A 114,607-nucleotide genomic window follows, 5' to 3' on the forward strand; every position below is an offset into this window, starting at 1 on the left:
GTCCATCCGGGTCGCAAAGGCGAGGATGCCCTGCGCGGTCTCGAACCCCGCCGGCTTCAGCGTCGCGCGCACCGAGGCATTGCCGGCGCCGAGGAACACCTGCGGCCGCCACTCGAGCGCGGCCATCTTGCGCAGCGCCTGGCTCGCCATCTTCGGGATGGTGATGAGGAACACCACGTCGGCGCCGGATAGTTTCATCTGGACGATCTGGGAATCGACGGTGGGATCGCCGACCGAATAGTTCAGCTCGGAGACGATCTGCGCGGTCTTAGCGCCCAATCCCGCCTTCAGGCCCGACAGCGTCGCCTTGCCGGCATCGTCGTTCTGATACAGCACGCCGATCTTCGCATTGGGCGTTGAGTGGGCGATGTAGCGGCCGACGACGCCTCCTTCGATCTCGTAGGTCGATCCGCCGACCATGGTCCACGGATTGGTCGCCGGATCCGACAGCTTGCTGGCGGCTGCCGCCAGGAACAGCTGCGGGACCTTTCGCGCGTTCAGATATTTCTGCACGGCGATGTTGCCCGGCGTTCCCATCGCGCCGGCGATGAACAGCACCTCGTCGCCTTCGACCAGACGCCGCGCCGCCTCGACCGATTTCGGCGGGCTGTAGGCGTCGTCATAGTTGATGAACTTGATCTTGCGGCCGTTGATGCCGCCGGCGTCGTTCAGCATGCGGAAATAGGCATCCATCGCGTTGGCGAGCACGCCGAACGACGACACCGGGCCGCTGAGTGGTCCGAACTGCCCGATGCGGATTTCCTGGTCGCTGGCGCCGGGATCGTATGAGGCACCGGCAGACGCCTTGCCGCCAATCGACGCCGCGAGACCGGCCGCCATCGTCCCGAGCAGCGTTCTACGGCTGACCGTCATCATGGGTTTCCTCCGTTGGATTGGGCGCCTTAGGCGGCGCCTCCTTCGAATGCCAATTGATATTGCGCGGCGATCTCGTCGACGATGTCGGCCGCCGCCGTCACCGCATGGACGCCGGAGACTGAATGCCCGGCGCTCCAGACTTCGATCCAGCGCCGTGGTCCTCCGGCATCGCTCTTGCCGCCGAACTTTTCGCGCGCCCGCGCCTCCGACACGGACTCGTCTAGATTTGCGGGATCGAGGCCTGCGGCGACGATCGATGGCCGCAGCATGCTGGCGTCGAGCCCGGTGAAGGCCTTGGTCAACATGATATCGTCGAGCGTGCTGTCGACCAGCATTCTCCGATAGGCATCGCTCGCCATGCTCTCGCGGGCCGCGATGAAACGCGTTCCCATATAAGCGAGATCGCAACCGAGCAGCTGCGCCGCGGCGAGCGCGGTGCCGTCGGTCACGCCGCCCGCGAGCACGACCGGACCGTCGAACATGGCGCGCACCGCGCGCACGAAGGCGAACGGATTGGCCCAGCCGGTCTGCCCGCCGGCCCCCGCGGTCAGCAGGATCAGGCCATCGCGCCCGCCTCGATCGCCTTCTCGGCATGCCGCAGCGAGGCGATGTCAGCGAACACGAGGCAGCCGACATCGTGCAGCGGCTGCACCGCCGCGGCCGGCGAGCCGACGCTGGTGATGACCATCTCGACCTTATGCCTGACGAGGCAGGCGAGATCATCCTTGAAGCGCGGCTGACGGATGATGAGGTTCGGACAATGCGGTGCGGCCGGGCGGCCGCGCTCCGCGACATTGTGCTCGATCTGGGTGAGCCAGGCATCGAGCTCCTCGACCGAGCCGGCGTTCGCGGTCGGAAATGCGCCGATCGCGCCGGTGCGGCAGACCGCGGTCACGAGATCGACACCGGATACACGCAGCATCGGCGCTGCGATCAGCGGCAGGCGAAGCCGCTGCACGATCGCGGCCGGAAGCGCGCTCCGGCGGGCAGAGGCCTGCATGATCAGCGCCCCTTCCACACCGGCTTTCGCTTCTCGGCGAACGCCTTCAACCCTTCGACGCGGTCCTCGGAGTTCAAGGCGCGTTCCGCGATCGGGCCCTGCGCGGTCCATCCCGCCTCATCGGTCCAGTTCGCGGCCTGGAAGATGATCTCCTTCGACGCAGCGAGCGCGGTCGGGCCATTGACCAGGATCTCGTTGCCGAAGGCGATCGCCGCCTCGAGCGCGTGTCCGGGTTCGACGAGCCGGTTCACGAGGCCCAGGCGCTCGAAATACTCCGCGCCCTTGAACTGCCCGGTCAGCGCCAGCTCCATCGCGATATGATAGGGAATCCGCTTCGGCAGCCGGAACAGGCCGCCACCGATCGCAACGACGTTATGCCTGACCTCCGGCAGTCCCATCTTGGCGTCGCGCGCGGCGACGATGAGATCGCAGGACAGGCAAAGCTCGAGCCCGCCGCCGACCGCATAGCCCTCGACTGCCGCGATCAGCGGCTTGCGCGGCGGCCGGCGAAACAATCCGAAGCCACCGCGTTCGGTGACACCCCGCTCGCCGCGCGCCACCGCCTTGAGGTCGGCACCGGCCGAGAAGTTGCCGCCCGCACCGGTGATGACGCCCGCGAACAGCGCGTCCTCCGCGTCAAGCAAGTCCATCGCATCGGAGATGCCGCGCGCGAGCGCCGCGTTGCAGGCGTTGCGCGCCTCGGGACGGTTCAGGGTGACGACGAGGATGTGGCCGCGCCGCTCGGTCAGAACGACCTGTTCGTTCTCGGTGCTCATCGATGCGCCTCACAATGCGAAGGTAAAGCCGCCATTGACCGGATAGGTCTGGCCGGTGATCCATGCGCTCGCATCGGAGGCGAGAAACAGCACCATGTTGGCGACGTCGGACGGCAGGCCCGGGCGGCGGATGACGTACTTCTCCATCATCTTCTTCTGCATCTCGGGATTGGCCTTCAGCCGCGCCTCGATCGCCGGCGTCAGGGTCGCGGCAATCGCCACGCAATTCGCCGTGATGTTGTGGCGGCCGAGCGATCGCGCGACTGCGCGCGTGAAGCCCGCGGCGCCCGCCTTCGCACCTGAATAGACTTCGAGGCCCGCTTCGCCGGCGCGGCCGGCATCCGAAATGATCGTGACGATGCGGCCGCCCTTGCGCGCGATCATCTGCGGAATGCAGGCCGAGGCGCAGTTGATGACCCCGTAGAGATTGACGCCGATGAAGCTGTTCCAGACCTCCGGGCCGGTCTCCCAGAACGGCTTGCGCGCATCGGGATCGGGCGTCGCACCGGCGTTGCCGGCATTGTTGACGAGCACGTCGATCGTGCCGAAGGCCTGCTCGGCCTTTCCGATCATCGCCTTCACCGAGGCGAGATCGGTGACGTCGGCCTGCGCCGCGATCGCCTTGCCGCCGGTGGCGTTGATTTCGCGCGCGACCTGCTCGGCGCGTTCAAGGAAGTAATCGTTGACGACAATGCCCGCCGCGTTGTGCGCGGCGAAATGCAGCGCGATCTGGCGCCCGACGCCCTGGCCGGCGCCGGTGATCAGCGTCACCTTGCCGTTCAAATCAAGGATGTCACTCATACGTTTCTCTCCCGTCCCTTCCAGTAGGGCTCGCGCAATTCGCGCTTGAGCAGCTTGCCCATGGTGTTGCGTGGCAGTTCGTCGACGATCGACAGCGTCCTGGGCCGCTTGTACGAAGCAAGGTGGTCACGGCAGAATGCTAGGATCGCGGCCTCGTCGGTTTCGTGGCCCGGCTTCAGCTCGCAGAATGCCTTGACCTGCTCGCCGAACTCGTCGTCGGGGATGCCGATGACAGCGACGTCCTGGACGTCGGGATGCCTGAGGATCGCCGCCTCGATTTCGGCCGGGTAGATGTTGACGCCGCCGGCAATGATCATGTCCTTGGCGCGATCGGTGATGAACAGATAGCCGTCGTGGTCGAGCATCCCGACGTCGCCGACCCGGAAATATCCGGCGTCGTCCCGCGTATCAGGTCCAAGCGGCTTGCCGTTCAGATAGGAGCGGATCGTCACCGGCGTCCTGATCCAGATCTCGCCAGACTGGTTGCTCGGCAGCTCGCGCCCGTCGGCATCGCGAATCGAGATGTCGACATGCTTGTGCGGCCGACCGCTCGAGCCGGGCTTGCGCTCCTGCATCTCCGGCGGCAGGAAGCTGATCATGCCGACCTCGGTGGCGCCGTAGCCTTCGCCGAGGACGCCGCCGCCGAAGGTGCGGATGATCCAGCGCTTGAGCTCATAGGGCACCGGGGCCGCGCCGACCGACAGCGCACGGATCGACGACACGTCGTAGGTATCGAGCACGTCCTTCGGCAGCGCCGCGAGGCGCTTGTACATGGTGGGGACGCCGGTCCAGTTGGTGACGCGATGCTGCGCGATCAGGCGAAGCGCGGCCTCGGGATCGAAACGGCGCATCATGACAGTCGGATTGCCGAGCTGGATCGCGCCCCAGACTTGGGACGGGCCAGCGCCGTGATGCAGCGGCAGCGTCAGCAGCGACACGCCGCCGGGCTGGCCGCGCCGGGTCGATGCAACGTCAGAGAGATATTCGCTGGTGCGCGCATCCATCTGCACGCCCGGCTGCAACACCGAGACCACGCCCTTGGGCAGGCCGGTGGTGCCCGAGGTGTAGAGGATCAGCGGCGGCCGTCCGGTTGAATGCAGCGCCGGCTCTGCGGAGGCGTCGAGAAGATCGGAGAATGCGACGAACCCGGGCGACGCGGCACCGATCGAGACCGCGAGCTTGATCGGCAAACCTTCGAATGCGGCTTCAACGCCGAAGGATCCTCATCGTCGCAGACGACGACCTGGGCGCCGCTGTTGGACAGCACATACTGCGTCTCCGACGGCGTCAGCCGCCAGTTCAGGCCGAGCAGCGAGCAGCGCAGCTTGCCGATCGCCTCGCTCAGAACAGGCCACTCGATCCGGATCTGGGTCCGCAGCACCACGATGTCGCCGGCGACGACGCCCCGGGCCGCGAGGCCATGGGCAACGCGGTTCGCGGCGTCGTTGAGCTGCGACCAGGTCAGCTGGCGATCGCCCTCGATGAAGGCGACATCATCGGGACGGTTGGCGGCCCAATACTCGACGCTGTTCGGCAGAATGCTCATTTCGCCAGCCTTCCCTCGACCGTGGCAATGAAGCAGGCGCTGATGGCCTCAAGATCGACGCCCTGCGGATCGACCAGCCACTGCGCGACTGATCCGCGCAGACCGGCGAGGATCAACGCGCTCTCGGTTTCCAGATCGATGTCGGGGCGCAACCGGCCCGCGGCGATCCCTGCCCTGAGACCCGCGGCGATCTCGCCCCGCGTTTCGCGATTGAGCTTGGCGACGGTGGCGGTGATCGGCGGTACGGTGAGCGCGCCGGCCAGCACGGCGTGAAACGCGCGCGCCATGACAGGCGTTCGGGCCGGCATCACGAAGTAGTATTTGAACGACGCGATCAGGCCGTCATATCCGGTCAGCTCTGGCGAAGCGGCGCGGCGGTCGTTGATGAATGAATCGATGATGTACGCGCCGAGCGCCGACAGCAGGTCCGCTTTGGTCTTGAAATAGTGCGACGGCAATCCGCGGCTGTAGCCGGCGCGCGCACCTGCCTCCGCCAGCGTGATCGCCTCGAGTCCGTTCTCAGCGACGATCAGCGCGGCGGCTTCAAGGATCCGCCGCTCCGCTTCGTCGCGTCGCTCGACCTGCGTCCGCCGAGACACGGGCGCCTCGTCTCGCGATTCCTGCGCGCGTCGAACTGCTCGTGCCATTCAGCTTCGCTCCCTTTGCCGTGCGGCGACTTCTTGCTTGCATTCAAGCTAGAATAATGTTTGTTGGTCAGTCAACAAGTTTCTTTGGAGGAAACGCATGCAACCGAACAAGCTATTGAAACCAAGCCTGTATTCCGAAGGATCGAGCAATCGGGATGGCACGACTGTTCGCCTTAAGGGCGGCCGATGCCGCTGCGGCTACGTCTTCTTCCCGATGCAGACCTATGGCTGCGAGCGCTGCGGCAGCTACGGCGATGCGCTGACGCCCTACGAATTGTCGGCCGAGGGCACGCTGCTTGCGGAAGCGAGCGTTCATCTGCACGCCGACAAGAACCGCCTGGCCCCCTTCACCATCGTCAAGGTCGCGCTCGATGACGGCCCCGTCATCCGCACCCTGCTGGCCGACGACAGCCCACCGGTTACGCCGGGACAGCGCGTAACGGGCAGACTCGTTCCGACGACGCAGAGCGAGAGCGGCGAGACCGTGCTCGATCTTCGTTTCAGCATCGCATCCTGATCGATCCGGAGGTTCGCCATGGCACGATCACTCAACGAACTGCGGCCGGTCTACGTCGTCGGCATCGGCTGGCATCGCTATCAGAACCCGAGCGAGACACCATATGTGGAGCTCGGCCTCACCGCGATCCGCTCAGCGCTTGCAGATGCGCGGATCGAATGGCCCACGGTGGAATCGAGCTATGTCGCGACCGCGCTGCTCGGCATGGCGTCGGGGCGGCCGATGCTGCGCCATCTCGGCGCGACCGGTGCGCCATTGATGCATGTCGAGAACGCTTCGGCCTCCGGATCGACCGCGTTCCGCCACGCCTGCATCGAGGTCGCAAGCGGCATCTCCGACGTCGCGCTGGCGGTCGGCGTCGACAAGCGCAATCCGGTGCGGCGCTCGGACACCGGCATCGGAAACCTTGCCGAAGACGCGATCGTTCCCTTCACGCATTTTGCGCTGTTGACCAATGAATACGCGGTCCGGCACAACGCATCGACTGAGGACATCGCACAGGTCGCGGTGAAGAACCATCGCAACGGGGCGAAGAATCCCAATGCGCAGCGGCAGCAGGAGCGCACGCTCGACGAGGTGCTCGGCGGCAAGCGGGTGTCGGGATCGCTGACGGCACTGCAATGCACGCCGATCGGCGAAGGCGCTGCGGCCGTGATCGTCGCATCCGAGGACGGCATTCGCAGGCTGGGCATCGACGCCGGCCGCGCTATTCGCACCACGGCGTCCGTCGGCCGCAGCGAGCGGGTCTATCCGCCCGGCGCCGGCTTCGACGCGGCGCTCACCAAGGAGACCGCAGACCTCGCCTTGGCGCAGGCCAAGCTGACGCCTGGGGATCTCGACATCATCGAGCTGCACGACGCCTTCACGGTGGAGGAACTGCACTACATCGAGAGCATCGGCCTCTGTCCCGAAGGGCACGGCGTTCGCATGCTCAAGGAGGGCGCGCTCGATATCGGCGGGCAATGCGCGATCAACCCTTCCGGCGGCCTGATCGCGATGGGGCATCCGATCGGGCCGACCGGCATCGGCCAGATCGGCGAGATCGTCATGCAGCTGCGCGGTGAAGCGGGCCCGCGCCAGCATGGCGGCGCGCGAACCGGGCTGGCGCATATGGTTGGCGTGGGCGCGGTCTGTTACGTGCACATCCTGCAGAAGTGACGCTTCGCCGCGATGGCCCTACGCGCGCTGGCGCAGCGGCCGCGCGGCATCCTTCGCCGGCACCGGCATGGTGAAACCGTACAGGAACAGGTCCACCACCATGTCGGCGAACTCGCTGGGGTCGATCCCACCTTTGGGGTCGTACCAGGTGTGGCTGAAGTTCAGGATGCCGAACAGCATCATGCTGTAGATCTTCTTGGTCCGCTTGACGATCTTGCCCTCCTTGTCGAGCTTGACCAGGAGATCGGAGACCGTGTCGACGAGCTGGCGCTCCAGCGCCTTGATCGTGTCCTGCTCGGTCTCACCGAGGAACGAGAGGTCGTTGAGAATCACGCGCTGCTCGTCGCTCGAGCGCGCATTGAGCGCGACGATGGCCTGAATCGCGGCGCGGAACTGCTCCAGCGTCGTCGTTTTGCCGGCCATCGCGGCCTCGACGTCGGCGATCATCTCGCGGATATGCGCATCGAGGATCGCAAACAGGATCGCTTCCTTGGAGTCGAAATAGTGATACAGCGCGCCGCGCGACAGCTTGCAGGCGTCAGCAAGGTCGGCGATCGAGGCACGCATATAGCCCTGCCGCGCGAACAGGCCGCAGGCGGTGGTGAGAATGCCCTGCTGGATCTCGTCGTAATTCTCTGAGCGCGTCCGCGCCATTACAGTCTCTCTCGTCCACCGCTGACGCCGCCGGAATCGGGCGGCTTCCGTCTCTCTATACTATTGCCGCCGCGCGCTCCTCCCCTTTGCGGGCACCATCCACCACAACTCATCTATCTGGCGCGGCGGGATCATTGACCTGCGTCAAAAAATAATTTGAACGACCGGTCGGATTATATTAGGCTGCTCGTCATCAAGCAAGCGGATTGCGCACGCCGGAACCAACCCGGCGGCACGGAGGGAGGCTGCGCGTGGATGCTCAGAGGATCGATGCTGTCGTGATCGGAGCCGGCGCCGGCGGGCTGTGCGCCGCGGCGCGTCTCGCCCATGGCGGGCTGCATACGCTCGTCGTCGACGACAAGGACCGGCTCGGCGGCCGCGCCTCGACCGAGGAGATCGACGGCTTCAAGGTCAATATCGGCGCGATCGCGATCGAGTTGGGCGGGGTGTTCGAGGAGACCTTCCACACCGTCGGCGCGCCGCTCGATATCCGCGCGCCGGAGCCTGCGAGCTCGTTCTTCATCGACGGCAAGGTGATTGATGTCGGCCGCGGCGGCTGGTCGCTGCTGCTGGGGCAACTCACCAAGCAGGCCTCGCGCATCCTGGAGAAGTTCGCCGATGCCCGCTCCGGCAATCTGCCCGACGGACGGCAATCGACCGAGGACTGGCTGAAAGGCTACACCAGCAACGCCACGGTGCACGCGCTGTTCCGCAATCTCTGCGCAGCGATCTTCGCCTGCAACGCCGCCGAGCTGCCGGCCCGCGCCTTCCTCACCTATTTCACCAGCAAGGGCGCCTTCAAGAAATTCGGCTTCTGCCCGCAAGGCACGATCGGTGTCTGGAACAGCCTCGGCAGCGCGATCAGGCGCAATGGCGATATCTGGCTCGGCACGCCGGCGACGACGATCCATACCTCGAACGGCAAGGTCGAAGGCGTCACCGTGCTGCGCAACGGCGAGAAGGTGCGGATCGACACCGACCTCGTCATCAGCAATGCCGGCCCGAAAGCCACTGTCGCGCTCGCGGGCAGCGATGCGTTCCCGCCCGATTATATCGCCAAGGTGAAGAACGATCTGCGCCCGGCCGCCAATATCGTCATCAACGTCGCCAGCCGCGAGCCGCTGATCAACCATCCCGGCATCGTCACCTTCGGCAAGACGCGCCGGCTCTGCAACATGGCCAATCTGTCCGCGACCTGTCCGGAGCTGGCGCCGCCTGGCTGGCATCTCTACGTCGCCTATGCCGTGCCGGTACCCGCGCTCGGCGATTTCGATGGCGATGCCGAGGTCGCGCTCGCGCTGGAAGACCTGCGCGAGCAGTTCGCCAATTTCGACCAGGCAAAAATCCTGTCGATCCGGGTGATGCGGGACGACTGGCCGGCGCAACGTAGCTGCGCCGGTTACGATCTGCCGCGCGAAACCGGCATCGAGGGCCTGTGGTGCGTCGGCGACGCGGTGAAGCAGTATGGCAATGGCGGCACCCAGGCCTGCGCCGAGACCGCCAAGATCGTCACCGACGCGATCCTCGCCGCACGCCCGCGTCGTTCGGCCGGCCGGGTCTGAGCGCGATGCCGACGACTGTCCCGCATCCGACGCCGCAGGCAGCGCCACAGGCGACGCCGGCGCCGGATACTCTGCTCGAATTCCGCAACAACCGGATCGTCTACGACAACGCGATCGAGGCGATCCGCGATGTCTCGATCGCCGTGCCTGAAGGCAACATCGTCGCCTTGCTCGGTTCCAACGGCGCCGGCAAGTCGACGTTGCTGAAGGCGATGTCCGGCATCCTCTACACCGAGGAAGGCGTGATCGAGAACGGCAGCATCCGCTTCCGCAACGAAGAGGTGCATCGCCTCGCGCCGGACGAGCTGGTCCGCCGCGGCATCGTGCAGGTGCCGGAGGGACGCCGCGTGTTCGCGGCGCTGACCATCGACGAGAATTTGCAAATGGGCGGCTACACCAGCACCGGCGCCGAGGCGCGCGAGCGCCGTGACAAGGTGTTCACGCTGTTTCCACGCCTATATGAGAGGCGCGACCAGATCGCCGGCTACATGTCCGGCGGCGAGCAGCAGATGCTCGCCATCGGCCGCGCGCTGATGACCGATCCGGTGCTGCTGGCGCTCGACGAGCCGTCGCTCGGCCTCGCGCCGCTGATCATTGATCGCATCTACGAGGTGATCGTCCGCCTGCGCGACGAACTGAAGATGACCGTGCTGCTGGTCGAGCAGAACGCGCAGCGCGCGCTCGATATCGCCGACTACGGCTACATCCTGGAGACCGGCCGCGTCGTGCTCGACGGCACAGCCAAAAAGCTCACCGCCAACGAGGACGTCCAGGAATTCTATCTCGGCGTCTCCTCGTCCGGCCGCAAGAGCCTGCGCGACGTCAAGCATTACAAGCGGCGCAAGCGGTGGCTGTCGTGACCGCGTTGCTCGCGATCGAGAACCTGTCGAAGCGCTTCGGCGGCCTGCACGCGGTCGCCGATGTCAGCCTGCAGGTGAACTCTGGCGAGATCTGCAGCGTGATCGGGCCGAACGGCGCCGGCAAGACCACACTATTCAACATGATCTCGGGCGTGCTGCGGCCGAGCGGCGGCCGCATCAGCTTCGACGGCATCGACCTTGCGACCATTTCACCGTGGAAGTTCGCAGCAGTCGGCATCGGTCGGACCTTCCAGAATCTCGCACTGTTCAAGCACGGCACCGTGGTCGAGAACATCCTGACCGGCCGCCACACCCACCTGCGCTCGACCGTGCTCGATGCCGTGGTGTTCTTCGGCCGCACCCGCAAGGAAGAGATCGCGGCCCGGCAGCGCGTCGAGCACATCATCGAGTTCCTCGAGATCGAGCACATCAGGGATGCCGTGGTCGGCACCCTGTCCTACGGCCAGCAGAAACGCGTCGAACTCGCCCGGGGGCTCGCCTGCGAGCCGAAACTGCTGCTGCTCGACGAGATGGTCTCCGGCATGAACCAGGAGGAGACCGAGGACATCGCGCGCTTCGTGCTCGATATCCGTGACGAACTCGGCATCACCGTCGTGATGATCGAGCACGAGATGCGCATCGTGATGGACATCTCCGACCGCATCCATGTGCTGAATTTCGGCCGCAAGATCGCCGAGGGCACACCCGACGAGATCAGGCGCGATCCCGCGGTCGCGGAGGCCTATCTCGGCGGCCAGCGCGCCGGGGCGATGAAGGTGGGCGCGTGATGTCGACGCTGGATAGCTTCCGCACAGCCCATCCGCCGTTGCAGGCCAGCGCGGAGCGCAGCGCGCCGCTGGCAAGTATCGATGCGTTCCAGACAGCGCTCGAGGAAACCGCCATCACCATCCCGCAATTGCTGCGACAGCGCGCCGCCCTGCATGGCGAGGCGTTAGCGCTGCGCGAGAAAGACTACGGCATCTGGAACCCGTATTCTTGGCGGCACTATTACGAGACCGCACGTGCGGTCGCGTTGGGCCTGCTGTCGCTCGGCATCAAGCCGGGCGATCGCATCGCCATCGCCGGCGAGAACACGCCGGAATGGTTCTATGCCGATCTCGGCGCCCAGATGATCGGCGCGGTCGCGGTCGGCATCTATCCGACCAATCCCTGGGTCGAGCTGCAGTATATCGTCAAGCATTCCGGTGCCCGCATCGTCGTCACCGGCGACCAGGAGCAGACCGACAAGGTGCTCGACGCAATGGCCAACAATGGCGGCCTGCCGGATCTCGAGGCCATCGTCTGCATCGACATGAAGGGGCTGCGGCACTACCGCCAGTCGGAGCTGATGTCGTTCGAAGCCCTATGCGAGCGCGGTAACGCCCATGCGCAGCAGAACCCGGACGCCGATGCCACGCTCGACCGCCTGATCGGCCAGGGCGCGCCCGACGATGTCTGCATTCTCGTCTACACCTCGGGCACGACGGGTCCGCCCAAGGGCGCGATGCTGACCCATCGCAACCTCGTCTACGCCGCCTATGCCTATGCCAAGACCGTCGGGATCGCCGACAAGCCGTTCGAGGCCGTGAGCTATCTGCCGCTGTGCCACGTCGCCGAGCGCTGCTACGGCACGGTGACGCATCTGGTGCTCGGCGGCACCGTGTCCTTTGCCGAATCGATCGACACGGTCGCGGTCAACATTCGCGAGATCGCGCCGACCTTCTTCGTCGGCGTGCCTCGCATCTACGAGAAGCTGCAGCAGGGCTTTCTGTTCCGGCTCGGCGAGAGCGGCAGGCTGCGGCAAGGCTTTACAAGAGCCTGCCTCGCCTGGGGCCGCAGGCTGTCCGACCGACGGCAGGCCGGCAAGGCCAACCTGCTCGATCGCGCCGCATTCGGCCTGCTCTACCTGCTGATGTTCCGCAATCTGCAGCGCCATCTCGGTTTCGCCTACAGCCGGCACCGGCTGTGCGCCGGCGCTTCGATCTCGCCGGAGACGCTGCGCTTCTTCGACATCGTCGGTCGCCCGGTGTCGCAAGGCTATGGCCTCACCGAGAGCGGCGGCGTTGCCTTCATCCAGACCGAGAGCCATCATCGGATCGGTGGCTGCGGCATCCCGCTGCCGCAGACCGAATGGAAACTCGACAGCGACGGCGAGATCCTGCTGCGCAACCCCGGCGTCTTCAAGGGTTACTTCCTCGACGAGAAGGCCTCGACGGCATCGCTGGAACAAGGCGGCTGGCTGCGCACCGGCGACATCATCGACATCCTTGATAACGGCGAAATCGCCGTGGTCGACCGCAAGAAGGCGATCATCATCACCGCGGGCGGCAAGAACATCGCGCCATCGGAGATCGAGAACGCGCTGAAGGATTCCGAGTTCATCAAGGAAGCGATCGTGGTCGGCGAGGCCCGGAAGTACCTCGGCGCCATCATCCAGGTCGATTACGACAATGTCGGCCGCTGGGCACGCGACCGCGCGCTGGCCTACACCAACTACAAATCGCTGTCGCAGCTGCCTGACGTGCACGAGCTGGTCGAGCGCATCGTGGGCGAGACCAACAAGCGGTTCGCCCGGGTCGAGAACATCAGGCGCTTCGCCATCCTGGAGAAGGAGCTCGACCATGACGACGGCGAGCTGACCGCGACGCAGAAAGTGCGCCGCGCCATGATCGAGAAGAAGTTCGCGCGCGAGCTCGCCATCATCTACCAGGCGGAGGGCTGAATGCAGTATCTGATCCAGCTGCTGATCTCGGGGCTCGCGATCGGCGCGATCTACGGCCTGATCGCGATGGGATTTGCGGTGATCTACAAATCGACCGGGCTGGTCAATTTCGCGCAGGGCGAGATGACCATGATCACTGCCTATATCGCCTGGACGATCTCGACCACGGTGAGCGGCAATGTGTTCGTCGTCGCAATCGGCGCCATCCTGGCGGCGGTCGTGCTCGGCCTCGTCATCGAGCGGCTGGTGATGCGGCCGATGCTGGGCGAGCCGGTGTTCGCGACCGTGATGGTGACGATCGGGCTCGCAGTGATCCTGCGCTCGGCGATCAACTTCATCTGGGACGCCTACCCGCACGGTCTCGATATCGGCATGGGCCGCAGCGTCGTACATCTCGGCGGCATCGGCGTGCGCACCGGCCAGCTTGCCGTGATCGCGACGCTGCTTCTGCTGCTCGCGGCGATCTGGGCGTTCTTCCGCTACAGCAAGGTCGGTGTCGCGATGCGCGCGGTCGCGGCCGACGACCGCACCGCGCTCCTGATGGGCATCAGCGCGACGAAGGTCCATGCGCTGGCCTGGGCCGCGTCCTCCCTGATCGCCGGCATCGGCGGCGTGTTCTTCGCACTGTCCTACGATCTGTCGCCGGCCATGTTCCAGCTCGGGCTGAAGGCGTTTCCGGCCACGATCCTGGGAGGTCTCGATGCCGTGCTGGGGTCCGGCCTCGGCGGCCTGCTGATCGGCATCACGGAAAATCTGGCCGGCGGCTATCTCGGCTCAGGGATGAAGGAGGTCGCGGGCTTTGCCATGATCATCGTGGTGCTGATGGTCCGCCCGTTCGGCATCTTCGGCGAACGCGATATCGAGAGGGTGTGATGCGGACCGGCGATTACAAGCAGAGCTACGGCGAGCTGGTTGCACTGATCGATTCCCCGCCGGTCTGGCTATGGTCGGCGGTGCTGCTGTTGGGACTGATCGCCGCGCCCTATCTGCTGAACTCCTACGCGCTGTCGTTCCTGATGATCATCCTGATCACGGTGACCGGCGCGCTCGGGCTCAACATCCTGACCGGCTACACCGGCTTGATCTCGCTCGGCCATGTCGGCTTTCTCGTCACCGGCGCCTATGCCTATGCGGTGCTGGTGTCGAAATATCAGATGCCGCCGCTGGTCGGCTTCCTCGGCGCCGGCGTGGTGCCGGCGCTGGCGAGCCTGATCGTCGGTGCGCCGTCGCTGCGGCTGAAGGGGCTCTATCTCGCCATCACCACACTCGCCTTCTCCTTCATCATCAATACGGTGATCCTGGAGATGCGCTGGCTCACCAACGGCGCCCGCGGCATCCAGGTGCAGCGGCCCGAGATCTTCGGCATCAGTTTCGACGGCGATGCCGCCTTTACCTATCTCTGTCTTGCGATCGCGGCGCTGACGCTTCTCGCCACCCTCAACATCCGCCGCAGCCGGGTCGGCCGCGCCTTCGTCGCGATCAGGGACAACGACACCGCCGCCCGCGTCATGGGTATCAATCTGCACGCCTACAAGCTGTTCGCCTTCGTCACCTCGGCCTTCATCACCGGTATCGCCGGCGCGCTCTACGGCATCTATCTGTCGTTCGTCAGTGTCGAGGGCTTTCCGTTCCTGCTCTCGATCGAGGCGCTGGCGATCCTGATCGTCGGCGGGCTGGGCTCGGCGCTCGGCGCGGTGCTCGGCACCATCCTGATCGTGCTGCTGCCGGAGGCGACACGGCTCGTCTTCAGCCTGTTCAGCGCGCAGATGGACGCGACCTTCACGACCGGCGCGCAGGAGCTGAAGAGCATGCTCTACGGTCTCGTCATCATCCTGTTCCTGCGCTTCCAGCCTCGCGGGCTGGTCGGCGCCTGGCACGACATCAAGCGGGCCTGGGTGCACTGGCCGCTGCGCTACTAACCAAGAAAAACGACACAACACCATGAGGAGGAGACAATGATCAAACATCTGGCGGCAGCCTCGCTGCTGCTCACCACCGCCTGTCTTGTCGCCGGCCCGGCTCGCGCCGCCGATCCCGGGATCACGGACACCGAGATCCTGATCGGCGACGTCGAGCCGCTGACCGGCCCACCGGCGTTGCTCGGCGTCGCGGCCTCGCTCGGCCACAAGATCGCGATCGCGGAGGCCAACGCCGCCGGCGGCATCAACGGCCGCAAGATCAAATATGTGCTGGAAGACGACGGCTACGTCACCGCGCGCACCATCCAGGGTGTCAAGAAGGTGATCGACGTCGACAAGGTCTTCGCGATGATCGGCATCTCCGGTTCGGGCCAGTCGATCGCCGTTATGCCCGTGCTGGAGAAGTCGGGCATCCCGACCGTGATCGACGTCGCGCCGGTCAAGCACCTCTGGGAGCCGCCGCGCAAGAACGTGTTCGTGGTCGGACAATCCTATGAGGAGGGCATCGTCCACCTCGTCAACTTCCTGGCCGACAAGAACCCGGGCAAGAAGTGGGGCCTGATCACCCAGGACGACGATTACGGCATCACGGTGCGCGACGGCTTCGATAGCGTGGTCAAGGCCAAGAAGCTGAACGTCGTCTACAGCGGCAATTACAAGAAAGGCCAGCAGGACTTCTCGTCCGACATGCTGCAGCTGAAGGACTCCGGCGCCGAGGTGTTCCTGGCCGGCGGCATCATCGCCGAGAACATCGCGATGATGAAGGAGATCGAGAAGCTCGGCATCAAGCCGGTGACCGGCATCTTCTGGCCCGGCCGGATCGAGCCGGTGCTGAAGCTGATGGGCCCGGCCGGCGACGGCATCTACGCGGTCGACTATGTCGAGCCGTTCGCCGGTGCCGCCGGCAGGGCGTTCCTGGAAAAAGCGAAGCCACTCGTATCGGAGGCCGAGTTCAAGGGCATCAACCGCTACACCATGACGGGCTACGCCGCCGCGAAGGTGCTGATCGCGGCGATCGAGCGCTGCGGCAAGCAGCCGACCTGGGCCTGCACCATCTCGGAGCTGGAGAAGACCAAGAATGTCGAGACCGGCGTGATGGCGCCGATCAGCTTCGGCCCTGGCGTCCGCTTCTCCAACCAGAAGCTGCAGATCATGCAGGCCGATACGGCCACGCTCAGCTTCAAGCCGGTGAACTAGATCAATGAAGGTCCTGATCGTCTTTGCCCATCAGGAGGCGCAGTCATTCAACACCGCACTGCTGGCGCGGTCGGTGGCGGAGCTCACCGCGCTCGGGCATACGGTCAGGATCTCCGACCTCTACGCAATGGGCTTCAATCCGGTGGCGACCGCGGACGACTTCGGCGAGCGACGGTTTCCCGACCGCCTGCAATATGACCGCGAGCAGAAGTACAATCTGCAACAGGGAACACTCAGCGGCGACATCGCCGCCGAGATCGAGAAGCTATTGTGGTGCGACGTCCTGATCCTGCAATTTCCGCTGTGGTGGTTCTCCGTCCCCGCCATCATGAAGGGCTGGATCGACCGCGTCTTCGTCAATGGCGCGGTCTATGGCAGTGGCCGCCGCTACGACACCGGCGGCCTCGCCGGCCGCCGCGCCATGGTCGTGACCTCGACCGCCGCCTATCCCGGCATGTGCGCGCCCGACGGGCTGGTCGGCGCGCTCGACGTGGTGTTATGGCCGATCCAGAACGGCATGCTGGCCTATGCCGGCTGCAAGGTACTGCCGCCTTTCGTGTCCTATTCGGTGAACTTCGTCGACGAGACGACGCGGCATCGCTATCTCGACGACTACGCCGAGCGGCTGCGGCAGCTCGAGACCACCGAGCCGCTGTTCTTCCATCCGCTGGCGGATTTCGGCGAGGACTGGCGGCTGAAGCCCGGGATCGCCGCGCAGGCGGTCGGCCAGGGTAAGCATACCAGTTGATCGTTCCGTCGCGGTGCCACGTGCGACTTGAGTAACCGCCAAGCGCACCGCCCGGCGAACCCGCTTCACCCGTCCACAACTCAACGCTGCACGTATTGCATACATTTATCAACGCGCGACGGCGCGTTTGTTAACATTTGGACGGCATTCCTTTTCCCGCATCGGGTCGGGGAAATTGGAGAGTTCGATGAACGGCGATTGGATGTCGGTTTTGCTCTCGTGGTGGCCGTTCGTCATGCTTATCGGCGCGTGGATTCTGATCGTTCGCCTGAACCGCCAACGCACAGCGTCCGGGCTCTCCGTCGTGGAGCTTTATGAGCAACAAATCGCCGAGACCCGGCGTACGAATGCCATCCTGGAGAAGATCGCGGACGCACTCCACAAGGGCTCCGCGAACTGAATATCCGAGTGGTGGAGGCCGCGGTCGCAACGCCCGGTTCACATCCGCTTGGCTACTTCTTCCAGCATCACCTCGGTGGCGCCGCCGCCGATCGTCAGCACCCGGGCGTCGCGCACCATGCGCTCGATCGCTGTGCCGCGCATGAAGCCTGAGCCGCCATGCAGCTGCAGGCAGCCATGCACGACCTCGTGCAGTACCTCGGGCGACAACGCCTTGACCATCGACACCTCGCGGAGACATTCCTTCCCGGCCGCCGCGAGCTCGGCGGCCTGATAGGCCAGCGCCCGCGCGGCCGCCGCCTTCGCGGCGAGCTGGGCGAGCTTCATCCGCACGCCCTGCTGGTTCCAGAGCGGGCCGCCGAACGCCTGCCGCGTCTTCACATAATTCGTCGTCAGCTCGATCGCCTTGGCCGATTCGCCGGCGCAGATGCCGCCGATGCAGATCCGCTCGTTCTGGAAGGTCTCCATGATGCCATAGAAGCCCTTGTTCTCCTCGCCAAGCAGATTCTCCGCCGGCACGCGGACGTCCTGGAAGCCGAGCTCGGCAGTGTCCGAGCAGAGCCAGCCATGCTTGTCGAGCTTGGTCGCCGTGATGCCCGGCGTGTTGCGTTCAACGATGAACAGCGAAATTCCGCGACTGCCCTTGGCATGCGGATCGGTGCGCGCGGCGACGATCAGGATATCGCCATAGACCGCGTTGGTGATGAACATTTTCGCGCCGTTGATCACCCAATGATCGCCGTCACGGCGCGCGCGGGTCTTGAGGCCTGCGACGTCGGAGCCGGCATCGGGCTCGGTCACCGCGATCGAGCAGACCGTCTCGCCGCGAATGATCGCCGGGAGATACTTCCGCTTCTGCTCAGGCGTGCCGCGCAAGGAGATGTGCACCGCAGACATGTCGGTGTGTACGAGGATCGACGAGGTGAAGCCGCCGAAGCTCGAACGGCCGAGCTCCTCGGCGAACACCATCGAGGCCAGCGGCCCCATGTCGGTGCCGCCATATTCGGTCGCGTGGCGCATGCCGAGGAAGCCGAGCGCGCCCATGCGGCGATAGATTTCGCGCGGGATCTTGCCGTCGCGCTCCCACGCATCGGCATGCGGCACCACCTCCTTCTCGACGAAGCGGCGGACCTGCTCGCGCAGCATGCGCAGTTCTTCGGGCGGGTTGGGCGGCTCCGGGAAATGGAATTCGGTCTCAGCGAGCTGGCGCGAGTCCGACGTCATGACGTTCATTGTGGCGCCCTCTCTGGGGTAATGTGAAGATGGTTGCGCAAGAATTTTGCCAGCGATGCGATCGCCTCGCGCGCCTGCGCAATCTCCGGGAACATCTGGAAGACGTGGATCATGCCGTCCCAGACCTGGAGTTCGACGTCGACGCCGGCCGCCTTGGCGCGCGCAGCGAGTTCCACTGAATCGTCGCGGACGGTTTCGCGGTCGCCGACCTGCACCAACAGCGGCGGCAGGCCGGCGAGATCGGCATAGAGCGGCGAGGCCAATGGATCGCTGACATCGCCGTCCTTGCCGAGATAGTTCTTCGCCAGCGCCAGGATCATGGCACGCTGGTGGATCGGATCGGCCTCCGCCCTGCTCTCATAGCTGGCGCCGGTCGCGGCGAGATCGGTCCAGGGTGACATCAGCATGCCAGCGGCCGGGAGCGGCAGGCTGCGATCACGCGCGGCGAGCATCGCAGCGAGCACGAGATTGCCACCGGCGGAGTCACCGGCGAAGGCGATATCCGCCGCATGCAATCCCTGATCGCGCAGATATCGATAGGCCGTCAACGCATCATCCAGCGCTGCCGGAAAGCGGTGCTCCGGCGCAAGCCGATAATCGATCGCGAGCACGCGACAGCCGGATGCATCGGCGATCCGCGCGATCAGATCGCGATGCGAGGCGACCGAGCCGATGCGGAAGGCGCCGCCGTGAAAATAGAGGATCGCCTTGTCACGCGATGCGTTGGCGGGCACGATCCATTCGCCATCGACGCCGCCGGCAGAGACCGGCCGGCACGTCACCGGCACCGAGCAGCCGGCAAAGGCAGCATCCCAATCGCTCCGCATCTGCGCCACGGTCGTTTCGCGGGTCCAGTTCCGATAGATTGCGCGCAGGCGCTCGATCGCACGTTCGACCGGATCGATTGCGATATCGTCGCCCGCGCTCGCCATCTCAGCCGCCGATGCCCATGCCGCCGGACACGCCGAGCGTCTCGCCGGTGATATAGGCCGCCTGGTCGGAAGCCAGGAACAGCGCAGCGGCCGCGACCTCCTCCGGCTCGCCGAGGCGGCCGAGCAGCGTCGCGCCGGTCATCGCCTGCAGGATCTTGTCGCCGCCCTTGGCGACCGCCTGCTCGAGCATCGGCGTGCGGATCGGCCCCGGCGCGATCGCGTTGGCGGTGATGCGAAACCGCGCATTCTCCCGCGCGATGCTCCGGGTGAAGGAGATCACGCCGCCCTTGGCTGCGGAATAAACCGCGCCGCCCTTGGAGCCGAGCCGCGCCGCTTCCGATGTGACGTTGATGATGCGACCGAAACGCGCCGCCTGCATTGCCGGCAGGGCGGCATGCGTGCAAGCCAACACCGAGATGAGGTTGACCGCGATCAGCCGGGCCCAATCCTCCGCACTGGTGTCGGTGAAGAAGGCGTGCTGATCGATGCCGGCATTGTTGACGACGATGTCGAACGGGCCGTCCTGCGTCATCACGGCCTGTACCGCCCTGGCGTCGCTGACGTCGAGCCCCGCGACCCCGGCATCGATCTCGCGCGCAAGTTCAGAGGCCGCGGCGACATCGAGATCGGCGACCACGACCCTGGCGCCGGCGCCGACAAAGCTGCGCGCGATCGCAGCACCAATGCCGCGCGCGCCGCCGGAGACGAAGGCACGGCGTCCGTCGAGGCGTCCGAATGGCAAGGTCGCCACCTCAGCGCCCCGTGAACACTGGTTTGCGCCGCTCGATCACGGCGGCGAGCCCTTCGCGAGCATCGGCCATGCCCGAGAGCTCGGCAACGGTGCGGGCCTCTTCCGACAGGCACTGCTCGATGCTGGTGCCGGTGCCGGCCCAGACCAGCCGCTTGGTCGCCGCCAACGCTTTCGGCGCACCGTCAGCAAGCTCGCGCGCCAGCGCGAGCGATGCATCGGCGAGCTCGGCGTCGGGCACGACCTTGGTGACGATGCCCATCTGCAAGGCTTCGGCTGCCGGGATCACCGGATTGGTCAGCAGGATCGACATCGCCCGCCGCAACCCGACCAGCCGCGACAACGTGACCGAGACGCCGGCATCTGGCGCCATCGCCACCCGCGTCGCACCCGCAAGGAATTTGGCGGACTCTCCCGCAATCACTATGTCGGAGGCGCATACCAGGCCGAAGCCGCCGCCGCCCGCGGCAAAGCCCTGCACCGATGCGATCACCGGCGCTTGGAGCCGCAGCAATCCGGTCACCGCATTCTGCAGATAGGCGGTGGCTTGCCGGATATAGTCCGGCAGCTTCTCGCCCTTGGAGGCAAAGGCGCGGACATCGCCGCCGGCGCAGAAATTGGCGCCCTCGCCGGTCAGCAGCACCACGCGCAAATCCGGATGGCCGTGGCACAGCATGATGGCTTCGCACAGCGCGCTCAGGAGCTCGGCGCTCATGCCGTTGGCGGCATCGGGCCGGTTGAGCCGCAGCCGCGCGATGCCGTCGGTGATGTCGAGCAGGACGGGGCCCTTGTCGATCATGGCGAGACCTTCCCTAGACCAGAAACGAGAGCGTGTAGATCGCCTTGTCATTGTTGACGAGAATGACCTTCTTGTGGGCCATCCGCAATTCACCATCGACATGACGCAGCCGGTATTCGTTGCGCGCCGCCCACAACGTATCGTCGCGCAGGCTCGACTCGAAAATCAGGCTGTTGCTGGCGACCGCGATGTCGCCATTATCAGGCTGCTCGTCCATCAATTCGATGTTGGAGATCAGTCGGCGCAAATTCGACTGCGGCGTCTGGGTGAAATGCTTGCCGGTCATCAGCTGCCGGACGCGTAGCGCGATCCGCGAGCGGTTGTCGTAGATGATCGACATCTGCCGCTCCGGGTCGATGTCGGCGCCGTTGGCCGGCACCCAGTAGACGCCGTCGTCGGTCCAGAGCTTTTCCCAGGCCTCGTATTGATGCTCGTCCTGAAGCCGCGCCTCGCGATAGAGGAAGGCGGTGATGGCGCTCATCAACGTGGCGCTGCTTTCGCGCGACAGCATCAAACCGGCTCCATCAGCTTGCGATAATGGGTCCAGATGCCGCGCGACGGCACCTCGTCGGTGACGTGCCCGACGGTGAAGCCGAGTTCGTCCCGCCGCTCGCGCTTCTCGCCGCGACCGAGGAAGATCCATTCCGGATTGCGCGCCAGCACGCCGCGATGGCAGCGCTCATACATCTCGGAATCATCCGCGAGCAGGAAACCGGCCGGGCCGACCGAGCCCATGGTCTGCTGGCGCAGCCTCCGGTTCAGATCGGGCGCGCCCTTGAATTGCAGTGCGGTGACGTGCTGCACGCTGTCGTCGACGCCGAGCGGCTGGATCACGAACATCTGGATCTCGGCGATGAACAGGTTCGGGAAGATCATCACATGCGGCGTGCCGTCGATCATGATCTCGCGCGCCGCGGTGTCGCCATACGCCATCTTCATCCGTGCCGTATAGTCCGGCAGCCGTTCTTCGCTTGTCCCGAACCAGCTCATCGGCGCATCGCGCTTGCGGAACTCGGGCCGCAGGTCGATCTCGGTATGGCCGTTGCCGTAATCGCGGGTCAGCGCGGTCGAGGCGCCACCATAGAGCTTGCCGATCATGCTGTCGGCGACACCGAAGATCGAGGTGTGCACGAAGGCGGGATGATAACCGTCGCACTCGTTCTCCAGGATGAACTTCCAGTTCGCCTTGACGCGGTGCTTGAGGAAGCCCGCCGTGATCTCGACCTCGCCCTCCGGCGAGGTGCGCACCAGTCGATCGATGGTCTCCGCGGCACCGCCGAGATGCTCCTTCAGCGTCGGACCATCGGCCGCGAACGAGCCAAACACGAAGCCGCGGTAGGACTCGACGCGCGTCACCCGCCCGAGCGCGAGCTGCGCCTTGTCCTGCCCCTCGTAGCCGTCAGGGAAGGCATAGCCGACCAGCCGGCCATCATTGGCAAAGGTCCAGGAATGGAACGGGCAGGTGAACGAACGCGCATTGCCGCGCTCAAAGGAGCAGACCTGGTTGCCGCGGTGCGAGCAGCGGTTGAGCAGCAGATTGACCTTGCCCTGCTCGTCGCGCGTCATGATCACGGATTGCGGGCCGATCGACTTGACCACGTAGTCGTTGGCGTTCGGCACCTCGCTCTCGTGGCCGACATAGACCCAGGTGCGGTACCAGATGTGCTTGAGCTCGGCCTCGAAGATCTCGGGATCGGTGTAGAGCGATCCGTGCACCCGGTCGGGCCGGATCAGCCGCTCCCATGGCGAGACGCCGGTCATCATGTTCATCACTCCGTCTCCCTCGCCCGCCACCTGCCTGCGGATGTCCTGCCGGTCGCCAATAATAATCCGAACGACCGTTCGATCAATGAAATAACACGCGTGCGGCGGACCGGCAAGCTTCTTGTGATCTCCGCTGCTGTTCCGGAGCAACGCGCAAAGATGCAATTCCCGGTGGTCGCGGGCGCGCCTCAGCCCTGTGCCGCGCCACCGTCACCGCCCGCGATCTGCTGCAACATCGATTTCGGCGTCGTCGCAAGCTCGATCTTGAGCTGGTCGCAGATCGCACGCCGCAGCAGGCGTTCGATCTCGTTCGCGGCAACGCGGTCCGCCGCACGCGCGCCCTCACCGCTGGCCCAGAGCAGGAGTTGCCCGAGCCGCCGGTCGCCGTCGTCGCGCAACGCCTCGATCGCGGCGGCATCAGAGTTGTCGCCATGAATGCGGGGCGTCGCGGGAATCTCCGGATGCGCCATGCCATTGGCCAATCGCCTGATCGCGGCGAAGGTGTCGTCTTGCAGGCTCACTTGCTCCAGCAGCGGCCCGGCCTTCCAGTCGGCGGCGAGCTTCAGCCCGTTCAGCGCGTAGATCGCGGAGAACACCTGACCGCGGACGAAATCGTCGCCGCTGTTCGGCACGACATGGCTCTGCAAGGCATCGATGATGCCGTCGATCAACCGCTCGAAAGATGCACTCATGCCGCGGCCTCCAATGCGCGCTCGAAGGCCCGCACGATCGAGGGCATCTGGCTTGCCATCACCGCAAGCCGCATGTCATTGAAACGGTCTACCTCGAAGGCGCGCACCGCGCACATCTGGATCGCGGCGGCCTGATAGAGCGCATAGGCCTCGTAGAATGCGAGGCTGCGGTCGGAAACCGCGATGCCCGAGGCGCCCTGATAGAGATCGATCACCTCGGCGCGCTCGAGCACGCCGTAGAGCTTGCGGCTTCGGGCATTGAACGTCGGCATCAGCGCCCAGGCCAGGTCCTCATGGGGATCGCCGAGATGGGTCAGCTCCCAATCGAGGATCGCCGTGATCCGCCCCTCGTGCTCGATGAAGTTTCCGATCCGGTAGTCGCCGTGCACAATGGTACGGCGCGGCGGCTGTGGGCAATTGTCGTGAAGCCAGCGGCCGCCCCAATCGAGTAGCGGATAGTATCGCGCCGTCGGGCGCGCGAGCGAGGCGCGCCAGCCGCCGATCGCGCGCAGCTCGGCGCGCTCTTCGCCCTGCTGCAGCGACGCAAATGGCGTCGTGCCGGCGTCGATCCGGTGCAGCGACGCGAGGATCTCGACGAACAGCCGCGCGATCGCGCGCTTGTGCTGCGGATCGAGTCCGCTCGCCGCCCAGGGCGCCGGAACATCGCCCTCGACGTGCTGGCAGATGAAGAAGGGAAAGCCGATCTCGGCGCCATCCTGTTCGAACGATACCAGCGCCGGAACGGGAACGCCGGTGCCGGCCAGCGCTTGCAGCGCATAGACCTGCGGCAGCACGGTGTATGGCGCGAACAGCCCGTTCGGCGGACCGACGCGGAGGATCAACTTGCGGTCCCCATCGGCCGAGCGCGCCACGAAAGCGTAGGTAATCCAGGAGAAGCCCGACGATTTGCGGCCGAAGCTTATGATCTCCGTCCGGCCCCCGGATATCCGCGACATATGTCGTGCGAGCGCACTGCGCACCGCGTCGTCATTCACGACCGCCGGGCGCGCCGGCGCCTGCGCAGCATCGGCCAGATCGTCCGATCGTTTCGCAGCTTCCTGCATCAATTGACCGACCTCGTATAGCCTTGCCACTTCTCCTCGCGCAGCGCCGACTTCATGATCTTGCCGGAACCGGTCAGCGGCAGCGGCTCAAGCCGGATGTCGACCGAGCGTGGGCATTTGTAGCCCGCGATCAGCGTGCGGCAATGCGCGATCACAGTCTCGGAATCGAGCCGCGCGCCATCCTTCGGGACCACGATCGCGTGCACCGCCTCACCCCATTGCGGATCAGGCACCGCGATAACGGCGCATTCCTTGACCTGCTCATGCTGGAAGATCGCGTTCTCCACCTCACCGGAATAGACGTTCTCGCCGCCGGAGACGATCATGTCCTTCAGGCGATCGACGATATAGACAAAGCCGTCCTCGTCCATCCACGCGCCGTCACCGGTGTGCAGCCAGCCATTGCGCAGCACGCGGGCGCTTTCCTCCGGCTTGCGCCAATAGCCGAGCATCACGCCGGCGCCGCGGATTGCGATCTCGCCGACCGTGCCGCGAGGAAGCTCGTTGCCCGCGGGATCGACGATGCGGATCTCGACACCAGGAGCCGCCCGGCCCGCCGACTTGCGCTTGCCTGCCAGCGGGCCTTCCAGCGCGTGGTATTCCCAGGGCAGGATCGTCGCGAGCGCCGCGCTCTCGGTCATGCCGTAGCCCTGGTGGAAGCGCCAGCTCGGCAATACCCGCATCAGCTTGACCAGCAGCGCGTCCGGCATCGGCGAGGCGCCATACTCGCAATCCCTGACGCTGCTCAGATCATATGTGCCGAACGACGGATGATTGAGCATCATGTTGAGCATGGTCGGCACGAACAGACAGTAGTCCACCCTGTGCTCCGCGATCGTCTGCATCGCGAGTTCAGGGTCGAATTTAGGGATGGTGACATGCGTGCCGCCGACCAAAGTGAGCGCGATCATCGGCGAGGTGCCGGCGAGATGGAACATGCCGGCCGAATGCAGATATCTGGTGTCCTCGCGGAAGCGGAGCGCATAGATCCAGACCAGCGATTCATAGATGATGTTGGCGTGCGACAGCATCACACCCTTGGGGAAGCCCGTGGTGCCGCCGGTGTAGAAGATGCCGGCAAGATCGTTGTAGGCGCCGGAGGCATCCTCGATCGGCGCCTGCGCAACGAGCTCGTCATAGCTCTGCATGCCCACCGGGACCTCGCCCTCGTCCAGATAGATCGTCGCGGTGAGTGACTTCGCCCCCTTCAGCGCCGATGCAATTTCGGCAAAGGCCTTGTCGACCAGCAACAGCCTTGGCGTGGAATCATCGATCGCATAGGCATTCTCGGCAACCGCCCAGCGCGTGTTGAGCGGCACCGCGACCGCACCCGCCCAGGCGATGGCATAAAGCGCCTCGATATAGAGATCGCTGTTGTGCGCCAGGATGGCGACCCGATCCCCGGCCTCGATGCCGAGCCGCCGCAGGCCGCCCGCGGCACATGCGACGCGCCGGCCGATCTCCTTCCAGCTCCGCGATCGTCCGGCATGGATGGTGCCGGGTGCATCCTTGCGCAACTGCACCGCCGAGATGAGCGCCTGCGTCAGCTTCATGTTTCCTCCTCATCGCCAGGCAGCCGCGCACGCGCGGATGTTTCCGTCACGCGCGAGGCCGATATCGCCGCCCGGAGATTTCAGTTGATAATCCGGACAGACGGTCTATTATTGCATAGCCGACGCGACGGGTAAAGCCTTTGAAGGCCCCGCCGCAGGGATCAACGAGCCCCGCAAAGAGGGCCGTCATGGGAGGGGATGATGCGGAAGCCAATCGTCACGTTTGCCGTGTGGGCGTTCGCGCTTGCCGGCGCGCTCGGAGCAGCGAACGCAGAGAAGGCCTATGGTCCCGGGGTGAGCGACACCGAGATCCTGCTCGGCGCCAATGCGCCCTACAGCGGACCGGCATCGATCTATGCGAGCTTCCCGAAAACCATGCTCGCCTATTTCGCGATGCTGAACGAGAAAGGCGGCATCAACGGCCGCCACATCAACTTGCTGACCCGCGACGATGGTTATAGCCCGCCCAAGACTGTCGAAGTGACCCGCGCGCTGGTCGAGAACGACAAGGTGCTCGCGATCATGGCGCCGTTCGGCACGCCGACCAACGCTGCGATCCAGAAATATCTCAACAGCAACGGCGTCCCGCAACTGCTCGTGCAAAGCGGTGGCACCCGCTGGAACGATCCGAAGCAGTTTCCGTGGACGACGCCCTACTCACCGACCTATGTCAACGAATCCCGGATCATCGCGCGCTACGTCCTGCGCGAGAAGCCGGATGCAAAGATTGGCGTGCTGTTGCAGGGCGACGATATCGGCAAGGACTTTGTCCTTGGCCTGAAGGAGGGACTCGGCGCGAAGGCCGACACGATGATCGTCAAGGAGGCGATGTATCAATCGACCGAACCGACGATCGATTCCCAGATCGTGAACCTGAAGGCCTCGGGCGCGGATACCATCCTGATCGCCGCGCAAAACAAATTTGCCTCGATGGCCATCCGCAAGATCCACGAACTCGGATGGAAGCCGCTGATCTTCCTCGGCTCGACCGCGAATTCGATCGCCGGCGTGCTGGTGCCGGCGGGGCTCGAGGCATCGACCGGCATCCTGACCACGACCTCCTACAAGACGCCGAACGATCCGGCCTGGGCCAATGACAAGGGCATGACCGACTATCTCGCCTTCGTCGCGAAGTACATGCCGGGCATGGACCCGAACGACGTGATCGCGGTGACCGGCTACACCACCGCACAGCTCGGCGCGATCATCCTGCAACGCTGCGGCGACAATCTCACGCGGGAGAACGTGCTGAAGCAGGCCACCAACCTCAGCGGCATCGAGCTGCCGATGCTGCTGCCGGGTATCACGATCCAGACCACGCCGCAGGATTACGCGGCGATCACCGAACGCCGCTTCGCCCGTTTCGACGGCAAGACCTGGGTGTTGTTCGGCGACATCGTCGGCGCGGGACCGGCCAAGCAGGCGGCCAAGGACTGACCGCAGCTCGCATCGAACGACCGAGGCTCAAACACAAGGACAAGAACAATGCTGACAGCCCAGGATGATCTGATCGGCCACCAGACACCGCGGCCATTTGCCAAGGCAGGTGGCGGCGATATCAGGTTCACGGAGCGCTACTGGTACACCGCGCATCCGATCGACGGCAGCGAGCTTTTGATCGATATCGGGCTCGGTTACTATCCGAACCGCAACGTGATGGACGGCTTTGCCGGCATCACCATCGGCCGCCGGCAGCACAATTTCCGCGCCTCGCGCCGGCTCGGGAGCCGGCCGTTGGAGACGGAAGTCGGCGGGCTCAGAATCGAGATCGTCGAGGGCAACAGCCTGCACCGGGTCTCGCTCGCCGAGAACCCGTCCGGCATCAGTTTCGCGCTCGAATTCAAGGCGAGCTTTCCGGCCGCGCAGGAGAAGCAGAATTTCCGCGAGCGCAACGGCGTCGTCGAAGAAGACCTCGCCCGCGTCTCGCAGTTCGGCCGCTGGCGTGGCTGGATCGTCGCCGACGGCAAGCGCTACGAGATCGAGCCCGAACTGTGGTGGGGACAGCGCGACCGCTCCTGGGGATTGCGCTCCGAGATGCGCACCGACGAGGCGAGACTGCCGGTTGCGACCCATCGCAATTTCTTCTGGACCTGGTCGATGTTCCAGTTTCCGCAGTCGGCGCTGTCGATCTTCATCAAGGAGCGAACACCCGGCAAGCCGCATTACCTCTCCGGCACCGAGTTCCGCCGCGAAGCCGACGGATCGGTGTCGCATCGCGAGGTCACCGCGGTCGAGCACAGGATCGAGTGGGCCGACGATCCGCTTGGCCAGACCATCGCGACGGCCGATTTTACCTTCGCTTTCGATCGCGGCGAGCCGCGCCAGGTCAGGATGCTGGGATTGCCGATCCGGTTCTATCTCAAGGCCGGCATGTATGGCGGGTTGCAGGGCTGGACCCATGGCGACGACCGCGGCGAGCACGATGCCGCGCACGATGTCTGGAACCTCGACGATGCCGCGACGCGCGCCGTCGCACGCACGCTCTCGGACCATGTCGTGCGGCTCGAGAGCGGCAACGAGACCGGATTCGGCATCAGCGAATATGGCGTCGCTGCCGGCTACCCGCTCTATCCGGGACCGCAGAAATTCCCGGCGATGTGATCGGGATGGACGGGCAAGGCATCCGCGTCGCGGACGGTGACGAAGCCGCCTGCGATCGATGGGACAACCAGGCGGCCGAGTCGCTGGTCTCGCTCGAAACCATAACCCCGCTCCGCTATCGCAGCCGCTTCGGCGACGGCAATCTCAACGGACGGTCCTATGGCGGCCAGATCCTCGGCCAGGCGATGATGGCGGCGACGCTCAGTGCGCCCGACGATCGCCCGGCGGCAATGTTGCAGCTCCTGTTCCTGCGCGGCGCCGATCCTGCCCGGCGCATCACGTTCGACGCGCAAGTTCTCCAGGACGGCAAGCGGTTCTCCTCCCGCCATGTCGTCGGCCACCAGGGCGATGGGCGAACGGTGCTGAGCGCACAGGCCACGTTCTGCGCAGCACAGCCGGGTCCGCGCCACGCCGCGCCGTTCGCAGCTTCGGAAGATCCCGACAGCCTGCCCGGCCTGGCAATGATCCCCGACGCGCTGATGGCGCAGCTGCGGCCGCTCGGCCCCTACTCGCAGTACATCAAGCCGAGCATGGATTTTCGTATCCCCGAGATCGATCGGCAACTCTCGGCCGCGTCAGCGGAACCGCGCCTGCGCTTCTGGATCAGGAGCAGGCAGCCACTCGCCCCTGGTTCCCGCGCCCAGGCGGCGGTGTTCGCCTATCTCTCGGATTGGTGGCTCAACTTCTCCAGCGTCGGCGGCCATCTCCGCGACCTGCAGTCACGCGCACCGCTCTATCTGTCGAGCCTCAACCATTGCATCTGGTTTCACCGCGCATTTTCACCCGACGCGTGGATGCACGTCGAAACCGAGAGCCCCTGCGCCGATGGCGGCCGCGGGCTGTCGATCGCCCGTGTCCATGACCGCAATGGGTCGATGCTCGCGACCTCGATCCAGGAAACCCTGATGGTGCATCCGGAGGGCGATGCTTAGGCCACACCGCGGTTGAGGTACGCCGCGATCGCTGCTCGAGTGCGGTCGATGCGCGGTGCCGGTTCCATCGCCTGTTGAATCCCGGCAACACTGTCAGACAAAAACGCGCAATTGCGTAGATTGCGCGTCTTGAATCACGAAGGTGCCGCATCCCTGTCAAATCCTGTACCCCGGTGGCGCAACAAGAACACTATTGGGGAAAACCTACATGCAGCAGCAGGCACCGTTGGGCGCGCGGAACGCGGAATCGTCTGGCTATGTCCTCTACTTCCAGCTTGCCAGCAACGGCACGAGACGCGCGTGCAGTTTGACGATCCAGGCGGAAAGCGCCAACGAGGCGGCGCGAATCTTTCGCGAGAACTGGGGCGAGATCGAATCGATGGCGCGCGACGGCGTGAGCACGGGAATGGTCGGCAAGGCGCCGGTCAGCCTGACGATGTCGTGAGCCGCATCGCGCGACACGGCGTACATCTACGCGTGAGGCGTGACATGACAAACGACCTCCGGGATCGCGCGACCAATTGACGCGCTGACGCAACGATCAAGTCATGAGGTGCAAGGCTTGCGCGCGTGCGCGAGCCTTGCTGCGTCTTAGAACGATTCAAATCCAATCCGGTTAGAGGGATTCAAGTCTGCTCCGGTTCTTTTCGCGCGCGCCGACTGCTAGAGGCGCGGCGTGAATGCGTTCGTGTGAATCGGAAGTCCAAGCGTGCCTGTGAATGCTGATTGCCGGATTGTCGGCGACCGTCGAATTGCCGCCGACAAGGGCCACACCCACCTGCTGATCGGCGCAGCATTCCTGCTCGCCGATGTCTCCACCGCGGTGACACCGGCAAGTGCCCAGTCGAGCGTCCCGTTGCCGCCGGTCACGGTCGAGCAACCAACGCAGAAGCGTAAGCCGGCAAGCAGTTCGGTGAAGCCGGCGCAGCGAACGCAGGCGGCAGCCGCGGCACGACAGCGCAGCCGGAATGCTCAGTCGACGCCACCGACGGCGTCGGAGCGCGCGGCAGCTGGCGCCGCCGCGCTGAATGAAGCCAAGCTAGGCTATCGCGCGATGCCGAGCTCCACCACGCTGCGCAGCGGCGCCTCGCCGCTCGACACCTCGCAGACCGTCAATGTCGTGCCGGAGCAGGTATTGAAGGACCAGCTGCCGCGCAATCTCGACGACGCGCTGTCCAACGTCAGCGGCGTCACCCAGGGCAACACGCTGGCGGGCACCCAGGATGCCGTGATGCGCCGCGGCTTCGGCGACAACCGTGACGGCTCGATCATGCGCAACGGCATGCCGCTGGTGCAGGGCCGCAGCCTCAACGCCACGGTCGAGAGCGTCGAGGTGCTCAAGGGCCCGGCCTCGCTGCTCTACGGCATCATGGACCCCGGCGGCATCGTCAACACCATCAGTAAGCGCCCCGAGCTCTATCAGCACGGCTCGATGACCCTGCTCGGCTCGACCTACGCCAACAACAAGAGCGGCGCCGACGGCACCATCGATATCACAGGCCCGATCGGCAATGGCGGTCTTGCCTATCGCTTCATCGGCTATGGCGTGAGCGAGGACTACTGGCGCAATTTCGGACGCCATCGCGAGATGCTGATCGCCCCGTCACTGGCCTGGTACGGCGACAACACCACCGTGCAGCTCAACTACGAGCACCGCGAATTCATCACGCCGTTCGACCGCGGCACCGCGTTCGATTCCGTGACAAAGGCGCCGCTTGCGATCCCCGCGACACGCCGGCTCGACGAGCCCTTCAACAACATGTGGGGAACCTCCGACCTGATGCAGGCCTCGGTCGAACACCGCCTGAACCAGGACTGGAAGCTGTTCGCGGCCTACAGCTACAACACCGAGAGCTTCAGCGCCAACCAGCTTCGCATCACCGGCATCAACAGCAAGACCGGCGTCGAGACCCGCAGCAATGACGGCACGCAGGGTTCGCTCAGCAATGCCAGCTACGGCACCTCCTATCTGCAGGGCAATGTCTGGCTCGGCGGATTCCGCCACGAAGTGCTGTTCGGCGGCGACGGCCAGTACCGCACGATCTACCGTGACAACCTGATCCGGCAGGCGACGCCGAGCTTCAACTTCTACAATCCGGTCTATGGGCTGATCACGCCGGGCACCACGGTATCGGCCAGCGACAGCGCCCAGACCGACAAGCTCGGCCAATGGTCGCTGTTCTTCCAGGATACGCTGCATCTGGCCGAGCGCTTCGCGCTGGTCGGCGGCGTGCGCTACATGGATTACGACCAGATCGCCGGCAGGGGCCGGCCGTTCATCACCAACACCAACGTGTCGGCCGATAAGGTGCTTCCGCTCGGCGGCGCCATTGTCAATCTCACCGACCAGGTCTCGCTCTATGCGAGCTACACGCAGTCGCTGAAGCCGACCTCGACCATCGCACCGCTTACCGGAGGCGTCGTGATCGATTCCAACATCGCCCCCGAGGAAGGCACCCAGTGGGAGACCGGCGTCAAGTTCGACTTCAACAAACGCTTGTCCGGCACGCTCGCGCTCTACGACATCGACAAGAAGAACGTGCTGGTTTCGCAGCTCAACTCCGCGACGGGAATCGTCGAGTACCGCACCGCCGGCAAGGCGCGCTCTCGCGGCGTCGAATTCGACGTCACTGGCAGGCTGACTGATAGCTGGAGCATGATCGGAAGCTACGGCTATACCGATGCGCGCGTCACCGAAGATCCAGTGCTCGTCGGCAAGGCGCTGCAGAACGTCGCGCTCAACACCGCCTCGCTCTATCTGGTCTACGATTTCGGCACCACCTTGCCCGGCTGCCTGCGTCTCGGCGGCGGCGCGCGCTATGTCGGCGACCGGCCCGGCGACGCGGCGAACAGCTTCGTGCTGCCGGCCTACACCGTAGCGGATGCATTTGCGACCTACGAGACCAAGGTCCAGACCTTCCCGGTGATCTACCAGTTCAACGTCAAGAACCTGTTCGATACCGTCTACTATCCATCCGCCAACAACATCCTGACGGTGGCGATGGGCGATGCGCGCCGCTTCTCGCTTTCGGCGACGGTGAAATTCTAGCATGGCGACGGTGCGGACAGCGATCGGACTGCTGGCCGCGACCGCGTTGGCCTGCGCCGCGGTCCGGGCCGACGAGCTCACGCTCTACTCGACCCGCGAATCCAACCTGGTCGCGCCTGTCATCGCAGCGTTCACGGCCGCGAGCGGCACCGGCGTCAAGACCGTCTTCGTCGAAGACAGCCTGGTCAAGCGCCTGACGTCGGAGGGCGACAATTCGCCCGCGGATGTCCTGCTGACCATCGGGCTCGACAAGACCACGCAGCTCGTCACGCGCGGGTTGACGCAGCGGCTCGCGTCTGCCGTGCTCGACCAAACGATACCGGCAAGCCTGCGCGGTGGCGGCGGCCAGTGGATCGCGCTCGCGGTCCGACCGCGTGTGGTGTTCGCACGCAAGGACAGCCCCCTCGCGGCGATCACCTATGAAGAGCTCGCCGATCCGAAATGGCGCGGCAAGTTGTGTATGCGGCCGGCCACGCACCAGAACAATGTCGCGCTGATCGCGACCTATCTCGCACATCACGGGGCTGACGCGACGGCGAGCTGGCTCACCGGGCTGAAGGACAATCTTGCCCACAAGCCGGCCGGCAAGGACAATGATGTGGTCCGCGAGATCGCGGAGGGACGCTGCGACATCGGCATCGGCAACACGGTCGCGCTCGCGCAGCTCCGCGACGGCCGCGAGGGCAATGACTGGCGCGCCTGGGCGGACGTCGTGAAGGCGGTGCCCGCCGCGTTCTCGGGCGGCGGCAGTCACGTCAATCTGACTGGAGCTGCGATTGCGCGGCACGCCCCGCATCCGGCCGCCGCGCGCGCGTTCCTCGAATTCCTCGTCACGCCCGAGGCTCAGACGATCTTTGCCGCATCCGAGCTGGAATATCCCGTGCTGGCGACCGCACCGCGGCCTTCGATTGTCGATGCGATCGGATCGTTCACCATCGATGCGCTGCCTGTCGACGAGATCGCCGCGCATCAAGCGGCGGCAATCGCCCTGATCCGAAAGGCCGGCTTCGATGAGTGACGTCCGGCGCCCGATCAAGGCCGCGCTGTTGCAGATCCATTCCATTGCGGGTCTTGCGCTGGCACTGCTGTGGGCCGTGGTCGGCCTCACCGGCGCGACGATGGCCTTCGAGGACGAGATCGAGGCCAGCCTGAACAGCAAGATGATGCGTGTCGACGCCAGCGCGACCGGGCGGCTCACGCCGGACGAACTGGTCGTGCGGCTTCAGGCGGCGGGCGATTTCGGCAAGGTCTCGGCCGTAGCGATGGCCAGCGATCCCTCGACTGCGGCGCGCATCCGCTTCGCCCGCAGCGAAGGCGGCACGCGGCCGTCCTCGGTCTATGTCGATCCCTATGACGGACACGTGCTCGGCTCGCCGCGCGGCGAGGACTTCTTCGCCACCGTGCGCAAGCTGCATCGCTGGCTGCTGTTGCCGGGCGACGGCAACGGCATCGGCCGCAAGATCACGGGGTCAGCCGCGGTCTGCCTGATCGTGATGCTGATCACCGGCCTCGTGCTGCGCTGGCCGCACCGCGCGCGCAGCGTGAAGATGTGGCTGAAGCCAAACCTGGGGCTGCGCGGGCGCGGCCTACACCGCTCGCTGCACGCCGTGATCGGCACCTGGGTGCTGCCGGTTTATCTGGTGATGACGATGACTGGCCTGTGGTATTCCTTCGAATGGTACAAGGCTGGAGCGAACTGGCTGTTGGCGCGCCCGCAGACCACCGTCGCGGCAATGCAACCCAAGGCACCGCGCAGCGGCGCAGCCGCCGAGGGCAAAGGGCAAGACAAGACCGAAGCAAGGGGCGAGGCAAAGCCGCTCGCCTTCGACCGTGTCTGGACTGCATATCTGCAACAGGAAAATGGCAGTTACGGAAGGGCGCTGCTGACCCTGCCGGCGAGCGCGGGCACGGCGGTGCGCGTGCGGTCATGGCCGCAGGATTCGACGCTCGAGAGCGTGCGCGACGAATTCCGCATCGATGCCGTCACCGGACGGGTCATCTCGTCGGACCGCTACGTGGACAAGACGCTCGGCGAGCGCGTCCTTGCCGGCGTGCTCGACATTCACCGCGGCGCAATCCTAGGATGGCCCGGCAAGCTCGCCTTCATGCTCGCCGCCGCCCTGATGCCGCTGTTCACGGTGACCGGCCTGCTGCTCTATCTGTCCCGCCGCAGGCACCGACGCCTCGCGCGGCCGCCGGTCGCGAGCCTGGTTCCAGGCGAATAGCTTGATCCGCCTGGAACAAGCGCTGTCGGCGATCAGGGCTGCAGCTTCGCCGCCACCAGCTTGGCCAGCGCGTTGACACGCCGAGTGGCGTCGTCATAGAGCTGACGATCGCGGTCACCGCCGCTGACCCGCACCTCGACGACGAGCCGTCCTTTCCGGATCACAACCGAGTTCATCTTGCCGATGCTGGCTTCATCGCCGAGTCCGGGGACATCGGTATCGGCATCGCTGGTCTTGCGCGCGATCTGATAGAATTTCTTCGACAGCTCGTCGTTCGCTGCCATGTTGTCGATGATCAGGCTGGCGTCGTAGACCGCAAAGCGCTTCTCGCCATTGACGATATCCGTACGGCTCGTCGAGTAGACGCAGCGGATCGGCTTCGGCAGGGCTTCGACCTTGTCGATGCGGGATTCCAGCTTGAGCTGCGCCATCGTCTTGCGCGGCGGATCGATCTTCATGTCGCTGAAATTCGCGCTGATATCCTCAGGCGACAACAGCGCGCAGGCATCGGGCCACTGGTCTGCGGGTGCTGCCGACGAGGTCCGGGTGTCCTCGGGGATATCGACGCTGCCGTTCGCGGCAATCGGCGTATCGGCCTCGACCACGCCTGTGCCCGGCTTCCAACGCTTGGCGGCCTGCGTCGCGAGCGCGACGACATTCGGCTGGGTCTGCGGCGAGTAGATGTCGAGGTTGACGACATAGATCAAATCCGCCTTGCGCACCCGAACCGTGACGGTTGACGGCGACGTCTCCACGAAAGCCTCGTCACCGATCCCGGACAGCGGCTCCAGCTTCAGGTTCAGCTTCGGATCCTGCTGCAGCTTCTCGCGCATCGAGCGCATGTTCGCGAACGTCGCCGTCGAGCCCCGCAGGCCGTCGATCGGCTCGCCCGATTGCACGATGGTGATGGTGGCGAATTTGGTCAGCTCGGACTTCGATGTCGGGCTTGGCACCTTGACCGTGTACATGCAGCTCTGATTGTACTGCGGACCCTTGTAGACCGGGCTCAGGGTCCCGCCCTTGCTCGCAACCGGGCGGCCGGGGAACAAGGCTTCAAGGTCGCCTTGCGTGAGCAGCTTGCAGGCGTCCGGCATATTGGCGCCGGCCTGCGCCGACGGCGCATCGGGCCTCGGAGTAACCGTGGTCTGCGCCAGCAGTGGCGACGCACCGAGACAAATCATGACGGGAACAGACCAGGTTGCACATTGCTTGAAAAACATGGAGAGACGACTCCTCGATTTTCTTGCGACGCGCACGATATCGAGAATGGGGAATTCCCGATCGACAAGTTTGCGCGCGTCAATTTCTTCGTTGGCTCGCCGCCATTTGGACGAGACGCGGACTATTCAGCGACGCCAAGGAAAAAATGAGGCGAAGTGCGTCTTGCTTGAGTCACAATCGCTCATTTCGTGTGACGCATTTTCGTCACATCGCATGGAACTCGCGGCGCGAGTCCACATTCGGAACTAGTGTCGGCCATCAGCCGAGATCGCACGTCGCGATCCGCTCGCGCAACGCGGCGTCGGTCTCGGCCGCAAGCGCGAGCAATCCGCGGTAGGGATCGCCCGCTATGCCGAGCACGGCGGCAAACGCAGGCTCGGTCTTGAGGCCGCCTGCCCTCAACTTGCTGACGGCTCGTCGCAGCCTCCCGTCGTCAAGCGCGAGCAGCCGCCGTTCGACCTCGAAATGGATCCAACCCTGCTGCCGGTCCACCGGACGCTGGTCACCGAACAATTCGAACAGCCAACCGTCCCACACGAAGCGAGCAATCACCGGCCGCGTGTCCGAGGTCCATCGGTAGATGGCGAAATCAGCGGCCGATCGATAGTGGGTCCAGATGATCTCGGCAAAAGCGTCCGGATCGAACGCATGACAGACGATATCGATATCGCTGCCGGCCACGGCAAGGTCCAGCGGCAGCGTTCCGACGACGCGTGGATCGAACGGCTTGAGCCGCTCCATCACGGCAGAGCTGGTGACGGCGGATGCGTAGTGCCCGACATTCATCGCGTGGCGTACCCTCGAATTCGCAGGGTATCACGCGCGCATCGGATGCGTGAACCTCCACACACGCGCGGCGCCTTGAAAAGGGTTTGCAAATGGAACGAGGCGATCCCAACCACTTCAGCATGGTCGAAACCGCCCCGGGCAAAAAGAGAACAGGCGGGACTGCCTCGCAATCCCGCCTGTCCGCCGATACCTTGATCCGTTCGAGCGATTAGCCGAACTGGTTCATCGTGTTGTGGGCGCCACCCGCCTTCAGCGCGGCCTCACCGGCGAAGTACTCCTTGTGATCGTCGCCGATGTCGGAGCCCGCCATGTTCTGATGCTTGGCGCAGGCGATGCCCTGACGGATCTCCGCGCGCTGCACGTTCTTGACGTAGCCCAGCATGCCCTGCTCGCCGAAATACTCCTTCGCGAGATTGTCGGTCGACAGCGCCGCCGTGTGATAGGTCGGCAGCGTGATCAGGTGGTGGAAGATGCCGGCGCGCTTGGCCGAATCCGCCTGGAAGGTACGGATGCGCTCGTCGGCCTCGATCGCCAGCGGCGTCTCGTCGTATTCCGGCTTCATCAGCTCGGCACGGTTGTACTTGCTGACGTCCTTGCCGGCTTCCTTCATCGCGTCGTAGACCTGCCAACGGAAGTTGATGGTCCAGTTGAACGACGGCGAGTTGTTGTACGCCAGCTTCGCGTTCGGAATGACCTTGCGGATGCGGTCGACCATCGAAGCGATCTGTTCGATATGCGGCTTCTCGGTCTCGATCCACAGGAGATCAGCGCCGTTCTGCAGCGACGTGATGCAGTCGAGCACGCAGCGATCCGCACCGGTGCCGGGACGGAACTGGTAGAGGTTGCTGGGCAGACGCTTCGGACGCATCATCTTGCCGTTCTGGTTGATGATGACGTCGCCGTTGCGCGCATTGGCAGCCGTCACTTCCTCGCAATCGAGGAAGCTGTTGTACTGGTCGCCGAGGTCGCCGGGCTTGTGGCTCACGGCGATCTGCTGGGTCAGGCCGGCGCCGAGCGAGTCGGTGCGGGTCACGATGACGCCGTCTTCGACGCCCAGCTCGAGGAACGCATGGCGGCAGGCGCGGATCTTCGCGATGAACACCTCGTGGGGCACGGTGACCTTGCCGTCCTGGTGGCCGCACTGCTTCTCGTCGGAGACCTGGTTCTCGATCTGCAGGGCGCAGGCGCCCGCCTCGATCATCTTCTTGGCGAGCAGGTAGGTCGCCTCGGCATTGCCGAAGCCGGCGTCGATGTCGGCGATGACGGGCACGACGTGGGTCTGGAAGTTGTCGATCTTCTCGATCAGCGCCTTTTCCTTCGCCTTGTCGCCTTCCTTGCGCGCGGCATCGAGCGCGCGGAAAATGTCGTTGAGCTCACGGGAATCCGCCTGACGCAGGAAGGTGTAGAGCTCCTCGATCAGCGCCGGCACCGAGGTCTTCTCGTGCATCGACTGGTCGGGCAGCGGGCCGAACTCGGAACGCAGCGCCGCAATCATCCAGCCGGAGAGATAGAGGTAGCGGCGGTCGGTATTGCCGAAGTGCTTCTTGACCGAGATCAGCTTCTGCTGGGCGATGAAGCCGTGCCAGCAGCCGAGCGACTGGGTGTACTTGGTGCTGTCGGCGTCATAAGCGGCCATGTCGGCGCGCATCAGCGCAGCCGTGTAGCGGGCAACATCCAGACCGGTCTTGAAACGGTTCTGCAGGCGCATGCGCGCCACGGCCTCGGCGGTGACGCCGTTCCAGGTGTCCTTGGTCTTGAGCAGCGCTTCGGCCGCCTCGATCTCGCTCTGATAGGAAGCCGGTCCCTGGATGGCCCGGTCGCTGATCCCGCGCGGTTGGAAGTTCATGTCCGTGATCCCTTCGGTGACGAAATAACTGGTTCTTTTGTAAGCCCAGTCTCACCGGGAGCTAGACCTGGCGCGGAAAACTTGTCATAACTTACAAGAAACCAATGTATTGTTGTAAGAAAATTACAACCCACCTGGATTAGGCTATGGCAACCTCAAGCGCCCGTTCCGTTTTCATGGGCCCCCGGCTGCGCCGGCTGCGGCGCGATCTCGGGCTGACCCAGGCCGACATGGCGGCCGACCTGGAAATCTCCGCCCCCTATGTGGCGCTGCTGGAACGCAATCAGCGGCCGGTGACGGCCGACATGCTGCTTCGCCTCGCCCGCACCTACAAGATCGATCTGGCCGATCTCGCCGGCGACGGCGGTGCCGATCACACCGCACGCATGCAGTCGATCCTGAAGGAACCGATGTTCGCCGACATCGACATCCCCGCGCTGGAGGTCAGCGACCTCGCGGTCAGCTACCCCGGCATGACCGAGGCGTTCCTGCGGCTCTACACCGCCTATCGCGAGGAACAGCTGGCGCTGGCCGAGCGGAGCGCCCCGGACCTGGCAGGGGGCGCATCCTTTCCCGGGCAGGAGAATTTCGACGCCAACGATCCGGTCGCCGAGGTCAGGCGGTTCCTCGCCGCGCGACGCAACAACTTCGCCAATCTCGACGACGCGGCCGAGCGCCTCGTCCACGAGCCCGCCGGGCCGGCCGGATTTATCGAGCGGCTGCGCGAGCGTCACAAACTCCAGGTCCGCTATCTGCCGCCCAACGTCATGCTCGGCTCGATCCGGCGGCTGGACATGCATCGCAGGCAATTGCTGCTCGAGGACTCGCTCGATACCGCGGGCCTCAATTTTCAACTGGCCAAGCAGCTCGCCTATCTCGAACTGGAAGACGAGATCGGCGCGGCGGTCGAGGACGGCAAGTTCACCAGCAAGAGCGCCGAGTTGCTGGCCCGCCGCGCGCTTGGCGCCTACGCGGCGGCCGCGCTCATCATGCCGTACTCGGTGTTCGCGAAGGCGGTCGAGACGCGTCGCTACGACCTCGAGGCACTGGCGCGTCAATTCGGCACCAGCTTCGAGCAGACGGCGCACCGCGTCACGACCTTGCAGCGGCCGGGTCTCGAGAAAGTCCCGTTCTTCCTGATCCGCGTCGATCCGGCCGGCAACATTTCCAAGCTGCTGGACGGCGCCGGATTTCCGTTTGCGAAGCACGGCGGCGCGTGTCCGCTCTGGTCGGTCCACGGCATCTTCAAGACTCCACGTCAGATCGTGACGCAATGGCTGGAGTTGCCCGACGGACAGCGGTTCTTTTCGATCGCCCGCACCGTGACCGCCGGCGGCGGCGCATTCGGTGCTATCCGCGTCGAGCGGGCGATCGCGATCGGCTGTGCCGCCGAGCATGCGGGCCAGCTGATCTACACACGCGACGGACAGGGGCCGAACGCGGACGAGCCGACGCCGATCGGCGTCGCATGCCGCGTCTGCCATCGTCCGCGATGCGCCGCCCGATCGGCGCCACCGATCGGACGCGAGATTCTTCCCGATGATTTCAGAACCTCGAGCGTCCCGTTCGGCTTCTCCGCGGACTGACGCGATCGATCACGCCTGCGGCCGGTTCTGGTCGTACAGCACCGCGCGCGGATGGTGCCATCGATGGCTCTCAGATCGGCGAGCAGTGCCTCACCCTCGCCGCCGACCACGTCGGTCTCGAGCACGACATAGCCGACTTCCGGATCGGTCTGCAGATACTGCGCCAGGATGTTAATGCCGTGCCGGGAGAGCGCGTCGTTGACCTGGCGCATGACGCCGGGAACGTTGCGATGAACATGGATGAAGCGGGTGCCGGTCGGTCGCGCCGGCAATTGCACCTGCGGAAAATTGACCGCGCCGAAGGTCGACCCGACATCGGAATAGTCGATCAGCTTGCGTGCGACCTCGCCGCCGATGCGATCCTGAGCTTCTTCGGTCGAACCGCCGACATGCGGCGTCAGGATGACATTGGGTAGGCCCTGCAGCGGCGAGACTAAGCGCGCCTCGTTCGACACCGGCTCGACCGGAAACACGTCGACTGCGGCGCCCGCGAGCCGCCCCTCGCGCAGGGCGCTCGCCAGCGCATCGAGATCGACCACGGTGCCGCGCGAATTGTTGATCAGATGGGCCTCAGGCTTCATCAGCTGGATCTGGGCTGCGCCGATCATATTGGCGGTGGCCGGCGTCTCCGGCACGTGCAACGAGACGACGTCACTGGCCGCGAGCAGCTCGTCGAGCGTGTCGACCGGCTCGGTGTTGCCGTGGCGCAGCTTGTCGGTGTGATCAAAATAGATCACGCGCATGCCCATCGCTTCCGCGAGGTTCGACAGCTGCGAGCCGATATTGCCGTAGCCGACGATGCCGAGCGTCTTGCCGCGCACCTCGCGGCTGCCTTCGGCGGACTTGTCCCAGCCGCCGGCATGCGCGGAGACCGACCGTGGAAAGATCCGGCGGAACAGCATCACGATCTCGGCGATGGTCAGCTCGGCCACACTGCGGGTGTTGGAATATGGGGCGTTGAAGACGGGGATTCCGAGTTTTCGCGCGGCGTCGAGATCCACCTGGTTGGTGCCGACCGAAAAGCAGCCGACGACCAGCAGCCGGTCGGCGACCTCGAGGATTTCCGCGGTCAACTGGGTCCGCGACCGAATTCCCAGCATGTGGATGCCCGACAGCGCCTGCCTGAGTTCTTTCGGTCCCAGCGCCTTGGGCAGACGTTGCAGCTCGGTATAGCCGTTCGCTTCGAACATCCGGACCGCGGAATCGTTCACGCCCTCCAGCAGCAGCACGCGTATTTTTGTCTTGGGAAGCGACAACATCATCAAGATCCAGGCTCGTAGGTTCGGCAGGTCAAGCGCGAACGCAGTTTCGACGGATCAGGTGATAACATAGAAAGCAATCGCGTCAGAAGCGGCCGTCAGCGGCCTGCCCCGCGATTTCTGGTCAAGCCCCCTCGATCCGTACATCCAGACGCGGGGCGGGAACCGATTCAGCCAAATATCTCGCTCGATTCGCGGGCAACGGCTCCGTTCTGCCCCGGCGCGGTCGAACGCCTGCTCCGGCTTACCGGAGCAGGCGCAGCTGCGTCTCACCGCTTACTGGCAAGGATAGCGCCGACCGTCCTTGGCCTGGAACATATTCGACGCCGGATCGTACGAGCGATAGCGCTGGGCGCAGGACGTCGCGTGCTGCTGGGCGGCCGCAGCTTCCTGCTGCGCGGCGGCGTTGGCCGCACCGGCCGCGATGACGCCGCCGATGAGGCCGCCGACCAGTCCGCCGACGGCCGCGCCGCCATCGCAGTTCCCGTAGCGGCACCAGACCTTCTCGGTCACGGCCGGCGCTGCGGCCGCAACACCGGTAGCATGCTGCAGCGGAGCAGAGATTGCGGAGGCGGAAAACATCATAACGCCGGTGGTGGCCGTCAAAACGACTTTCAGAAAGCGAGCCCTACGCATCATATCTCCTGCTTCATTGCTGTGGGCGCAGGCCGGTACCTGCGTCCCGATTCCCTCGACATAAATGGGCTCGTCTGGTCCCGGACCGGACGACACCCGGACACGCGCGGCCGGTTACAATTCGCGCGTCAGCCTGCTTCACGGATGGGCGGAGTTCATTGGCCGGCTGCGTTCACGACGCGGCAGAGATTATCGCCGACACCCGGAGCCAACTGTCCCGGCGGCAAGATGAAGGTCGCATCGACGCGGCTGCCCTTGACGTCCTTGCGGACGACGACCTGCAACGTTTGTGGCCGGCCGGATCCGGTGGTCTCCTGCTGAACGGTCAGCGTGCCGAGCTTCTTGTCCACGTTCACACCGACAAAACCCTCGGCCAGGACTGCGCGGGACACCTTGTCGAGGGCAGCAGCGGGATTGACCGACGGGAAGATCATCCAGGTCTTGTGCGTCATGCCCGTGACCATCGGAACGCCGGTGCTCTGGACGTGATCTGCGCAGCTATCGGCCAGCGCAGGTATGGACGAAAGAACCGTGAGCGCGAGTACGCAAGTTATCCTTGTAAGCATGCTTTCATAACCCGTTTGAGTAGGCCCGCAGCATTTAGGCCAAATGGGCTATGAGTCCATGGACGCCATCGCATTCTGGATGGATGCGTTCGGATTTTGGCTAGCATGAACGGTTGCGTGCGCCGCCACGCTCGCTGGTATTCTGAAACGCCAGCACTGCAGCAGGCGTGACCGCAACGAGCACGCTCCGGAGGCGAGCGAATTGGATCAAATCTTACATTTCGCCGCTCGATTTCGCGATCCGGATATCCTGTTCGGCAATTGGATATCGAGCGGGACGAAAATGAGAACGCGACCTGAATTCCCCAAGGCTGTGTTAGTGTGACCGTGCGGTTTGTGCGTGTGGCAGACGTCTCAGGGGATGGATACCCCCGGTCTGATGGATCGGGTCACTTCGCACACAGCAATTGGTTAGGATTTGATGATCGAAGACGTACTCGCTGCACCTCCCACACGATCGGGCTCTTCGTTTGAAGAACTCCTTGAAATGCTCAGACCGCACGGGATCAGTACCAACTCCCCGCTGCAGCCCGACCAATCGTTTCGTTGGCATGCGGATATTGCAATTGGCGCGGAGATTGATGTTGTACGGGCGGATCTCTCTGCAGGGTGGGATTGGCGTTACTCGTACGAGGACTCTGCCGGAGAACTCGCAATAAGCCTGCTGAATGCCGGCAAGGCCGAGACGCGCATTGCGGGAAAGAACGTCGAGCGAACCCCGTCCGAGATCGCTATCGTCCCCCTCCCGACGATGCAGGCACAGCGTGTCGAAGCGGTCGATGGACGATACTCGAGCGTCACCCTTACCCTGCATACGGGCGTCGTTTCGAAGGTGCTGTCCGCGACATTCGGGAGCGCGGCGCTCGAAGATCTCAATTTGACACCCATCGTCGACTTGTCGACCGGCGCCGGGCAGACGCTCCTTCAGCTCGTGCGTACGAGCGCGAGCGGCCTGTACGACGGCACCCTGGCGCGCTCTCCAAAAGCCAGCGCGCTGCTGTCTGAGGCCACGATACAGCTCATCCTCGAGAACGTTCCGCATCGGCTGAGCGACCGGTTGAACCGCCACCCGCTGGATGCGCCGCCGCGTTACATCAGGCGGGCTGTCGATTATATGCGCGCAAACCCTCATCTGCCGCTGACGATATCGGACATTGCCGCGACAGTCGGTGTCAGCAGCCGGCTGCTGCAATTGGGCTTCCGCAAAATTCACGGCACGACGCCGGTCGCCTATTTGCGACAAGTTCGGCTCGAGGCGATCCACGATGAGCTATCGCGACCCGAGAACCTGCTTCCGGTCAGCGAAGTTGCGCTGAAGTGGGGCTTTACGCATATGGGCCGGTTTGCGGCGGTGTACCGCTCTGCGTTCGGCCTTTATCCATCCGATACAGTGCGGCGAGCACGCGGCTTCTGCGGCTGAGCGCGCGGTTGTCGAGCACTCCGGCAGATCAGCAAATCGCCATCCCTGACGCCTTGTCGAATAGATGCGTGCGCTCGAGGTCGAGCGCGACGTCAATGAATTGATCCGGCTCGGCGGCGACGCGACCGGCATTTGCGCGGTGAACGCGAATGCGCCGACGGTCCCGATCACGAGCGTATGCGGCCCGAGCGGCTCCACGTCCTTCACAAATATGCGGATGGAAGAGCCCGCCGGCGCGCCTTCGCGCAGCACATGATCGGGTCGCACACCGAGCACCACGGGCTTGCCGACGCTGCCCGCATAAGCAGCCTCACGCGACTTCGGCACCTTCAATGCCGTGCCGGACGGCTCGGTGAAGGTGAGCGCGCCGTCGCGAGCCGTGAGCACGCCATGGATGAAGTTCATGCTGGGTGCGCCCATGAAGCCCGCGACAAAGAGGTTGCTGGGCTTCTCGTAGATCGTGATCGGATCGGCTGCCTGTTCGATCCGGCCCTTGTTCATCACCACGACGCGGTCGGCCATCGTCATGGCTTCGACCTGGTCGTGCGTGACATAGACGATCGTCTTGGCGAGGCGGCGGTGCAGCGCCTTGATCTCGGTCCGCATCTCGATGCGGAGCTTGGCGTCGAGGTTGGACAACGGCTCGTCGAACAGGAATACGTCCGGGCTGCGCACGATGGCGCGGCCGATCGCGACGCGCTGGCGCTGCCCGCCGGAAAGCTGCTTCGGCCGACGCTGCAAATATTGCTCGAGGTCGAGGACCCGCGCCACGTCACCCACGGCCTTGTCGATGCTGGCGCGCTGCTCGCCGCGCACCTTCATGCCGTAACCGATGTTCTCGGCGACCGTCATGTGCGGATAGAGCGCGTAGTTCTGGAACACCATCGCGCAGTTGCGCAAGCCGGGGCGCAGCTGCGTCACGTCGCGGTTGCCGATGCGGATGGTTCCGCTGGTGACCGCCTCCAGTCCCGCGATCATGCGCAGCGTCGTCGTCTTGCCGCAGCCGGACGGGCCGACCAGCACGACAAACTCCTCGTCGGCCACCTTGAGGTCGAGCCCTTCGATGATCTTGTAGGGCCCGTATGCCTTGCTGACGTTCTCGATCTCGACGTGCGCCATGGAATCCTTTTCCGTCCCTTCGTCGACGGTTCGTCAAAATCCCGGATGACGCTCGCGCATCATCCGGGATGCCTCGGTTGAAAGCTAGTTCTTCGGCGGCAGGCCCATCGCCGCGCGATAGGCCGCGAGCTGCTTGGCCCGGCCGAACTCGTCGGTCAGCCTGTTCCACTCCTTCGCCATCGCGTCGAGCGCTGCCTGCGGCGTGGTCTGGCCGGCCAACGCCTTGCCGAGCTCGATCTCCACGACCTCGGTATAGGAGAAATAGCCGGGCAGACGCATGTCGAGCGCGACGTTCTTGGCATTGATGGAGTCCGATTGCGCGCCGAGATATTCCTTGGCCTCTTCCGGCGAGAAGATCTTGCTCCACAGTTGCAGATTGGCGGTGTGCGATTTGCGATAAGGATTGACGCCGCTGCCGCCGGTGATCGCCGCCTGGCCCGACACCTCGGGACTGGTTAGCGTCTTGACGAAGTCCCACGCCGCCTTCTGGTTCTTGCCGGCCTTCGGCACCGCGATCTGCCAGCCGCCGAATGCCATGAACGGGCCCGGCAGCACGCTCGGGAACTTATCCCACTTCTTGGTCTTGGCGTTCCAGATCTCATCTGAACCCGGCAGCATCGCCGAGCCGACCTTGCCCGAGATCTTCGACTGCTTCGGGTCGGCGGCGATGACGCCGGTATCGCCCCAGCCGATCGATTCCGCGACCTGACCGCCGGCGACCGCCGCGTTAACCTCGCCGAACGAGAAGTTCAGCGCGTTGGGCGGCCCGAGCTTCGATGCCTTGATGTATTCCTCGAGCCCCTTCACCCAGCCCGGATTGTTGATCTGGGCGTCCATCGTCTCGGGGTCGAAGAACATCGCGCCGGGATAGTTCGGATTGTTGGTGTAGGCTGCCGCGTGGCTGAAGAAGAACCAGAACTGCTGACCGCCGCGACGGAAGGCTTCCGCCGTTCCCCACAGCCCCTTGTCCGGCCGCTGGAAGAACTCCGCGATGTCGAGATACTGCTTCCAGGTCTTCGGCGGCGCGAGATCGTAGCCGTACTTGGCCTTGAAGGCGTCCTTCTCCTTGGGATCGCTGAACAGGTCGGTGCGATACGTATAGGTATGGACGTCGCCGTCCATCGATTGCGAGTAAATCTTGCCTTCCCACACCATCAGCCGTTCGCGATAGGCCGGCTCGATATCGTCCCAGTCCTTGCCGGACTGCATCTCCTTCGGCATCTCGCTGAGATAGGGCACGAAGTCCGGCAGCCAGGCCGGCGCGAAGCTGACGAGGTCGAACGTCGCGTCCGACGCGGTCAGCGATGTCGCGATCTTCGGATAGAGCTCGGACCATGGAAACTCGACGACGTTGACCTTGCCGCAGGTCTTCTTGGCCCATTCATCGGCGCCGAGCTTGAGCGCGGAGGCGATATACGGTCCGGTCTGCGACGCCACCGTCAAGGTGACGCCGGTGTAATCCGGGCTGCAGGCAGCATTCGCCTGGCCCGCGGCGCAGGCCATCGCGAGCGAGGTGGTCAGCATCAGGAACGTCCGTCGTAACATCGTCTAGTCCTCCCTACAAAGTTTTTGCTATTTGATGGCCCCAAGCAGCAGGCCCGACCGCATCATCCGGCTGAGCAGGCCCGCCATGATCATCATGGGAACGATGGCCACGAGCGCCGCAGCCGAGATCGCCCACCATTCGTCGCCGCGTTGGCTGTTCTGTCCCGCCACCAGGATGGGCAGCGTCTGCCATCTGGAATTGGTCAGGAACAGCGCGAACAGGAACTCGTTCCACACAAAGGCCAGCGTGATCATGAACGTCGCCAGCAGCCCGTTCATCGACATCGGCACCACGATGCCGATGAAGATGCGACAGCTCGGCACGTTATCGACCATCGCGGCTTCCTCGACCTCGATCGGGATCGCCTCGAAGAAGTCGCGCATCAGCCAGACCACGATCGGCAGCGAGAACGCGACGTAGCACAGCGTCAGGCCGACATAGCTGTCGATCAGTTGGAAACCGAGCCGGCCGATCTCGCTGTAGAGCAGATACAGCGCGAAGGCCGTGACGATCGGCGGAAACATGCGCTGGCTCACGAACCAGAACAGGATGTCTTCATTGCCGAGGATCGGTCCGGGCAGCGGCAGGCGATTGGCGATGACGGCTGCGACCAGCGCGATCGGAAAGGCGAGCAGAAGTGCCTGCGGGCGGGTCAATCCGAACGTCGCGTTGAAGAAGAGGTAGCCGGCGAGCGCAAGCAGGAAGAACACGAGGCCCGCGCCGAACCGGACCTTGAACTCGAACCGCACCAGCGCATAGGCCGCCATCGCACCGATCGCGGTGGCGATCGCCGCCGCCGACAGGCCTACGATGGTCGAGTTAAGGAAGGTCCGGAAGAACTCGCCGCGAATCCCCTGATAGAGATCGATAAACGGCTGCAGGGTCGGCGTGAAGTCGACAAACGGAATGTAAGTCGGCCCGCCGACGACGCCCGGCGGCGTCTTGAACGCGGTCACGACCACCCAATAGAGCGGAAACACCGTGATCAGGCACCAGGCGAGAACGCCGACCGCGACCAGCCGGCGGCTCCATGGCGACAGTCCCGTCAAGCCCTGCCCGCTCATCGGCGCTTCTCCAGATGCGGCCGCAGCAGCGCCAGATAGGTGACGCCGATGATCGTGATCGCGATCAGGAACAGGAAGCTGAGTGCCGACGTGTAGCCGAGATTGAACTTCTTGAAGCCTTCCTGATAGGCGAACAAGGTCAGCGTCTCGGTGTCGACGCCCGGCCCGCCGCCCGTCATCACGAACACCGTATCCATGATCTTGTAGCTCTCGATCAGGCGGATGAAGACGACTGCGGCCGAGATCGGCAGCATCATCGGAAAGGTGATCCCCCAGAACTGCTGCCAGGCGCTGGCATTCTCCAGCTCGGCGGCCTCATAGACGTCTTCGGGAAGCGTTTGCAGGCCGGCCAGCATCATCAGGATGACGAACGGCGTCCATTGCCAGACCTCGACCGCGATGATGCAGGCGAGTGCCCAATGTCCATTGGTGAGGAAGGGCAGATTGACCAGCCCGAACTTCGACAGGAACTGGTTGAGCGGTCCCATGGTCGGGTTGAACATCATGCGCGCCACCAGCGCGACCGCCACCGGCGCAAGCAGCATCGGCAGCAGCAAGGCGACGCGAAACAGCCGCTCGCCCGGCACCCGCGCGTTCAGTGCCAGCGCGACGCCGAAACCGATCGCGTATTGCAGGCCGACCGCGATGAAGGCGATCAGCGTCGTCGTGAAGAGCGCACTCCAGAACCGCGGCTCCTGCAACAGCGTCGCATAATTGCCGAGCCAGACCACGCGCGGCGGGATCGGCGGGATCAGGCGATAGCTGAGGAAGCTCGTGGTCAGCGAATAGATCAGCGGAAAGATCGAGATCGCCAGCACGACGAGCACCGCCGGCCAGATGAAGACATGCTTGATCGGATCGTTCCGCATCATCGCGCGATCATCCCTTCAGCAGCGCTTCGATCTCGGCACGCTGCGGCATTGCGGGCGCGGTCCCGGGACGCGTGACCGAAATTCCGGCCGTGGCTGAACCGAACCGCGCAGCCTCGAGCGGATCGACGCCATCGGCGAGCGCCGCAGCGAAGCCGCCGACGAAGGCATCGCCCGCGCCGGTGGTCTCGACCACCTTGCCGGCGGCAAACGGCGGCACGTGCAGCGAGCGGTCCCGCGCATGGAACAGCGCGCCACGCTCGCCGAGCGTGATCAGCGCCGTGCCGGCGCCCTTCGCCAGCAACGCGTCGCCGGCACGTCGGGCGCCGGCGAGATCGCCGACCGCGATCCCGGTCAACGCTTCGGCCTCGGTCTCGTTCGGAACAACATAATCGCACAGCGCAAACAGGCTATCGTCGAACTTGATCGCCGGCGCCGGATTGAACACCGTGATGCTGCCGGCGGCACGCGCGACCTCGAGCCCCCGGAATGCCGCATCGACCGGCTGCTCGAGCTGCGTCACGAACACCCTGGAGTCTCTGATAGCGTCCGCGACCGCGTCGACATCGGCCGGGCTGATGCCGCCCGCCGCACCCGGCACCACGATGATCGCGTTGTCGCCGCGCGTCTCATGGACGTAGATGAACGCAGCGCCGGTCGGCGCGTCCGCAGTCCTCGCCACCCGCGGCCGAATTCCCTCGGCCTCCCAGGTCTTGACCGCCAGCTCGCCGAAGGCGTCGCTGCCGATCCGCGAGATGAAGCTCACGCTGGCACCGGCCCTTGCTGCCGCGACAGCCTGATTGGATCCCTTGCCGCCGGGCCCCATGGCAAATCCCGATCCGGCGATCGTCTCGCCGATCGCTGGCATGTTGCCGGCGCGGAACGCCAGATCGACGACGAACACGCCGAGGACGGCGACGCCATTCTTGCTCATGTCGTTACTCCCCGTCCGGCGCGATGACGCCCTTGGTGAGCAGGAAGCAGCCGTAGAAGCGCCGCTCACCGGTCGCGATCACACAGTAGGCCGCCTTCGCCTTCTCATAGAACGCGTGGCGCTCGACGCCGACCAGAGGCCAGGACCGTCCCTCGGCACGATCGATCGCGGTCTGCACCTCGTGCTGCACGGGGGGCACCTCCTGCGGTTGGCCGACAATCTCCATGCGGATCGCGGCATCGTCGACGAAGGTATCGAGCGGCATCACCGAGAGCACGGCTTCGACCGCCTTGGCGGCGCTCACATTGTCGATGCGCAGCAACTCGCCCAGCACGCTCTGGCGCGCGATCGAGTCGGCCGGAAAATTGGTGTCGCACACCACCAAGCGATCGCCGTGCCCCATCGCCCGTAGGGCATAGAGCACGTCGGCATTGAGCAGTGGATTGATGCCCTTGAGCATGTAGCGTCCCTCCCTCGTCTTCAGCATCGCCGGACTCTGACGGTCCGGACCCCATCCATATCACCGCAAGGTGACGTCCCTAGATTCCAGTCTTGACGCGTCGTCTTCACGCGAACCGGTACCCACCTCGCTTGAGAACGCTCTAGTCGCCGTACGGAATCCAGATGTTCTTCACCTGCACGGCATGGCGGAGCAGGATCGGGCCCTCGCTCGCGGCCTTGTCGTACCAGTCGAGCGCGAGGCCATGATCGACCAGCGTCCGCTTGAGGTTGCCGATCGACAGCCGTTCCGCGGCCGCCGACGCGTCTTGCGATCCGAACGCCCAGAGCGCGTCGACATCGTCATGCTCGGCAAGCACCTTGACCAGTTCGTTGCGCTCACCGGTGACGATGTTGACCACGCCGCCCGGCACATCAGACGTCTCGAGCACCTGGTAGAAATCCGTCGCGGCGAGCGGATGCCGCTCGCTCGGTACCGCGACGACGCGGTTGCCCATCGCAACCAACGGCGCGACCAGGCTGATGAAGCCGAGCAGCGGCGCCTCGTCCGGACAGGCGACACCGACCACGCCGATCGGCTCATGCATTGCAAGCGCCACGCCGCGCAGCGGCGGCGCGTGGATGGATCCCTCGAACTTGTCGGCCCAGGCGCCATAGCTGAACAGCCGCTCGATGCTCGCATCGACTTCCGTGCGCGCCTTTGCCGACGACACGCCGGTCATGTCGGCGATGCGCCGGACAAACTCGTCGCTGCGCGCGGAGAGATTTTCGGCAAGGTAGTAGAGGATCTGGGCGCGATTATGCGCTGTCGCCCGCGCCCACGATTCGGCTGAGCGCGCCGCGGCCACCGCATTGCGGATATCCTTGCGATTGCCCTCGCCCACCTCGCCGAGGCGCCGGCCCTTTGGCGACAGCACCGCGCGCGAATAATTGCCGTCCGGGCGGACTTGCTTGCCGCCGACGAACAGTTTTGCCGTCCGATCGATCGGCGGCACGTCGAATCCAGCACTTGCGGCGGCCGCAATCGGCAGCGGCGATACCTTGGGCCGCGCCTTGCGCCCGCTCCAGGCCTTGGGCTTGAGATATTCGACCATGCCTTCACGGCCACCCTCGCGGCCGAAGCCGGACTCACGATAGCCGCCGAACCCGACGCTGGCGTCGAACAGGTTGGTGGCGTTGACCCAGACGACGCCGGCCAGCAACTTCGGCGCGATGTCGAGCGCAAGACCAATCGTCTCGCTCCACACGCTCGCGGCAAGGCCATAGCGCGTGTTGTTGGCGAGCATGACAGCCTCGTCGGGCGTGCGGAATGTCATCGCAACCAGGACAGGACCGAAGATCTCTTCAGTCGCAACCGTCGAGGATGGATGCACGTTCCAAAGCAGCGTCGGCGGATAGAAGCATCCCTCCGCGGGCATCGCGCCGGGCGTCTGATATTTCTCGGCGCCTTCCTTCACGCCGGTCTCGACCAGCGACTTGATCCGCTCGAGCTGCACCGGGGCGACCACCGCGCCCATGTCGATCGCCTTGTCGAGCGGCATGCCGACGCGCAGCGTCGACATGCGGCGGATCAGCCGCCTGCGGAAGGTGTCAGCAATGCCTTCCTGCAGCAGCAGCCTCGAGCCGGCACAGCAGACCTGGCCCTGGTTGAACCAGATCGCATCGACCACGCCTTCCACCGCGCCATCGATGTCGGCATCGTCGAATACGATGAACGGCGACTTGCCGCCGAGTTCGAGCGTCAGCGATTTGCCGGTGCCTGCCGTCGTCTGACGGATCAGCCGCCCGACCTCGGTCGAGCCGGTGAAGGCAATCTTGTCGACGGGACTTTCGACCAGCAGCGCGCCGGTCGCACCATCGCCGGTCACGACGTTCAACACGCCCGGCGGCAGGCCGGCCTCGGCCGAGAGTTCGGCAAATAGCAGCGCGGTCAGCGAGGTGAACTCCGCGGGCTTCAGCACCACCGTGTTGCCGGCGGCAAGTGCCGGCGCGATCTTCCAGGCCAGCATCAGCAGCGGGAAATTCCACGGGATGATCTGCCCGATCACGCCGATCGGCGCCTGATCGGCGAATTCCCGCTCCTGCAACTGCGCCCAGCCGGCGTGATAGTAGAAATGGCGGGCGGCGAGCGGCACGTCGAGATCGCGGGTCTCGCGGATCGGCTTGCCGTTGTCGATCGCCTCCAGCACGGCGAGCAGCCGGGCGTGACGCTGCAGCATGCGCGCCAGTGCATAGAGATGACGCGCGCGGCCGTGACCGCCAAGCTTCGCCCATGCCGTCTGCGCCGTGCGCGCGGCGTTGACCGCCGCCTCGACGTCGGACGCCGCGCCCTGCGCGATGCGCGCCAGCGGCTTGCCGGTGGCGGGCTCGAACGTGGTGAGGTGCTTGCCGGCATGCGGCGTTGTGAACTTGCCGGCGATGAAATGCCCGAACGTGGCGTCATGCCGCGCCAGCCAGACGCGCGCTTCGCCGTCCGCCTCGGGCGCGGGGCCATACTCCATGGTTTCGAAATAGTTTGCGACGCTCATCGCTGGAGTCTCATCCCACGGGGTGGCGGTTGAAAGCCGAATAGTGGCCGGTCACGTGATGCTCGAGCTGCCGCTCGATATCGGCAAGCAGGCTGGAGGCGCCGATGCGGAACAGATCCGGCTCGAGCCAGTCGCGCCCCAATTCCTCCTTCATCAGGAACTGATAGTTGAGCACGTCCTTTGCGGTCGAGATTCCGCCGGCCGGCTTGAAGCCGATCTTGAAGCCGGTGCGCTCCTGGTAGACGCGGATCATCCGCAGCATCGCCAGCGTCACCGGCAGCGTGGCGTTGACGCCCTCCTTGCCGGTCGAGGTCTTGATGAAATCGGCACCGGCCATCATGCAGACCATCGATGCCTTGGCGACATTGCGCAGCGTCTTGAGGTCGCCGGTGGCCAGGATCGTCTTCAGATGCGCGTTGTCGCAGACGGCGCGGAAGTCCTGGACCTCGGCGTAAAGCGCCCGCCAGTCGCCAGTCAGCACGTGCTCGCGCGTGATGACGACGTCGATCTCCTGCGCGCCGTCGCGCACCGACGCCTCGATCTCCTTCAGCTTCAGTTCGTGGGGGATCAGCCCCGCCGGGAATCCGGTCGAGACCGCAGCGACCGGGATGCCGGATCCAGCGAGCGCTTCGACGGCCGTGCCGACGAACCGATGGTAGACACAGACCGCGCCGGTATGCAGCTCGCGCCCGGCAAAGCCGAGCCGCTCGAGAACGTCGCCACGCACGGGCGCCTTGGCCTTGGCGCAGAGGCGCTTCACCCGTTCGGTGGTATCGTCGCCGTTGAGCGTCGTCAGGTCGATGCAGGTGATCGCCTTGAGCAGCCACGCCGCCTGCGCATCCTTCTTGACCGTACGACGGCCCGGCAGGCTCGCGACCCGCCGTTCGGCGGCCGACAGGTTGATCCTGATTTCGTCGACCCAATCCATGTCGAGCGCGCGGCCGCTGTTGCGCAGCGCCGAATGAGGATGCCCACCGCCCGGGGAAGGCGGCAGCGTGGTCAGTGCGATCGGATTCTGCATGGGGACGCTCTGCGTCATGGAAGCGCCGTGCGGTCCTAGCGAATCGACGAGATCGCCAGATAAACTGAATGTGTCGATCGCAACATGTGATCCTCCCCTGACCTTGCCGCTGGGTTTGCCACCTGCCGAGGAACGACATCGCCCCGACGCCAGATGAGCCGCCAAACTGGATGTTATTATTGTAACAAATCGACGTTGCTAAACTCACAACATTGTAAGATCATTGTCAATCAGATAAGCAAGCTCGGCGACAAAAATGGCTGAAACCCCGAACGCACGACCAAGCGAGACACGCGTCCAGCGCCTGCAGAGGCTGCGCCGCGCCGTCGAATCGAGTGGCGCGCTGCACCTGAAGGATGCCGCCGAGCTCCTGAAGGTCTCCGAAATGACGGTGCGGCGTGACCTTGCCGGCCCGGAGGCCGCCCTTGCTTTGCTCGGCGGCTACGTCGTCAACGCCGCATCGCCGACCGCGATCAAGTACACGTTCGAGCAGGAGATCGACCAGCACACCCAGGACAAGCGTCTCGCCTGCCGGGCTGCGGCCGCCTCGATCAAGGAAGGCGATACGATCTTCATCGATTGCGGCACCACGATGCAGTCGCTGGCGGATTGCCTGCCCGAGGATCTGCCGCTCTCGGTGATCTGCTATTCGATGAACGTGGCGTCGATCGTGACGCATAGGCCCGGCACGCAGGTGATGCTGATGGGCGGGCTCTATCATCCCTCATCGCAGTCCTTTGCATCGGACGATGGCCTGTCCTATCTGCGGCGGCTCGGCATCAACAAGGCCTTCATTTCCGCCGGCGGCGTGCACTGGACCCGCGGCGCGAGCTGCTCGAATTTTCACGAGGTCGCCGTCAAGCGGGCCGTCATCGAAACCGCGATGGAGAGCATCCTGGTGATCGACGCGAGCAAGCTCGGCAGCCTCAAGTCCGCATTCTTTTCCGATATCGGCGCGTTCTCGCGGATCATCGTCGGCGGCGCGGCGTCGCCGGACATGCGCAAGCACTTCCGCAGCCTTCCGGTCGAGTATGTGACCACCGCAATCTGACCCGGGCGGGGGCTGGCTCGCCCGGGTCAGCTTTGTCCACGATGCGCGCCGTTGCGACACCGCGCATCACGGGCCAAAGATCAGTTGCAGGCCGGCTTCGCCTTGTTGCAGGCGTCAGTCAGCTCAGACGGCGGCTCCTTCTTGAACACCGTCTTGTAGGATTCCAGCACGTTCGACTGCGTCACCGGCAGCGACTGCACGCCAACCCAGGCCGGCGTCTCCTTGCCAAGCAGCGCGTTCATCATGGCCATCGCCTCCGCGACGCCTGATCATAGGGGCGCTGCGAGCCGGTCGCCTTCAAGGGACCGCCCTTGGCGATCTCGATCGCCGATTGCAGGCCGAGATCGACGGTCGTGACCGGAATGTCGATGCCCTGCGCGCGCATCGAGCTCAGCGTATCGAGTGCCGGCTGATCCCAGACCGCGAACACGCCCTTGACGTCGGGATTGCCGGTGAGGAAGTCGCCCGCGATCTGCGATACTTTCGGCGGATCCGTGAAGTCGACCTGCTTCATCTTGATGTCAGGCCGGTTCTTCTGCATCCACTCGCGAACGCCCTTGGTGCGCTCGTTGGTGCTGAAATAGTCGACGCCGAAATTGACCAAGCCGATGGTGGCGCCCTGCGCCATGCAGGAGGCCAGGATCTGCGCCGCGATCTGCCCGTTACCCAGATTGTCCGCCGAAATCATCGAGGCATATTCCTCGGGATGCTTGAGACCGGTCGGGATGCTGTCCATCAGCACCAGCTTGATGCCGGCCTTGGCGACTTTCTTGTAGGTCGGCGCAGTCGCGGTGAAATCGACCGGGATCGAGATGATGCCGTCCGGATGCTGCTGGATGGTGTTCTCGATGTCGGCGATCTGCTTGTCGACCTGATATTCAGCCGAGGCGACGCCCGTCACCGTCACGCCGTACTTCTTCAGCGTGTCGGTGATGCCCTGGATCTGCAGCTGCGCCCAGTCGAGGTTGACGGTCTGCATCGAGATGCCGACCTTGAAATGCTTCTCCTTGACCTTGGCGGCATCGGCATCCGACAGCGCAAGCACTTCGGGCGAAGCGGCCTTCTCGCCATGGGGGCCTTGGCCGACGATCGATTTCGGTCCGAGTGTCGCGAGATCAACGCCCTTGACGCAGGTTGCCGGCACTTCGGCGCGGGCCGAGGGGGCGATCGAAATCGCCGTCGCCGCGATCAGCGCGGTCAGCGGCAGGGTTTGTCGCAAGATTGGCTTCATTGTTTCCTCCCTTTTTTGGTCGCCGATTGACCGGAGGCCGGCGACCTTGCCCCTACTGCCGCAACGCGGGCCTTACGGCCCCGACGCGCATCCTGACTAGCGTTTCGTGAAAGCGACCGCGGCCACGATGATCGCTCCCTTGATGACGAGTTGCATCGGCGAGCTGACGCCGAGCAGCACGAGGCCGTTGTTGAGCGTGCCGATGATCAGGCTGCCGAACAGCGTCCCCAGGATGTAGCCGCGGCCGCCGAACAGGCTGCAGCCGCCGAGGATCACGGCGGCGATGACGTCGAGCTCCATGCCCTGTACGACGTCGGGCCGCGCGGCATGCGAGCGCGCCGACAGCACCAGCGCCGCAAGTCCGGCCAGCGCACCGGTCAGCACGAAGGCCGCGGTCGTCACCCATTTGGTGTTGATGCCGGAATAGAGCGCCGCAGTCGGATTGCCGCCGACCGCATAGATGCGGCGGCCGAACACGTTATAGTGCAGCAGCAGGATGCCGACGATCATCGCCACCAGCGTCCAGGCGATCGGGACGGGGATGCCCAGGAACGTGCCTTCGCCGAAGATCGCGAAATAGGTCTCGTTGGTGATGATGACCGGCTTGGTGTTGGTCACCATCATCGCGAGGCCCCGCGCCATGCTCAGCGAGCCCAGCGTGACCAGGAAGGACGGGATCGAAAGCTGCGTGGTCAGGATGCCGTTGAGCAAGCCGACCAGCGCGCCGGTGCCGAGGCCTGCGACGGCGCCGACGATCCAGCTGTTGTTGATCTGGCTCATGGCGAGCGCCGCGGCCATGCCTGACAGCGCCAATGTCGATGCGACCGACAGATCGATCTGGCGCGCGATGATCACGAAGGTCATGCCGACCGCGATGATCGAGACCAGCGTGGTCTGGCGTCCGATGTTCAGGAAATTGTCGACCGACAGGAACCAGGGCGAGGACAGGCTGAACACCACCAGCAGCACCACGAAGGCGATGTACAGCATGTAGGGCCGCTCGCCCCGCAGCAGGTTCTGCAGCAGCTTGCGGCGCCGGTCGGACCGGGTCGGCGCGGCGGCGACGTTGGGCGCGGTCAGTTCAGTCATGCGGGCAGCTCTTGCAATACACCTTGTCCGGAAGCCTGGTAGATCTGCAGCAGATGATGCAGCTCTTCGGCATCAACGATCTCTCCGCGCTTCAGTGTTCGCGCCACGCGTCCTTCGACGATCACGGAGATGCGGTCGCAGAGCTCGATCAGTTCGACGAGATCGGACGAGACGACCAGCACGCCACTGCCGTCGCGAGCGGCGTTGCGGATGACGCCATAGATTTCCTCGCGTGCGCCGACGTCAACGCCGACGGTCGGCTCGTCGAGCAGCAGCACGCGCGGCCGCGGATCATTCCATTTCCCGAACACGACCTTCTGCTGGTTGCCGCCGGACAATGTCCTGACCAGGCTGGAGGCGCCCTGCGCCTTCACCGATAGCCGCGCGACCGCAGTCTCCGCGCGCCTGATGGCAGCGCGCTGCTGCATGAAGCCCCAGCGCGAGAAATGCGGAATCCGCGGTAGCGTGATGTTGCGCTCGATCGAATGGTCCAGCACCAGACCCTGCACGTGCCGATCTTCCGGCACCAGCGCGACGCCGTGCTCGATCGCATCGGCCGGGCCGTTCGGCAGCCATGGCCGACCCTCGATCTCGAATGCGCCGCGCTCGACCGGCCGAAGTCCGAAGATCGTCTCGAGAACCTCCGTGCGCCCGCTGCCGATCAATCCGGCAAGGCCGTGGATCTCACCCTTCATCACGGTCAGGTCGACGGCCGACAGCCGGTCGTTGGACACATCAGACAGCGACAGCACCGGCGACGGATCGAGCGCGCGCGCTACCGCGGGCGCGGCGCGCGACGCCGCGGGCGCCGAGCGATCGGTGCCGATGATGGCGTTCACCAGCCGCTTCATGTCGGTCTCGGCGGTGACGAAGGTGCCGGCGTTGGCACCATCGCGCAGCACGGTGACCCGCTGCGAGATTTCGAAAACCTCGTTGAGCCGGTGCGTCACGTAGATCACGCCGACGCCGCGGCGCGTCGCCTTACCGATCGCGTCAAACAGGATGCGGACCTCATCCGAGGTCAGCGAGGATGTCGGCTCATCGAGGATCAACAGCCGCACCTCGCCCATCAACGCCTTGGCGATCTCCGTCATCTGGCGGTAGGCGAACGGCAGCGAACCGACCGCAGCTTTGGTATCCAGGGGAATGCCGAGTTCGCCCAGGAACGCTTCGGCCCTCGCCATCAATTCGCGCTTGCGGACAAAGCCGAACCGCGCGCGGGGCTCGCGGCCGAGCAGCAGGTTGTCGGCGACGCTCAACGATTCGACGAGGCTGAGGTCCTGATAGACGACGGCGATCCCGGCCTCACGCGACCGTGCCGGGCTGTCGAACGTCACGGGTTTCCCGGCGATCTCGATGGTGCCGCTGTCGGCGGCATGAACGCCGCTGAGGATCTTGATCAGCGTGGATTTTCCGGCCCCGTTCTCGCCCAATAGGGCATGCACCTCGCCGGCACGGACCTCGAGGTTGACGTCGCGCAGCGCCCGCACGCCGCCAAAGCGCTTGTTGATGCCGCCGACCATCAAGAGCGACGTCGACGGCCGAGGCTCTGCCGCGATCGAACCGGACAATTCCATTTTCCTCCCGCCGCCCGCGCGAAACGCTGATGCGATGATGACATCTTGTTATTTTTGCAACTTATTGTGTTATAATTCTATCACAACAGGCGACCTGTCAATGGGAGATCGCGCCCGTCGGCGTCGGAATCGAGGGCGGCCGATCGAGCTCCGGCACCGTCGGATACGCACCGCCGGCCTCCGCGGGGCACGCCGACATCCATCAGGGTTGTGCTACGCTGTGATCGCTCATCTCATCGAAGCCAATGCCGGTGAACCCAGATGAAACTGAGTGCTGCGATTGCCGTCGCCCTGATCGGGTCTTGCCTGCCTGCGACAGCGCAGCAAGGCGGTGCCGCCCTCTACGCGCAACGCTGTGCGCAGTGTCACGACAGCACCGACGCGAATATTCGAGCGCCGAGCCGCGGCGCGCTGCAATCAAGGTCGTTCGATGAGGTTCTGGGCGCGATCACCACGGGCCCGATGGCATCCTTCGCGCAGGGACTGAGTAATGACGAGCGGGCGGCCATCGCCTCGCTGGTCACAGGAAAGGCCGCCTCGCATGCGGCGGCCGGAAGCGCCGGCCAATGTGCGCAGAGCGAGGCCGGCTTTCCCCGGGCGATCGATGGGCCACGGTGGAACGGCTGGGGCGCGGATCTCAACAACAGCCGGTTTCAGCCGGCAGCCATGGCCGGCCTCACACAGGACCAGGTCTCCCGGCTGCGCCTGAAATGGGCCTTCGGGTTTCCCGGCGCCTCGATCGCCTTCGCTCAGCCGACCGTCATCGGCGGCCTGCTGTTCGTCGGCGGCACCGACCGCAAGGTCCACGCCCTCGATGCCAGGACCGGATGCACCCGCTGGGTGTTTCCGACCGATGCGCCGGTCCGGGCGGCGATCAATTTCGCCACGATGGACGGCCAGCCGGTCGTCTTCTTCGGCGACCTGCTCGCCAACATCTACGCCGTGAATGCGACAACCGGCACGCTGATCTGGAAGACCAGGATCGAGGAACATCTGGCCGCCCGGATCACCGGCGCACCCGTGTTCTACTCCGGCGCCGTCTATGTCGGCGTGTCATCGATCGAGGAAGCGACGGGGTCTCGCCCCACCTACCAATGCTGCACGTTTCGCGGCAGCGTCGTGGCGCTGAAGGCCGATACTGGCGCGCAGATCTGGAAGACCTACACCATCGCTGAAGCGCCGCATCCGACCAGGACGAACGCGATCGGGACCCAGCTGTTCGGCCCGGCCGGCGCGTCGGTCTGGTCCGCTCCCACCATCGACGTTCAGCGCAAGGCGCTCTATGTCGCGACGTCGAACAGCTATGCAGACCCGGCAACCGACACCAGCGACGCCATCCTCGCGTTCGATCTTTCGACCGGCAAGATGCTTTGGCATCAGCAGGCGACGCCCAAGGACAGCTTCGTCGTCGCGTGCTTCGGCACCGACCAGAGCAACTGTCCGCAAGATCGCGGTCCCGATCACGACTTCGGGCAATCGCCGATCCTGGTGAGCTTGCGTGATGGACATCGCGTGCTCGTCATCGGCCAGAAGTCCGGCGTGGTCCACGCGCTGGATCCCGACCATGAAGGCAAGATCCTGTGGCAGACGCGGATCGGCCAAGGTGGACCGCTGGGCGGGACCGAGTGGGGCTCTGCCGCCGACCAGGACCGAATCTATGTCGCCAACTCGGATGTGCGGTTTCTTCGTGACGGTTCGCGGCGCCTGAATTCAAGCGAAGGCGGCGGCCTGTTCGGACTCGATCTGGCGACCGGGAAGATCGCGATGCAGGTCGCGCCGGTCGCCTGCGGCGACCGCCCCCAATGTAGTCCTGCCCTCTCCGCAGCGGTCACCGCGATTCCCGGCGCCGTGTTCTCGGGCGGCGTGAGCGGCTTCCTGCGTGCCTACGCGACCGATGACGCAAAGCTGCTCTGGGAATTCGACACCGCGCGCGACTACACCACGGTCAACGACGTTCCAGGCCATGGCGGCGCCATGGACGGACCCGGGCCGATCGTCGTGGACGGCATGCTGTACGTCAATTCCGGCTACGCGCAATGGGGCGGCCTGCCCGGCAACGTTCTGTTGGCCTTCGAGGTCGGCACCCCCTGACACAATGTCAGCAATGCGCCGGCACTGCTGCAGCTCATATCGGGCATTCGCCGTAGCTAAGCGGCGGTCTCCTTGCCCAGGATGAAACGCGCGGCGCGCTCGCCGATCATCATCGTCGGCGCATTGGTGTTGCCAGAGACGAGACGAGGCATGATCGAAGCGTCGGCGACACGAAGCCCTTCCACGCCGCGCACGCGCAAGTCTTCCGACACGACCGCCATGGGATCATCGGCAGCTCCCATCTTCGCGGTGCCCGACGGATGGAACACGGTCTTGGATATCGCACGAACATAGTCGCGGAGCGCGTCCGGGTCCGTTTCAAGCCCCGGCTTCGGAAGAACACGCCGCTTGACCAAACGGGCCAGCGAGGGGGCCTCAGAGATCCGGATGGCGATCTGAACACCGCGAACGAGCGTCTCGACATCGGCCTGCTCGGCGAGCGAGTTGGCAACAAACAGAGCGGCGTCGCTCGGGTTTGTTGAGCGCAACCGGACCGAGCCGCGCGATTGCGGCCGCAGGACACAGGGACCGATCGAGATGCCATGGCCCGCATGAGCTGACCGATCGGCAAAGCCATTGAATGCCGGCAGTACATGAAACTGGATGTCGGGTTCGCCTGTACCTGCCGTGTCGACGAACCCGCCGGATTCGACGACCGTCGACGTCAGCAGGCCCGTCTTGGTCAGAAGATACTGCATCATGTGCGATGCGGCGCGGAGACCCTTGTCTTCGCCGAAGATCGAAATCGGATCCTTGGTCTCGCACTGAACGGTCGCCTCGAGATGATCCTGGTAGTTCTCGCCGACCCCGGGCAGGTCGAGCACGACGTCGATGCCGTGCTCGCGCAGATGGGCCGCCGGCCCGATCCCCGACAGTTGCAGGATTTTCGGCGTCGCCAGCGCGCCGGCGGTCAGAATCACTTCGCGCCGCGCCGTGACGGTCGATCCGTCATCGAGCAGCACTCCGGTCGCTCTCTTGCGATCAAAGAGGACTTTGTGGACACGGCTTCCTGTCTTGACGGTCAGGTTGGCACGCCCCTCCGCCTGCCGCAGATAAGCCTCCGCCGCACTGCGACGCGCCCGCGACTTGTGGTCGTCTGATAGAAGCCGACGCCCTCCTGGCGGGCTCCATTGAAGTCCTCATTGTAGGGGATGCCGACTTCCTGCGCGGCGCGGATGAAGGCCCACGAGAGCGGATGACCGTAGGCGCGGTCCGACACGGTGAGCTCGCCAGTGGCCCCGTGATACTCACCGGAAAGCCGCTGGTTGTTTTCGAGGTCGCGGAAGACAGGAAGCACCTTGTCGTAGCCCCAGCTACGACAGCCGAGCTGCGCCCACGTATCGTAATCCTGCCGCGAACCACGGATGTAGACCATCGCGTTCACCGAACTGCCGCCGCCCAGCACATGACCCTGCGGCACGATCGACGGCCGTCCGTTGAGGCCCTGCTCCGGCTCGGATGCGTAGAAAAGCGCGTCGCGGCCCTTCTCCAGAACCTTGAAGAAAGTTGCCGGAATGTGAATGTACTTGTCGGTGTCGCGCTGGCCGCTTTCGATGAGGAGTACGCGATTGCGGGAATCCTCCGAGAGGCGCGACGCGAGGACGCATCCCGCAGAGCCGCCGCCCGCGACGATGTAATCATAGTCCTGCATCTGCCCTCCCCGACGCGCCGCGTTCAGCGTTCCACTTCAACAGAACACGGTCTGTACGGTGGTGAACTCCTTCAGCCCCTCGACGCCAAACTCGACCCCGAATCCCGATTGCTTGACGCCGCCAAACGGCGCGTTGGGTTGAATGGCACCGTGCTTGTTGATCCAGACCGAACCGGCCTCGATCCGCCCTGCCACACGTTTTGCCTGCGCAAGGTCCGTACCCCAGACCGAGCCGCCAAGCCCCATCGAGCTCGCATTGGCCTTGGCGACGGCATCATCGATGTCGTGATACCGGATGATCGGAAGAGCAGGACCGAATTGCTCTTCGTCCACGAGCCGGCAACCGTGGTCCACGTCGGCAACCAGCGTGACTGGATAGAAGAAGCCGGGCCCTTCCGAGGGATTGCCGCCGATCAGCACACGGCCGCCCTTTTCGCGAGCCTCATTCACGAACGTTGAAACGATGTCGAACTGACGGCGATTCTGCACCGGACCGAGCGTCGACTTTTCCGACAAGCCATCGCCGACGACGACCTGGCCGGCATACCCGACGAGCTCGTTGCAGACCTGCTTGTAGAGGCTGTCGTGAACATAGAGCCGCTTCAGCGCGGCACAGGTCTGGCCGCCGTTGATGAAGGCACCCCAGAACAGGCTCTCGACGATCTGCTTCGGGTTAGCGTCAGGCAGCACGATTCCCGCGTCATTGCCGCCGAGCTCGAGAGTCAGCCGCTTGAGCGTGGTCGCTGCGCTCTGCATGATCTTGCGGCCCGTCGCCGTCGAGCCCGTGAACGTCACCTTGGCAATGCGGGGTGCGAGGACATCAGGCTGCCGATCTCGTTCTCGCCGGTGACGACGTTCACCACGCCCGGCGGCAACGTCTCGTTCATCAGCTCCACGAGCCGGATGGTGCTGAGCGGGGTCAGCGGCGAAGGCTTGATGACCACCGTGTTACCCGCCCGGATTGCCGGAATGATGTGCCAGCATGCAATCATGACCGGCCAGTTCCACGGCGTGATGGAGCCGACCACGCCGATCGGCTTGCGGTGCAGCTCGACGCGCCCCTCGGCTCCGTCCTGCAGGACCTCCACCGGGAGCGACAGATCGCTCGTGAAGCGCGTCCAGGCAACCGCGCCACCGATCTCGAATCGCGATCCCAGACCGTTCAGCGGCTTGCCTTGCTCGAGCGTGAGCAGGCGGGCAAGCTCTTCGGAATGCGCCTCGATCGTTTGCGCAACGGCACGACACGCTTCGGCCCGTTCAATTTCGGAGGTTTCCTTCCAGATCGCAAACGCCTTGGTGGCTGCGGATATCGCGGAATCCAGATCCTCCGCCGTCGCGAGCGGCATCGCGCCGACGACGGCGCCAGTCGCCGGATTGATGACGTCCAGGACGCCGGCTGTCTCGACCTTGCGACCGTCAATGACCAGGCTCGAGCGCTGCATGCAAAGATCTCCCAAGCGCAAGTGATGCGGCCGAGGAAAGACGATGATGCGTCTGCTGTCTTGGAAAAGAGCGCGGCGTTGATTGGACGGGAGCGCGGCTATCGGCGCACCACATCCGTGGGAGAGCAGTCGAAGGCCTTCTTGAAGCAGCGGTTGAAATAGGAGATATCGTTGAACCCCGATGAAAATGCGATCTCGGCGATGGTCCCGCCTTCGGCGCCGCGTTGCTTCTCGATCAACCGGTCCCTCGCAAGTCGCAGACGGCGATCACGAATGAAGCTCGTGATGGTGGTCCCGACCGTGCTGAAATCCTCTTGCAGGGTCCGCATCGACACACCGAGACGGCCGGCCAGCCATTGCGGCGTCAGGCACTCCGCGGTGAGATGACGGTCGACCAGCGCGCGGGCGAATTCGAGCCGGCCCGAGGCACGCTCCTTCGGACACAAAGGTGCAACGGCGGTATCCGTGGCGAACGCCTGCCGCGTCGCGTGGAGCAGGAGTTGCCGCAATTCGCCCGATCGCTGGTGATTGGCCGGCGTCTGCAACATCTTGGCGACGAGCGCCCGCAGCATGGTCGACATCGGGTCCTCGGCGCCCAGGCGTCGCGATACCTCGAAATCGTTGGGCCTCTCTGCCAGCAGCAATTGCCGCGGCAGATGCACGGAGAGGTGATTGATGAATTGACCGTTGAAATAGAAGTTCGACGGCAGCGAGGAATCGACCAGGATACAGTCACCCGGGGAAATAATGCTCTGTTGCCCCTGCTGCTCGACCCCGCACGTCCCCTCCAACTGGACAAGCAGAAAGAAGAATTCGCCATAGTCGAGGCGGATGTCGCGCTCGTCGCGACGAACGACGCCGATGTCGCCGGCAACCTGGGCGATGTCCATGCCCGCAGCATCGCGAACCAGCACGCCGCCGTTGACGAGGTCGCGTTCTTCCCATCCGAATGGATTGAATCGTCCGCAGACGGACTGGAGCTTGTGCCTCCACTCCTCCAACGGAGCTTGACTCCAGACTTGCGGAGTCCAGTTGCTAAACTCCTGGAGCTGCACGTGCTCCTCCCCTGGAAGGGCCGTCTGGCGGCTTTTATCTAACATGTTAAGCAGCTCTTCCGAGCTGTCAATGGGCGGTATCCTGCAGGGAACCGCATCAGCGTGCGCCGATGTTGATGCTGATGTCACGCGAGATAGGCGCTGTGCAGGATCTCGGGCCTGTCGATCAGCTCCTGTGGCTCGCCGGCAAAGCAGATTTTTCCACGCTCCATGACATAGGCTGCATGCGCGATCTTGAGCGCGATGTGCGTGAACTGCTCGATCAGAAGGACGCCGACACCCTGCGCGGCGAGGCCCTGCAGGACCGGGACCAAACGCGCGACCACGACCGGCGCGAGGCCGAACGACAACTCGTCGGCGAGCAGATAACGTGGTCGCGCAATGATCGCCTGCGCGAGGGCAACCATCTGCTGTTGTCCACCCGAGAGCGTGCCCGACCTCGCCTGCAGACGGTCGCGCAACTCCGGAAACGTGCCGAGCGCGACCTCGAGGGCCGCCTTGAGCTGCGGACGCGCAAGGTGGCTGCCCGCGACCTTGAGGTTATCCTCGACACTCAAATCGTTCAGCACCTGGTGCCCTTCGGGCACCGCAGCAACGCCGCCGGCGCGAATGGTCTCCGGCCTGAGGCCGACAATGGACTGGCCGTCCATTGCGATCGAACCGCTGGTCGCCGGCAACACGCCGGCGATGGAAAGAACGAGGCTGCTCTTGCCGGCGCCGTTGGCGCCAAGCAGGGCGGTGATCCTCCCCGGCGAGATCGTGAGATCGATGCGTGAAGAACGGCCTTGCCGTTGCGCGCGATGTTGAGGTTCTGCACGGCCAGCCCGGCGCTCACGTCGCATCCTCCTCCAGGACCCCGAGATAGGCCGCCCTGACCTTTGGATCCGCAAGCACGTTCGGCGTTGGCCCATAGGCAATTGGTGAGCCAAAATCGAGCACCAGTGTCGCCGTGCAGGTTGCCGAGATCAGATCGACATCGTGGTCGACCAGCAGCACCTGCGCACCGCAATAACCGTGGATCGCCTTGATGACATCGCGCAGGTGCTCGCTCTCATGTTGAGCAAGCCCTGCTCCGGGCTCGTCCATCATGATCAACCGGGGCAGCCCTGCGGTTGCCCGCGCGATCTCCAGCATGCGGCGCTGATAGGCGTTCAGGTCGCGTCCGGGCGTATCGCGCCTGGCGAGAAGACCGACGAAGTCCAACGCCTTGTCGATCAACAGCCGCCGGGGCTGGCCGTCCGTCGGCACGTTGTCGAGCACCGCGGCGACATTGTCGCCGGCAGTCAGATTCTCGACGATCTGCTCGTTCTGAAACGTTCGGCGGAGGCCAAACGCGGCACGCTTGCGAATGGGAATATCCTTCAGGTCCCGCCCATCCACCCGCACACGGCCCTTCGTAGGCTGCACGAATCCGGAAAGCACATTAATCAATGTGGTCTTGCCGGCGCCGTTCGGGCCGACCAGACCGGTGACCGGCTCCGCAAGATTGGCGGTCAAGGCGTTCAAGCCGAGCACACCTCCGAACTGCACCGTCACGTCGTCGATCTCGATCATGACTCGGCCTTCCGCTTGCCACCCACGAGCCGGCGAACTGTTCGGACCAGATCCGCCAATTGGCCGGCCACGCCGCGCGGAGCCGTGATCAAGGCGTGCAGCAGGCCGAGACCGAAGATCATTGTCGCGATATTGCCGTCGATCCTGAAGTCGTTCAGTAGCGCCGGAAATGCCCGAAGCAGCAGCCCGGCCACGATCGGACCGAGCCAGGAATAAGCGCCGCCGACGATGGTCAGCGCGAACAACATGATCGACTGACTGGCCGGGAACGCGCTTGCATCAAGCTGTCCCACGCCCCCTGCAAGCAGGCCTCCGGCGATCCCTGCAAGGAAGCCGGACAACGCAAAGGCCCGTACCTTGTAAGCAGTGATGTCGACGCCCCCGGCGAGGGCGCAAACTTCGCTGCGGCGGATCATCGCCCATGCGCGCCCTGGGCGGCCACGGACATGCGCAAGCACGAGCAGGTAGCAAAGCCCGGCGATGACGATGGCGTAGCGCAGATAGGCTTCGTCGTTCTGCGCGAGCAAAGGACGCGCCATCATCATCCGCGTCCCCGTACTCTTGCCGAGGATGCCCGAGCCTCCATCCGGAAAGCCGAACGCGCTGATCAGTACCTGGATTGCACCGGCCATCATCAAGGTAACGATCGCAAGATAAAGACCCCGCATCCGCAGCGCGGGCAGGCCGATGACGAGCCCGACGAGCGCCGCGGCGATCCCGCCCGTCAGCAGCGCGAGCTCGAACGGCACGCCGAGGCCATGCGATATCCTGAGCGCAAACCAGCCGCCGACGCCGAGCAGGCCGTATTGCGCCAGCGAGACCATGCCGAGCTGCGCGAACAGCAGGCTGACGCTCAGGCTGGCAACGGTCAACGCGGTGACCGAAATCAGCGCGCGCAGCCAGTAATCGCTCAGCGCGGCGGGCAGGAAATAAAGCGCCAGGAGCGCGCCGGCACAGACGGCAATCGCGCGGAGCGGCAATCGTGCAGTAGAGATCGGCATGGCTGCCTGCAGGCTTCGGTCGGTCACGTCGGATCACCTGTAGACGAAGGTCACTCGACGCTGCATCCACAACATGGCGCCGACCGCAAACAGAAACGGGACTGCGGTGCGGAACGGGCCGATCACGGGAATCGGGGTCAGCAGCGCCTCACAAACTCCGATCGCCAAACCACCCGCGACTGTCGCGGGGAGCGAGACGAAGCGCCCGAACACCGCGGCGGCGATCGCCGGAATGACCGCGAAGGTGAGCGCTTGTCCGCTCAAGCGCTGCAGATCGGCCAGCAACACGCCGCTGACGCCCGCCAGCAGGCCGGAGATCACCCACGCCCAACTGTCGACGCGGAGCACGCGAACCCCGAGCATCGCGCTGAGATCGCGGTTGCTGGCGAGCGCGCGCATCTGCAGGCCCACCCGGCTATAGGCGAGAAACAGCATCACGGCAGTGGTCGCCAGTACGCCAAGGCCGAATGCGATTGCCCGCGTCATCGTGATCCGGACGCCCAGGAGCTCAAAGCTCATCGTATCCGTGGGCAGACGAAGCCGGCGCGGCGCCTCACCCCAGACGTAGCCCATGAAGCCAAGCAGGATGAGCGCAAAGCTGAGCGTGGCCACCGCACGCATGATTGGATCACCGTAGGCCAGCCGGGGCGCGATGACGCGACCATAGAGGAACGAGACAAGCGCTGCTGCCGCGACACCCGCGATCCACGACCAGCCGGGAGGACCTCCGCACTCGACAATCGACCAGGAGACAAAGGCGGCCAGGGCACCGACGGCGCCCTGGGCGAAATTGACCACGCCCGCCGCCCGATAGAGCACCACGATGCCGACGCCGGAGAGCACGTAGGTTGCCGCCGTCGCGAGGCCCGAGACGAGAAAGGGCGTAAAATCAGGCATGACGGCTTACTTCGCGATGCCGATCGTCTTCTCGTAGGTATGCACATCGTCGAGTTCAGGATCTTCCGACTCGACGCACACCTGCTTTGCCACGAGCTTGCCGTCCTTGACGAACGACACCGGGCCCGCGTGATTGGCGTTGTGACGAGGACCTTCGCCGACGTACCAAGGCGAACACCACATGTCGCTTTCGAACCGCTTGATGCTCCGCAAGGCCCTGCGTGACCGATTTCCGGTCGATCTTGGCAGCGTCCATCTTCAGCAGGGTTTCGGCGGTGACGCGCGCCGCCAGATAGCCGGCTTGCGAGAAGGTGTCCCGCGGATCCGAGGCCTGGCCATACTTGTCCATCACGGCAAGCCAGTTCTGCATATCCGGCGTGCCGGCGTCGGCCGCCTTCAGTTCCATGTCGACGGTGACTTTGCCGTCCCAGTATTTTCCGATCGCACGCGGAAAATCCGGATTGTACAGCGAGGCAGGTCCGGTGAAATGCACCTTGTCGGCAAGCCCCTGCTCTTCCGCGGCGGCAAAGATCGGAACGGCCAGGCCCTTGGGCGTACCGACGCTGATGACGTCAGGCTTGAAGGCCATCGCCTCAAGGACGACCGAAGTCGCGTCGAGCGAGCCAGGGTCGAACGTGATGATCTTGCCATCACCGCCTTGCTTCTTGATCCAGGCAACCGCGCCGGAGCAGGACCATTCGCCGAGATTCGGGATGTTCGGTGCGATGCAGACCACGCGCTTGATCTTGCCCGGATAGGTCTGCGCCACATCCATCACGGCCTTGGTATTGCTGACCCGCGGGCCGGCGTTGGTCGGCGCGTAGTTCTTCTGGAAGAAGCAATCGCGAGGGACGCCGACCCCCGCAATCACCATGATGCCTTCCTTTTCATAGATGCCCTGGTTGGCACCGCAATCGACGAAGCTCATGTTGCCGACCAGCGCGACCGCCTTCTGATCACGGATCAGCTTTGCCGCGACCTGCGATGACTGCTCGGGATTCCAGCCGTCATCTTCGAGTTGGTACTTGATCGGACGTCCGTTGACGCCACCATTGGCATTCAGGCATTTGAAATAGGCTGTCGCGGCCAGCCCGGAGGAGCTGAAATTGTCGGGTCCGGTCACGCTGACAATTCCGCCGATCACGATCGGCTCGCCGTTCGCCGCCTTGCCGGTGTTGGCACCGCATTTGGCATCGGCCGCATGGGCCGTGCAGCCGGCACAGCCGAGCAGCGCAGCCATGAAGATTCCCAGGATCGTGTTCCTCAATGTCATGCGTTTCCCCTCATTAGGCCACCCGTCCGACGGCGGCGTTGCACCGGTGCGTCTGTTTGCGATCGCGGCCCCGCCTCAAGGGAGGCCGAGCGATCGTCCGACGCTTGTCCGGCGCGATGACACTAGGCGCTGCCCTTTGCCGGCGTCTTGGACTCCGACGCAGCCGGCCTAGGACGCAAACGAGCGAAGCGCCGTCATGGCAAGAAAAAGCGCGGCCCATGTCATGAGCCGCGCCAAGTGGAGGGACTGCCGATCTAGATCGTCGCGCGGGCAACCAGGCTGGTGTCAGCGAACTGCTCGAAGCGAACGACGCGGCCGTCGTTCATGTCCCAGACGTGCACCACGCGTGCCGTCATGGTCTTCCCCGTCTTCCTGTACCGGCCCGAATAGGTCCCGATGCCGACGATCGTTGTCCCGCCGTCGACCAACCTTTCGAGCGAGAACGTATAGTCGATCCACTCTTCGCCGATGCGCTTGAAGACGCCTTCCACAATGGCACCAGCGCCGACATATGTACCCGCGTACGGAAAGCCCGCCATCTCGGTCCAACGAGTTTCGGAAGTGATGGGCGCCATCATGCCCACAACGTCCTTGCGGTCGGACGCCGCGTAATGCGCCTTGATTGCATCGTAGTTCGAGTTCACGCGCCGCGTCCCCCGTCAAACCGGTTGCTTGTTCTCGTCATAGACAGTCCGGGACTTCATCTGGATGAAGGCCCCGGCGGGCTTGTTTTCGATGATGCCCTGGCTGGTCACGCCGAGAAATTTCCCGGTCGAGCGCATGGCATCCCAATTGTAGAAGAAGATCGACGCCACCGGGATGATGAACTCGCGAAACCCGAACACATACTGGTTGTCATCGAATTTGTATGTGGTGGCCAGATCGACATCACCATGCCCTCGCTGCACGCCGACGATGTTCTGCCAGGCGTAGCGCTGTGAGCTCAGATAGACGTGCTCGTAGACGTGCTGCGGGCTATATTCATAGTGCGCGGTCAATCCGATCAGATCCCTTGTCGGCGCAGGCTCCATGCCTGTGGCCGGAACCGTGGGGCCGCCGACGATGCCGGGCGTATAGTCTTGCCTAACGCGCGGCTCGCCAGGCGCTTCACTCGCCGGCCGCACCCGTTCCCGCACCGACAGGACCCGGCGAGTGCTGAGATTGACGATGAAGGCTTCATCTTCGTCCGGCCGCCCGGACAGCGTCATGTTGACGAAGAGCACGTCCGGCGCCACATCGATCGCCTCGTACCAGTCCTGTCCCGATGCGCTCCCCTCCGCCCATTCAACCCGGTCCGCGGAGGTGAAATTCAGTCTGACCGCACGCCCGTTTTGCAGCGTGATATCGAGCGACCTGCCCGCGAGCCTGTCCGTGACCGGCAGGCGATTGGTGGCGATGCCGGCGGCGAAATCATCGAAATGTTTCCAGTCGGCAGGCCGGCTTGCTTGCTCCATTTCAGACTCCCTCCCTACTCGACGAACGCCAGCGTCGGCAGATCGACCACGGTGGCGCCGCCATCCACCGTCAGGATCGAGCCGTTCATCGCGCTCGCCTCGTCCGAAGCCAGAAAGCAAACGACGTTGGCAACCTCTTCCGGCGTCGCCGGCCGGCCAAGGGGCACATCCTTGGTCACCAGGCGATAGGCTTCTTCGATCGAGGAAAGACCGTGCTTCTCGACAAGGACCTGCATCTGCTCGTCGGCCAAGGCGGTCGCGACCCAGCCTGGGCAGACCGTGTTGGTCCGTACGCCGCTGCGGCCGTAGTCGCGAGCCAGCGACTTGCCGAGGCCGATGCAGGCATGCTTCATGGTCACGTAGCCGGCGGCCTGCGGGCCCGCAAACAGGCCGGCAATCGATGCAACGATTACAATGGCGCCCTGTCGCTCGATCAGGTCCGGAAGGGTCTCGCGCGCGCAAACGAACGCCGTATCAAGGTTGAGGCGCGTCGACAGCGCCCACGTCTCGTCGGTCATTGAAATGGTCGGGCCGACCCCATGGCCGCCCGCATTCGCGACGAGAATATCCGGCTTGCCGAACTTGCCCCGAATTTCGCCTAGCGCGGCGCGGACCGCTGCGCCGTCTGCGGCGTCGGCCTGCACGACGAGACAGCCGGTCTCGTCAGCGAGTTCGCGCAGGGGCTCGCGGCGCCGGCCCATGACCGCGACCTTGGCGCCCTCCGAAGCCAGGCGCCGCGCAACGGCTGCGCCAATTCCCGTTCCACCACCCGTCACCAGGGCGGTTCGCCCAGCAAATCTCATTGGTACCTCGAGCGCGTCCCAGATCGATATTTTTTCGAACGCCGCGTGACGCGGTCCGGGACAGCGATAAGCCAACCGAGCCGGGTCGTCTTGGACTCGCGCGCAACCGGGCTAGGACGCAGGCGAAGCCAAGGCGGTGCCGCGTTCCTATCCTTCGTCGATCAGCTGGTTGAATATGTGGGCGGGATGATGATGCCATGATCGAGACGCCGAACGCTGATGGAATGTCATCTCATCAGCGGCGGCTACGATTATCTTCTCAGATTCGTTCGTCGCAGCATCTCGCACTACCAAGAGCGGATGGAAAATCTGCTTGAACGCAACGTCGGAATTGAAAAGTATTTCTCCTATATCGTTCTCAAGTCGCCGATCGTGAAGCACGCTTTGCCTTTGAAGGCGCTCCTCGACCGCATTCGTAAACCGATCGCCACAGTCGGCCAGCCGAGGGATCGCCTTTTCGTCCAGATTAGCCGAGCCCGATGTCATCGGGCATATCCGCAGGCCGCTTGGTGGCCCGGGAAGCGGACAACAACGACAAGCGAATTCACACTCACCTCAATGAAATCGTGAGCGCGCCAAGATTGGCTGCAAATTCCAGCCCGGCTTTTGGCCCTCTGAGCATGAGCACCACGCCATGTTCGTTTCGCAAGCTTGCTGCGCCCATACCCGCGGCCCATGCGCCGCCTCCCCCAACGAGCGTATAGTTGCCGGCGAAATCGTTGATCTCTCGGATGCCCGATGCGGTACCTTCCAACCAACTCGTGGAAGCACCCGCGCTTACCCCGAGGCTGAAGCCGGACGCGGTGAACCGATAGTGCCGCCCGCGGAACGTAAGGATGCCGCTTCCCCCGCCGCCACCGACGATCAGAGCGGCCTTCACGAATTTGACCTGAACGTGCCCGCTAGCCTGAGCGAAGGACGGGGAAGAGAAAGCACACGTAAGCAACAACAGCGATAGACAACGCACCGAGAATCTGAACATCGCAAGTGCCCTTCCGTCAAGGATTGCTTGGATCGACCTTCCTCCAGGTGTGATCCGGGTCGAAGAGGATCATGCGCTTGCCGACGAAATCGGTGCGTGAACCGAGATCCTTCTGATAGACCGCACCGGCATGGCTCACCAGGAAGGTCATGACGCCGGAGTTGCCGTATTCGGCGGGATAGGCGACCAATGCGAAGCCGCCGATCATCTTGCCTTTCACCACATAATTGAGCGCCCCGCCGGGAGCGTCCGATCCCTGCGCCTTCAGGATCCGATAATAGTAGCCGTGGTAAGGCGCGCTTTGCTCTCCAGCCTTGTAGCCTTCGATAGCAGCCCGGGCTGCAAACTCGCCGAGTGGACTTGGGTTATTGTCGTCGCGCCAAAACAAGCCATCCGTCTTGCCGGGACTGCTGACGATACGCTGAGCATAAGCTCCTATTCCCTGACCGCGATCCCTGTCGGCGTATTCTCTTTGAGCATCGACATAGGCAAGGCAGGTCTGGATCGCGTCAAGTTCATTGCGCCCGATCCGACGATAGAGAACTTCGCGACGGCCTGCCGCAGCGTCGAAGCTCCAGCCATCGCGGCCATTGACGATCGGGATTGGGAACGGGAAGTCGTCCTTGCCGAGGATCAGCGTGGCCTTCTTGTGCTGATCAGCCTTGATCGTATGCGCGGCGTCGTAAGCAGTCAAGAAACGCTGCCGCGCGTCGGCGTCGGCGACGTCGTCGCCGGACTCGATAATATCAGCGGCATCACGCCCCAATACCCTTAACATAGCCCTGCTTGTGCCCAATTTGACGGCCGTCGCCAGAGCCGCCGCCGCTTCCTCCGGGCTCGCGAAGCCTTGTTGGGCTCGCACGGGCGACAACAGGGCGAGTGCCGTTGCCGCCGCAATGCTGACGAAAGCAAGACGGTTCAGTCGGAACTGCGAGCGGCCTGTCATCGCGATGACTCCGAGGGGGATGGAAGCTTTGCGCCGGCAGAAAGCCAGTCGTCATAGCTGCGGAACTTAAGGCCGAGCTTGTCGTAGTAGACCCTCAGATAACCGTCGGCGCCGCGCGTCACAGCCGCCGGCATGATCTGCTCGACCTCCTGCGCCATTACGCCGACATACGCTTTGCTGCTGCCGAGATAACTGAAGCGGTAATAGCCGAGGCCGTTGGCGAGATGCCCAAGCAGTTCGATATCGTGCTTGAGCGCAATGTCCGATCGCCGACCACCCCCGCCGCCGCCACGGAAGCCGCCACCTCCGCCTCCGCCGCGGAAACCACCGCCGCCGTAGCCTCCGCCACCGCGGGCAGCAAAGTTGGCACCGCCGCTCCGTCCAGCGAGGCTCACCTGCCCGCGCGCGGACTGCAGAGCGGCTGCGCGCCCCGAAGAGACGTTACCGAGCGCTCCGTCGCGCCGTCCATTGCCGCCTCCACCGCGCGAGGCATTGCGGCTGCGGTCGCTCGTCCTGGCGCGATCGCCGCCGCCCTTGGCCTTGTTGCCAGCACCCGCGCGGTCGCCACCCTTGCCACGATCGGCGGCCCCTGCACGGTCGCCCCCCTTGGCGCGATCACCCGCACGATCTCCGCCACGATCGCCTGCACGATCCCCCGCCCGATCCGCTGCGCGATCTCCACCTGGACGATCAGTCCCCGGGCGATCGCCGCTGGGCTTGAGAACCTGCTGACCATCGCGACCGCGGTAGTTCATTCGATCGCCGGCACCGGCCCGATCATTGTTGCCGCCGAAGCGCTGCTGGACATTGCTGTTGTTGTATCGGACGCCCTGGCGATGCGCAGGATTGTGTTGCCAGCCATTGCCGGCATTGTTGATCTTGTTGAAATGGTTCACATAGACGTTGCGATTTCCCCAGTTGCAGCCGCCGCCCCAGTAATTGCCCCAGCGTCCGATCGCCCACCCGGTCCCGAAGGCGAGGCCGGCGGCGATCACGCCGGCGCCGATGTAGGACGGATAGCCGAAGTAATAGGGCGGGTAGTCTGCATAGGGCCAAGCGCCATAGACCGTCGCGGGATCATAATACGGCACGTAGACCGTGTTCGGATCGGTCTGCTCGATCACGATCACCTGCTTGCTCTCCTGGGTCTGGACGCTGACCTTCTGCTGCTTGGTAGTCACCAGCTTGTTGTTGGCCTGTGCCTTGCTGCGAAGCCGCTGGATCGCATCCATGACGTCCGCCTGCTGGGCCAGCACCGCATCGCCCAGGCTCTTGGTCCAATCGATCTTATCGCTCATCATCGAGAGCACGTCCGATGTGCTGGTGAGCGCTCTCACGCTTTCGTCCCAGGCCTGCCTGTCGACTTCCGCCTTGAGCGCGTCCCCTTTGAGGTTCTTGCGCGCGTTCAGCCAGCGGTCGGCCTGGACGACCTCGAGCGGATAAGTCGAAGCCGCCAGGACGTTGGCGAGCAAAGTGTCAGGGTAGAGCGCAATCGGAGCGACCAGCGCTTCGAGCTGCTCGGGCTTCAGCAATTGGTCGGCCTGTGACGGCGTCCCCGATTGCGGCTGACTGGATGCGGCTGGAGGGTTACCGCCGGTCTGCGCTGTTGCGGCAACCGCCGTCGTCGCCATGAGGACGATCGCGAGCAGAACCCGGCCCAAATGGATCATCGCATCCTCCATCGACATCAATGCCCGTTAACATCAGTCCTGCCAGTCGAGAATCGTTGATCGAGATCAAGGGAAGCGGCACGCGGCGTGTCCGCTTTGGGCACACTCGATTGCCGACAGTCGCTACCGTCAGATTTGGCAGCGGTGATAAGTCACCTCCATTCCATCGATGCCAGGGAACTGCCTCACGATGGTCGTTTCATCCACGGTCTTGATGAAAAACTGAATATTGGACGTCATGACGCCCGACGCGCAGCCAACGACCATATTGATCGTCTGACCGTCCTCTTTCCGCGACTTGATTGCACAAGTCTCGAACTTTCCCCTCAGGCGACTTGGTTCCGCGATGAAGCCGCCACCATAGATTCCCGAAAAGTTTGCGAACGCGACCTGGCTTGCTCGACCTTTGCGCGCGAATACCTTGCTGCATTGATCAGCGCTCGTGGCCCAAGCACCCGTCAGGTCATATGCTTGCGCGCAATCGCCGGAGGCCACGAGCACGGCAACAATCGCGCATATCCTGCCATACGGCTTCATCCGATGTCTCCTCAATGTCACTGTCTCAGTGACCGCTAAGAACCAGCGTCTTGATCGGGAGCAGCAACGCCTGAATCCGCAGCAGCAAAGCATGCACGAGTCCGACTCCATCGACCACATGCAGCGCAATGGCTCGGCCCGTACTCGTATCTTTCGACGTTATGGTCTCATGGTTGCTGGTATAGGCGTTGACGATACAGCTGCTGCCAGGTGTCACCCCGTCCAGACCGCCCTTGTAAAGCGGCTCCAGGAGCGCGAGAATTGTACCCGGCTTCACAGCATTCTGCGCTTCGAGCAACTGATCTCCGCCGCGAAACTGTCCGGCGGCGATATAGTCCTGAACGGATGTCACCACCATTGGGATGATGACCCATGGCTTTGAGATGCAGGTGGCTTCGGCCACCATGCCGTCCTTGATGACTTGAGCCTCGATCTGGCCAAATCCAGCTTGCAACTTTTCTTGACCGGCTCCTTCCGGAATAAGCACGCCCGCCGGACGCATCAGCTGGTTCACTACGTCGCCCACTCGGAGTACGAACTGCTCGACCCGGCCGTCGACGCCGGCTCGCACAACGGTCTTGTCGAGATCGACCTGCGACTGGTCGAGCGCGGCCTGCGCACTTGCCTTTTCAGCCGGAAGCAACGTTGAAACCCGCAGATCAGCGGATTGCCTTGAGGCGGCCGCGGCATCGACGCCGGCCTGCCGCTGGTTTACCAGCACCTGCAGCTTCTCGATGTCGCGCTGCGGCACGATTCCCGGGTTGCGGCGCTGCAGCTCGCTTTTGACGTCGAGCTCGTCCCTTGCCTGCTGCAGATTGCTCTTCGCTTCCTGGACCTGCGCCTCGGCCTTCACGACGTCCGCCTCGGCCGCGATCAGTGATGCATCGACCTCAGCGATCTTTCGCTTGGCGGTTTCGAGCGCTGCGTGTTGCTTCGAGCTGTCCAGCCTGAACAGCACGTCGCCCTTTTTCACCGGCTGGCTGAAGCCGATATCAACTTCCGCAACTCGGCCAGAGCCTTCCGGAAGGATCGGCACGGTGCGAAAATAGAGCGTCGCATTGGTGGTCGCCGGATGGAAATAGAAGATCAAAGTGATCAGGGAGACGGTCAGCATCAGGCAGCCAGTGATCCCCCACCTGAGCTCATACCAGACGGAGTAGAACGTGATCTCTTTGCCGAATCGCTTGCCCTGCACATAGCGGCGAAAGAGATAGTCGGGCAGGATCGTCACGAGGGAGCAAATGATGATCTCAAGCATTGTGATGCTCCCTCAGCACAGGTTCGGCCTTTGACGGGTCCAAGACCGCCTCACCGTTTACCCGCCCCGTTTCATCGCCGGAATCCCGATCGGCAATCTTTTCTACCGAATCGGCGATGCTTCGCAGCGGCGTGCCAAAATCGGGAATATCGATCAGGGCCAATAGAAGACCTGCCACCCAGAAGGCGTGAATGTGCGTAAACAGCGAGATTAGGCCGAGCACCGCGACGATCTCGAACTGCAGCTTCTGCGACTTGTGCGCCATACGCTCAGGCAGGCTGTGCAGACGCCAGTAGAGGGTACCGACCCAAAACACCGCACCGACCAAAAAGAGGCCCATCACCACCATGAGCGTGTCAACCTCGCTTCCGGAGGCCAGATAGAACGGCAAATGGTGCGGTGCCATCGGGTGAAGCTGTTCGCTCAATGATCTCTCCCAGGACGGGAGGCCCCGCATGCGCAGGACCCCGGCGGCACTGTGAGCAGCCCGGTCGGACCGACGCTTGATTTGAATCAAGGGAATGCGCCCTGTCCGACCTAGCCTTGGCGCGAGCAAGGATATCCCCAGGAGCGACGAGCCATGGCCCAACTTGACGATCTGATCCCGAGTGCAACGCAAATCCGCAAGGAGGCCGCCCTCAAGGAGGCTGAAAAGGTCGACGAATACGCCCGGCTTGCAGCGGCCGCTGAAGCCGAAAAGAGGGCTCTGATCGAGCGTCTCAGCAAGCCGTCCGGCAAGACGGAAGAGGAAAAGATCCAGCTGGCGGCGAACATCATCCAGCGCGCGGTCCGGAACGGGCTGACTGAAGTTGAGGTATATCGCTTTCCCAATTCGCTCTGCACCGACAAGGGACGTGCGATCAATCAACGCGAGGCGGGCTGGGAGAAAACATTGACTGGCATCCCCAAGGAAATTTTTCAGCTCTGGTCCGACTACCTCAAGCCGCGCGGCTATCGCATCGGCTATCAGGTGATCGACTTCTCGAGCGGCGTGCCAGGAGATATCGGTATCACGATTTCCTGGGGCGACTGATCTGCCTATCATCACAACCGGATATGGAAGAGGCCGGCATGGCAAAGGATGGCGCCCGGGCGACGATGAAACGAAAACCTTACGAAAAGGAGCTGGAGAAGCTGCAGGTCGAACTCTGCCAACTTCAGGAATGGGTCAGGGCGAGCGGAGCCCGTGTCATCATCCTGTTTGAAGGTCGGGACGCGGCAGGCAAAGGCGGGACGATCAAGGCAATGACGGAGAAAGTCAGCCCGCGGGTATTTCGCGTAACCGCCCTTCCCGCCCCGTCCGACCGCGAGAAGACGCAGCTATTTCTGCAGCGCTACATGCAGCATTTTCCGGCCGCAGGCGAAATCGTGATCTTCGATCGAAGCTGGTACAATCGCGCCGGCGTCGAGTTTGTAATGGGATTCTGCACGCCAGCGGAGCATCATCGTTTCCTGTCCCTCTGCCCGGAGATCGAGAAGTACATCGTTGAGGGCGGTATCATCCTGATCAAGCTCTGGCTTGAAGTCGGAATGGACGAGCAGGAGCGCCGCTTCAACGCGCGTATCGACGATCCCCTGCGGCAATGGAAGCTGAGCCCGATGGATTTGGAATCCTACCGTCGCTGGTACGACTATTCACGGGCGCGCGACCTCATGTTCAAGGCGACCAATGTAAAACACGCGCCATGGACCATCATTCGTTCCGACGACAAGCGGCGCGCACGATTGAATTGCATCTCCCATATCCTGAAAGCAATTCCCTACAAACGGATCAAGAAGGACAAGGTCAAGCTGCCGAAGCGGTCCGACAAAGGGCGCTACAATGATCAGGCCAGCTTGCGCGGAATGAGCTTTGTAGCTCAGCAATATTGACCAGAAGAGGGCCGCAAATCGGCGGCCCTGCTCCTGAGATTGCTTCCGAACTATTTCAGACGGATCGTCACCCCGCCAACGGCCGCTGACAGCTCGGCGCCGACTTTCGGTCCGCTGAGCTGGAGAATCACACCATTGGCGTTCTGCAGCTGGACACCCCCAGCACCAGCCGCAAGCGCACCACCGGCGCCCGCAGCACCGTAGCTTCCCTCGATCGATCCCGGCCCCCGCAGATTGATGGCTCTGCCCACAAGCTTCGTGGTGGAAGCGCCGATCGTGAAGCCTACGCTCATGCCGGAAACGGTGAAGGGATAATGCTTGCCTCTGAGGGTCAGCACGCCCTCGCCGCCGCCAACTCCGACAATCAGGCCGCCTTTGGTGAAGATCACGGCAACATGACCGGTCTCTGCTCGGGCCGCGGTGCTAAAAGCTGCAAGACCCGTGAGCAGCATCACGAGAACTGTACGTCTGGCAATTTTTCCCATTTCCGTTTCCCTCGATCAATAATCTTGGACTATTGCGCCAATAGCATCGCGAAGTAGCCGAACACAGTGAGCAGGATACCCGAGACGGCGTAGCCGACAGGAAAACCAATCCAGGGCACCGAGCTCTGGATTTCGACCGCAGCCTCCCGGCAAGGGCCGGAATGCGACCGCGCCCCAGCCACGCCGCCCATCAGTACAGCCGGGTTGATCTTGAAGATGTGATAGCCGATCGCCCAGACGATAAACGGCGGCACCGTGCAGGCGATGAAGCCCGCAACAAATATCTTCAGCGCGACCGCGCCCGTGAGTTGCGCGAGCAGCCCGGCACCGGCATTGACGCCGACGATCGCCACAAAGACAACGAGGCCGAGATCCTCCAGCACGTTGCGCGCCGCATTCGGCGTGTTGCCGAAAAAGCGTAGCCTTGACACGATCGAGGAGACGATCACTCCCGATAGCAGCAGGCCGCCGGCATTGCCGAGCCCAACCTTCGCGCCGAAGGCCGGAAATTCGATCATGCCGATCAGGAACCCGACAATCATGCCCACGGCGAGCGTCAGCAGGTCGGTCGACGTATTCGTCCGCGCGATACGTCCCCACATCTCCCCGAGCTCATTGACGGCCGACTTCAGTCCGACCACCGAGACGATATCCATCCGTTGCAACTCGGTCTTCAAACCAGCGGGGATTTGCACGCCTCCCCGCTCAACCTTGGTGACCTGCAATTGACCCGCAATCGCTTCGCCGCGGAAAGACTCGAAGGTCCGTCCGACAACATCCTTGTTGGTAACCAGGATATCGGCCTGGTCCATCGGGATGCCGAGAGCCTTGGGATCCGCGACCTCGGGGCCAATCAGGCCCATCTTTTCCGTGAGATGCTCGGTCGAGCCGCCGAGCGCGATGATGTCACCCTTCTGCAGCACGAAGTCAGGATCGGCGCCCTGTGGCTCACCGCCGCGCGAGACGTTGACGATTCGATATTCTGGATTGCTCTTGCGGAAGCCGGCGATGGTTACGCCAAACTGCGCCGGATTTTCCAGGCGATACGCGCGCAGACCGAACTGGCGAAAGCCGGTGAGACCGCCGCCCTCGAGGTCTTTGACTCCGAATTCCCGCTCGTACTGCTTGGCCGCGGCCCTGGCATCGACGCCCCACCAGCGTGGTAGATATTTGCAGATCAGGATGATTCCGACGGTACCCCAGATGTAGGTGATGCCATAGGACAATGCGATCATGCCCGACGCATCCTCGGGCTTCATGCCCGCGGGCAGCTTGACCACGCCCGAGGTGATAGCCTGTTCGGCTGAACCGATCGCGGCCGACATCGTCTGCGAGCCCGCCAGCATGCCGCCGGCCGCGCCGATCGGAAGCGCGAACAGCTTCGCAAACACGACGACAAGAGCGAGCCCCAGCACGCTCGACACCACGGCGAGGATGCAAAACTTGAGACCATCCCCCTTCAGGCTGTTGATGAAGGAGGGGCCGACGCGCAGACCGACGCCGTACATGAACAGATAGTAGAACAAGCTTTTGGCGAAGTTGTTGAGCTCGAGCTTCACGCCGTAGGTTGAGGCCCACACCGAGAGGCCCGCACCGACCACGATGGCGCCCGCAACCATGCCGAGCCCGTAGCCCTTTATGCTGGCCCTGCCGATCCACACTGCCAGACCGACGACGAAGAACAGCAGCAGATATGGATTCTGCTGCAGAAACGTGAATAGGCCCTGCATGTTCGCCCCCTCTAGGATGCGGCCTTCAGCTTCGGAGCAGCCGCAGGCCTGGGCTTGCCGATCTTTGCCAAGGCTTCGGTGCGAACGAGCTTCAACCCTTCCTTGGCGTCATAGCCGTGGATCTCCTTCACATCGAGCTTGCGCATGAAGTCGATGGTTTCCTGAGTAATCACCTGACCGGGCACCATGATCGGAAAACCCGGTGGATACGGAATGACGAAATTGGCGGAGACGAGCTCAGGACCCGCCTTCAGACGACGATCAATTTCGGGATCGGAGAGGCGGATGAACTCGCAACCCACGGCATCATACGCAGCATAGAAGCCAGTCCGGATGTCACCCTCATTGGTCTTCGACCCGGCGTCGCCTCGGAAGCTTGGATGGAAATGCGAGAAGTTGGGCAGGTTGGGCACATCCTGCATCAGACTCTTCACCCGCGTCTCGGAGGTCTTTTTGGCGTTCGCACCGCCCTGCGCCAGGCCGCGATCGACTTCGCTGGCGATTTCAGACAGCACGCGTATCAAGTGCGCGACGTCGCTGCGGGTGTTGTTGATGTTCGATTGCAGCAGCACGGAGTTGCGCGACGTCTTGTTGACCTGGATGCCGTACTGGCTCGCCAGAATCCCCTTGAACTGCGTCCCGTCAAAGCCTGCGGTACCGCAGACTAGGGTCATCCGGGTCGGATCGAGGCAGAACTCATCATCCTGCAGGCTCTTCAGCGCTAATGCCCAATTGGCGCCGGGCGCGAGATAGTCGACAAACCCAGTTTGCCGATAGGCAACCGGCACCATTGCCGACGCATCAAGTATGCGGAAGTATTTCGAGATCAGCGGGTTGTTGTTAACTGCCTGCCGGATCGCGAGCGCGATCTCCATCGCATTCGCCACGAGGCCATACCCTTCCAACTCCATCTGCCGGCGGGCGACATCGAGGCTGGCGATGAGCTGCTGATTTGGGCTGGTCGAGGCATGCGTGAAGACAGCCTCCTTGAACTGCTGCTCAACCGTGTGAAATTCGACATCCTTGACGAACAGCATCGAACCCTGCCGGATCGCCGACATCGATTTGTGAGTCGAGTTGGTCTGATAGACGCGCAGCCGGATTTGCCTGGGGTCCGGGATCAGGCGGGTCTTGAGCAGCAGGTCATCGGAGGGATTCTTGCCGAGTTCAGCTCGCTGCTTCTCATAGCTCGCAATCGACTTCGGATCGTGTATCCACGCTTCGATGTCGTTAGCGGCGCCCATCGCAGTGCGAGGACGAAGAAATGGCGAGAAGCGTGCAAAGCCGAACCAAGCCTCGTCCCACAGGAAAATCAGATCCGGCTTGATCGCGAGGCATTCCTCCATCACCCGACGAGTGTTGTAGATGTGGCCGTCGAAGGTGCAATTGGTGAGGTCTACCATCTTCACCCGGTCGAGCCGGCCGTCGGCCCTGGCATTCAACAGCGCCTGCTTAATGGTCTTTAGCGGGACTGCGCCATACATCGAGTATTCCGTCATCGGAAACGCCTCGACATAAAGCGGCTGGGCACCGGCCAGAACCATCCCGTAGTGATGCGACTTGTGGCAGTTCCGGTCCACGATCGCGATGTCTCCCGGCGACAACAGCGCCTGGACCGCCATCTTGTTCGAGGTCGACGTACCATTGGTGACAAAGAAGACCCGATCGGCGCCGAACGCCCGCGCCGCCTTGTCTTGGGCGCTCTTGATGTTGCCGGTCGGCTCCAGAAGCTGTCGAGGCCTCCCGTGGTCGCGCTACTCTCCGCCAGGAACAGGTTCGGGCCATAGAATTCGCCCATGTCGCGAATCCAGTCTGACTTGAAGATAGATTTGCCCCGGGCGATCGGCAGTGCATGGAAAGTGCCGATCGGACGCTGCGCGTATTTCTTGAGATTATCGAAAAACGGAGTGTCGTAACGATCCTGAATACCCTCAAGGATCGAAAGATGCAGTTCCAGAATCTCCTCCACCGAATAGAAGATACGACGAGCCACATTGGCTTCCGGATTGCCAGCCATCTCCTCGACGTCGCGATTAGACATGAGGTAGATGTCGAGCTCGGGACGGATCCGCTTGAGGATCTGTGCGAGCTTCAGCGCCGAAACATCGGACGCCTCGTGTTCGCCCATCGCGTTCGTGAAGCTGCGCAGAATCGGCGCATTGTGACGCGATCGCAATGCAAAGCCTTCGTTGATCACGACAGCCGCCAGATCGGCATTGAGCAGCGCCGCGCAGAACGCATCTTCGAGACTACCAACGATGACCGGCTCATAGACAAAGGCATCGATCGGGCGCCGCAGGTTCCGCCATTCTGTCGCAAGCGCCGGCCAGTTATTCGACGGCACGCCGGTGACGATCAGTGTTTCGAAGTAGGGACGATGCGCTTCCTTGTGTCCGAAGGTCGGCGGCAACAAGTCAGGGATATCGCCGTTGCCCTCGTCATGCAGATTCCAGTCCCCGGCATGCTGACGAAAAGATTTCGTCGTCAAGGCCTGTGCAATCCTCGTGGCGAGTGAAACTGAGGTCGCGGCGTCACCGGCCGAAGCCGCTTCCCGCAACGCGGACATCAACTGGAGGCCCGGATAGCCGTGGAATTCCTCTGTCACCGATAATTCGGCGAGCGCCGCATCGTACCCTGTGCGATTCTGATCGCGCGCCCACGCCTTCGCGGCTTCCACCAGGTCACGCCAACTATCCGCTCTTGCTCCAGGGCCGGAGAAGAACTGATCGATGCGCTTTTGTGCAGGAATTGCGTCCTTGGACATGGGTGTCTCCCGATCTTCTGGGCCTTGCCAGCGATGATGGCCGATCCTGAAGTGGCCCCGAAGCCCACCATTGATCCAAATCAACAGTCGTGCAGGAGATACAGGTGAACGAATTTTGTCCCGCCCGCACTTCCATGGCGATGCAAAATGACGACTGGACGTTAGCGAGATGTCTGATCGGAATTAGATTGAACGCTGCCAAGAACGCCGTCGAGCGTGCGCAGCCATTGGCTGCTGTCGATCTTTTCGGCCAAGCCTTCCGCCCGAAGGAGGTCACGCAACTGGGCGTGCGCACCGACAATCGACAACGATATCCGACGAGAGACGAGCTCGTCGTAGAGATCGTGCAACATTCGCGTGCCGGCCAGATCGATGTAGGGTGATGCTGACAGGTCGCAGATCACCAGGCGAATGTCTGGCGAGTTGCGGACTGCGCTCAAGACGGTCTCGAGAACCCCTTCGGCATTGATATAGAGGAGCGACGCTTCGGGACGGACGGCGATAACGCCGGCCAGCGGTTCGACTCCCTCATGCCGGGCGCGATCGGAATAGCGACCGCTTCCGGGCAAGCGGCCGAGGAACGCGACGTTAGGATTCGACGCTCGCGCCAGCAACAGGAAGATCGACGCAATCGACGCCAGTAGGACGCCTTGCAGGATGCCAAGAAGCAAGACCGCAATCAGCGCAATCGATGCGGCATAGAAATCAATCCGGCTGATCCGCCACATCCGCAGCAGCGCACGAATGTCCACCAGTCTATAGACTGCGGCAAAAACAATCGCCGCGAGCACTGCCTTGGGCAAGTTGGTCAGCAGCCCTGCAAAAAACAGCAAGCACAGCGCGAGCGTCAGTGAGCAGACGATGAGCGCCAGTGGAGTTCGCGCGCCCGCGCTATCATTGACGGCGGATTGAGAAAGGCCGCCCGCGACCGGATAGCCATGACCGAAAGCCGTGGTCAGATTTGCGAACCCCAGGCCCAAAAATTCCTGCCGGACGTCAAGGCCATAGCCGTGCTTGGCAGCAAAGCTTCTGGCTGCCGAGACGCCTTCGATATACGCGAGCAGGACGCAGCCCGCCGCGAGCGGAAACAGATCGTCGAACTCGAGAAGGCCAAACGTCGGCCAACCCAATGCAGGCAGTCCTTCCGGAATTCTTCCGGTGACCGGAACTCCAAGCGACGAAAGACCCAAGAGGGTCGCTAGGGCAATGGACAGGGCCACGACGGCGATGCCGACCGGCTTCCCCGGTAAGAGCCGTTCGCCAAGCAAGAGGAGCAACAACGCGACCGCGCCAACCGCCAGCACCGACAGGTTGATGTCACCGAACTGACCGGCGAGCTTCACGATGCGATCGAAGAAATTATGACCGCCACCGGCAACGCCGAGAAGGCCCGGCAGCTGGCTCATCATGATGGTTAGCCCGGCACCGGCCTTGAAGCCGACCAGAATGCTGTCGCTGACGAGCCGGACCAGAACGCTCAATTTGAACAGCCATGCCACGAAGCACAACACAGCCACAGCACAGGCCGAGAGGCTGGCAATTTGCGCGTATAGGACGGCGTCCCCGCCAGCGAGCGCGCCGACTGTCGCGGCGATCATCAAGGAGATCGCGGAAGTCGGACCGACGGCGAGCTGCCGCGACGTGCCAAACGCGGCGTAGCCGAGCCCGCCAAGCATGTAGCCATAGATGCCGACTTGTGGAGCCAGACCAGCCATCGCCGCGTAAGCGAGCGAAACCGGAATTGCATAGGCAGCCAGCGTCACACCGGCGATCGCATCCGACGCGAGCCACTCGCGACGGTAGGCGCCAAGCCAAGTCCCGAACGGAAGAAACCGCGTCCAGTTCGCGCGCGGCTCGGATCGTTCATTCATTTCTGCAACTCGAACGCCTGGCTTCACAACGCAGCAGCACAACCAACAGAGCTGTGACGGGTATCCCCAACGTCAGATCGGGAATCATCCTGGTTGCGAAGGCACCGGCCGCGGCACCTAGACCGAACAGAACGCAGACCGCAGCAAAAATGCCTGAGCGGCGCACAGATGCGGACGGATCTGCTCGCGAGACGACCGCGTAGACGTTCTCGATCGCCTGGCGCAGGTTACCGGTGATCATCACCGTGCTGTAGGACGCTCCTTCGATCTTGGTAAACATGGCTGCCTGGATTGCCGCAACGAAGGAGACGCCCAGGGTGCCGGCGATATCCGGCATACGATTGTGAAGGATGCCAATGGCGATCAGCACGACGAGCTCCATCAACGTAGCGATCGCCCTCGCCCGTCCACTGGACGCCCCCCGAAGCAACGACGCAATTGCGACGCCAGCTGCAAAGGCCAGCATCGGCGGGACAAACTCTATTGCCCTGGTCCATTCGCCTGCGGTCCCATAGACCCAGAGAAAGATCAGGTTCGCCGTCTGTGCATTGGCCATCACACCATGAACCACCCAAGTATAGGCGTCGATATAACCGCCGACAAACGCAAGCAGGAGTGCGACTAGCACCGTTTCTTCGCCTCGTAGCGGTGGGCGAACGGCAATATCGAATGAGCTCATGCCCACGACTTCGCTGACTTGGCTTCGGCTCAGGGAAGATGCTCAGGCCAGGAAAGCGTTGATCTGAATCAAGCCTTGGGCGGACCTTGAAGAATTATATCCTTCAAAGATCACGCCCCGGGGATAGCGATTATGGAGACCGTCAGGTGGATCATCTCCACGGCCCCTGAAATCTTTCTGCTCCTGGCCGTCGCCATCGGCACTGTCCTGGGCCGGATCAAGATACACGGCTTTTCGATCGGGACCACCGCGTGTGTCCTCATCGTGGCGGTTCTGATCGGGCAGCTGGGCAACTTCGCGTTCCCACCAGTATTGCGAACGATCCTGTTCAGCTTGTTCGTGTTCACGATCGGCTACAAGTCGGGACCGGAATTCTTTGCATCGTTGAGTATCCGTACTTTGGCCCAGGTTGCCATGGCGCTCGTACTCGGGGGTACAGGACTCCTGGTCGTACTCGTCTTCGCTTCCGCCTTCGGGCTCGGTCCGGGCACCGCCTCGGGGCTCGCCGCCGGCGCGCTGACCCAATCCTCTGTAATCGGCACGGCGTCAGGCGCGCTCGCGCAGCTCGGGCTGCCGAAGGCCTTGCTTGAGCAGCAGGAGGCGAACATCGCAGCCGGGTATGCCGTGACGTACGTGCTTGGCTATATCCTGACGCTCATCTACGTCCCGTTCATCGCGCCGAAACTGATGGGGATCAACCTCAAGGACGAGGCGAAGAAGCTCGAGATCGAGCTTTCGGGTGGTGAACCGCCAAAGACCGAGAACCTGCACTACCGGAAATTCCAGGCACGCGCTTATCGCGTCTCGGTGTCCACGGGTCGCACGGTCAAGGCGATCGAGGAGGAGATCGGCGGCCGGACCGTGATTGAACGCATCGTCCGTGAGGGACGCGATATTGAGCCTCATCTCGACACCGTTCTCGAAGCTGGCGATGACATCGTGATCGCGGGCCCAACGGCGGCCATCGTTCGCGCGCGCCCGGCGATCGGTACCGAGATTGATGCCGACGAGATCCTGAAGCTATGCCGGGCAACGTGATCGACGTCCTGGTCGATAGCCGAAAGCTGCACGGCCGCTCGGTACAAGACGTTGCGAACCGCGTTGGGACTGACGCGCGCGGCGTATTTTTGCGCGCACTGACACGAATGGGGCGTGACGTTCCATTGAGTGCGGACACCCGCATCTATGTCGGGGACGTCATGACGCTGGTCGGGACGAGCCACAACATCGAACGCGCTGCAGCGCAGGTTGGACAAATTCTCCGCTCCAGCGACCGCACCGACATTTCCTTCCTCGCGGCCGGCATCGCCGTCGGGCTGCTTGCGGGCCTTGTCAGCCTGAAGATCGGGGGAATCGCGCTGACACTGGGTGGCGGCGGCGGCGCGCTGGTCGCCGGGCTCGTTTGCGGATGGCTGCGTTCCCGCCGACCGACCATCGGCGCAATGCCGCCCGCTGCGCAGCAAACACTGAGCGATCTTGGCCTCGGCGGCTTCATCGCTGCTATCGGCCTCGGCAACGGACACGCGGCCTGGCTGGCAATTCAAACGCAGGGTGGACTGCTGGTCGGGATGGGCTTCGTGGTCACCCTGGTGCCGCTCATGGTCGCAACACTGTTCGCTCGCCACGTGCTCCGCATGAACCCGGTCGTTACCTGCGGTGCACTGGCGGGGGCAATGACCGTCGATGCTGCGGTGACGGGTGTCTGCGAGGTCGCCGAGAGCCAGACGCCGGTGCTAGGCGTGGCCGTGCCCTACGCGGTGGGGAACGTGTTGTTGACCGTGCTCGGTCCGATCATCGTCGCGGCTACGTCTGCCGGCTGAGGGAGGCTGGGATGCGGCTCAACTGCTCGATCCAATGGCGAACGGCAGCGGCCCTGCTCTTGCTCAGCTGCTTCATTGTGCCGGCACGAGCCGCGGAAGAATCCCCGCCACGACGCATCCAGGAAGAAATCTGGGCGCTGCCTTTGCCACTCCCGATGTTCGCCTATCTCGTCCGGCCGGTCGGCGAAGGTCCCTTCCCGCTGGCGATCATGAATCACGGCGTGTCGCTCAATCCGGCCGAGCGCAGCTTCTTTCCGCTGGTGGAGTTCCGAGACGCCGCAAAATGGTTCGCCCGGCAAGGCTATCTCGTGGTCGCGCCCGTCGGCACTGGATATGGCGCCTCCGCGATCGACATCCCCGAGCGCGGCCTCTATGGCCCGTTCTTCTCGAAGGTCGGCAAATGCAGCAATCCCAATTTCCACGACGCGGGGCTCGCCGTCGCGCAGGTCGATCTCTGGATCATCGATTACATGGTGGCCGAGAAGCGTGTTCTTCCCCAGAATGTCATCGTTATCGGCCAGTCGGCCGGTGGCTGGGCTTCGATCGCGCTGTCCAGCCTGAACCCTCCGCAGGTGAAGGCTATCATCACCTTCGCCGCGGGTCGTGGAGGCCGCGTCGGCGGCAAGCCAAACAACAATTGCGCGCCGGACAAGCTCGTTGAGGCCACGGCTGATTTCGGTCGAACTTCACGCATTCCAATGCTGTGGATCTACATCGAGAACGACACGTTCTTTGGTCCTGCTCTGTCCAAGCAAATGCATAACGCGTTCACCGCGGCGGGCGGCAAGGCCGAATATCACCTGATGCCGCCGTTCGGCGATGAAGGGCACTTCTTCATCGGCTCGCCGGATTCGATCCCGATCTGGTCGCCACTGGTGAGGAAATTCCTTGATGCGCCCAAGTAGCAGACGCGGGACGTCGGCATTCAGGAGAACTCGCATGACACCATCGGCCTACAAAACAACACCACGTTGGCTTCGGCGGAGCACGGTGGCTGCACTCCTGTCCCTCTTGACGGTTCTCGATTCCACATGTGCTCCGGCCGAGATCAGTCCTCGCGGGCAACGTACGGCAACCGACATCAAATATGGCGCCTGGCAGAAGCTTTGCTTCAAGGCCGCAGGCGCCCCGATGCTTTGCAGGACCTCGATCAAGGGCACATACGAGACGGGGCAAACCGCAGTCCGGATCGATCTGATCAAGCGCGAGGGCGACCGCGCGGCACGGATCCAGGTGTTCGTACCTGTCGGCATGTATTTGCGCATCCCCGCCAAGCTGCAGGTTGACGAGGAAAAGCCCAGCGTGATCCCCTATAGCTGGTGTTTAACTAACGGGTGCATTGCGGCCGACGTCGCAAGCCCGCGATTTGTCAAGGACATGGAGAAGGGAACGACGTTGACGCTGGAGGTCGTCGATCCCAACTTGCTGTCTCTCAGGACGTCACTGCCGCTCGCACAATTCGCCGCCGCCCACAACGGAGCGCCGGCGCGGACGATCGAGCAGGACATAGACGAATAGGCCGATGGCGACTTCAGCTGTCCAGTTCCGCTAGTCGAATCCGGTCCAGCAGCACGACCTCCCGTTGTGTCTGCCCATCAAATCGCAACATGTGCTCATCGCGCAGCGACGAAAGCGCGCGCGATACCGTTTCCAGTGTCAGTCCAAGGTAGTCGGCGATGTCGCGCCGTCCCATCGGCAGAACCATCACGTTCGGATGAGCCAGCCGCTCATCCATCTCCAAAAGGAATGCGGCGACCTTTTCGAGCGCCGTCTTCCTGCCGAGCAGAAGCATGTGATTTTCGGCGTGCTGCAGATTCCGGGTAACAAGGTCGACCAGGTTGGTCTCCGTCTCGCGCCTTTTCATCACGTCGACGAGGCTGTGCCTTCTCGTAATTCGAACTTCAGTTTCAACGACCGCGTCGGCGCTGAAGCGGTGTGCGCGTCCGTTCTCGAGCCCGAAGATGTCGCCCGGCAGATGAAACGAGTTGATCTGCCTGCGGCCATCCGAGAGCAACTTGTAGGTTCGGATTGCACCAGAGATGACTTGGTAGGCGTATTCCGCTGGCTCTCCCTCGCCGAAGACCTCCGCGCCCCTGCGATACCGGAATTCGCTACATGCCACCTGATCCCCGGCAAGGGTGGCCAAGGGGCCGTCAATCGATCTGCGGGTCAGTGCATTGGTTCTTACCAGCATCGTCGCACTCCCTTTAACCTGGGCCGATGCTAAGCGGACGGCGGAGGGGCGCATTTGATTCAGGACAAACGGCTGGAACCGGGTTTGCCGACCCCGTAAAACTACGGAGCCCCCCCTACCTGGCCCGCCGAGGCGGCGGTGGCGGCGGCGGAAGCTCACGCTGCCAAATCGTTCCGTTGTCGAATTGGATCGTGAAGCCATCGGGCGTGTAGACAGCACTCATATTGTAGGCGTCGATCCAAATTCGGCTGCCAGGGTAAAACCAATCCGGCCAGGCGCGCGACGCCACTCCGGCTTCAGTCACCAGGTTGAGTTCCGGCCCGTTCTGCGTGATATGAGCGAACATGCCGCCTCGGCAGGACTGGACGCATTGGTAAGTGCCGGTCAGATCAACGGTTTGGGCGGCCGCGCCCGTCGCCACGAGGGAAGCGACGACGCCAATGATCAATTGCACGCGTTTCATGTCTCAGTACCTTTCAATAGGATCGAACCGGTTCAGCGGACCGCCAACCATCTGCCCTGCATTCGCCGCGCTCTTGATCTGCATCAACCGATTTGAAGCAATGCCGGGCGAGAGGATGACAAACGGTGTCGTCCAATTCTCTCGATCTCCTCAGGCCGGGCATCCATTTGGAAGGACAACAGCACAGCCAGCGCCAAACGCGCGTCATCGGTATCGCATCCATGATTTGGGGCGCCTCCATCCTCCTCAGCCGCGTGATGGGGCTCGTCCGCGAGCAAATCATCGGCCGCACGCTGGGTGCGAGCAGGCAAGCCGATCTCTATTTTGCCAGCTTCACGTTACCCGACTTTCTGAACTACCTGCTGGCTGCGGGCGCGCTATCGATCGTATTCATTCCGATCTTTGTCGCGCACCTTCAGCGTGGAGATAACGCCCGCGCCTGGACTTCCTTCAGCATCATCGCAAACTTCATTGTGCTGATCTGCATGTTTGGGATCGCGGTTTTAATGATATTTGCTCGCCCTCTGGCCGCACTGGTGGCGCCGGGCATTGTCGATCCGAGCGAATTCGATACGCTCGTTCGTCTTACGCGTATCGTCCTGCCGGCCCAGCTTTTCCACATCGTGGGGGGTCTGCTTTCGGCTGCCCTGATGGCTCAGAATCTTCATACGTTGCCGGCTCTGGCGCCGCTTGTCTATTCGGCCGGCATCATCGCCGGAGGACTCGTCGGCATCGTCTATCCCGATCTGGGCGCCGAGGGATTCGCTTGGGGCGTCCTGATCGGCTCGATCGCCGGCCCTTTTGCCATGCCACTCTACGGATGCATCAAGAGCGAAATGCGCTGGCTGCCGCTGCTGCCAGTCAAAGATCCTGATCTCAGACGCTATCTCTGGCTGTCGGTTCCGATCATGATCGGATTTTCGATCGTGATCGTGGACGAATGGATCGTCAAGAACCAAGCCTCATATCTCGCGGCGGGAAACCTTGCCCATCTGCAATATGGACGGACCTTGATGAAGGTCCCGATCGGGATGTTCGGGATGGCGCTCGGCGTCGCTTCGTATCCGACCATCAGCGAGTTGGTTACCACCGGCGCCGTCGTGAGGGCTTATGCATTGCTGTGCCGCGCGATGCGGCTGATGCTGCTGCTGACATTTGCGGCACAGGTGTGCCTGACAGTCGCCGGTTTCGAAGCCGTCTACCTGATCTGGGGACTGGCCGCTCATCGCTTCAGCCTCGCAGATGCGCAGGATACCGCGACAGTGATGGCCTTTCTCTGCATCGGCCTCAGCGGGTGGGCTGCGCAAACGCTGATCAGTCGCGGCTTCTATGCGCTCGGCAGTACGTGGCTGCCGACGCTGGTCGGCACGGCGATCGCGATTTTGATGACACCGGCCTATGTCATGTTACGAGAGCGCGGTGGCGCCATCGGCCTGGCGATCGCGAGTTCGGCGGCCATCGTACTCTACGTCATGGTACTCGGCTGGCTGCAGCGGCGACGTTTCGAAAGGGAGGCGGCGATCCGGGGCACGGCGCTCGATGAATCAGAAGGAATGCTCCGAGTCACGCTCCTCCTGGCGGTAGCAGCCGTCATTGCGATCGGCCTCGGCCTACTCGCCCGCTTCGAATTGCTGCTTTGGCTCCCGGGCGTCGATGCAGGGACCGTGCTGGCCCGCGCGACCATCCTCTGCACAACCAGCTTATGCGTCTACATTGCGACGATATGGCTGTTTCGGGTGCATGAGCTCGAGGAGATTCAGGCGCTGCTTTGGCGGACATTTCGTCCGAAACACACCACCGGCGCTCCTGCAACTGACGAAGATCAAGCTCAGGCCGGTCAGCGTCAAACAAATTGAGACCCCTGTTCCAGTTCGCGCGAGATCCGACCGGTCGAGAGCTCTTGCGTCCTCCGACCAACGGTCGCGGACAAGATCGAGAGGCTTGATGCAAATCAATAGAGTCCGCTTTAACTTCGACAACATCCGCTCACGCATTTGACCGGAGTTGGGGTCATGACGCCGATTTCCCTTGAAGAAGCCGTCGCGATGATCCCGAACGGCGCCAGCATCATGGTCGGCGGCTTTATGGGTGTCGGAACGCCGGCTCGCCTGCTCAACGAAATCGTTCGTCAAGGCAAGCATGAACTGACGATCATCAGCAACGATGCGGCAACACCTGGCACAGGCGTCGGCAAACTATTCGATGCCGCGCTGGTATCTCGCCTGATCGCTACTCACATCGGCTTGAACCCGAGCGCGCAGAAGCAGATGCTCGCCAAGCAGATCACCGCCGATCTCGTTCCACAGGGTACTTTCGCCGAACGTATTCGTGCGGGCGGTTGCGGCCTTGGAGGCGTACTCACGCCGACGGGCGTCGGCACTTTGGTGGCCGAGGGCAAGCGTCTGGTCGAGGTCGACGGCAAGTCATTCTTGCTCGAAGCCGCGTTACGCGCGCAATTTGCGCTCGTCCACGCATTCTTGGCCGACTACCTCGGCAATCTGTCCTATGCGCTAACTGCGCGCAATTTCAATCCGGTCATGGCCATGGCAGCCGACACCGTGATTGTGACCGCCGAGCATATCGTACCGGTCGGCGTGATTGCGCCTGATCATGTCATGACGCCGGCACCGCTGGTCGATTATCTGGTCACGAATCCAAGCGGGTGAAGTCATGGACGCACAGGAGATCATCGCACGTCGCGTGGCACGGGAGCTCCGACCTGGCAATCTGGTAAATCTCGGCATCGGAATTCCGACGCTGGTCGCCAACTATGTTTCGGCTGACCTCAAGGTCTTCTTTCAATCGGAGAACGGGCTGATCGGCACCGGACCGATCCCCGAGCAGGGGTTGGAACATCCCCTGCTCACCGATGCCGGCGGCCGGCCGATCAGTGCGCTTCCGGGCGCCAGTACGTTCGACAGCGCGATGTCCTTCGGCTTGATCCGCGGTGGGCACGTGGATGTCACCGTGCTGGGCGGCCTACAGGTCGACGGGCAAGGTCGCCTCGCGAACTGGATGATTCCCGGGAAGATGGTGCCGGGCATGGGCGGCGCCATGGATCTCGTTGCCGGCGCCAAGCGCGTCATAGTCGCCATGCAGCACGCCGCCAAGGGCAAGTCGAAGATCGTCGTAGAATGCAACCTGCCCGTGACGTCGGCGCGGCCGGTCGACCTTGTTGTGACCGACCTCGCAGTGATCGGCTTCGCCGATGGAAAAGCCACACTGCTGGAGACAGCTCCCGGCGTCAGCGTCGGGGAGATCATGGCTGTAACGGACGCGGAACTCGTCGTCCGCGAAAGCGTGCCCGAAATGAAGATTTGAAACAGGCGAAGCATGCCGATTTTCAACAGCTTCAACGGATGAAATCGGCCGTCGGCACCAGCAACGCTCCAGGCACGCGATGCCCGGCGGCAAGACAAACAACCAGGTCGCATCCTCAATCGATAATGTGATAGCCACCATCAATGTAAAGAACGCCGCCGGTGATCAGCTTGGCGCCGTCAAGCGCCAGGAACGCGGTGGCGTTGCCGACATCATCGATGCTGACGAGGCTGCGCGACGGCGCTTTCGATTGCGCCTTGTCCATCAGTTCATCGAACTCAGGTATTCCCGAAGCGGCGCGCGTGGCGAGCGGCCCGGGCGAGATGGCATGCACCCGAATTCCCTTCGGCCCAAGTTCGGCCGCGGCGTAGCGAACTGCCGATTCCAACGCCGCCTTCGCCACCCCCATGATGTTGTAGTTCTCGACGACCATCTGGCTGCCGTAATAGGTCATTGTGAACAGCGTGCCGCCATTCTTCATCAGCCGCTCGGCCAGATGCGCCATCCGCAGGAACGACCAGCATGAGACTTCCATGGTCTTGAGGAAGCCCTCACGGCCGACATCGACGACACGCCCGTGGAGCGCCTCCTTGGGTGCGAAGGCGATCGAATGCAGCAGGAAGTCGAGTTGCCCCCATTCCTTCGTGATGCGTTCGAAGACCTCCTCGATCTGGCCTTCGGTCATTACGTCCAGCGGCATGCAGATCGGTGCTTCGAGCGCTTGGGCAAGCGGCTCGACATGCTTTCTGGCGCGATCGTTGAGATAAGTGACAGCAAGTTCGGCGCCCAGCGCACGAAACGCCCTCGCACAGCCCCAGGCTATGGATTGATCGTTGGCGATGCCGACGATGAGCCCCTTCTTCCCCTTCAACGCGACCTTGGTCTCCGGATAGACGGGAATCATGACAACCTCGCTGGCTTGACGGTACTCGCTGGCGTGCTCTTGAGCAGCGATAAGGTATGCTGCGCGATCATCAACTCCTCGTCGGTCGGCAGGACGTAGACCGGGATCCGGCTATCAGATCGCGAGATGACCTGCGCGTTGCGGCCGTTTAGGTCTGGGTCCAACGTAGCGCCCAACCAGCCAAGCTGTTCGACCACGCGCCCGCGAATGTTGACGGCGTTCTCGCCGATGCCGGCAGTGAAGACGAAAGCGTCCAGACCCTGCATCGCGGCCGCGAGCATCCCGGCACTGAGGCCGATCCGATAGACAAAATAGTCGATCGCCAGCTTAGCCCTGGGATTCTCGCTTGCTTGCAGTTCGCGCATGTCGTTGCTGATGCCGGAAAGTCCCTTCAATCCGCAATCGCGATAGAGCAATTTCTGCACGTTGGACGCCGACATTCCCTTCTCTGAGATGAGATAAAGCACGACGCCAGGATCCAACTGACCGGGTCGCGTGCCCATCGGCAACCCGTCGAGCGCCGTGAAACCCATCGTGCTTTCGACGCTCCGTCCATCTTTGAGAGCACACATGGATGCGCCGCTGCCGAGATGAGCAACGATCACCCTGCGCGGGGCAATCTCGGGAGCAACCTGCCGGAGCGTCTTCGCAATATACTCATAGGACAAGCCGTGAAAGCCGTAGCGTCGCACACCCTCGGCGTGAAGCTGGTGCGGGATCGCGTAATGGTCGGCCACTGCAGCGTGTGTGCGATGAAAGGCCGTGTCGAAACACGCGACCTGGGGCAATGTGGGGAACTTGACGAGGATGGAGCGGATCGGCGCCAGATTATGCGGCTGATGCAGCGGCGCGAGGCCCATGAACCGCTCCAGCCGCGCGAGCACGCCGTGATCGATCAGCACCGGTCCCTCATATTCGGAGCCGCCGTGCACAACCCGATGTCCGACCGCAATCGGTTGAATCCGATGCTCGTCCCTGAGCCAGTCAGCGGCGATCGCCATGGCGGCGGGAACATCCGGCACCGCTTCTATCGGATAGGCCCGCTCCGCCAGACTTTCGCCAATGGCACCGCTCGCCCGCAACCGCGGACGGCTGCCGATGCCGTCCATCTGTCCCTTGATCTGCCGGCGAAGCCTCCCCTCCCCCTCGACCGAGAAGATCTGGAACTTGACGCTGGAGGAGCCAGCGTTGACCACAAGAATTGTGTCCATCGTGTTCACGCGGCAACGGTGGGAGCATGCTGTCGTCGTGCGTGAGCATAGAGCGATGCCACTGCGCACGAGGCCATGCGCGCCCGCGGCGTGTCCGCCCGCGACGTCAGCACCACCGGTACTCGCGCTCCGAGCACGATGCCCGCGCCGTCGGCCTTGGCGAAATACGCAAGATTCTTCGCAAGCATGTTCCCGGCTTCGAGGTCAGGAACGACCAGGATCTGAGCCTGCCCGGCTACTTCCGATTTGATGCCCTTGATCCGGGCAGCATCCGGATCGACGGCATTGTCGAAGGCAAGCGGCCCGTCAAGGAGACCGCCGGTTATCTGACCACGGTCGGCCATCTTGCAGAGGGCCGCCGCCTCGATCGTCGACGGGATCTTCGACGTCACCGTCTCGACCGCCGATAGGATCGCCACGCGCGGCAGCTTACCGAAGCCGGTTTGGGTGTAGAGGTCAATGGCGTTCTGGATGATATCGCGCTTGGCATCAAGATCAGGGAAGATGTTGATGGCCGCGTCGGTCACAAAGATCGTTTCAGCATAGGCCGGAACATCCATCACAAATACGTGGCTGATACGTCGTTCGGTACGCAGGCCACCGGACTTTGCCGTGATGGCACGCATGAGTTCATCGGTGTGAAGGCTGCCTTTCATCAGCATTTCGCCCTTGGCCGCGTGGATCAGCTCAACGCCCCTGGTGGCCGCGGCTTCGCCATCCTCCGCTTCGGCGATTTCGAATCCCGATATGTCGATATCGAACTTCCGCGCGATATCCGTGATCTTGCCCCGCGGTCCGACCAGGACCGGCTGGATAATGCCAGTTCGAGCACTCTCGAACGCTCCGCGTAGGGAAGTCTCGTCGCAGGGATACACCACAACCGTCGGGACTGGCGGCACGGCCCTCGCTGCCGCGATGAGACGATCGTATTTGCTGGGAGACTCCGCCTGCCTTTTCTCGGTCGACATCTGATGCTCCCGTTCGTTCAGTGACTGCTACGACGCCTTGGCTTTGGACTCGAAGGAAGCGATGACATCTCCCTGCTCCCCGACATCGATGCCGAACAGCGCTGCAACCCGCTGCAAACGTCGTGCACGCTCGCCTGAGATCTCGCCGACGGCGGACAGCACCTCGCGCATAGCGGCAAGCGCCGCGCGGCGCTGGCCGATATCCTCCGGCAGCAACCTGGGGATCGCGGCGAGCGCCCCCTCCTGATCGAGTTGCAGCATGAAAAACTGCTCGCGCACCAGCATCTTGAACTCGGGCAAGGTCAGCCGTGGACCGCTGTAATCCCGACGAACCCGCCGCAGCGCCTCGATGCTGCGTTCATCGATCATTCCGCGCGCCGATCCGATGTACAACAACCCTCGAAGGGCCGCTTCGCGGATTCCGCCCTCGCCGATCCGGGACTTCAGCTCTGCAATCCGTTTCTCAAGCATCGCGCGATGCTCCATCGACATCTCGCGCCGCCGCGATGGTTCGGACCTCGGATCGATACCGAGCGCCGCCTGCAACGCAGGACTGCCATAGAGGTTGAGAAAAAGCGTTTCGCTCAGGGCTTCCTGGGCGTCGCGCCAACTATCCAGCGTGTGGACGATCTGCCGGGATATATGCTCCTGCAGCATCAGGAACGGATTATTCTCGGACGCCGGCCGGCGGTCTTCCGCCACTTTCTCAGCGCCCGATTTCACCGCTGACGAAATCGGACTCTGACTGCTGAGGAGCTCATATTGAAGCCGCAGCGGATGCAGATTGCGCATGATGTCCGCCACTTGCGGCGTCATCACTCCCTTGATCAAGGGTTGAACGAACTTCCGGTAAGCCGCGAGATTGATCTCCGAGACACGCTTGGCGGCCGCAAAGCGCCGTTCGTCTTCGGCCGAATTGCCTCCCATGGCCCGGATATCGTCGAGCGTGCGCGCCTCACAGCGCATGACCCAATTGCCGATCACCAAATCGGAACTCGCGGTCGTATCGGCCCTGGCTTCGAACGTCGCCTCATAGAGCCCCGGTGGCAATACGTCGATCAAGTCGATATTGCTGGAGAGCTCGGCATGCTCCTTCTTTGCGACGCCACCGGAAACAAAAATACCGAGATGGCCGACGCTCTGATGGACCGTGTAGACGATGGTCTGCCCATATGCCCTGATTTCGTCGACGTCGGCATAGCAATCGAGGATCCAGTCCAGAGCCTGCTGCGGCGGTGTGATGTTGTCGCCTTCCGAGCAGAACACCACAATCGGCGACCGGATATTGCGCAGATCCACTCGCTGGCCGTCCGACATCTCGATCTCGCCGGCCGCGAGGTTGTTGCCGATGAACAACTCGTCGACGATGAACTGAATCTCCTCGGCATTCAGATTGACGTGCCCACCCCACCAACGCTCGAATTCGAGGTAGCGATCGGCCTCGGTATCGACCTTGGAATAGACGTTGTACTGCTTGGTCCACAGCGTGTTCGAGGGATTCTGGTTCTCGAAGTTTTGAACCAACCACGCGCCGTCGAATTTGCCAGCGCCAAGGTCGCTGGCGAGCGCGGTCAACCAGCTCCCCCCAGCAGACCGCCCGAGTATCGCATGGGATACCTGCCGTGCACTCCGGCCCAGTAGGCCAGCGGCGCGCCGGCGATGATCAACGGCCCGAATAGCTCCGGCCGCAACGAAGCGAGGATCATGACAGCCCAGCCGGCCTGACAGTTTCCGATCACGCAGGGCTTGCCGTCGGCCTTCGGATGCAGGCTGATGACCTTTTCGATGAAGATCGCTTCAGCCCGCGCGATACGCTCGATCGTTTGTCCGGGCATCGGCTCCGGCAGGAAGCCGACGAAGTAGCAGGGATGGCCTGCTTTCATCGCAACGCCAATTTCGCTGTCCGCCTTGAAACCGCCGATACCGGGACCATGACCGGCACGCGGATCGACGACGATAAACGGCCGCCGCTCGGAATTAATCTGGACGTCCTTGGGCGGAATGATCCGAACGAGCGCGTAGTTGACGGGTTCTGTCAGCGTGCGGCCATCAATGATCAATTCGGCAGCATATTGCAGGACATGCGGCGCAGTTTGCGCGATGTGCTCCTTGTATTGGTCGCCACGTCGACGCATGACATCCAGGAACAGCACGCTCCGTTGACCGGCGTCGACCAGATATTCGACCGCCGACGCGATCAGTCCTGACATCGGGCTATCTGGCAGCTTTGGCAATTCAATCGACATGTGGCGACCTCGCATGCGGCTCCATTGGACGCGGTGTGCGCATCGCCTCAGTTGATCTAGGTCAAGGTTGACCGATCACTTTGACGCCGCCTGTCCCCGATCCAAGCCAACGTCAGCTCCCACGCCACAGACAGGACAATCGGTCCGATGAAGAGGCCGACAACCCCATGAGCGAGCGTACCGCCAATCACACCGATCAGAATCACCAGCGTTGGCGTGCTCAGGCCCCGCCCCATCACCAGCGGCTTCAGGATGTTGTCGAGCACGCTGACGATGCTCAAGAATAGCGTCAGCAACAGCGCCACGGTTGTATCCTTGTCAGTCCAGATCCAGATAATCACGGGCAGGATGACGATTGTCGCGCCGATCTGGACGATAGAAAGTAACAGCACCAGGAACGCCAGAAGGCCGGCGATCGGGATATCCGCCAACTTGAATCCGATGCCGGCCAGCAGCGATTGGATGACTGCCACGCCGATTACACCCTGTGCGACCGCACGGATTGTTGCGCCCGCCAGATCCAGGAAATGCTCGCTTTGTTCCGGCACGATCCGCGACAGGAAGCCTCGGCCCGCCGCCACGAGCTGCTGGCCGTATGGAAACATCAATCCGGCAACCGCGACCGACAGGAGGAACTTGATCGCACCGACACCGGCATCACTGGCGAGGCCGAGCAACGTACCCGCCAATGTCTTCAGGTATGGCGCAAGGTGGCTGAGGAACGGGCGGAGATTGGTCGTCGCCTGATCCCAATACTGGTAGATTTGCGGTCCGATCCATGGCCAGCTCTTGATTGCAGCTGGTGGCGATGGAAGCACGAACTCACCGGCTGTTAGGTGCCCGGCAAAGTCCTTGATTCCTTCCGCGGCGCCGAGGCCGAGCCAACCTGCCGGCCCGAGAACAATCGCGAAATTGATTGCAGTGAGGATAACCGCGGCGGCTTTCGGCCGACCGCCGAGAACCTTGGCAAGTCGGATAAAGACCGGATTCAGCGCGACCGCCAGTACGGCGGCCCAGACCAGAATCGTCGCAAACGGGCGGAGCAAGACAACGCTCCAGATGATCAACAGCGCCAGCAATCCCAGTCGGAGCAGAAGCTGGATGATCTCTTCGCCGGTGAGTGGCTGTCGAACCGTCTTCAAGGTTACGCCTTCCGCTACCGTCAAACACCGTTGGGAAGCGAGGGTAGCCAGCATGCTGGTACCGCGATCTTGATCCAGATCAATCGATCATGTGGGCGATCCGCTCCAGCCGCCCACGAGCCCGGCATCCGTCGCCGAGAAAAAAACGCCGGACGGCTCACCCTGACGCGCGCCGGCTTGTCGGCTTGGTGCCCGGATCGATCCATATGCTGATACTGACCAGAAGGACCCAGATCGGAAACACCACAAGGCTCCAGTCGATGTAATAGCTACCCAGCAAAAGAAGTCCCGCGACAGCGTATCCACCATAGGCAAGCCAGCGCGACGTCAGCCCCGTGTAGAGAGCGATAGTCGAAGTGGTGATCATGAAGACGGACGACGTCTTCACGAGATAGATGTTGACCATTCCGTAGGCCAGTCCGCGACCGAAATGAAAGGTCGCCGAGTTGATCAGGACATCCGGAGCGGCGTGAAATGAAAGAATGATTGCGCCGATCACCGCTGCGGCGGTGAACAGCATTGCGAGCAACAGCACTGCGCTGCCCAGGAAGAGCGTCGCGAAGAACTGGTCCTCTTGCGCGCCGAGACGCTCGCGCAGGAAGCCGACAAACCAAAGGAACGCAACTCCGGCGAACGGCACGAGATTCAGCGCCAGAGCCACGGTTGCCGTTCCGCTCGCAAGCCAAGCCCCCGGCTCGAGCGGGTCAGCCGGCACGGAACGACGCATCAGCCAGAACACGGCAAGCAGCAGCAATGAGAACAGAACGCCGGCGGCTGCGGCGACCCGCGGTGCCCGCAACCGCGAAGACGATGGTTCCAGGGGCTCGACGCTCACGATCCGAGCCATCGTGCGCGCTCAGCCGGACGAGTGGAAGCCTCTGCGTCGCCCTCCAAGCGATGCGATAGACCCAGACCTTGCCGGTCCTCGATACGAGCGGCAGCGCGATCCTCGGGATCAAAGCTGGAGCGTTCAATTCCGGAATCGAGATGCTCCAGGTAGGTGTGCACCCCCTTTGCGCGCTCGCTGCTGATGCACCCGGCAAGCTCGACCAGCGCGGAACGCAGGCGTCGCATCACCTGAATGGAGGTCGACCCGAATTGCCGGATTTCGTCAAAGGCCAGCGCCAGGTAATCTTCCCAGGTCGGCATCTGATAGATCACCCGCAACACGCCGTCACGATCGAATGCGCGGCAAGCGTCCAGATCCTGTTTCGCCAATCGCCGCAACAGATCCTCGATCTGATCGATCGCCTGCACTGCCGTGGTGGGATCGTTGATCGCAGGCGACAGAGCCTTGATCGCGACGTCGACCAATAGCCGAATTGCATATTTTGGATCTTGTTCGAAGGTCCGCTGGTCACCCATATGAATACACGAGACCAGGCGTCGCTTGAACGCGACAGAATTTGCGACGTTTGCGTGCAGGATCGCGGTATCCTCCAGCAACGTGTCGCCGACGGCGCATTCCATGACAACAAGCCCGTTTACCTGTCGAGCATGCTCGACCAGCTTAGCGATATCGATCGCGATCACCGACTGCGGATTTCCAATGTGTTTGACGGTCAGCGCGTATTCTTCGAACTGCTGCTGCCTTGGAGCAGCCTGCTCCGAAGTCGACCATGGCAGCCCGGCATACGTGCTTGCTATGACGCTTCTGCCCGTATCCCCTAGTTCCTGCAGTACCCGCATGATCTGGAGATTGTTCAACCGCTGAACCAGTTGCGCGAGCATCAGAACGCTCGCCACCAGCATTGCCGCTACTATCGCCGCGGACAGAAAAGGTACCCCTTGTCCATCTTGGCGATCGACCCAGGCCAGCGTGGCGAGACTGTACATGAACGTCGCAACGAACATTCCCAGCGAGTGGAACAACAGCCGATCGCGCGCAAACCAAATGACAAGACGCGGCGAGTAGACCACCGCATTGAACTGAACCAGGACGAAGGCGATTGAAAACACAATGCCGGTCAGCGCCATCATTCCCGAAGCTACCGCCGACAAATAGGCCTGGGCAGAGGAAATTGACATTTCAAGGCGAGCGGTCAGCAAATTGATCTCAAGGCGGGGCAGCAGAAACCCCGCCGCAATGCTCGCCACTGCGTAGAATGTGGGTATCAGCCAAAGCGGCATTCCACGATCTTTCCCTATCCGGCTCCTTAATCAGCATCGGCCCGATCAATTGTCGTTGTTTGATCTCGATCAACGATCTCTGTCCCGCGGCATGGACTGATTGCTCACTTTCACAGGACGGAGGAGCAATCATGAAGCGCAGCATGCTGGGTAAGCTGGTTCTGGCGGCAGCAGTATTCGGAATCGGAATGTCGGTGTCACCAGGCTGGCAGCACAGCCAAGGTCCTTCGCTATCCTTCGACAGGGCGGAGGCGCGGGTCGGGCGTCCCTTGACTCCTGTATCAGCCGCCGGCGTCGCGCGGCGAACCACGAGGCGTGCGGTCGTCGGCGGCGCCGCTGTCGGAGCGGCTGCCGGCGCCGCGGCTGCCGGCACGGCGTGCGTTCGCGTGCTGGTCAATGGCACTTATGTGTGCCGCTGAGCATCGTCAGTGCATCCGGCATCAGCGGGACGATAACTTCCCGCTGGTGCTCCATGCCTGTCAGCGCTAACCACCAAGATGCCGCGTGAATCTGGATCATGAACTCCGGCCTCGATCCCTCGCCCTCCTTCGAGACGGCTACCAGCCATTGGATTCATCTCGTCGGCGTCGGCATCGAGATTTTTGGGGTTTTCATCATCGTGATGGGAATCGTCTGGTCGAGCCGGTTCATCTATCGGCGCGGCGCAGCACCCCGCTATGACAGCTACAAGATCAGTATCGGGCGATCGCTGCTGCTCGGTCTGGAAGTGTTGGTCGCAGCCGACATCGTCAAAACGATAGCTATTGAGCTGACGTTTGCGAGTCTGGGCCTGCTTGCCGGATTGGTCGTCGTCCGCACCTTCCTGAGCTGGACGCTTACGCTCGAGATCGAGGGCCGCTGGCCATGGCAACGAGCGCTCACCGATGCATCCGAGAACCAGCCGCGAAATCATGTAGTGTAGGCAATAGGCTTGCTACTTGAGATCGATCACTTCGTGCAAAACTCGATCATCTTCCGTCTAAATCATCAAGGACGGCGACCGACATATCGCCTCCGGACGCATTGCGAGCGCGTCTGAAACAAAGCCACCGCAGAATGCCAGCAAGCGCTAGCAGGCTACGTCGCGCAAAAATATCAACCGGAACGCAGTCGAAGAGATATCGAGGACATCGATTGCGCCGATGTGCGTCGATCTATCTGACTGATATCGGCGAGCCGGGTGATCAGTTTGAAATCGAAGCCGGGATTGACCGCCTCAATGACTAATGGGGTGGCAGGAAGCTGTCGGCGGTCAGCGCGCAAACCTGCGCTGGTTACGCGGCGGCATCGCCATACCCCGAGCTTGGGCACTCGTACGTTGATCTTGAGCGTGGTATCTTCTACCGCAGGCCGATCGGGAAGCGGGCGACCAGGAAGCGTCAGACGCCAGCTCCACTTCCGCGCCGGCTACTTTCTCATTTGCGTCGTTGGAAAGACGGCAAGCTGATCGGCACCTGCTTCGTCGAGTTCAATGGCAAGCCGGTCGCTTCCGTGAAGAAGGGCTTCAAATCTGCCGTGGATTCTGGCCAAGCTGCCCGGGAAAGTCACTCCGCACACGTTGCGCCACACGGCGGCAACCTGGCTGATGCAGCGCGGCGTGCCGATCCGGGAGGCTGCCGGGTTCCTCGGCATGTCGCCGGAGGTCCTGCAGGATACCTATGGCCAGCACCTGACCATCACCATCCCGATCATTTGCACGGGGCGGCGGCAGCCATTGGCCAAAAAGCGCGGTATGTTTCGGTGGTCAAATCGGTGGTTGACTCGGGAACAGCCACCGATGAGAACGAAAAACCTAAGGAAATCTGGTCGGAGTGGCAGGATTCGAACCTGCGACCCCTGCGTCCCGAACGCAGTGCTCTACCGGGCTGAGCCACACTCCGACTGAGAGCCGGGCTTATAGCGTCGGGTTTCGGGGACTGCAAGGGACCACAGGGCACCCAATTGAGGAATCTAGTCACAGTGGATACAGGTCTGAAAACGCACGTTTTGCCCGCCGGCGCCGCCGCCACGGCCACCGCCGCCGGGGTTCTGGCCGAGGGCGGCCTGGTGGCGTTTCCGACCGAGACGGTCTACGGCCTCGGCGCCGATGCCGGCAATGCGGCTGCGATCGCCCGGCTCTACCAGGCCAAGGGCCGGCCGGCCTTCAATCCGCTGATCGCGCATGTCGCCGATCTCGGCGCCGCCCGCCGCATCGCCCTGTTCGACGGCCAGGCCCTGCGGCTCGCGGAGGCGTTCTGGCCCGGCCCACTGACGCTGGTGCTGCCGAAGGCGCTCTCCTGCCCGGTCGCGGAACTCGCGACCGCCGGGCTCGATACGGTCGCGATCCGCATCCCGGCGCACAAGGTCGCGCGCGACATCATCAAGGCGTTCGGCGGTGCTGTGGTAGCGCCGTCAGCCAATCTCTCCGGCCATGTCTCGCCCACCACCGCCGAGCATGTGAACGCCGATCTGGCTGGCCGCATCGACATGATCGTCGACGGCGGCCCGGTCGAGGTCGGGGTCGAATCGACCATCGTCGGCTGCTTCTCCGATCCGGTGCTGCTGCGGCCGGGCGGCCTGACGCGCGCCGAGATCGAGCGCGTGCTCGGTCATCCCCTGCAGTCGCCGCCGCAGGATGCCGAGACCGACAGTCAGCCGATCGCCCCGGGCATGCTCGCCTCGCACTACGCGCCGCGGACACCGGTCCGGCTCAATGCCAGCGACGTCCATGTCGGTGAAGCCTTGCTATCGTTCGGGCCGGCCAAGGTCGCGCGGCGCGAATGCGCCTCGGTGGAGATGAACCTGTCCGAGCGCGGCGATCTCGCCGAGGCCGCCGCCAACCTGTTCGGCTACCTTCGCACGCTCGACAAAAGAAACGCGGATGCTATCGCGGTGATGCCCATTCCCGAGGACGGGCTGGGCGAAGCCATCAATGACCGGCTGCGCCGTGCAGCGGTTGGGCGATAACGAGCATGACCCGGACCAGTGGAAACCGGTTTTCCCTCGCGACAAACGCGACGCGTTTGCGCGGAGGTCATGCGTAGACTAAGAACCCCGGCTGAGTGAAAGACCAAGAAAAAATGAACATCGTCCAATCAGCGGTGCCGCCGCTTCCGCCCGAATTGCTGGAAAAATTCCGCGCCATCGTCGGCGCGAAATATGCGGTAACCGATGCCGCCGACATCGAGCCCTACGTCACCGAGGAGCGCGACCTGTTCCACGGCCGCTCGCCGCTGGTGCTGCGCCCGGGCTCGACCGCCGAGGTCGCCGCGATCTGCAAGCTTGCGACCGAGCACAGGATCGCGCTTGTCCCGCAAGGCGGCAACACCGGCCTGGTCGGCGGGCAGACGCCGCACAATGGCGAGGTCGTGGTGTCGCTGCGGCGCCTCGACAAGATCCGCGACATCGACGTCGAATCCAACACCATGACCTGCGAGGCCGGCGTGGTGCTGCAAATCGCGCAGCAGAAGGCGGCCGACGTCGACCGGCTGTTCCCACTGTCGCTCGGCGCCGAAGGCAGCTGCACCATCGGCGGCAACCTCTCGACCAATGCCGGCGGCACCGGCGCGCTTGCCTACGGCGTGGCGCGCGAAATGGCGATCGGGCTCGAGGTCGTGCTGGCCGACGGCCGCGTGCTGAACGCGCTGTCGAAGCTGAAGAAGGACAACACCGGCTACGATTTGCGCAACCTGTTCATCGGCGCCGAAGGCACGCTCGGCATCATCACCGCGGCGACCTTGAAGCTGTTTCCGCGGCCGCGCGCGGTCGAGACCGCCTATGTCGGCCTGAACTCGCCCGCGGCGGCGCTCAAGCTGCTGTCGATCTCGCGCAATCAGGCGGCCGGCAGCCTGACGAGCTTCGAGCTGCTCGCCGACATCGCGGTCGACTTCTCGATCCGCCACGGCATCGACATCCGCGATCCGCTCGAGAGCAAGCACCCCTGGTACGTGCTGATGGAATTGTCGTCGTCGCGCGACGACGCGCGCGACACGCTGGAGGCGATCCTCGCCCAGGGCATGGAGGACGGCATCGTCGATGACGCCGTCATCGCGGCCAATCTGAGTCAGCGCCAGGCGTTCTGGAAACTGCGCGACGAGATGTCGGCGGCGCAGAAGCCGGAAGGCGGCTCGATCAAGCACGACATCTCGGTGCCGGTCGCAGCCGTGCCCGCCTTCATCGCGGAAGCCAATGCGGCGGTGGTGAAGCTGATCCCGGGCGCGCGGCCGGTGCCGTTCGGTCATCTCGGCGACGGCAACATCCACTACAATGTCAGCCAGCCGGTCGGCGCCAATGCGGCCGACTTCCTGGCGCGCTGGCACGACGTCAACGCCGTGGTATTCGAGATCGTGCTGCGGATGGGCGGCTCGATCTCGGCCGAGCACGGCATCGGCGTGCTCAAGCGCGACGAACTGCCCGACGTCAAGGACAAGGTCGCGATCGAGCTGATGCGGCAGGTCAAGGCGATGCTCGATCCGCTCGGCATCATGAACCCGGGCAAGGTGCTGTGACCGTACAGGCGAAAATGCCCTCCCCCTCCCTCGCAATCGCACCAATCACCGACGCGACGTCGCCGAAGTCGTCGCGCTGTGGCAGGCCTGCGGCCTGACGCGGCCGTGGAACGATCCCGCTTCCGATATTGCGCTGGCGCGGCGCGGACCGAGCTCGGCCGTGCTGATCGGCCGCGACGCCGGCGTGATCGTGGCGACCGCGATGGTCGGTCATGACGGCCATCGCGGCTGGGTCTATTACGTCGCGGTCGACCCCAACCGCCAGGGCAAGGGCCTTGGCCGGACGATGATGGCCGCAGTCGAGGACTGGCTGCGCGCGGCCGGCGTGCCGAAGCTGCAATTGCTGGTGCGGCGGGAGAACGCCAAGGCGAGCGCGTTCTACCAGACGCTCGGCTATGAGGAATCGACCTCGGTGATGCTGGCCAAATGGCTCGACGGCCGTGAACCGACGCGTGACAGATTGAGGATTGACGCATGAGCATCGCCGACCGCGTCCGCGTCAAGCACGTCGAGCTGCTGTCGAAGCGCCGCTACGAGCTGACGAGCGCGACCTTCGACTACCGCCGCAGCAATGGCGAATGGCAGACCCAGGTGCGCGAGGTCTACGACCGCGGCAACGGCGCGGTGCTGCTGCCCTACAATCTGAAGGCCCGCAGCGTGGTGCTGGTGCGCCAGTTCCGCTATCCCGCCTTCGCCAACGGCTATGATGATCTCCTGATCGAGGCCGCCGCCGGCCTGCTCGACGATGCCGCGCCGGAAGAGCGCATTCGCGCCGAGGCGGAGGAAGAGATCGGCTACCGCCTCGATCACGTGCGCAAGGTGTTCGAAGCCTTCATGACGCCCGGCGCAGTCACCGAGAAGCTGCATTTCTTCGTCGCCGAATACGACGCTGCAATGCGCGTCGGCGACGGCGGCGGGCTTGCCGACGAGGGCGAGGACATCGAGGTGCTGGAGCTTGCGATCGACGACGCACTCGCCATGATCAACGACGGCCGCATCGTCGACGCCAAGACCATCATGCTGCTGCAATACGCAGCGCTGCATCTGTTCAGGTAGGTCCCGTCGCGTTCCGGCTTAGGCCCGAACGCGTGACCAGGCTGAGTGGCACTCGCAAGAGACGGTGCGCCCGCTCTCGCGCCTGCGGGCAGGGCAATCGCGGGGGACGTTGCCAAAATATCGAAAACAACCCCATGCAAAGCAGCCAGTGGCCAGCCGGCCGTTCGACCAGGCCACTTGACACGTCGGGCAACTCACGGATACGCTTCTAATATTCCGAAATCACGCAAGCGTACTACTGCATCGTGATCGCAAGTCCGCTCAGATCGGCGTTGGCCATCAGGCCGACCTGGTGACCGGTCAGCTCCAGCACCGCGCCCTTCTGATTGGTCAGCACGATCGCACGCGCGCCGCGGCCGACGGCAAGCCCCGCACCCGCTGCCCCGTAGACGCCGGCGACATCCGACGGACGGTTGATGTTGCTGACGCGGCCGCGCAGCACGGTCTTGGAGCCGCCGAACACCAAGCCATAATCGAGACCGCCGGTGGACAGCCGATAAGAGCGACCGCGGAAGGTCAAAACGCCGCTGCCGCCGGAGCCGCCGATGATCCAGCCGGCCTTGTAGATCGTCAGCGTCACGAAGCCGCTGTCGGCACGGGCGGCGGTGGAGAAAGCCAGACCCGTGAACGCCAGCAGCGCGACCAGCGCGGCGCGAAGGGTGGATGAAAGTTTCATGTACGGTCTCCCCAAGGTTTACCCACGTCGATCTGCGCGCGTCGCGACGCGGGCACGAATCGCAACGCGCCGACTGTAGCAAGCGTACAATCCTGTGCAATTTGACACAGCGTCGGCCGGTTTGTCCGCGCAACCGGCATTGAACCTGTTCCCGGGATTGCAACACTCACTGCATGTCCGGGGCGATCGGCCCCTGAGCTCCAGGATTGCCCCGCGGAGCATTCACATATTCAAACCGGAGATTTCCCATGCGTCGTCTTGCGATCGCCTGCGCCACCATTGCCGCCACTGTGTCCGTGCTTGCCGCTGCCAGCCCCGCCAGCGCCAACCCGTATCATCTGATCCGCTGGCAGGACACCGGCTTCTGCCAGATCTGGGACCAGAGCATCCCGACCACGCCGTGGCCCGCGAACTTCGCCGTCGTCAGCGAGGAGCTGCCGACCTTCGACGCCGCTTTCACCTACAAGACCGGGCTTCTCAACAACGGCACCTGCTCGTTCTGAGCGATCACCGATCACGCGCAGGGCGGACACGCGGCAACAGCGGGGCGTCCGCCCTTGTGCTGTCGGGCATCACGCGATCGCGCATCAGTGATGCTTGACGCATCAGTGATGCTTGATCAAGGCGTCGCGCGCGGCGGCAAGCTCGAGGAACGCCGCGCCATTGCCGCCGCCGTCGGGATGCACCGTCTTGGCGGCGCGCTTGAACGCCTGCTGGATTTCGGTCGCCGCGAGATGGCGGCCGAACGGCAGGCCGAGCAATTGCCGGTAGCGCTCCTCCTGCGTCAGCGCCTTCGGCGTCAAGCCGCGGCGGCCGAACTGCGGCGCGGACAATGTGTGCAGCGCATCGGCGACGATACCGAGACGGCGCAGCGCCATCGACTTGGTCCTGCGGTCGGCTGACTTCAGCGCCGCCTGGCGCAGGATCGGCAGTACCTGTGCGGCCGCATGTCGCAGCGTCTCGTCGATGTCGGTGGTGGCGATCTCGGCGATCAATTTGGCGATCTCGCGATAGTCCGGATCAGGCGCCGCGCAGAAGCGCTCGATCGCAACTTTCCAGTGTCTGATTTGCGGGTCCATGATCGGTCCGTACTGTCATCCGAATATGGATGACAGCAACGCACAAACGCGGCTTGGCGTTTCGGTTGGCGCAGTTTTGAATAGTGTTGTCGACAACACCAACAAATCAGAACGAGGAAACGCCATGGCCCTTCTCGACAATCACATCGCCGTCATCACCGGTGCAGGCTCGGGCATCGGGCGCGCCATCGCATTGGGCTACGGCCGCGAGGGTGCGCGCGTGGTGCTGCTCGACATGAACGGCGATGCGGTGGCGGAAGCGGCCAAGGAGATCAAAGGCGCCGGCGGCAAGGCGGACAGCTTTGCGCTCGACGTGACCGATCGGAACGCCTGCGTCGCGATCGCAAGGCAGATCGCCGACAAGGTGGGGCCGGTCTCGATCCTGGTCAACAATGCCGGCATCGCGCGCCGTAACGGCATGCTCGGGGCCGACGAAGCCGTGATCAAGGATTGGGAAGACATCATCTCGATCAATCTCACAGGCGTCTTCAACGTCACGCATTCCTTCCTCGCGCCGCTACGCAAGAACAAGGGACGCATCGTCAATATCGGCTCGATCCAGTCCTTCGTGCATCTGCGCACACCGAGTTCGCCGGCCTACACCGCCTCCAAGCACGGCGTGCTCGGCTTCACCAAGGCGCTGGCCGCCGAGCTCGGCAAGGACGGCGTGCGCGTCAATGCGATCGGCCCCGGTTTCATCGAGACGCCGCTGAACGAGAAGGTGCGCGCCACCAATCCCGATCTCGTGAAAGTGTTCATGGACCACACCCCGCTGGGCCGCGCCGGCAAGCCGGAGGACATTGTCGGCCCGGCGATCTTCCTCGCCTCGGACCTCGCGGCCTATGTCTCCGGATCGATCGTGATGGTCGATGGCGGCTACCGGACACTGTGACGGATGGAACCGCAATCGTGGCGATTTCTGGGTATTTTGCTTACAAAGCAGGGAGTTAGCGAGGCGTTAAGGACTTGTTAACCAAACCGGCACACCGTGGATCTACGGGGTAGTTGGTTCTCGATGTCTGCGCCTCATCGACGAGGCGGGCGTGATCGGGAGGAGTTCATGTCATACGCGTCCACCGTACCGTCGCCGGAAGCACTGCTGCCGTCGCTGGCTCCAAATGAAATTGTCCCATTGCTGATCGGCGCGACCGTCGATGAAGTCGAGCGGGAGCTGGTGCTGCAGACGCTCGCGCGCTGCGACGGCAATCGCACCCGCGCCGCGCGCGTGCTGGGACTGTCGGTCCGAACCTTGCGGAACAAGATTCGCGAATATTCAGCCGACGGCATCGACGTGCCGCATAGCGAGCACGCTGCGGCCTAGCGGCCTCCGATGCTAGATCGGCAGGTCGATCGCAAGGCGCCGCCAGCGCGTCAACAACGCGCGATCATCGTCATGGAGGCAGCGAGCGAGATGCACGTCGCTCGCTGTACTCCGTTGCAGCGTCCCGGCGACCAACGCGGTCGCGTAGTCCCAATAGCCGCGCCGGCCGTCCGGATCCAGCGCGACCAGGGATTTTGCGAGAATCTCGACATAGATCGCGGTGGCGGCCTTGCGCCAGAGCGGACCTGCACGCGCCTCCGCATCAGGCGCGCCAGTCCGCGGCTGCCACATCAGCCAGTAGTCTTCTTCTCCAGCTGCCCATTCAGATGACGGCAACGACGGATCGAGACACGGCGAGCGGCACGCGAGCGGCCGCATCGTGCGCGCGTCGCAGAACACAGAGTAGCCGAGCCTGTCGTACCAGCTCACACGCAGCAAGCGGCCGATCTGATCCTGCTCAGCCGCCGCGAGTGGCCGCCGGCCCGTTTGCTCGAGATCGGCGGTGATCGCGGCCACGCGATCGCGATCGAACGGCTCGACTTCGAGCACCACCCCGACATTGCGCGGGAACAGCGCATCGAGCATGTCGACCATCTCGCGATAGAATGCGCGCGCCAGGCCATTGCCACGCCACGTCTTCTCGATGCCGACATGGTTGCAAAAGATCATATTGCTTGCGTGATCGTAGGTGAAGAAGCCGAGCCCGATCGCGCGCCCGGTGGCGCGCAGGATGAAGCAGCGCGAGTCGAGCCGATAGGACATCTCCTGGCCGCCGACACTGAAATGCCTGATCTCGCCGACATCATCCGACAACAGCCAGCGCAGGATATCGTCAGGACTGTCGCGCTCGATCGCGGGAAACAAGTGCTCGTAGAGCTCGAGCACGCCCGTGCTGCGAAAGCTTGCTTCGTCAAGCACATGCTGCCGCGTCACGACGATGTCGAGCGGTTGCGGTTCGTCGCCGTAGCTGCCGTCCAGAACCCGCAATGCGTCCTCCGTTGTCATAATGCCCATGGAATTATGACTGTTGATCGCTCGCATCGGTGCCGCGAGGCAGAATTGAAGCCGTCGTCCAACCTCTGTTACAAGCGGCTTCAAATCGCGACGGAGCATACCAGTGGCTGACGAGACAACTTCCCGCCAGGGGGCACGAGGAGCGCAGGGGCCGCAGGGCCGTCAGGGCGAACCGGGAAAGCCCGGACCGCAGGGACATCCCGGGCGGCCGGGGCCGGAAGGTGCGCGCGGCAAGCCGGGTCCGCAGGGCAAGGCGGGTGTGGTTGGAAAGGCCGGCCCTCAGGGCAAGCCGGGGGCGCAGGGCAAGGCAGGCGCGCAGGGCCTGCGCGGCGAAGCTGGTCCTCAGGGCCCGCAGGGACCGGCCGGTCCGCGCGGTGAAGCCGGCCCGCCCGGCCAATTGCCGTCGATCGAGCAGGTGATGCCGTGGCTGCACATGATCTTCGACGCCTGGGAAGACTACAAGCGCACCAAGGAGCGAGAAGCTGCCGAGTTCGCCGAGCGCGATGCCGCCGAGCGCGCCGCGGCGGAGGCGATCGCGCTTGACGTCGACGCGATCGATTTCGCTGAAGATGACGACGAAGACGACGGTCACAAGAAAAAGAAGAAGCACCGCAAGAAGGACAGGAAGTAACCCTTTCTGTCACCGCGCGGCGACACGACCCACGAGATGCGTGTCGCGCGCGACGTTCACCGCTCGGTCCCGGGATTGGCCGGAGGATCGGACGGCCGGGCGAGTTGCATCAACTGAAATACCCAGCGCATCGCGTAGTACCAGGCAACACCCGCGAACGCCCCGCACGCCGACAGGATGACGACGTTGGCAAGGTCGATCGTACCGCTCGACCACAGCATGCCGCAGGTCCAGAGCACGGCGAACGCAATCGAGCAGAGAGTGAGCAGGGCGGCAGGCTTCATGGCGTGGCTCCGGGGCCGGGGATGAGCGGCAACGATGCCCGGTGGCCTGACGCGTTACCGTGACCTGCATCACGGAATGCGCTGGCCTCAGCCGAACCGCAGGCGTGAACGCTCCCTCGCCTTCTCCGCCTCGATCTCGCGATCGCGGGCCGGCGCCGTGGTCTGCAACGAGATCAGGAGTTTTCGCGCAGCAGCGGAGACCTCGGCCACGGCGAGGTTGAAGGCGGCGTCATTGGACTGCGACGGCTTGTTGAAGCCACTCAATTTGCGCACGAATTGCAACGCCGAGGCATGGATCTCGTCTTCGGTGGCGGGCGGCTCGAAGTTGAACAGCGTCTTGATATTGCGGCACATGTCGTTCTCCCTCGCCCGCATTTTGGGGGCTTGCGTCTCAAAGACGATCGGCTGCTGCAAAATACGACATCGTGGTCTATTCTGGCAGCCCCATGGTCCACGATGGAAACGAGGTTCCGGATGAGCCACGTGATCTACAAGGTGGTCCAGCACGATGGCGGCTGGGCCTATACCGTCGACGGGGTGTTCTCCGAACCGTTTCCAACCCATGCCGCGGCGCTTGCCGCCGCCCGGCGCGCGGCCAACGAACAGCGCGTGCCCGGGCGCACCGAGGCGATCCAGTACGAGACCTCGGACGGCAAATGGCTGACCGAGACCGCCTCCGGCAGCGACCGCCCGGAAACCGAAGTCGAGGACGGCCGCTAGTTCCGTTGCGCAGCTTCAGAATGGAACCTGTACGCCGAGCCGGTCAAAGAACGCCCGCCCCCGGTCGGTGATCCGCAGCGCGCGCGGAATCCGATGCGGCGCAACGCCGCGCATCTCGACCAGCCGCGCCAGCACGGCAT

105 protein-coding genes, 1 tRNA gene and 9 pseudogenes (2 of these 115 only partly in view) are annotated in these 114,607 nt (G+C 63.5%); 41 read left to right on the forward strand and 74 right to left on the reverse strand.

Annotated features, from left to right (window positions below):
* The 7 genes and pseudogenes from ALC15_RS13770 to ALC15_RS13795 form a co-directional block, all read right to left on the reverse strand.
* Nucleotides 1-876: the 5' portion of an ABC transporter substrate-binding protein gene (locus tag ALC15_RS13770; protein WP_050627683.1), read on the reverse strand. 342 nt of this gene lie to the left of the window's left edge; 876 of the gene's 1,218 nt are visible here — the first part of the coding sequence; the start codon lies at nt 874-876; its stop codon lies beyond the left edge, outside the window.
* 26 nt (nt 877-902) lie between these two features.
* Nucleotides 903-1,876 (reverse strand): annotated as a pseudogene (locus ALC15_RS13775) (NAD(P)H-dependent flavin oxidoreductase).
* A 2-nt stretch (nt 1,877-1,878) separates the two neighbouring features.
* On the reverse strand, nt 1,879-2,652 hold the full coding sequence (locus ALC15_RS13780) for a crotonase/enoyl-CoA hydratase family protein (RefSeq protein WP_050627684.1): 774 nt from the start codon (nt 2,650-2,652) through the stop codon (nt 1,879-1,881).
* Nucleotides 2,653-2,661: 9 nt separating this feature from the next.
* Entirely contained in the window at nt 2,662-3,453 is a 792-nt protein-coding gene (locus ALC15_RS13785) for an SDR family NAD(P)-dependent oxidoreductase (RefSeq protein ID WP_050627685.1), read from the reverse strand.
* Nucleotides 3,450-4,643: a class I adenylate-forming enzyme family protein gene (locus tag ALC15_RS47185; protein ID WP_200914671.1), complete on the reverse strand. Its 1,194-nt coding sequence runs from the start codon at nt 4,641-4,643 to the stop codon at nt 3,450-3,452. Before ALC15_RS47185 ends, ALC15_RS13785 begins: the two co-directional genes overlap by 4 nt.
* A complete protein-coding gene (locus tag ALC15_RS47190) occupies nt 4,526-4,999 on the reverse strand; it encodes an AMP-binding protein (protein WP_200914672.1) in 474 nt (157 codons plus the stop codon). The genes ALC15_RS47185 and ALC15_RS47190 overlap by 118 nt, the downstream gene beginning before the upstream one ends.
* Nucleotides 4,996-5,598, reverse strand: a complete 603-nt coding sequence (locus tag ALC15_RS13795; protein ID WP_050627686.1) for a TetR/AcrR family transcriptional regulator — start codon at nt 5,596-5,598, stop codon at nt 4,996-4,998. Before ALC15_RS13795 ends, ALC15_RS47190 begins: the two co-directional genes overlap by 4 nt.
* Before the next feature lie 145 nt (nt 5,599-5,743).
* Here ALC15_RS13795 and ALC15_RS13800 point away from each other — a divergent pair, with 145 nt between their 5' ends.
* Complete coding sequence (locus tag ALC15_RS13800; RefSeq protein ID WP_128089513.1) at nt 5,744-6,163, forward strand: Zn-ribbon domain-containing OB-fold protein; 420 nt, start codon at nt 5,744-5,746, stop codon at nt 6,161-6,163.
* An 18-nt stretch (nt 6,164-6,181) separates the two neighbouring features.
* Nucleotides 6,182-7,321, forward strand: a complete 1,140-nt coding sequence (locus ALC15_RS13805; RefSeq protein ID WP_050627688.1) for a thiolase family protein — start codon at nt 6,182-6,184, stop codon at nt 7,319-7,321.
* An 18-nt stretch (nt 7,322-7,339) separates the two neighbouring features.
* Here the strand turns inward: ALC15_RS13805 and ALC15_RS13810 are convergent, their stop codons facing one another.
* On the reverse strand, nt 7,340-7,975 hold the full coding sequence (locus tag ALC15_RS13810) for a TetR/AcrR family transcriptional regulator (RefSeq protein WP_050627689.1): 636 nt from the start codon (nt 7,973-7,975) through the stop codon (nt 7,340-7,342).
* Nucleotides 7,976-8,226: 251 nt separating this feature from the next.
* Between ALC15_RS13810 and ALC15_RS13815 the strand changes: the two genes are divergently transcribed.
* The 9 genes from ALC15_RS13815 (at nt 8,227) to ALC15_RS13855 (ending at nt 17,383) form a co-directional block, all read left to right on the forward strand.
* Entirely contained in the window at nt 8,227-9,537 is a 1,311-nt protein-coding gene (locus tag ALC15_RS13815) for a phytoene desaturase family protein (RefSeq protein WP_244486063.1), read from the forward strand.
* Nucleotides 9,538-9,542: 5 nt separating this feature from the next.
* The gene (locus ALC15_RS13820; RefSeq protein WP_050627690.1) at nt 9,543-10,397 is read left to right on the forward strand and encodes an ABC transporter ATP-binding protein; all 855 of its coding nucleotides are present in this window, start codon (nt 9,543-9,545) and stop codon (nt 10,395-10,397) included.
* Nucleotides 10,394-11,185, forward strand: a complete 792-nt coding sequence (locus tag ALC15_RS13825; protein WP_050627777.1) for an ABC transporter ATP-binding protein — start codon at nt 10,394-10,396, stop codon at nt 11,183-11,185. Before ALC15_RS13820 ends, ALC15_RS13825 begins: the two co-directional genes overlap by 4 nt.
* Nucleotides 11,185-13,119: an AMP-dependent synthetase/ligase gene (locus tag ALC15_RS13830; protein WP_050627778.1), complete on the forward strand. Its 1,935-nt coding sequence runs from the start codon at nt 11,185-11,187 to the stop codon at nt 13,117-13,119. Before ALC15_RS13825 ends, ALC15_RS13830 begins: the two co-directional genes overlap by 1 nt.
* Complete coding sequence (locus ALC15_RS13835; RefSeq protein WP_050627691.1) at nt 13,120-13,992, forward strand: branched-chain amino acid ABC transporter permease; 873 nt, start codon at nt 13,120-13,122, stop codon at nt 13,990-13,992. It begins immediately after the preceding gene.
* Nucleotides 13,992-15,038, forward strand: a complete 1,047-nt coding sequence (locus ALC15_RS13840) for a branched-chain amino acid ABC transporter permease (protein ID WP_050627692.1) — start codon at nt 13,992-13,994, stop codon at nt 15,036-15,038. The genes ALC15_RS13835 and ALC15_RS13840 overlap by 1 nt, the downstream gene beginning before the upstream one ends.
* Before the next feature lie 36 nt (nt 15,039-15,074).
* Nucleotides 15,075-16,235, forward strand: coding sequence for an ABC transporter substrate-binding protein (locus ALC15_RS13845; protein WP_050627693.1), 1,161 nt, complete (start codon nt 15,075-15,077; stop codon nt 16,233-16,235).
* A gap of 4 nt (nt 16,236-16,239) precedes the next feature.
* Complete coding sequence (locus tag ALC15_RS13850; RefSeq protein ID WP_050627694.1) at nt 16,240-16,983, forward strand: NAD(P)H-dependent oxidoreductase; 744 nt, start codon at nt 16,240-16,242, stop codon at nt 16,981-16,983.
* Nucleotides 16,984-17,170: 187 nt separating this feature from the next.
* Nucleotides 17,171-17,383 (forward strand): hypothetical protein, encoded by a 213-nt coding sequence (locus tag ALC15_RS13855; RefSeq protein WP_050627695.1) that lies wholly within the window; start codon nt 17,171-17,173, stop codon nt 17,381-17,383.
* Nucleotides 17,384-17,421: 38 nt separating this feature from the next.
* On the opposite strand, the gene ALC15_RS13860 is transcribed toward ALC15_RS13855, so the two are convergent.
* The 9 genes from ALC15_RS13860 to ALC15_RS13900 all read right to left on the reverse strand — a co-directional run bounded on the left by ALC15_RS13860 (nt 17,422) and on the right by ALC15_RS13900 (nt 26,167).
* Nucleotides 17,422-18,615, reverse strand: a complete 1,194-nt coding sequence (locus ALC15_RS13860) for an acyl-CoA dehydrogenase family protein (RefSeq protein WP_094193871.1) — start codon at nt 18,613-18,615, stop codon at nt 17,422-17,424.
* The gene (locus tag ALC15_RS13865) at nt 18,612-19,547 is read right to left on the reverse strand and encodes an alpha/beta hydrolase (protein ID WP_050627696.1); all 936 of its coding nucleotides are present in this window, start codon (nt 19,545-19,547) and stop codon (nt 18,612-18,614) included. Before ALC15_RS13865 ends, ALC15_RS13860 begins: the two co-directional genes overlap by 4 nt.
* 1 nt (nt 19,548) lies before the next feature.
* Entirely contained in the window at nt 19,549-20,298 is a 750-nt protein-coding gene (locus ALC15_RS13870; protein WP_050627697.1) for an SDR family NAD(P)-dependent oxidoreductase, read from the reverse strand.
* 1 nt (nt 20,299) lies between these two features.
* Nucleotides 20,300-21,094, reverse strand: a complete 795-nt coding sequence (locus tag ALC15_RS13875) for an enoyl-CoA hydratase/isomerase family protein (RefSeq protein ID WP_050627698.1) — start codon at nt 21,092-21,094, stop codon at nt 20,300-20,302.
* A gap of 13 nt (nt 21,095-21,107) precedes the next feature.
* Nucleotides 21,108-21,605, reverse strand: a complete 498-nt coding sequence (locus ALC15_RS13880) for an aromatic-ring-hydroxylating dioxygenase subunit beta (RefSeq protein ID WP_050627699.1) — start codon at nt 21,603-21,605, stop codon at nt 21,108-21,110.
* The gene (locus ALC15_RS13885) at nt 21,605-22,864 is read right to left on the reverse strand and encodes an aromatic ring-hydroxylating oxygenase subunit alpha (RefSeq protein WP_050627700.1); all 1,260 of its coding nucleotides are present in this window, start codon (nt 22,862-22,864) and stop codon (nt 21,605-21,607) included. The genes ALC15_RS13880 and ALC15_RS13885 overlap by 1 nt, the downstream gene beginning before the upstream one ends.
* Before the next feature lie 182 nt (nt 22,865-23,046).
* Nucleotides 23,047-23,550, reverse strand: a complete 504-nt coding sequence (locus tag ALC15_RS13890) for a hypothetical protein (RefSeq protein WP_050627701.1) — start codon at nt 23,548-23,550, stop codon at nt 23,047-23,049.
* The gene (locus tag ALC15_RS13895) at nt 23,547-24,644 is read right to left on the reverse strand and encodes a phosphotransferase family protein (RefSeq protein WP_128089514.1); all 1,098 of its coding nucleotides are present in this window, start codon (nt 24,642-24,644) and stop codon (nt 23,547-23,549) included. The genes ALC15_RS13890 and ALC15_RS13895 overlap by 4 nt, the downstream gene beginning before the upstream one ends.
* Entirely contained in the window at nt 24,614-26,167 is a 1,554-nt protein-coding gene (locus tag ALC15_RS13900) for an acyl-CoA synthetase (RefSeq protein WP_050627703.1), read from the reverse strand. Before ALC15_RS13900 ends, ALC15_RS13895 begins: the two co-directional genes overlap by 31 nt.
* Before the next feature lie 201 nt (nt 26,168-26,368).
* On the opposite strand from ALC15_RS13900, the gene ALC15_RS13905 reads away from it, so the two are divergent.
* The 7 genes from ALC15_RS13905 to ALC15_RS13935 all read left to right on the forward strand — a co-directional run bounded on the left by ALC15_RS13905 (nt 26,369) and on the right by ALC15_RS13935 (nt 34,974).
* Nucleotides 26,369-27,604 (forward strand): ABC transporter substrate-binding protein, encoded by a 1,236-nt coding sequence (locus ALC15_RS13905; protein WP_050627780.1) that lies wholly within the window; start codon nt 26,369-26,371, stop codon nt 27,602-27,604.
* Nucleotides 27,605-27,652: 48 nt separating this feature from the next.
* Nucleotides 27,653-28,768 (forward strand): Rv3169 family protein, encoded by a 1,116-nt coding sequence (locus ALC15_RS13910; RefSeq protein WP_050627704.1) that lies wholly within the window; start codon nt 27,653-27,655, stop codon nt 28,766-28,768.
* Nucleotides 28,769-28,773: 5 nt separating this feature from the next.
* Nucleotides 28,774-29,700: an acyl-CoA thioesterase gene (locus ALC15_RS13915; RefSeq protein ID WP_050627705.1), complete on the forward strand. Its 927-nt coding sequence runs from the start codon at nt 28,774-28,776 to the stop codon at nt 29,698-29,700.
* Between the two features lie 208 nt (nt 29,701-29,908).
* The gene (locus ALC15_RS44145; RefSeq protein ID WP_157860908.1) at nt 29,909-30,145 is read left to right on the forward strand and encodes a hypothetical protein; all 237 of its coding nucleotides are present in this window, start codon (nt 29,909-29,911) and stop codon (nt 30,143-30,145) included.
* 270 nt (nt 30,146-30,415) lie between these two features.
* Complete coding sequence (locus tag ALC15_RS13925) at nt 30,416-32,749, forward strand: TonB-dependent siderophore receptor (RefSeq protein ID WP_094193872.1); 2,334 nt, start codon at nt 30,416-30,418, stop codon at nt 32,747-32,749.
* A 1-nt stretch (nt 32,750) separates the two neighbouring features.
* On the forward strand, nt 32,751-33,767 hold the full coding sequence (locus ALC15_RS13930) for an extracellular solute-binding protein (protein ID WP_050627707.1): 1,017 nt from the start codon (nt 32,751-32,753) through the stop codon (nt 33,765-33,767).
* A complete protein-coding gene (locus ALC15_RS13935) occupies nt 33,760-34,974 on the forward strand; it encodes a PepSY-associated TM helix domain-containing protein (protein WP_050627708.1) in 1,215 nt (404 codons plus the stop codon). Before ALC15_RS13930 ends, ALC15_RS13935 begins: the two co-directional genes overlap by 8 nt.
* A gap of 32 nt (nt 34,975-35,006) precedes the next feature.
* Here the strand turns inward: ALC15_RS13935 and ALC15_RS13940 are convergent, their stop codons facing one another.
* The 3 genes from ALC15_RS13940 to ALC15_RS13950 form a co-directional block, all read right to left on the reverse strand.
* Nucleotides 35,007-36,155, reverse strand: coding sequence for a hypothetical protein (locus tag ALC15_RS13940; RefSeq protein ID WP_128089515.1), 1,149 nt, complete (start codon nt 36,153-36,155; stop codon nt 35,007-35,009).
* Between the two features lie 298 nt (nt 36,156-36,453).
* A complete protein-coding gene (locus ALC15_RS13945; RefSeq protein WP_050627710.1) occupies nt 36,454-36,981 on the reverse strand; it encodes a DUF4269 domain-containing protein in 528 nt (175 codons plus the stop codon).
* A gap of 211 nt (nt 36,982-37,192) precedes the next feature.
* A complete protein-coding gene (locus tag ALC15_RS13950) occupies nt 37,193-38,830 on the reverse strand; it encodes an isocitrate lyase (protein ID WP_028337031.1) in 1,638 nt (545 codons plus the stop codon).
* A 146-nt stretch (nt 38,831-38,976) separates the two neighbouring features.
* On the opposite strand from ALC15_RS13950, the gene ALC15_RS13955 reads away from it, so the two are divergent.
* Nucleotides 38,977-40,416, forward strand: a complete 1,440-nt coding sequence (locus ALC15_RS13955) for a helix-turn-helix domain-containing protein (RefSeq protein ID WP_050627711.1) — start codon at nt 38,977-38,979, stop codon at nt 40,414-40,416.
* A gap of 9 nt (nt 40,417-40,425) precedes the next feature.
* On the opposite strand, the pseudogene serA reads toward ALC15_RS13955, so the two are convergent.
* The 3 genes and pseudogenes from serA to ALC15_RS13970 form a co-directional block, all read right to left on the reverse strand.
* Nucleotides 40,426-41,678 (reverse strand): annotated as a pseudogene (serA, locus tag ALC15_RS13960) (phosphoglycerate dehydrogenase).
* 273 nt (nt 41,679-41,951) lie between these two features.
* Nucleotides 41,952-42,188: a BA14K family protein gene (locus ALC15_RS13965; RefSeq protein WP_244486064.1), complete on the reverse strand. Its 237-nt coding sequence runs from the start codon at nt 42,186-42,188 to the stop codon at nt 41,952-41,954.
* A gap of 278 nt (nt 42,189-42,466) precedes the next feature.
* Nucleotides 42,467-42,763: a hypothetical protein gene (locus ALC15_RS13970; RefSeq protein ID WP_244486065.1), complete on the reverse strand. Its 297-nt coding sequence runs from the start codon at nt 42,761-42,763 to the stop codon at nt 42,467-42,469.
* Between the two features lie 535 nt (nt 42,764-43,298).
* On the opposite strand from ALC15_RS13970, the gene ALC15_RS13975 reads away from it, so the two are divergent.
* Entirely contained in the window at nt 43,299-44,297 is a 999-nt protein-coding gene (locus ALC15_RS13975) for an AraC family transcriptional regulator (RefSeq protein ID WP_244486066.1), read from the forward strand.
* A gap of 28 nt (nt 44,298-44,325) precedes the next feature.
* Here ALC15_RS13975 and ALC15_RS13980 read toward each other — a convergent pair.
* The 8 genes and pseudogenes from ALC15_RS13980 to deoC form a co-directional block, all read right to left on the reverse strand.
* Nucleotides 44,326-45,416 (reverse strand): annotated as a pseudogene (locus tag ALC15_RS13980) (ABC transporter ATP-binding protein).
* A gap of 84 nt (nt 45,417-45,500) precedes the next feature.
* Entirely contained in the window at nt 45,501-46,961 is a 1,461-nt protein-coding gene (locus ALC15_RS13985) for an extracellular solute-binding protein (protein ID WP_050627714.1), read from the reverse strand.
* A 27-nt stretch (nt 46,962-46,988) separates the two neighbouring features.
* Nucleotides 46,989-48,026, reverse strand: coding sequence for a carbohydrate ABC transporter permease (locus tag ALC15_RS13990; RefSeq protein WP_094193874.1), 1,038 nt, complete (start codon nt 48,024-48,026; stop codon nt 46,989-46,991).
* Entirely contained in the window at nt 48,023-48,898 is an 876-nt protein-coding gene (locus ALC15_RS13995; protein WP_021076112.1) for a carbohydrate ABC transporter permease, read from the reverse strand. Before ALC15_RS13995 ends, ALC15_RS13990 begins: the two co-directional genes overlap by 4 nt.
* Nucleotides 48,899-48,905: 7 nt before the next feature.
* Complete coding sequence (rbsK, locus tag ALC15_RS14000; RefSeq protein ID WP_050627715.1) at nt 48,906-49,829, reverse strand: ribokinase; 924 nt, start codon at nt 49,827-49,829, stop codon at nt 48,906-48,908.
* 4 nt (nt 49,830-49,833) lie between these two features.
* A complete protein-coding gene (locus tag ALC15_RS14005) occupies nt 49,834-50,289 on the reverse strand; it encodes an RbsD/FucU family protein (protein ID WP_050627784.1) in 456 nt (151 codons plus the stop codon).
* A gap of 142 nt (nt 50,290-50,431) precedes the next feature.
* A complete protein-coding gene (locus tag ALC15_RS14010; protein WP_050627716.1) occupies nt 50,432-52,816 on the reverse strand; it encodes an aldehyde dehydrogenase family protein in 2,385 nt (794 codons plus the stop codon).
* Between the two features lie 10 nt (nt 52,817-52,826).
* Complete coding sequence (gene deoC / locus ALC15_RS14015) at nt 52,827-53,744, reverse strand: deoxyribose-phosphate aldolase (protein ID WP_244486082.1); 918 nt, start codon at nt 53,742-53,744, stop codon at nt 52,827-52,829.
* Between the two features lie 349 nt (nt 53,745-54,093).
* On the opposite strand from deoC, the gene ALC15_RS14020 reads away from it, so the two are divergent.
* Complete coding sequence (locus ALC15_RS14020; protein ID WP_050627717.1) at nt 54,094-54,888, forward strand: DeoR/GlpR family DNA-binding transcription regulator; 795 nt, start codon at nt 54,094-54,096, stop codon at nt 54,886-54,888.
* Nucleotides 54,889-54,968: 80 nt separating this feature from the next.
* On the opposite strand, the gene ALC15_RS46170 is transcribed toward ALC15_RS14020, so the two are convergent.
* The 4 genes from ALC15_RS46170 to ALC15_RS14035 all read right to left on the reverse strand — a co-directional run bounded on the left by ALC15_RS46170 (nt 54,969) and on the right by ALC15_RS14035 (nt 58,779).
* Nucleotides 54,969-55,130 (reverse strand): hypothetical protein, encoded by a 162-nt coding sequence (locus ALC15_RS46170; protein WP_244486067.1) that lies wholly within the window; start codon nt 55,128-55,130, stop codon nt 54,969-54,971.
* Nucleotides 55,130-56,119: a substrate-binding domain-containing protein gene (locus ALC15_RS14025; RefSeq protein WP_244486068.1), complete on the reverse strand. Its 990-nt coding sequence runs from the start codon at nt 56,117-56,119 to the stop codon at nt 55,130-55,132. The genes ALC15_RS46170 and ALC15_RS14025 overlap by 1 nt, the downstream gene beginning before the upstream one ends.
* A gap of 96 nt (nt 56,120-56,215) precedes the next feature.
* A complete protein-coding gene (locus tag ALC15_RS14030) occupies nt 56,216-57,208 on the reverse strand; it encodes an ABC transporter permease (RefSeq protein ID WP_050627718.1) in 993 nt (330 codons plus the stop codon).
* On the reverse strand, nt 57,205-58,779 hold the full coding sequence (locus ALC15_RS14035; protein ID WP_430649161.1) for a sugar ABC transporter ATP-binding protein: 1,575 nt from the start codon (nt 58,777-58,779) through the stop codon (nt 57,205-57,207). The genes ALC15_RS14030 and ALC15_RS14035 overlap by 4 nt, the downstream gene beginning before the upstream one ends.
* A 267-nt stretch (nt 58,780-59,046) precedes the next feature.
* On the opposite strand from ALC15_RS14035, the gene ALC15_RS14040 reads away from it, so the two are divergent.
* The gene (locus ALC15_RS14040) at nt 59,047-60,876 is read left to right on the forward strand and encodes an outer membrane protein assembly factor BamB family protein (protein ID WP_050627720.1); all 1,830 of its coding nucleotides are present in this window, start codon (nt 59,047-59,049) and stop codon (nt 60,874-60,876) included.
* A 56-nt stretch (nt 60,877-60,932) separates the two neighbouring features.
* On the opposite strand, the gene ALC15_RS46175 is transcribed toward ALC15_RS14040, so the two are convergent.
* The 12 genes and pseudogenes from ALC15_RS46175 to ALC15_RS14095 all read right to left on the reverse strand — a co-directional run bounded on the left by ALC15_RS46175 (nt 60,933) and on the right by ALC15_RS14095 (nt 72,006).
* Nucleotides 60,933-61,928, reverse strand: coding sequence for a GMC family oxidoreductase (locus ALC15_RS46175; protein ID WP_244486083.1), 996 nt, complete (start codon nt 61,926-61,928; stop codon nt 60,933-60,935).
* Nucleotides 61,898-62,527, reverse strand: coding sequence for a GMC family oxidoreductase (locus tag ALC15_RS46180; protein WP_244486069.1), 630 nt, complete (start codon nt 62,525-62,527; stop codon nt 61,898-61,900). The genes ALC15_RS46175 and ALC15_RS46180 overlap by 31 nt, the downstream gene beginning before the upstream one ends.
* A 36-nt stretch (nt 62,528-62,563) precedes the next feature.
* Nucleotides 62,564-63,969: pseudogene (locus ALC15_RS14050) on the reverse strand (aldehyde dehydrogenase family protein).
* Between the two features lie 98 nt (nt 63,970-64,067).
* Complete coding sequence (locus tag ALC15_RS14055; protein WP_244486070.1) at nt 64,068-65,153, reverse strand: helix-turn-helix domain-containing protein; 1,086 nt, start codon at nt 65,151-65,153, stop codon at nt 64,068-64,070.
* Nucleotides 65,150-65,866 carry an ABC transporter ATP-binding protein gene (locus ALC15_RS14060; protein WP_244486071.1) on the reverse strand — a complete coding sequence of 239 codons (717 nt, stop codon included), beginning with the start codon at nt 65,864-65,866 and terminating at the stop codon, nt 65,150-65,152. The genes ALC15_RS14055 and ALC15_RS14060 overlap by 4 nt, the downstream gene beginning before the upstream one ends.
* On the reverse strand, nt 65,856-66,578 hold the full coding sequence (locus ALC15_RS14065) for an ABC transporter ATP-binding protein (RefSeq protein WP_050627722.1): 723 nt from the start codon (nt 66,576-66,578) through the stop codon (nt 65,856-65,858). The genes ALC15_RS14060 and ALC15_RS14065 overlap by 11 nt, the downstream gene beginning before the upstream one ends.
* Complete coding sequence (locus ALC15_RS14070; protein WP_094193876.1) at nt 66,575-67,606, reverse strand: branched-chain amino acid ABC transporter permease; 1,032 nt, start codon at nt 67,604-67,606, stop codon at nt 66,575-66,577. Before ALC15_RS14070 ends, ALC15_RS14065 begins: the two co-directional genes overlap by 4 nt.
* Nucleotides 67,607-67,612: 6 nt before the next feature.
* A complete protein-coding gene (locus ALC15_RS14075; RefSeq protein ID WP_050627723.1) occupies nt 67,613-68,476 on the reverse strand; it encodes a branched-chain amino acid ABC transporter permease in 864 nt (287 codons plus the stop codon).
* A gap of 55 nt (nt 68,477-68,531) precedes the next feature.
* Nucleotides 68,532-69,749: an ABC transporter substrate-binding protein gene (locus tag ALC15_RS14080; protein ID WP_244486072.1), complete on the reverse strand. Its 1,218-nt coding sequence runs from the start codon at nt 69,747-69,749 to the stop codon at nt 68,532-68,534.
* 254 nt (nt 69,750-70,003) lie between these two features.
* Nucleotides 70,004-70,393: a nuclear transport factor 2 family protein gene (locus ALC15_RS14085; RefSeq protein WP_050627724.1), complete on the reverse strand. Its 390-nt coding sequence runs from the start codon at nt 70,391-70,393 to the stop codon at nt 70,004-70,006.
* A gap of 15 nt (nt 70,394-70,408) precedes the next feature.
* Nucleotides 70,409-71,203: a MoaF C-terminal domain-containing protein gene (locus ALC15_RS14090; protein ID WP_050627725.1), complete on the reverse strand. Its 795-nt coding sequence runs from the start codon at nt 71,201-71,203 to the stop codon at nt 70,409-70,411.
* 14 nt (nt 71,204-71,217) lie between these two features.
* Nucleotides 71,218-72,006 (reverse strand): SDR family NAD(P)-dependent oxidoreductase, encoded by a 789-nt coding sequence (locus ALC15_RS14095; protein WP_050627726.1) that lies wholly within the window; start codon nt 72,004-72,006, stop codon nt 71,218-71,220.
* Between the two features lie 216 nt (nt 72,007-72,222).
* Between ALC15_RS14095 and ALC15_RS46185 the strand changes: the two are divergent.
* Nucleotides 72,223-72,408, forward strand: a pseudogene (locus ALC15_RS46185) (Lrp/AsnC ligand binding domain-containing protein); the annotation flags it as partial.
* Nucleotides 72,409-72,556: 148 nt separating this feature from the next.
* On the opposite strand, the gene ALC15_RS14105 reads toward ALC15_RS46185, so the two are convergent.
* The 6 genes from ALC15_RS14105 to ALC15_RS14130 all read right to left on the reverse strand — a co-directional run bounded on the left by ALC15_RS14105 (nt 72,557) and on the right by ALC15_RS14130 (nt 77,805).
* Nucleotides 72,557-72,988, reverse strand: a complete 432-nt coding sequence (locus ALC15_RS14105) for a hypothetical protein (protein ID WP_050627728.1) — start codon at nt 72,986-72,988, stop codon at nt 72,557-72,559.
* A gap of 16 nt (nt 72,989-73,004) precedes the next feature.
* On the reverse strand, nt 73,005-73,934 hold the full coding sequence (locus tag ALC15_RS14110) for a DUF2950 domain-containing protein (RefSeq protein WP_050627729.1): 930 nt from the start codon (nt 73,932-73,934) through the stop codon (nt 73,005-73,007).
* Nucleotides 73,931-75,604, reverse strand: coding sequence for a DUF3300 domain-containing protein (locus ALC15_RS14115; protein ID WP_050627787.1), 1,674 nt, complete (start codon nt 75,602-75,604; stop codon nt 73,931-73,933). Before ALC15_RS14115 ends, ALC15_RS14110 begins: the two co-directional genes overlap by 4 nt.
* Nucleotides 75,605-75,733: 129 nt before the next feature.
* Nucleotides 75,734-76,141: a hypothetical protein gene (locus tag ALC15_RS14120; RefSeq protein WP_050627730.1), complete on the reverse strand. Its 408-nt coding sequence runs from the start codon at nt 76,139-76,141 to the stop codon at nt 75,734-75,736.
* Between the two features lie 25 nt (nt 76,142-76,166).
* Nucleotides 76,167-77,399, reverse strand: coding sequence for an HlyD family secretion protein (locus tag ALC15_RS14125; RefSeq protein WP_050627731.1), 1,233 nt, complete (start codon nt 77,397-77,399; stop codon nt 76,167-76,169).
* Nucleotides 77,392-77,805 (reverse strand): hypothetical protein, encoded by a 414-nt coding sequence (locus ALC15_RS14130; RefSeq protein ID WP_050627732.1) that lies wholly within the window; start codon nt 77,803-77,805, stop codon nt 77,392-77,394. Before ALC15_RS14130 ends, ALC15_RS14125 begins: the two co-directional genes overlap by 8 nt.
* A gap of 174 nt (nt 77,806-77,979) precedes the next feature.
* Here ALC15_RS14130 and ALC15_RS14135 point away from each other — a divergent pair, with 174 nt between their 5' ends.
* Entirely contained in the window at nt 77,980-78,432 is a 453-nt protein-coding gene (locus ALC15_RS14135) for a hypothetical protein (protein WP_050627733.1), read from the forward strand.
* 38 nt (nt 78,433-78,470) lie between these two features.
* On the forward strand, nt 78,471-79,271 hold the full coding sequence (gene ppk2, locus ALC15_RS14140; RefSeq protein ID WP_050627788.1) for a polyphosphate kinase 2: 801 nt from the start codon (nt 78,471-78,473) through the stop codon (nt 79,269-79,271).
* 50 nt (nt 79,272-79,321) lie between these two features.
* On the opposite strand, the gene ALC15_RS14145 is transcribed toward ppk2, so the two are convergent.
* The 5 genes and pseudogenes from ALC15_RS14145 to ALC15_RS14165 form a co-directional block, all read right to left on the reverse strand.
* The gene (locus ALC15_RS14145; RefSeq protein ID WP_050627734.1) at nt 79,322-79,756 is read right to left on the reverse strand and encodes a hypothetical protein; all 435 of its coding nucleotides are present in this window, start codon (nt 79,754-79,756) and stop codon (nt 79,322-79,324) included.
* 29 nt (nt 79,757-79,785) lie between these two features.
* A complete protein-coding gene (locus tag ALC15_RS14150; RefSeq protein WP_050627735.1) occupies nt 79,786-81,486 on the reverse strand; it encodes an aspartate:alanine exchanger family transporter in 1,701 nt (566 codons plus the stop codon).
* Between the two features lie 11 nt (nt 81,487-81,497).
* Nucleotides 81,498-84,250, reverse strand: a pseudogene (locus tag ALC15_RS14155) (decarboxylase).
* Nucleotides 84,251-84,411: 161 nt separating this feature from the next.
* Entirely contained in the window at nt 84,412-86,121 is a 1,710-nt protein-coding gene (locus tag ALC15_RS14160) for a SulP family inorganic anion transporter (protein WP_050627736.1), read from the reverse strand.
* Nucleotides 86,114-86,800 carry a YoaK family protein gene (locus tag ALC15_RS14165; protein WP_050627737.1) on the reverse strand — a complete coding sequence of 229 codons (687 nt, stop codon included), beginning with the start codon at nt 86,798-86,800 and terminating at the stop codon, nt 86,114-86,116. Before ALC15_RS14165 ends, ALC15_RS14160 begins: the two co-directional genes overlap by 8 nt.
* 132 nt (nt 86,801-86,932) lie before the next feature.
* On the opposite strand from ALC15_RS14165, the pseudogene ALC15_RS14170 reads away from it, so the two are divergent.
* From ALC15_RS14170 to ALC15_RS14180, 3 genes and pseudogenes are all read left to right on the forward strand, one after another.
* Nucleotides 86,933-88,620, forward strand: a pseudogene (locus ALC15_RS14170) (aspartate:alanine exchanger family transporter).
* An 11-nt stretch (nt 88,621-88,631) separates the two neighbouring features.
* Nucleotides 88,632-89,525, forward strand: coding sequence for an alpha/beta hydrolase family protein (locus ALC15_RS14175; RefSeq protein WP_050627738.1), 894 nt, complete (start codon nt 88,632-88,634; stop codon nt 89,523-89,525).
* Between the two features lie 85 nt (nt 89,526-89,610).
* Nucleotides 89,611-90,138, forward strand: a complete 528-nt coding sequence (locus ALC15_RS14180) for an invasion associated locus B family protein (protein WP_050627739.1) — start codon at nt 89,611-89,613, stop codon at nt 90,136-90,138.
* Nucleotides 90,139-90,151: 13 nt separating this feature from the next.
* On the opposite strand, the gene ALC15_RS14185 is transcribed toward ALC15_RS14180, so the two are convergent.
* Entirely contained in the window at nt 90,152-90,814 is a 663-nt protein-coding gene (locus ALC15_RS14185) for a helix-turn-helix domain-containing protein (protein ID WP_050627789.1), read from the reverse strand.
* 115 nt (nt 90,815-90,929) lie between these two features.
* Complete coding sequence (locus ALC15_RS14190; RefSeq protein ID WP_050627740.1) at nt 90,930-91,277, reverse strand: hypothetical protein; 348 nt, start codon at nt 91,275-91,277, stop codon at nt 90,930-90,932.
* A gap of 125 nt (nt 91,278-91,402) precedes the next feature.
* Here ALC15_RS14190 and murJ point away from each other — a divergent pair, with 125 nt between their 5' ends.
* The 3 genes from murJ (at nt 91,403) to ALC15_RS14205 (ending at nt 94,598) form a co-directional block, all read left to right on the forward strand.
* Nucleotides 91,403-93,133, forward strand: a complete 1,731-nt coding sequence (gene murJ, locus ALC15_RS14195) for a murein biosynthesis integral membrane protein MurJ (RefSeq protein ID WP_244486074.1) — start codon at nt 91,403-91,405, stop codon at nt 93,131-93,133.
* A gap of 156 nt (nt 93,134-93,289) precedes the next feature.
* Entirely contained in the window at nt 93,290-93,943 is a 654-nt protein-coding gene (locus tag ALC15_RS14200; RefSeq protein ID WP_050627741.1) for a CoA transferase subunit A, read from the forward strand.
* Nucleotides 93,944-93,947: 4 nt separating this feature from the next.
* Nucleotides 93,948-94,598, forward strand: a complete 651-nt coding sequence (locus ALC15_RS14205; protein WP_050627742.1) for a 3-oxoacid CoA-transferase subunit B — start codon at nt 93,948-93,950, stop codon at nt 94,596-94,598.
* Between the two features lie 115 nt (nt 94,599-94,713).
* Here ALC15_RS14205 and fabI read toward each other — a convergent pair whose 3' ends face one another.
* The 7 genes and pseudogenes from fabI to ALC15_RS14240 form a co-directional block, all read right to left on the reverse strand.
* Nucleotides 94,714-95,502, reverse strand: coding sequence for an enoyl-ACP reductase FabI (gene fabI / locus ALC15_RS14210; RefSeq protein WP_050627743.1), 789 nt, complete (start codon nt 95,500-95,502; stop codon nt 94,714-94,716).
* A complete protein-coding gene (locus tag ALC15_RS14215) occupies nt 95,499-96,713 on the reverse strand; it encodes an acetate/propionate family kinase (RefSeq protein ID WP_050627790.1) in 1,215 nt (404 codons plus the stop codon). Before ALC15_RS14215 ends, fabI begins: the two co-directional genes overlap by 4 nt.
* A 5-nt stretch (nt 96,714-96,718) precedes the next feature.
* Entirely contained in the window at nt 96,719-97,681 is a 963-nt protein-coding gene (locus ALC15_RS14220; RefSeq protein ID WP_050627744.1) for a phosphate acetyltransferase, read from the reverse strand.
* A gap of 27 nt (nt 97,682-97,708) precedes the next feature.
* A pseudogene (locus ALC15_RS14225) lies at nt 97,709-99,927 on the reverse strand (DUF3141 domain-containing protein).
* A gap of 56 nt (nt 99,928-99,983) precedes the next feature.
* Nucleotides 99,984-101,069 carry an AI-2E family transporter gene (locus ALC15_RS14230; RefSeq protein WP_244486075.1) on the reverse strand — a complete coding sequence of 362 codons (1,086 nt, stop codon included), beginning with the start codon at nt 101,067-101,069 and terminating at the stop codon, nt 99,984-99,986.
* 157 nt (nt 101,070-101,226) lie between these two features.
* Nucleotides 101,227-101,916, reverse strand: a complete 690-nt coding sequence (locus ALC15_RS14235; RefSeq protein ID WP_050627746.1) for a hypothetical protein — start codon at nt 101,914-101,916, stop codon at nt 101,227-101,229.
* Complete coding sequence (locus ALC15_RS14240; RefSeq protein ID WP_050627747.1) at nt 101,901-103,199, reverse strand: DUF2254 domain-containing protein; 1,299 nt, start codon at nt 103,197-103,199, stop codon at nt 101,901-101,903. The genes ALC15_RS14235 and ALC15_RS14240 overlap by 16 nt, the downstream gene beginning before the upstream one ends.
* A gap of 517 nt (nt 103,200-103,716) precedes the next feature.
* Here ALC15_RS14240 and ALC15_RS14245 point away from each other — a divergent pair.
* Nucleotides 103,717-104,121 (forward strand): DUF1622 domain-containing protein, encoded by a 405-nt coding sequence (locus ALC15_RS14245; protein ID WP_094193881.1) that lies wholly within the window; start codon nt 103,717-103,719, stop codon nt 104,119-104,121.
* Nucleotides 104,122-105,002: 881 nt separating this feature from the next.
* Here the strand turns inward: ALC15_RS14245 and ALC15_RS14250 are convergent.
* Nucleotides 105,003-105,079: transfer RNA gene (locus tag ALC15_RS14250), tRNA-Pro, on the reverse strand.
* Nucleotides 105,080-105,158: 79 nt separating this feature from the next.
* On the opposite strand from ALC15_RS14250, the gene ALC15_RS14255 reads away from it, so the two are divergent.
* From ALC15_RS14255 to ALC15_RS14270, 4 genes and pseudogenes are all read left to right on the forward strand, one after another.
* Entirely contained in the window at nt 105,159-106,145 is a 987-nt protein-coding gene (locus ALC15_RS14255; protein WP_050627748.1) for an L-threonylcarbamoyladenylate synthase, read from the forward strand.
* Between the two features lie 113 nt (nt 106,146-106,258).
* Entirely contained in the window at nt 106,259-107,686 is a 1,428-nt protein-coding gene (locus ALC15_RS14260) for an FAD-binding oxidoreductase (protein ID WP_050627749.1), read from the forward strand.
* A gap of 14 nt (nt 107,687-107,700) precedes the next feature.
* Nucleotides 107,701-108,164, forward strand: a pseudogene (locus tag ALC15_RS14265) (GNAT family acetyltransferase).
* Nucleotides 108,161-108,742 carry an NUDIX hydrolase gene (locus tag ALC15_RS14270; RefSeq protein ID WP_050627750.1) on the forward strand — a complete coding sequence of 194 codons (582 nt, stop codon included), beginning with the start codon at nt 108,161-108,163 and terminating at the stop codon, nt 108,740-108,742. The pseudogene ALC15_RS14265 and the gene ALC15_RS14270 overlap by 4 nt, the downstream one beginning before the upstream one ends.
* A gap of 235 nt (nt 108,743-108,977) precedes the next feature.
* Here the strand turns inward: ALC15_RS14270 and ALC15_RS14275 are convergent, their stop codons facing one another.
* Complete coding sequence (locus ALC15_RS14275) at nt 108,978-109,418, reverse strand: hypothetical protein (protein ID WP_050627751.1); 441 nt, start codon at nt 109,416-109,418, stop codon at nt 108,978-108,980.
* 248 nt (nt 109,419-109,666) lie between these two features.
* Here ALC15_RS14275 and ALC15_RS14280 point away from each other — a divergent pair, with 248 nt between their 5' ends.
* Nucleotides 109,667-109,921 (forward strand): hypothetical protein, encoded by a 255-nt coding sequence (locus ALC15_RS14280; RefSeq protein ID WP_050627752.1) that lies wholly within the window; start codon nt 109,667-109,669, stop codon nt 109,919-109,921.
* A gap of 102 nt (nt 109,922-110,023) precedes the next feature.
* On the opposite strand, the gene ALC15_RS14285 is transcribed toward ALC15_RS14280, so the two are convergent.
* The gene (locus ALC15_RS14285; RefSeq protein ID WP_050627753.1) at nt 110,024-110,497 is read right to left on the reverse strand and encodes a hypothetical protein; all 474 of its coding nucleotides are present in this window, start codon (nt 110,495-110,497) and stop codon (nt 110,024-110,026) included.
* A gap of 124 nt (nt 110,498-110,621) precedes the next feature.
* On the opposite strand from ALC15_RS14285, the gene ALC15_RS14290 reads away from it, so the two are divergent.
* Nucleotides 110,622-111,389, forward strand: coding sequence for an SDR family NAD(P)-dependent oxidoreductase (locus tag ALC15_RS14290; RefSeq protein ID WP_050627754.1), 768 nt, complete (start codon nt 110,622-110,624; stop codon nt 111,387-111,389).
* Between the two features lie 168 nt (nt 111,390-111,557).
* On the forward strand, nt 111,558-111,818 hold the full coding sequence (locus ALC15_RS14295) for a helix-turn-helix domain-containing protein (RefSeq protein ID WP_021076090.1): 261 nt from the start codon (nt 111,558-111,560) through the stop codon (nt 111,816-111,818).
* 12 nt (nt 111,819-111,830) lie between these two features.
* On the opposite strand, the gene ALC15_RS14300 is transcribed toward ALC15_RS14295, so the two are convergent.
* The gene (locus ALC15_RS14300; RefSeq protein WP_210168590.1) at nt 111,831-112,832 is read right to left on the reverse strand and encodes a hypothetical protein; all 1,002 of its coding nucleotides are present in this window, start codon (nt 112,830-112,832) and stop codon (nt 111,831-111,833) included.
* Between the two features lie 103 nt (nt 112,833-112,935).
* On the opposite strand from ALC15_RS14300, the gene ALC15_RS14305 reads away from it, so the two are divergent.
* Nucleotides 112,936-113,463 carry a collagen-like domain-containing protein gene (locus tag ALC15_RS14305; RefSeq protein ID WP_050627755.1) on the forward strand — a complete coding sequence of 176 codons (528 nt, stop codon included), beginning with the start codon at nt 112,936-112,938 and terminating at the stop codon, nt 113,461-113,463.
* 56 nt (nt 113,464-113,519) lie between these two features.
* On the opposite strand, the gene ALC15_RS14310 is transcribed toward ALC15_RS14305, so the two are convergent.
* Both ALC15_RS14310 and ALC15_RS14315 read right to left on the reverse strand, forming a co-directional pair.
* Nucleotides 113,520-113,747, reverse strand: coding sequence for a hypothetical protein (locus tag ALC15_RS14310; protein ID WP_050627756.1), 228 nt, complete (start codon nt 113,745-113,747; stop codon nt 113,520-113,522).
* A gap of 87 nt (nt 113,748-113,834) precedes the next feature.
* On the reverse strand, nt 113,835-114,101 hold the full coding sequence (locus ALC15_RS14315; RefSeq protein WP_050627793.1) for a DUF2277 domain-containing protein: 267 nt from the start codon (nt 114,099-114,101) through the stop codon (nt 113,835-113,837).
* A 120-nt stretch (nt 114,102-114,221) separates the two neighbouring features.
* On the opposite strand from ALC15_RS14315, the gene ALC15_RS14320 reads away from it, so the two are divergent.
* On the forward strand, nt 114,222-114,467 hold the full coding sequence (locus tag ALC15_RS14320; protein WP_050627794.1) for a DUF2188 domain-containing protein: 246 nt from the start codon (nt 114,222-114,224) through the stop codon (nt 114,465-114,467).
* Between the two features lie 15 nt (nt 114,468-114,482).
* Here ALC15_RS14320 and ALC15_RS14325 read toward each other — a convergent pair whose 3' ends face one another.
* A protein-coding gene (locus ALC15_RS14325) for an ArsR/SmtB family transcription factor (RefSeq protein WP_167350145.1) crosses the window boundary here: on the reverse strand, nt 114,483-114,607 show its final stretch. 565 nt of this gene lie beyond the right edge of the window; the window shows 125 of its 690 coding nt (coding positions 566-690); its start codon lies beyond the right edge, outside the window — the gene reads right to left on this strand; the stop codon is at nt 114,483-114,485.

Origin of the sequence: Bradyrhizobium viridifuturi (genome assembly GCF_001238275.1) — a bacterium.
Taxonomy (GTDB): domain Bacteria; phylum Pseudomonadota; class Alphaproteobacteria; order Rhizobiales; family Xanthobacteraceae; genus Bradyrhizobium; species Bradyrhizobium viridifuturi.

Bases quoted from the DNA above. Each gene is read 5' to 3' on its own strand.
- ALC15_RS13780 (WP_050627684.1), bottom strand. From the start codon at position 2,652: ATGAGCACCGAGAACGAACAGGTCGTTCTGACCGAGCGGCGCGGCCAC.
- ALC15_RS13785 (WP_050627685.1), bottom strand. From the start codon at position 3,453: ATGAGTGACATCCTTGATTTGAACGGCAAGGTGACGCTGATCACCGGC.
- ALC15_RS47190 (WP_200914672.1), bottom strand. From the start codon at position 4,999: ATGAGCATTCTGCCGAACAGCGTCGAGTATTGGGCCGCCAACCGTCCC.
- ALC15_RS13800 (WP_128089513.1), top strand. From the start codon at position 5,744: ATGCAACCGAACAAGCTATTGAAACCAAGCCTGTATTCCGAAGGATCG.
- ALC15_RS13805 (WP_050627688.1), top strand. From the start codon at position 6,182: ATGGCACGATCACTCAACGAACTGCGGCCGGTCTACGTCGTCGGCATC.
- ALC15_RS13810 (WP_050627689.1), bottom strand. From the start codon at position 7,975: ATGGCGCGGACGCGCTCAGAGAATTACGACGAGATCCAGCAGGGCATT.
- ALC15_RS13820 (WP_050627690.1), top strand. From the start codon at position 9,543: ATGCCGACGACTGTCCCGCATCCGACGCCGCAGGCAGCGCCACAGGCG.
- ALC15_RS13830 (WP_050627778.1), top strand. From the start codon at position 11,185: ATGTCGACGCTGGATAGCTTCCGCACAGCCCATCCGCCGTTGCAGGCC.
- ALC15_RS13835 (WP_050627691.1), top strand. From the start codon at position 13,120: ATGCAGTATCTGATCCAGCTGCTGATCTCGGGGCTCGCGATCGGCGCG.
- ALC15_RS13840 (WP_050627692.1), top strand. From the start codon at position 13,992: ATGCGGACCGGCGATTACAAGCAGAGCTACGGCGAGCTGGTTGCACTG.
- ALC15_RS13845 (WP_050627693.1), top strand. From the start codon at position 15,075: ATGATCAAACATCTGGCGGCAGCCTCGCTGCTGCTCACCACCGCCTGT.
- ALC15_RS13850 (WP_050627694.1), top strand. From the start codon at position 16,240: ATGAAGGTCCTGATCGTCTTTGCCCATCAGGAGGCGCAGTCATTCAAC.
- ALC15_RS13855 (WP_050627695.1), top strand. From the start codon at position 17,171: ATGAACGGCGATTGGATGTCGGTTTTGCTCTCGTGGTGGCCGTTCGTC.
- ALC15_RS13860 (WP_094193871.1), bottom strand. From the start codon at position 18,615: ATGAACGTCATGACGTCGGACTCGCGCCAGCTCGCTGAGACCGAATTC.
- ALC15_RS13865 (WP_050627696.1), bottom strand. From the start codon at position 19,547: ATGGCGAGCGCGGGCGACGATATCGCAATCGATCCGGTCGAACGTGCG.
- ALC15_RS13875 (WP_050627698.1), bottom strand. From the start codon at position 21,094: ATGATCGACAAGGGCCCCGTCCTGCTCGACATCACCGACGGCATCGCG.
- ALC15_RS13880 (WP_050627699.1), bottom strand. From the start codon at position 21,605: ATGCTGTCGCGCGAAAGCAGCGCCACGTTGATGAGCGCCATCACCGCC.
- ALC15_RS13885 (WP_050627700.1), bottom strand. From the start codon at position 22,864: ATGAACATGATGACCGGCGTCTCGCCATGGGAGCGGCTGATCCGGCCC.
- ALC15_RS13890 (WP_050627701.1), bottom strand. From the start codon at position 23,550: ATGAGTGCATCTTTCGAGCGGTTGATCGACGGCATCATCGATGCCTTG.
- ALC15_RS13900 (WP_050627703.1), bottom strand. From the start codon at position 26,167: ATGAAGCTGACGCAGGCGCTCATCTCGGCGGTGCAGTTGCGCAAGGAT.
- ALC15_RS13905 (WP_050627780.1), top strand. From the start codon at position 26,369: ATGCGGAAGCCAATCGTCACGTTTGCCGTGTGGGCGTTCGCGCTTGCC.
- ALC15_RS13910 (WP_050627704.1), top strand. From the start codon at position 27,653: ATGCTGACAGCCCAGGATGATCTGATCGGCCACCAGACACCGCGGCCA.
- ALC15_RS13915 (WP_050627705.1), top strand. From the start codon at position 28,774: ATGGACGGGCAAGGCATCCGCGTCGCGGACGGTGACGAAGCCGCCTGC.
- ALC15_RS44145 (WP_157860908.1), top strand. From the start codon at position 29,909: ATGCAGCAGCAGGCACCGTTGGGCGCGCGGAACGCGGAATCGTCTGGC.
- ALC15_RS13930 (WP_050627707.1), top strand. From the start codon at position 32,751: ATGGCGACGGTGCGGACAGCGATCGGACTGCTGGCCGCGACCGCGTTG.
- ALC15_RS13935 (WP_050627708.1), top strand. From the start codon at position 33,760: ATGAGTGACGTCCGGCGCCCGATCAAGGCCGCGCTGTTGCAGATCCAT.
- ALC15_RS13940 (WP_128089515.1), bottom strand. From the start codon at position 36,155: ATGATTTGTCTCGGTGCGTCGCCACTGCTGGCGCAGACCACGGTTACT.
- ALC15_RS13945 (WP_050627710.1), bottom strand. From the start codon at position 36,981: ATGAATGTCGGGCACTACGCATCCGCCGTCACCAGCTCTGCCGTGATG.
- ALC15_RS13950 (WP_028337031.1), bottom strand. From the start codon at position 38,830: ATGAACTTCCAACCGCGCGGGATCAGCGACCGGGCCATCCAGGGACCG.
- ALC15_RS13955 (WP_050627711.1), top strand. From the start codon at position 38,977: ATGGCAACCTCAAGCGCCCGTTCCGTTTTCATGGGCCCCCGGCTGCGC.
- ALC15_RS13970 (WP_244486065.1), bottom strand. From the start codon at position 42,763: ATGACGCACAAGACCTGGATGATCTTCCCGTCGGTCAATCCCGCTGCT.
- ALC15_RS13975 (WP_244486066.1), top strand. From the start codon at position 43,299: ATGATCGAAGACGTACTCGCTGCACCTCCCACACGATCGGGCTCTTCG.
- ALC15_RS13985 (WP_050627714.1), bottom strand. From the start codon at position 46,961: ATGTTACGACGGACGTTCCTGATGCTGACCACCTCGCTCGCGATGGCC.
- ALC15_RS13990 (WP_094193874.1), bottom strand. From the start codon at position 48,026: ATGAGCGGGCAGGGCTTGACGGGACTGTCGCCATGGAGCCGCCGGCTG.
- ALC15_RS13995 (WP_021076112.1), bottom strand. From the start codon at position 48,898: ATGATGCGGAACGATCCGATCAAGCATGTCTTCATCTGGCCGGCGGTG.
- rbsK (WP_050627715.1), bottom strand. From the start codon at position 49,829: ATGAGCAAGAATGGCGTCGCCGTCCTCGGCGTGTTCGTCGTCGATCTG.
- ALC15_RS14005 (WP_050627784.1), bottom strand. From the start codon at position 50,289: ATGCTCAAGGGCATCAATCCACTGCTCAATGCCGACGTGCTCTATGCC.
- ALC15_RS14010 (WP_050627716.1), bottom strand. From the start codon at position 52,816: ATGAGCGTCGCAAACTATTTCGAAACCATGGAGTATGGCCCCGCGCCC.
- deoC (WP_244486082.1), bottom strand. From the start codon at position 53,744: ATGGATTGGGTCGACGAAATCAGGATCAACCTGTCGGCCGCCGAACGG.
- ALC15_RS14020 (WP_050627717.1), top strand. From the start codon at position 54,094: ATGGCTGAAACCCCGAACGCACGACCAAGCGAGACACGCGTCCAGCGC.
- ALC15_RS46170 (WP_244486067.1), bottom strand. From the start codon at position 55,130: ATGAACGCGCTGCTTGGCAAGGAGACGCCGGCCTGGGTTGGCGTGCAG.
- ALC15_RS14025 (WP_244486068.1), bottom strand. From the start codon at position 56,119: ATGAAGCCAATCTTGCGACAAACCCTGCCGCTGACCGCGCTGATCGCG.
- ALC15_RS14030 (WP_050627718.1), bottom strand. From the start codon at position 57,208: ATGACTGAACTGACCGCGCCCAACGTCGCCGCCGCGCCGACCCGGTCC.
- ALC15_RS14040 (WP_050627720.1), top strand. From the start codon at position 59,047: ATGAAACTGAGTGCTGCGATTGCCGTCGCCCTGATCGGGTCTTGCCTG.
- ALC15_RS46180 (WP_244486069.1), bottom strand. From the start codon at position 62,527: ATGCAGGACTATGATTACATCGTCGCGGGCGGCGGCTCTGCGGGATGC.
- ALC15_RS14060 (WP_244486071.1), bottom strand. From the start codon at position 65,866: ATGCGACGTGAGCGCCGGGCTGGCCGTGCAGAACCTCAACATCGCGCG.
- ALC15_RS14065 (WP_050627722.1), bottom strand. From the start codon at position 66,578: ATGATCGAGATCGACGACGTGACGGTGCAGTTCGGAGGTGTGCTCGGC.
- ALC15_RS14075 (WP_050627723.1), bottom strand. From the start codon at position 68,476: ATGCCTGATTTTACGCCCTTTCTCGTCTCGGGCCTCGCGACGGCGGCA.
- ALC15_RS14080 (WP_244486072.1), bottom strand. From the start codon at position 69,749: ATGACATTGAGGAACACGATCCTGGGAATCTTCATGGCTGCGCTGCTC.
- ALC15_RS14090 (WP_050627725.1), bottom strand. From the start codon at position 71,203: ATGGAGCAAGCAAGCCGGCCTGCCGACTGGAAACATTTCGATGATTTC.
- ALC15_RS14095 (WP_050627726.1), bottom strand. From the start codon at position 72,006: ATGAGATTTGCTGGGCGAACCGCCCTGGTGACGGGTGGTGGAACGGGA.
- ALC15_RS14105 (WP_050627728.1), bottom strand. From the start codon at position 72,988: ATGTTCAGATTCTCGGTGCGTTGTCTATCGCTGTTGTTGCTTACGTGT.
- ALC15_RS14110 (WP_050627729.1), bottom strand. From the start codon at position 73,934: ATGACAGGCCGCTCGCAGTTCCGACTGAACCGTCTTGCTTTCGTCAGC.
- ALC15_RS14115 (WP_050627787.1), bottom strand. From the start codon at position 75,604: ATGATCCATTTGGGCCGGGTTCTGCTCGCGATCGTCCTCATGGCGACG.
- ALC15_RS14120 (WP_050627730.1), bottom strand. From the start codon at position 76,141: ATGAAGCCGTATGGCAGGATATGCGCGATTGTTGCCGTGCTCGTGGCC.
- ALC15_RS14125 (WP_050627731.1), bottom strand. From the start codon at position 77,399: ATGCTTGAGATCATCATTTGCTCCCTCGTGACGATCCTGCCCGACTAT.
- ALC15_RS14130 (WP_050627732.1), bottom strand. From the start codon at position 77,805: ATGGCACCGCACCATTTGCCGTTCTATCTGGCCTCCGGAAGCGAGGTT.
- ALC15_RS14135 (WP_050627733.1), top strand. From the start codon at position 77,980: ATGGCCCAACTTGACGATCTGATCCCGAGTGCAACGCAAATCCGCAAG.
- ppk2 (WP_050627788.1), top strand. From the start codon at position 78,471: ATGGCAAAGGATGGCGCCCGGGCGACGATGAAACGAAAACCTTACGAA.
- ALC15_RS14145 (WP_050627734.1), bottom strand. From the start codon at position 79,756: ATGGGAAAAATTGCCAGACGTACAGTTCTCGTGATGCTGCTCACGGGT.
- ALC15_RS14150 (WP_050627735.1), bottom strand. From the start codon at position 81,486: ATGCAGGGCCTATTCACGTTTCTGCAGCAGAATCCATATCTGCTGCTG.
- ALC15_RS14160 (WP_050627736.1), bottom strand. From the start codon at position 86,121: ATGAATGAACGATCCGAGCCGCGCGCGAACTGGACGCGGTTTCTTCCG.
- ALC15_RS14165 (WP_050627737.1), bottom strand. From the start codon at position 86,800: ATGAGCTCATTCGATATTGCCGTTCGCCCACCGCTACGAGGCGAAGAA.
- ALC15_RS14175 (WP_050627738.1), top strand. From the start codon at position 88,632: ATGCGGCTCAACTGCTCGATCCAATGGCGAACGGCAGCGGCCCTGCTC.
- ALC15_RS14185 (WP_050627789.1), bottom strand. From the start codon at position 90,814: ATGCTGGTAAGAACCAATGCACTGACCCGCAGATCGATTGACGGCCCC.
- ALC15_RS14190 (WP_050627740.1), bottom strand. From the start codon at position 91,277: ATGAAACGCGTGCAATTGATCATTGGCGTCGTCGCTTCCCTCGTGGCG.
- ALC15_RS14200 (WP_050627741.1), top strand. From the start codon at position 93,290: ATGACGCCGATTTCCCTTGAAGAAGCCGTCGCGATGATCCCGAACGGC.
- ALC15_RS14205 (WP_050627742.1), top strand. From the start codon at position 93,948: ATGGACGCACAGGAGATCATCGCACGTCGCGTGGCACGGGAGCTCCGA.
- fabI (WP_050627743.1), bottom strand. From the start codon at position 95,502: ATGATTCCCGTCTATCCGGAGACCAAGGTCGCGTTGAAGGGGAAGAAG.
- ALC15_RS14215 (WP_050627790.1), bottom strand. From the start codon at position 96,713: ATGGACACAATTCTTGTGGTCAACGCTGGCTCCTCCAGCGTCAAGTTC.
- ALC15_RS14220 (WP_050627744.1), bottom strand. From the start codon at position 97,681: ATGTCGACCGAGAAAAGGCAGGCGGAGTCTCCCAGCAAATACGATCGT.
- ALC15_RS14235 (WP_050627746.1), bottom strand. From the start codon at position 101,916: ATGGCTCGGATCGTGAGCGTCGAGCCCCTGGAACCATCGTCTTCGCGG.
- ALC15_RS14240 (WP_050627747.1), bottom strand. From the start codon at position 103,199: ATGCCGCTTTGGCTGATACCCACATTCTACGCAGTGGCGAGCATTGCG.
- ALC15_RS14245 (WP_094193881.1), top strand. From the start codon at position 103,717: ATGAACTCCGGCCTCGATCCCTCGCCCTCCTTCGAGACGGCTACCAGC.
- ALC15_RS14260 (WP_050627749.1), top strand. From the start codon at position 106,259: ATGAACATCGTCCAATCAGCGGTGCCGCCGCTTCCGCCCGAATTGCTG.
- ALC15_RS14270 (WP_050627750.1), top strand. From the start codon at position 108,161: ATGAGCATCGCCGACCGCGTCCGCGTCAAGCACGTCGAGCTGCTGTCG.
- ALC15_RS14275 (WP_050627751.1), bottom strand. From the start codon at position 109,418: ATGAAACTTTCATCCACCCTTCGCGCCGCGCTGGTCGCGCTGCTGGCG.
- ALC15_RS14280 (WP_050627752.1), top strand. From the start codon at position 109,667: ATGCGTCGTCTTGCGATCGCCTGCGCCACCATTGCCGCCACTGTGTCC.
- ALC15_RS14285 (WP_050627753.1), bottom strand. From the start codon at position 110,497: ATGGACCCGCAAATCAGACACTGGAAAGTTGCGATCGAGCGCTTCTGC.
- ALC15_RS14290 (WP_050627754.1), top strand. From the start codon at position 110,622: ATGGCCCTTCTCGACAATCACATCGCCGTCATCACCGGTGCAGGCTCG.
- ALC15_RS14295 (WP_021076090.1), top strand. From the start codon at position 111,558: ATGTCATACGCGTCCACCGTACCGTCGCCGGAAGCACTGCTGCCGTCG.
- ALC15_RS14300 (WP_210168590.1), bottom strand. From the start codon at position 112,832: ATGGGCATTATGACAACGGAGGACGCATTGCGGGTTCTGGACGGCAGC.
- ALC15_RS14310 (WP_050627756.1), bottom strand. From the start codon at position 113,747: ATGAAGCCTGCCGCCCTGCTCACTCTCTGCTCGATTGCGTTCGCCGTG.
- ALC15_RS14315 (WP_050627793.1), bottom strand. From the start codon at position 114,101: ATGTGCCGCAATATCAAGACGCTGTTCAACTTCGAGCCGCCCGCCACC.
- ALC15_RS14320 (WP_050627794.1), top strand. From the start codon at position 114,222: ATGAGCCACGTGATCTACAAGGTGGTCCAGCACGATGGCGGCTGGGCC.